85 protein-coding genes, 1 tRNA gene and 1 pseudogene (1 of these 87 running past the window's edge) are annotated in these 115343 nt (G+C 43.6%); 39 read left to right on the top strand and 48 right to left on the bottom strand.

The window, feature by feature from the left end; translation table 11 throughout:
- The 4 genes from GQS54_RS00435 to GQS54_RS00420 all read left to right on the top strand — a co-directional run.
- Positions 1-617 carry the end of an efflux RND transporter permease subunit gene (locus GQS54_RS00435; RefSeq protein ID WP_205967565.1) on the top strand. It extends 2587 nt beyond the left edge of the window, so 617 of the gene's 3204 nt are visible here — the last part of the coding sequence; the start codon falls outside the window, past its left edge; its stop codon occupies positions 615-617.
- 291 nt (positions 618-908) lie between these two features.
- Entirely contained in the window at positions 909-4280 is a 3372-nt protein-coding gene (locus tag GQS54_RS00430) for a winged helix-turn-helix domain-containing protein (RefSeq protein WP_346766539.1), read from the top strand.
- A 29-nt stretch (positions 4281-4309) separates the two neighbouring features.
- Positions 4310-4705 (top strand): DP-EP family protein, encoded by a 396-nt coding sequence (locus tag GQS54_RS00425; RefSeq protein WP_166422044.1) that lies wholly within the window; start codon positions 4310-4312, stop codon positions 4703-4705.
- 513 nt (positions 4706-5218) lie between these two features.
- Positions 5219-6298 carry a PLP-dependent cysteine synthase family protein gene (locus tag GQS54_RS00420; protein WP_166422043.1) on the top strand — a complete coding sequence of 360 codons (1080 nt, stop codon included), beginning with the start codon at positions 5219-5221 and terminating at the stop codon, positions 6296-6298.
- A 199-nt stretch (positions 6299-6497) separates the two neighbouring features.
- On the opposite strand, the gene GQS54_RS00415 is transcribed toward GQS54_RS00420, so the two are convergent.
- Complete coding sequence (locus tag GQS54_RS00415) at positions 6498-8678, bottom strand: hypothetical protein (protein ID WP_166422042.1); 2181 nt, start codon at positions 8676-8678, stop codon at positions 6498-6500.
- Between the two features lie 564 nt (positions 8679-9242).
- Between GQS54_RS00415 and GQS54_RS00410 the strand changes: the two genes are divergently transcribed.
- Positions 9243-9440 (top strand): hypothetical protein, encoded by a 198-nt coding sequence (locus tag GQS54_RS00410; protein ID WP_166422041.1) that lies wholly within the window; start codon positions 9243-9245, stop codon positions 9438-9440.
- A 157-nt stretch (positions 9441-9597) separates the two neighbouring features.
- Here the strand turns inward: GQS54_RS00410 and GQS54_RS00405 are convergent, their stop codons facing one another.
- The 4 genes from GQS54_RS00405 to GQS54_RS00390 form a co-directional block, all read right to left on the bottom strand.
- On the bottom strand, positions 9598-12567 hold the full coding sequence (locus GQS54_RS00405; protein WP_166422040.1) for an LpqB family beta-propeller domain-containing protein: 2970 nt from the start codon (positions 12565-12567) through the stop codon (positions 9598-9600).
- A 62-nt stretch (positions 12568-12629) separates the two neighbouring features.
- Positions 12630-16010 carry a TonB-dependent receptor gene (locus GQS54_RS00400; RefSeq protein WP_166422039.1) on the bottom strand — a complete coding sequence of 1127 codons (3381 nt, stop codon included), beginning with the start codon at positions 16008-16010 and terminating at the stop codon, positions 12630-12632.
- A 121-nt stretch (positions 16011-16131) separates the two neighbouring features.
- A complete protein-coding gene (locus GQS54_RS00395) occupies positions 16132-17262 on the bottom strand; it encodes a FecR domain-containing protein (protein WP_166422038.1) in 1131 nt (376 codons plus the stop codon).
- Positions 17259-17831 (bottom strand): RNA polymerase sigma factor, encoded by a 573-nt coding sequence (locus GQS54_RS00390; RefSeq protein WP_158768443.1) that lies wholly within the window; start codon positions 17829-17831, stop codon positions 17259-17261. The genes GQS54_RS00395 and GQS54_RS00390 overlap by 4 nt, the downstream gene beginning before the upstream one ends.
- A gap of 545 nt (positions 17832-18376) precedes the next feature.
- On the opposite strand from GQS54_RS00390, the gene GQS54_RS00385 reads away from it, so the two are divergent.
- Positions 18377-19360, top strand: coding sequence for a diguanylate cyclase (locus GQS54_RS00385; RefSeq protein WP_166422037.1), 984 nt, complete (start codon positions 18377-18379; stop codon positions 19358-19360).
- On the opposite strand, the gene GQS54_RS00380 is transcribed toward GQS54_RS00385, so the two are convergent.
- The gene (locus GQS54_RS00380; RefSeq protein WP_346766538.1) at positions 19350-20606 is read right to left on the bottom strand and encodes an MFS transporter; all 1257 of its coding nucleotides are present in this window, start codon (positions 20604-20606) and stop codon (positions 19350-19352) included. The two genes, GQS54_RS00385 and GQS54_RS00380, sit on opposite strands and share 11 nt — an antisense overlap.
- Before the next feature lie 349 nt (positions 20607-20955).
- Here GQS54_RS00380 and GQS54_RS00375 point away from each other — a divergent pair, with 349 nt between their 5' ends.
- From GQS54_RS00375 to GQS54_RS00340, 8 genes are all read left to right on the top strand, one after another.
- Entirely contained in the window at positions 20956-23307 is a 2352-nt protein-coding gene (locus tag GQS54_RS00375) for a TonB-dependent receptor (protein WP_166422036.1), read from the top strand.
- 7 nt (positions 23308-23314) lie between these two features.
- On the top strand, positions 23315-25456 hold the full coding sequence (locus GQS54_RS00370; protein ID WP_166422035.1) for a bifunctional TVP38/TMEM64 family protein/FAD-dependent oxidoreductase: 2142 nt from the start codon (positions 23315-23317) through the stop codon (positions 25454-25456).
- A gap of 134 nt (positions 25457-25590) precedes the next feature.
- On the top strand, positions 25591-26469 hold the full coding sequence (locus tag GQS54_RS00365) for a DUF547 domain-containing protein (RefSeq protein WP_166422034.1): 879 nt from the start codon (positions 25591-25593) through the stop codon (positions 26467-26469).
- Positions 26453-27679, top strand: a complete 1227-nt coding sequence (locus tag GQS54_RS00360) for an ABC transporter substrate-binding protein (protein ID WP_166422410.1) — start codon at positions 26453-26455, stop codon at positions 27677-27679. Before GQS54_RS00365 ends, GQS54_RS00360 begins: the two co-directional genes overlap by 17 nt.
- The gene (locus GQS54_RS00355; RefSeq protein ID WP_240919784.1) at positions 27655-29304 is read left to right on the top strand and encodes an ABC transporter permease; all 1650 of its coding nucleotides are present in this window, start codon (positions 27655-27657) and stop codon (positions 29302-29304) included. Before GQS54_RS00360 ends, GQS54_RS00355 begins: the two co-directional genes overlap by 25 nt.
- A complete protein-coding gene (locus tag GQS54_RS00350; RefSeq protein WP_166422033.1) occupies positions 29288-29953 on the top strand; it encodes an ATP-binding cassette domain-containing protein in 666 nt (221 codons plus the stop codon). The genes GQS54_RS00355 and GQS54_RS00350 overlap by 17 nt, the downstream gene beginning before the upstream one ends.
- Positions 29954-30026: 73 nt before the next feature.
- Positions 30027-30650 carry a CDP-alcohol phosphatidyltransferase family protein gene (locus GQS54_RS00345; protein ID WP_166422032.1) on the top strand — a complete coding sequence of 208 codons (624 nt, stop codon included), beginning with the start codon at positions 30027-30029 and terminating at the stop codon, positions 30648-30650.
- Between the two features lie 309 nt (positions 30651-30959).
- Positions 30960-31667, top strand: a complete 708-nt coding sequence (locus GQS54_RS00340) for a DUF1499 domain-containing protein (RefSeq protein ID WP_166422031.1) — start codon at positions 30960-30962, stop codon at positions 31665-31667.
- Positions 31668-31750: 83 nt separating this feature from the next.
- On the opposite strand, the gene GQS54_RS00335 is transcribed toward GQS54_RS00340, so the two are convergent.
- Positions 31751-31978: an EexN family lipoprotein gene (locus tag GQS54_RS00335; protein WP_166422030.1), complete on the bottom strand. Its 228-nt coding sequence runs from the start codon at positions 31976-31978 to the stop codon at positions 31751-31753.
- Between the two features lie 294 nt (positions 31979-32272).
- Between GQS54_RS00335 and GQS54_RS00330 the strand changes: the two genes are divergently transcribed.
- Positions 32273-32833, top strand: a complete 561-nt coding sequence (locus GQS54_RS00330; protein WP_166422029.1) for an outer membrane beta-barrel protein — start codon at positions 32273-32275, stop codon at positions 32831-32833.
- 77 nt (positions 32834-32910) lie between these two features.
- Here GQS54_RS00330 and GQS54_RS00325 read toward each other — a convergent pair whose 3' ends face one another.
- The 5 genes from GQS54_RS00325 to htpX form a co-directional block, all read right to left on the bottom strand.
- Complete coding sequence (locus GQS54_RS00325) at positions 32911-33327, bottom strand: acyl-CoA thioesterase (RefSeq protein WP_166422028.1); 417 nt, start codon at positions 33325-33327, stop codon at positions 32911-32913.
- A 64-nt stretch (positions 33328-33391) separates the two neighbouring features.
- Positions 33392-34324, bottom strand: coding sequence for a hypothetical protein (locus GQS54_RS00320; RefSeq protein ID WP_166422027.1), 933 nt, complete (start codon positions 34322-34324; stop codon positions 33392-33394).
- Positions 34325-34881: 557 nt separating this feature from the next.
- Complete coding sequence (locus GQS54_RS00315; protein WP_240919783.1) at positions 34882-35934, bottom strand: family 16 glycosylhydrolase; 1053 nt, start codon at positions 35932-35934, stop codon at positions 34882-34884.
- Between the two features lie 220 nt (positions 35935-36154).
- Positions 36155-37336 (bottom strand): NAD(P)/FAD-dependent oxidoreductase, encoded by a 1182-nt coding sequence (locus GQS54_RS00310; protein WP_166422408.1) that lies wholly within the window; start codon positions 37334-37336, stop codon positions 36155-36157.
- Between the two features lie 153 nt (positions 37337-37489).
- Positions 37490-38365, bottom strand: coding sequence for a protease HtpX (htpX, locus tag GQS54_RS00305; RefSeq protein WP_166422026.1), 876 nt, complete (start codon positions 38363-38365; stop codon positions 37490-37492).
- Positions 38366-38686: 321 nt separating this feature from the next.
- Here htpX and GQS54_RS00300 point away from each other — a divergent pair, with 321 nt between their 5' ends.
- Positions 38687-41056, top strand: a complete 2370-nt coding sequence (locus GQS54_RS00300) for a GGDEF and EAL domain-containing protein (protein WP_166422025.1) — start codon at positions 38687-38689, stop codon at positions 41054-41056.
- Between the two features lie 276 nt (positions 41057-41332).
- On the opposite strand, the gene GQS54_RS00295 is transcribed toward GQS54_RS00300, so the two are convergent.
- The 16 genes and pseudogenes from GQS54_RS00295 to GQS54_RS00220 form a co-directional block, all read right to left on the bottom strand.
- Positions 41333-43084: an aldehyde dehydrogenase family protein gene (locus GQS54_RS00295; protein WP_166422024.1), complete on the bottom strand. Its 1752-nt coding sequence runs from the start codon at positions 43082-43084 to the stop codon at positions 41333-41335.
- Positions 43077-44711, bottom strand: coding sequence for a long-chain fatty acid--CoA ligase (locus GQS54_RS00290; RefSeq protein ID WP_166422023.1), 1635 nt, complete (start codon positions 44709-44711; stop codon positions 43077-43079). The genes GQS54_RS00295 and GQS54_RS00290 overlap by 8 nt, the downstream gene beginning before the upstream one ends.
- Before the next feature lie 200 nt (positions 44712-44911).
- Positions 44912-46630: a GMC family oxidoreductase N-terminal domain-containing protein gene (locus GQS54_RS00285; protein ID WP_205967564.1), complete on the bottom strand. Its 1719-nt coding sequence runs from the start codon at positions 46628-46630 to the stop codon at positions 44912-44914.
- 223 nt (positions 46631-46853) lie between these two features.
- A complete protein-coding gene (locus tag GQS54_RS00280) occupies positions 46854-48755 on the bottom strand; it encodes a sigma-54-dependent Fis family transcriptional regulator (RefSeq protein ID WP_166422022.1) in 1902 nt (633 codons plus the stop codon).
- 254 nt (positions 48756-49009) lie between these two features.
- On the bottom strand, positions 49010-49897 hold the full coding sequence (locus GQS54_RS00275; protein WP_166422021.1) for a transporter: 888 nt from the start codon (positions 49895-49897) through the stop codon (positions 49010-49012).
- A 503-nt stretch (positions 49898-50400) separates the two neighbouring features.
- Entirely contained in the window at positions 50401-50682 is a 282-nt protein-coding gene (locus GQS54_RS00270) for a hypothetical protein (RefSeq protein ID WP_166422020.1), read from the bottom strand.
- A gap of 326 nt (positions 50683-51008) precedes the next feature.
- Positions 51009-51287, bottom strand: a complete 279-nt coding sequence (locus tag GQS54_RS23145) for a hypothetical protein (RefSeq protein ID WP_240919782.1) — start codon at positions 51285-51287, stop codon at positions 51009-51011.
- Between the two features lie 436 nt (positions 51288-51723).
- A pseudogene (locus tag GQS54_RS00260) lies at positions 51724-52047 on the bottom strand (N-formylglutamate amidohydrolase); the annotation flags it as partial.
- 325 nt (positions 52048-52372) lie between these two features.
- Complete coding sequence (locus tag GQS54_RS00255) at positions 52373-53968, bottom strand: class I adenylate-forming enzyme family protein (protein ID WP_166422019.1); 1596 nt, start codon at positions 53966-53968, stop codon at positions 52373-52375.
- A 117-nt stretch (positions 53969-54085) separates the two neighbouring features.
- Entirely contained in the window at positions 54086-54958 is an 873-nt protein-coding gene (locus GQS54_RS00250; RefSeq protein ID WP_166422018.1) for an SDR family oxidoreductase, read from the bottom strand.
- A gap of 65 nt (positions 54959-55023) precedes the next feature.
- Positions 55024-56817: an acyclic terpene utilization AtuA family protein gene (locus tag GQS54_RS00245; protein WP_166422017.1), complete on the bottom strand. Its 1794-nt coding sequence runs from the start codon at positions 56815-56817 to the stop codon at positions 55024-55026.
- A gap of 11 nt (positions 56818-56828) precedes the next feature.
- Positions 56829-58805, bottom strand: coding sequence for a biotin carboxylase N-terminal domain-containing protein (locus tag GQS54_RS00240; protein ID WP_166422016.1), 1977 nt, complete (start codon positions 58803-58805; stop codon positions 56829-56831).
- A gap of 67 nt (positions 58806-58872) precedes the next feature.
- Complete coding sequence (locus tag GQS54_RS00235; protein ID WP_166422015.1) at positions 58873-59685, bottom strand: enoyl-CoA hydratase/isomerase family protein; 813 nt, start codon at positions 59683-59685, stop codon at positions 58873-58875.
- A gap of 77 nt (positions 59686-59762) precedes the next feature.
- Positions 59763-61376, bottom strand: coding sequence for an acyl-CoA carboxylase subunit beta (locus GQS54_RS00230; RefSeq protein WP_166422014.1), 1614 nt, complete (start codon positions 61374-61376; stop codon positions 59763-59765).
- A 59-nt stretch (positions 61377-61435) separates the two neighbouring features.
- A complete protein-coding gene (locus GQS54_RS00225; RefSeq protein ID WP_166422013.1) occupies positions 61436-62398 on the bottom strand; it encodes a nitronate monooxygenase in 963 nt (320 codons plus the stop codon).
- A gap of 75 nt (positions 62399-62473) precedes the next feature.
- A complete protein-coding gene (locus GQS54_RS00220) occupies positions 62474-63628 on the bottom strand; it encodes an acyl-CoA dehydrogenase family protein (RefSeq protein WP_166422012.1) in 1155 nt (384 codons plus the stop codon).
- Between the two features lie 138 nt (positions 63629-63766).
- On the opposite strand from GQS54_RS00220, the gene GQS54_RS00215 reads away from it, so the two are divergent.
- The gene (locus tag GQS54_RS00215; protein WP_166422011.1) at positions 63767-64735 is read left to right on the top strand and encodes a helix-turn-helix domain-containing protein; all 969 of its coding nucleotides are present in this window, start codon (positions 63767-63769) and stop codon (positions 64733-64735) included.
- Positions 64736-64903: 168 nt separating this feature from the next.
- On the opposite strand, the gene GQS54_RS00210 is transcribed toward GQS54_RS00215, so the two are convergent.
- The 14 genes from GQS54_RS00210 to gmk all read right to left on the bottom strand — a co-directional run bounded on the left by GQS54_RS00210 (position 64904) and on the right by gmk (position 78026).
- On the bottom strand, positions 64904-65521 hold the full coding sequence (locus GQS54_RS00210; protein ID WP_166422010.1) for a response regulator transcription factor: 618 nt from the start codon (positions 65519-65521) through the stop codon (positions 64904-64906).
- On the bottom strand, positions 65508-66689 hold the full coding sequence (locus GQS54_RS00205; RefSeq protein ID WP_240919781.1) for a sensor histidine kinase: 1182 nt from the start codon (positions 66687-66689) through the stop codon (positions 65508-65510). The genes GQS54_RS00210 and GQS54_RS00205 overlap by 14 nt, the downstream gene beginning before the upstream one ends.
- Before the next feature lie 20 nt (positions 66690-66709).
- On the bottom strand, positions 66710-67528 hold the full coding sequence (locus GQS54_RS00200) for an ABC transporter permease (RefSeq protein WP_166422009.1): 819 nt from the start codon (positions 67526-67528) through the stop codon (positions 66710-66712).
- A complete protein-coding gene (locus GQS54_RS00195) occupies positions 67528-68499 on the bottom strand; it encodes an ABC transporter ATP-binding protein (RefSeq protein ID WP_166422008.1) in 972 nt (323 codons plus the stop codon). Before GQS54_RS00195 ends, GQS54_RS00200 begins: the two co-directional genes overlap by 1 nt.
- A 146-nt stretch (positions 68500-68645) precedes the next feature.
- Positions 68646-69119, bottom strand: coding sequence for a peroxiredoxin (locus tag GQS54_RS00190; protein ID WP_166422007.1), 474 nt, complete (start codon positions 69117-69119; stop codon positions 68646-68648).
- 36 nt (positions 69120-69155) lie between these two features.
- Positions 69156-69551, bottom strand: a complete 396-nt coding sequence (locus GQS54_RS00185; RefSeq protein ID WP_166422006.1) for a VOC family protein — start codon at positions 69549-69551, stop codon at positions 69156-69158.
- A 49-nt stretch (positions 69552-69600) separates the two neighbouring features.
- Positions 69601-70389, bottom strand: coding sequence for a class I SAM-dependent methyltransferase (locus tag GQS54_RS00180; protein ID WP_166422005.1), 789 nt, complete (start codon positions 70387-70389; stop codon positions 69601-69603).
- Complete coding sequence (recG, locus tag GQS54_RS00175) at positions 70382-72457, bottom strand: ATP-dependent DNA helicase RecG (RefSeq protein ID WP_166422404.1); 2076 nt, start codon at positions 72455-72457, stop codon at positions 70382-70384. Before recG ends, GQS54_RS00180 begins: the two co-directional genes overlap by 8 nt.
- Before the next feature lie 226 nt (positions 72458-72683).
- Positions 72684-73331 (bottom strand): peroxiredoxin-like family protein, encoded by a 648-nt coding sequence (locus GQS54_RS00170; RefSeq protein WP_166422004.1) that lies wholly within the window; start codon positions 73329-73331, stop codon positions 72684-72686.
- A 104-nt stretch (positions 73332-73435) separates the two neighbouring features.
- Positions 73436-74185: a tRNA (guanosine(18)-2'-O)-methyltransferase TrmH gene (gene trmH / locus GQS54_RS00165; protein ID WP_166422403.1), complete on the bottom strand. Its 750-nt coding sequence runs from the start codon at positions 74183-74185 to the stop codon at positions 73436-73438.
- Positions 74186-74347: 162 nt separating this feature from the next.
- Positions 74348-74734, bottom strand: coding sequence for a RidA family protein (locus GQS54_RS00160; protein WP_158768416.1), 387 nt, complete (start codon positions 74732-74734; stop codon positions 74348-74350).
- 21 nt (positions 74735-74755) lie between these two features.
- Positions 74756-76885 carry a bifunctional GTP diphosphokinase/guanosine-3',5'-bis pyrophosphate 3'-pyrophosphohydrolase gene (gene spoT, locus GQS54_RS00155; protein WP_166422003.1) on the bottom strand — a complete coding sequence of 710 codons (2130 nt, stop codon included), beginning with the start codon at positions 76883-76885 and terminating at the stop codon, positions 74756-74758.
- Between the two features lie 115 nt (positions 76886-77000).
- Complete coding sequence (gene rpoZ, locus GQS54_RS00150; RefSeq protein WP_158768414.1) at positions 77001-77273, bottom strand: DNA-directed RNA polymerase subunit omega; 273 nt, start codon at positions 77271-77273, stop codon at positions 77001-77003.
- A gap of 105 nt (positions 77274-77378) precedes the next feature.
- Entirely contained in the window at positions 77379-78026 is a 648-nt protein-coding gene (gene gmk / locus GQS54_RS00145) for a guanylate kinase (RefSeq protein WP_166422002.1), read from the bottom strand.
- A gap of 120 nt (positions 78027-78146) precedes the next feature.
- Here gmk and cyaY point away from each other — a divergent pair, with 120 nt between their 5' ends.
- The 9 genes from cyaY (at position 78147) to GQS54_RS00100 (ending at position 85671) form a co-directional block, all read left to right on the top strand.
- Positions 78147-78473, top strand: coding sequence for an iron donor protein CyaY (gene cyaY / locus GQS54_RS00140; RefSeq protein ID WP_158768412.1), 327 nt, complete (start codon positions 78147-78149; stop codon positions 78471-78473).
- 22 nt (positions 78474-78495) lie between these two features.
- On the top strand, positions 78496-79167 hold the full coding sequence (locus GQS54_RS00135) for a dienelactone hydrolase family protein (RefSeq protein WP_166422001.1): 672 nt from the start codon (positions 78496-78498) through the stop codon (positions 79165-79167).
- Positions 79168-79332: 165 nt separating this feature from the next.
- On the top strand, positions 79333-79794 hold the full coding sequence (locus tag GQS54_RS00130; RefSeq protein ID WP_166422000.1) for a YHS domain-containing (seleno)protein: 462 nt from the start codon (positions 79333-79335) through the stop codon (positions 79792-79794).
- A 34-nt stretch (positions 79795-79828) separates the two neighbouring features.
- Positions 79829-80311, top strand: coding sequence for a GNAT family N-acetyltransferase (locus tag GQS54_RS00125; protein WP_240919780.1), 483 nt, complete (start codon positions 79829-79831; stop codon positions 80309-80311).
- Between the two features lie 161 nt (positions 80312-80472).
- A complete protein-coding gene (gene hemC, locus GQS54_RS00120) occupies positions 80473-81402 on the top strand; it encodes a hydroxymethylbilane synthase (RefSeq protein WP_166421999.1) in 930 nt (309 codons plus the stop codon).
- 3 nt (positions 81403-81405) lie between these two features.
- A complete protein-coding gene (locus GQS54_RS00115; RefSeq protein WP_166421998.1) occupies positions 81406-82128 on the top strand; it encodes a uroporphyrinogen-III synthase in 723 nt (240 codons plus the stop codon).
- Entirely contained in the window at positions 82129-83451 is a 1323-nt protein-coding gene (locus tag GQS54_RS00110; protein WP_166421997.1) for a uroporphyrinogen-III C-methyltransferase, read from the top strand.
- Positions 83448-84629 (top strand): heme biosynthesis HemY N-terminal domain-containing protein, encoded by a 1182-nt coding sequence (locus tag GQS54_RS00105; RefSeq protein WP_158768406.1) that lies wholly within the window; start codon positions 83448-83450, stop codon positions 84627-84629. Before GQS54_RS00110 ends, GQS54_RS00105 begins: the two co-directional genes overlap by 4 nt.
- A gap of 1 nt (position 84630) precedes the next feature.
- Positions 84631-85671 (top strand): 3',5'-cyclic-nucleotide phosphodiesterase, encoded by a 1041-nt coding sequence (locus tag GQS54_RS00100; protein WP_166421996.1) that lies wholly within the window; start codon positions 84631-84633, stop codon positions 85669-85671.
- A gap of 91 nt (positions 85672-85762) precedes the next feature.
- Here GQS54_RS00100 and GQS54_RS00095 read toward each other — a convergent pair whose 3' ends face one another.
- From GQS54_RS00095 to GQS54_RS00080, 4 genes are all read right to left on the bottom strand, one after another.
- The gene (locus GQS54_RS00095) at positions 85763-86920 is read right to left on the bottom strand and encodes an ROK family transcriptional regulator (protein ID WP_166421995.1); all 1158 of its coding nucleotides are present in this window, start codon (positions 86918-86920) and stop codon (positions 85763-85765) included.
- A 167-nt stretch (positions 86921-87087) separates the two neighbouring features.
- Positions 87088-88326: a DUF4147 domain-containing protein gene (locus GQS54_RS00090; protein WP_166421994.1), complete on the bottom strand. Its 1239-nt coding sequence runs from the start codon at positions 88324-88326 to the stop codon at positions 87088-87090.
- A gap of 9 nt (positions 88327-88335) precedes the next feature.
- Positions 88336-89916, bottom strand: coding sequence for a sodium:solute symporter (locus GQS54_RS00085; RefSeq protein ID WP_166421993.1), 1581 nt, complete (start codon positions 89914-89916; stop codon positions 88336-88338).
- Positions 89917-90061: 145 nt separating this feature from the next.
- Complete coding sequence (locus tag GQS54_RS00080) at positions 90062-92509, bottom strand: TonB-dependent receptor plug domain-containing protein (protein ID WP_166421992.1); 2448 nt, start codon at positions 92507-92509, stop codon at positions 90062-90064.
- Between the two features lie 184 nt (positions 92510-92693).
- On the opposite strand from GQS54_RS00080, the gene GQS54_RS00075 reads away from it, so the two are divergent.
- Together GQS54_RS00075 and GQS54_RS00070 are read left to right on the top strand one after the other, a co-directional pair.
- Positions 92694-93992: a trehalase family glycosidase gene (locus GQS54_RS00075; RefSeq protein ID WP_166421991.1), complete on the top strand. Its 1299-nt coding sequence runs from the start codon at positions 92694-92696 to the stop codon at positions 93990-93992.
- Between the two features lie 19 nt (positions 93993-94011).
- The gene (locus GQS54_RS00070; protein ID WP_166421990.1) at positions 94012-95226 is read left to right on the top strand and encodes an AGE family epimerase/isomerase; all 1215 of its coding nucleotides are present in this window, start codon (positions 94012-94014) and stop codon (positions 95224-95226) included.
- 166 nt (positions 95227-95392) lie between these two features.
- On the opposite strand, the gene GQS54_RS00065 is transcribed toward GQS54_RS00070, so the two are convergent.
- Positions 95393-96778 carry an alkaline phosphatase PhoX gene (locus GQS54_RS00065; RefSeq protein WP_166421989.1) on the bottom strand — a complete coding sequence of 462 codons (1386 nt, stop codon included), beginning with the start codon at positions 96776-96778 and terminating at the stop codon, positions 95393-95395.
- 246 nt (positions 96779-97024) lie between these two features.
- Between GQS54_RS00065 and GQS54_RS00060 the strand changes: the two genes are divergently transcribed.
- A tRNA-Arg gene (locus GQS54_RS00060) sits at positions 97025-97101 on the top strand.
- A 254-nt stretch (positions 97102-97355) separates the two neighbouring features.
- On the opposite strand, the gene GQS54_RS00055 is transcribed toward GQS54_RS00060, so the two are convergent.
- Positions 97356-99134, bottom strand: a complete 1779-nt coding sequence (locus GQS54_RS00055) for an alpha/beta hydrolase-fold protein (protein WP_166421988.1) — start codon at positions 99132-99134, stop codon at positions 97356-97358.
- A 456-nt stretch (positions 99135-99590) separates the two neighbouring features.
- Between GQS54_RS00055 and GQS54_RS00050 the strand changes: the two genes are divergently transcribed.
- The 10 genes from GQS54_RS00050 to GQS54_RS00005 all read left to right on the top strand — a co-directional run bounded on the left by GQS54_RS00050 (position 99591) and on the right by GQS54_RS00005 (position 115129).
- The gene (locus GQS54_RS00050; RefSeq protein WP_166421987.1) at positions 99591-101858 is read left to right on the top strand and encodes a TonB-dependent receptor; all 2268 of its coding nucleotides are present in this window, start codon (positions 99591-99593) and stop codon (positions 101856-101858) included.
- Positions 101859-101992: 134 nt separating this feature from the next.
- Positions 101993-104158, top strand: coding sequence for an SUMF1/EgtB/PvdO family nonheme iron enzyme (locus GQS54_RS00045; RefSeq protein ID WP_166421986.1), 2166 nt, complete (start codon positions 101993-101995; stop codon positions 104156-104158).
- A gap of 149 nt (positions 104159-104307) precedes the next feature.
- Positions 104308-105522: a CoA transferase gene (locus tag GQS54_RS00040; RefSeq protein ID WP_166421985.1), complete on the top strand. Its 1215-nt coding sequence runs from the start codon at positions 104308-104310 to the stop codon at positions 105520-105522.
- A gap of 84 nt (positions 105523-105606) precedes the next feature.
- Positions 105607-106989, top strand: coding sequence for an ADP-ribosylglycohydrolase family protein (locus tag GQS54_RS00035; protein ID WP_166421984.1), 1383 nt, complete (start codon positions 105607-105609; stop codon positions 106987-106989).
- 299 nt (positions 106990-107288) lie between these two features.
- The gene (locus GQS54_RS00030) at positions 107289-108164 is read left to right on the top strand and encodes a CoA ester lyase (RefSeq protein WP_166421983.1); all 876 of its coding nucleotides are present in this window, start codon (positions 107289-107291) and stop codon (positions 108162-108164) included.
- 34 nt (positions 108165-108198) lie between these two features.
- The gene (locus GQS54_RS00025; protein WP_166421982.1) at positions 108199-110673 is read left to right on the top strand and encodes a sodium:solute symporter; all 2475 of its coding nucleotides are present in this window, start codon (positions 108199-108201) and stop codon (positions 110671-110673) included.
- Positions 110674-110724: 51 nt separating this feature from the next.
- Positions 110725-111603 carry a LysR family transcriptional regulator gene (locus GQS54_RS00020; protein ID WP_166421981.1) on the top strand — a complete coding sequence of 293 codons (879 nt, stop codon included), beginning with the start codon at positions 110725-110727 and terminating at the stop codon, positions 111601-111603.
- 90 nt (positions 111604-111693) lie between these two features.
- Positions 111694-112665: a ribokinase gene (rbsK, locus tag GQS54_RS00015; protein WP_166421980.1), complete on the top strand. Its 972-nt coding sequence runs from the start codon at positions 111694-111696 to the stop codon at positions 112663-112665.
- Between the two features lie 218 nt (positions 112666-112883).
- A complete protein-coding gene (locus GQS54_RS00010; protein ID WP_166421979.1) occupies positions 112884-114047 on the top strand; it encodes an ADP-ribosylglycohydrolase family protein in 1164 nt (387 codons plus the stop codon).
- A gap of 95 nt (positions 114048-114142) precedes the next feature.
- Positions 114143-115129 (top strand): calcium/sodium antiporter, encoded by a 987-nt coding sequence (locus tag GQS54_RS00005; RefSeq protein WP_166421978.1) that lies wholly within the window; start codon positions 114143-114145, stop codon positions 115127-115129.
- Positions 115130-115343: the final 214 nt, after the last annotated feature.

Genomic DNA, 115343 nt, shown 5'->3' with positions numbered 1-115343 from the left:
CTGGGGTAAAAACCGAACTTGGCGGCACAATCGAAGAACAACAGGCGCAGCAAAGTCAGCAAATGATGTTCTTGGTGGCCGGCTTGATTATGGTTTATATCCTACTCGCCGCGCCGCTTAAAAGTTATGGCCAACCACTGATTATTATGTCGGTCATTCCCTTTAGTTTGACGGGTGCAATTTGGGGTCATTTCATTTTTGGTATCGATTTAAGCATGATGTCGACCTTCGGCATTATCGCCGCCGCAGGGGTTGTGATAAACGACAGTCTAGTTATGACCGATTTTGTTAATCAGCAACGTGCAATGGGCGTGCGCCTTAAAGACTCAGTTATCAATGCAGGGTGCGCACGATTCAGGGCTATCACCCTGACATCGATCACCACGTTCGCAGGGGTATTGCCTATTATGTTCGAAACCAGTCTACAGGCTAAATTCGTTATTCCGATGGCGGTAGCTTTAGGCTTTGCGGTTATGTATGCCACCCTCGTGACGTTGGTTCTAGTACCGTGTTTATATTTGATACTCGAAGATATAAAAGCCATGTTTATAGCAATCTTTAGTGCCATTGCTCGCCTCATAAGCCGCAATAATAAAAGCAACAGGCCAGCCACATAATGTAATGGTAAGTCCAACCAGTTAAAAAGCGCCTTTTGGCGCTTTTTTTACAAAGAAATAATAGATACTTAAATAATTTCCCCCTTAACCGATACACTTACCAACATAGACTTTAGTAGATGATAGCGAGCCTAAAATAACGTATATTCTTTACCCACAGAACGATGTGGTCTTTATAACAGGCTGTTATTAAACACATATAAAAATGAAACGTCATACTTAAGGCAACAACCTTGAGAGCTCCATTTCTGATTTCAGTGCACAAGCTGAATGAGTGGGTAAAATAAGAACGTGAACGAAAAAAAAATAATAAACATATTTTATATCGGCGACTGGCAAGTCACCCCGACGACCAACTGTGTCCGCGCGGGCGATATTGTTAAGCAACTAGAACCCAAAGCGATGGACGTTCTACTGTTACTTTGTCAACAACGCCATGAGTATGGCGCCGAGCAAGTTCTCAGTGCAGATGTTATTGCCGACAAGTGTTGGGGAAACGACATTGGTGATAATCCAGTACATAAAGCCATTACCCAGTTACGCAAAGCTTTTGACGACAAACCCAGCGCCCCAAAATATATAGAGACCATACGTAAACGGGGCTACCGTATCGTCGCCGAGCTAGACTTCCCTTTAGAAGACGTAACAAGTTCGAAACCCAAGTTGCAAAAAACCTGGCAAGGGGGGTCGCCCTTTCCAGGTTTAAGCGCATTTGAAACAAATGAAAGTGATGTATTCTTTGGTCGAAATGAACAAATTACTACCTTGCTGTCTCGTGTATCAACATTGGTCAGTGCAAAGCGCGCTTTTTGTTTAATTCTCGGTCCCAGTGGCAGCGGCAAATCCTCGTTAGTCAATGCAGGCTTGCTTGCTAGGCTGAACCGCAGAAATGGCTACGACGGCATCGGTGTGGTCAGTTATACCAGCCTTGATTTCGCGGATGTCAGCCAATCCCGCTTATTTATGGACTTAGCCTCAGCGCTGCTCGACTGGGACGTGAACGATTGCCCCGTATTCGATGGCCTAAGCGCAGACGCGCTCGCGGTCACCTTGCAAACTAATTGTCAGCACGTTATCGCGTTGTGTACAAAAGCCATAGCGTCACTAAAAGAACGACCTGAGGGTCAACAAGCGCAACATGCAAACCCTCAGTTTTTTCTATTTATCGACCGATTAGAAGTATTGCTTTCATCACCCGCCTTCACAATTGATGAACGCACTCTGTTTTTGGCAACGATTGATACACTGGCCACATCAGGTTGTATATTGATATTTAGCGCCTGTCGTAATGATTTTTACCCGTTAGTCGTCACGTACCCAACCTTGATGGCAGGTAAAGAGCAAGGTGCGCATTTCGATTTACTTCCCCCGACCCCCAGTGAGTTGAGTCAAATGATTCGCTTGCCTGCCCAGGCAGCAAATTTGAGCTGGACGGTTGAGCCAAATAGCACGTCCCCCCTTGATGAAGTGTTATGTTATGAAGCGGCCAATCATCCAGATGCCTTGCCGATGTTGCAGTACACCTTGCAAGAGCTATATGAACAACGCAGTGATGATAACGAAATGCTGTACTCAGTTTATCGTAAGCTGGGCGGAATAGAGGGTGCCATCGGCAAAAAAGCGGAACAGATCTATCTTCAATTATCCACTGAACAACAAGCTCAACTAGAATTTATACTGTCATTGCTCGTCACGCTCAACCCAGACGGCGAAACTATCACGAGTCGGGCCGCACGTTGGTCACAACTCGACGACAACCCATTAAAACATTCAAGCCAACATCAATTTGTACAAGCCATGGTAGAAAGTCGCTTGTTCGTATCGCATCTGCAAAATGGTGAGCCTTGCTTTAGCTTGGCACATGAAGCATTGCTACGGAAATGGGCCAGAGCAGCGAAATGGATAAGCGACCATAGAGAAGGATTACAAATCAAAAGTCGCTTGCAGCAATTAGCAGGGCGCTGGCAATTTGAGGATAAAAACAAAGCCTATTTACTCGCAGAAGGTAAGCCTTTGCAGGAAGCCTTAAGCTTGCAACGCAGCTTAGTATTTACGCTTGAAGAAAATGAGCACTCGCTTATAAGGGCATCGCAAAAAAGCGGGAATATTAAACGCTGGTTAAAGCGCACCACAGTGACGTTACTGTGTGTACTCACCTTCACGGCTCTTTTTATGAGCGTTAAAAGCCAACAAGCAGAAAGCTTAGCCCAGCAAAAACGTTTAGAAGCCGAGAGCTTATTAGGGTTTATGGTAGGGGAATTTGCCGATAAATTGCGTAGCGTAAAACGCATGGATTTGCTCGATGGTATTAGCAACAAAGCCTTGGAATATTTCAGTCAACAGGATGAAGACAATGGAGCATCGTCGGTATTTTCATTTACAGATCCCGAACAGAATTTTAAGACCCGTTTTCAGCATGCTCAAACTTTGGGTGCTATGGGAGAGGTTGCTTATTCACGCAATAAAAATGACGAAGCTCAGCAAGGATTCACGTCTGCTAAGGTCATACTAGAGACGTTGTTCAAAGAAAAACCAGAGAATACCGAACTATTAAAAACCCTAGGCGCAAACGCATTTTGGTTAGGACAATTAGCCTCAGATAAAGCTGAGTTTACTGTGGCAAAACCTTATTTTGAATCATACCTGAAGTATAGCCAGCTAATGAACGAGCTGGCATTAGAGGACAAAGAAGCGTCAGAGGCCAAACTCGAATTATCTTATGCGTATTTAGCTATTGGGGCCATTAACAGTAAAGTACAGGATCACAATGCAGCACAAGAAGCATTTGAAAGAGCTTTAGCTATTCAATATCAGTTAGTCAAAGACGTCCCCCAGACTGATATTTCTCATTTGAAGATCGCAAATACACTTGAATGGCTAGCGGAAACTGAAGAGCAATTAGGAGACCTAAGACAATCCGTTCGCTCCCGTGAAAAAGTACAAAATATTATCACTAATTTATTAGTTTCTCACAGCGGCAATGGTAACTTAATCGAAAGCCTTGCTTATTCCTACTTGAATAATGCTAATGTATTGTATTATCTAGGGCAGTATACAGCAGCAAATCAAGCTGCTTTGTCCTCTAAAGCGAACCTAGACACGCTGTTACTTCAAGACCCCTCAAATGAACTGTGGCAACTCGACTTGCTCGGCGCTCATGTTTTTAATAGCTACTTAACGACTTTAATTCACCATCGTGCTTCAACTCAAAGTATTTCGTGGTCTGACTTTCAAAGAATATTAGCGAGAGCTGAAAGATTCTATTCATCAATTCCCATTATTATTAAGAGCTATCAGCTTAAGAGTGATTGGGATTTAGCCTACCGTGCAATTACGTTAGCTAAATCAAAATTACAACAATTATTGATTGAACATCCCTCAAACCAGCTACTTCTGAGCGCCCTAAGCAATGTTTATTTACTAGAAGCAAAACAAAAATTGCAGACACAAAGTCAGGCAGGCAGCCTATCTACAACCAATACGAATAAACTAGAAGCCTGTAAGCGGGCAATTACCTTGTTGCAACCCATTGTGACTGATAACAGTAGTTACGAGGTGCTGCTACCTTATGTACAAGCTCACGAATGTTTAAGAAAGCTAGATAAAGTCGGACATTTCGTCGAAAAATTAGCTCTGATGCAGATAAAAAACTATAACTTCTAGTACAACCATCAACCTATAAAGGAAGACACATGTTTCCCCAAATAAAAAAAATAAAAACAAGAGTCAATGCCATAAAAGGCGCAAAGCCGGTCGTTGAGTTTTTCATTCATGAGCAAAAAAGCTGGAATGAGGAAGTGGTGCTCGATTTTAGTCGCTCAGGCATGGCGCTTTTCACCTTAGATACTGATGATAAAGAAGATCCTTATATCTTCTTTGGAGCCTTGCAAAAAACTGAAGATGGCTGCAATCCGGATACCAATTGGGATTTTATGATCAACGGTGCCGGCAATATCATCTGTTTTAACAATGATTGTAAAAGCCCACAAAATATCTCAGTTAGACTGACGTTGATTCAACGAGGCGACGATGATTTCAAAAACGCCATCGTCAGCGCTGATCCTATGATTAAAAATCGCCCCACTTAAATTCCAAAGTAGCGGCAATCCATCATATAGCAGCTTCGTCAGTCGAAGCTGCGTATTGCCGAATAAAAGCGCCGGACATTTCACAATATACGCTTTTTTTCGCTCAATTGAATATGGCGCAACGCCAGTGCATTTCGTCTAGGTTTTATACTCATACCAACTCCAGTAAATAATTAACCACTCAGCGAAAACTTAAAAGAACTTAATCAAGGCGCTTGAATGAAGTAATAGCGGTGCTCTTTCAAGTTCGAGCAACACAGAGTAGGTCCTTTTAAAATTTGCCCGAAGGGAATTCCCCAGCGGGTTCTGTACTACGTTATCGGTATTTAAAAGGGAACAACCATTACTGCACACCGACGCCTTGTTCAAAACGCGCTGGATGAATTCTGAGAGGGCAATTATTTATTGGAATTGGTATCACGATGCAGAATCGTTAAAATATCTTCGCCTATGCATTCACTCGTTCAGGTCTTTACGCTATCGTAGTGTAAAACACGCAGCAAGATAAAAGTGATGCCCCTTCCAACAGAAAAGAAAACTTGGTTAGCCGCCGCGTTAACGATTATTAATGCAGATTTTAATCGCTCATCTGACACCCATTTAATCAAAGTCGACTTACCATGCTTTGTTGATGTGTCACTGTATCTCAAGGATGAATCCACCCATCCCACTGGGAGCCTTAAACACCGCTTGGCGCGTTCGCTGTTTTTATATGGCTTGTGTAATGGGGTCATCAATCAAAATACAACTATTGTTGAGTCATCATCCGGCAGTACGGCTATTTCTGAAGCCTATTTTGCTCGCCTACTCGGCTTGCGATTTATCGCCGTTGTCCCCAAAAGCACCGCCAGTGAAAAAATCAAACAAATTGAATTTTATGGTGGTGAGTGTTTTAAAGTTGAACCACACGATCTGTACGCTAAGGCTCAGCAACTCGCCGACGAATTAAATGGCCACTACATGGACCAATTTACGTACGCAGAGCGAGCAACCGATTGGCGAGGTAACAGCAATATTGCCGAAAGCATTTTTGATCAAATGGCGCTGGAATCACATAAAATACCTAGCTGGATAGTAGTCAGTGCAGGCACTGGGGGCACATCAGCCACCATTGGTCGCTATTTGCGCTATAACCCCGCATTGCATTTAAAAACCCAGTTAGCCGTAGTCGACCCCGACAATTCAGTCTTTTTCGATTACTACCGAGACCGTAATAGGGAGCTCACCAACAAAAAAGGCTCGCGCATCGAAGGTATAGGTCGTCCTCGGGTTGAACCCTCATTCTTACCCGACGTTGTTGACCATATGATTCAGGTACCGGATGCGGCGTCTATTGCGACCATTCGTTGGCTAGAAAAGATTCTTGGACGCAAATGCGGTGGCTCAACCGGCACCAACGTTTATGGCGCCTTGCAACTTATCGCACAGATGATAAAAAATAAGCAACAAGGCAGCGTGGTCAGCATGATCTGTGATTCGGGGGAGCGCTATCTAAATAGCTATTACAACGACGAGTGGGTCACACAACAACAATTGGATTTAGCGCCTTATACTCAGCAACTAGAAAATTTTATGCTAACAGGGGAAATGTAGTACTTATAAGGGCGCTGGTCGTTCTGTCTAACGGCTATTAGCTTTCCCCTACCCTCATACGATGGTAACTCACAGCAACAACCGACATTTTTATATGGCGGTTAGGGTAAAACAAGCAGTTAAAAAAATGGCCCCTACCAATTTTATTGATAGGGGCCATTTTTATTCGCACTCCCGCTGAGGGCGATGAAGCATTCGTTTATACTTCTACCTCGTCGTCGTTTAACGATACGACTTTGGTTTTGCTAATTTTATGGCGATAAATTTCACGCAAGTATTTGATTGATTTTTTCACGCTCTCTCGTGTTAATCGAATATCATTTATCGAGACAAACTTGTCTTTTTCACGAATAAGTTCACGGTACTTTTTCTCGTACATTGGCTTAATAGCGTACCAATTAGTATCGAGAATTTTCGCGGGGTTTTCGAATTCTTCAAGCATCAGATCCAGCGCGGCTTCATCAAACACTTCGGCGCGGATAAATTCAAGCATGGCTTGATCAAGTTTTTCATCGAAACGATAATTGTCTTTGGCGAAGCAGCGCTTAATATAGGCCACAATTAAGGTCAAAAAGTCGTCACTCAAACAGGGACTTTTTGCAATTAGCGTGGTTAGCGATATATTCGCCGAAGCACCAATAACCAATGCATAGCGTTTTAGCGTAGTGTTAGGGAACAGCGCATTAAGATGTGATTTCAAGCGATTTAAATCCATGTAAGAAAGCTTGTAATCTTTTGGCAATGAGATGATGGACACAACTGAAGAGCAATTCTTGAAGAAATGCAGATCTTTTAGATGTTTCGCATCATAGCCACTTTTTAGATATTCACTTAATCGCTCTCTGTAGCGAGACGATTCAATGGGTAACAGACTTATTCCTTCGATTGCTTGTGTTATCTTATTGAAATGAGGCAAATCGATTGAGCGGAAGAACAGGTCATCGATATCTAAATCATTCCCGCCCCTATCAAGAATTTTAATTCTATCTACGTTCGAAACGTTTTCAACCGGCACGACCGACTCAGCATAAGCCAAAGCAACAGGCCCAGCTAAGCTCATAAACAAATCGTTGGCATCTAAGCGTATCGTTTCACCTATATCAATACCTGCACGGCGGAAGTAATTCTCGTCGTAGTCAGTAGTGACCGCTTGTGCAGTTAGAATGTTGAATATTTGCTGAGAAATATACTGATTGGCGTGCTTTTCCATTGCGTTAACGTCTATATGCTGAATACCGCTGTCGTCAGTTTCTTCCGCATAGCGCATAATATCGTTAGAGATCAACATCATGGCATTCCAGGGGCGAATACGATGCATGGCGCTGGCATCACTGCTGTCTTCTTTATCGAAGTTATAGGAGAAATCCCATTCTTCAGCCATGTACTTACATAACAACCGACCTGCGTTGATATGTAAGGCTTCTGACATCTCAACACCATGATCAGAAATATTGGGCAATATACAAATACCACTGGTGAAAATGGGCTCAAACACAAAAGAATGTCCGCGATTATCTTCGGTTTCACTGAGCACTCTAGTCTCAAATGTTTTGCTCATGTAGGCGTACTGCTGAGCCAGACCAAATTCAGATGCCATACCTGACCCGGTGCCGCCCCCCGCACTAAAGATATAAAAGTACAACCGAGATTGGTTTGCTTTAATACCACATGAATCAATTAGATATGAGTGGATATTCTTCCATTCTTTATTAGCAAAACGCTGGGTGTCTTTGTTGAGTATAATTCTGGCTAAGTACTGACCGAGAATAGGCGCATTACCTGCTCCACCAGCATGTACCTCAGACAAATCCATGATTTTCATCTTCGTGTATTCTTGTAGAAAACTGGCCTTTTCGCCCTTGTTTGAAAAGCGCACGCGGCCCTCGATATCTTTATCAAGATCGCCCAACATGACCAAAGGCTCTATCAAAAAAACTGGCTTTACATCTTGACCGCTCGACAAGTGTAAACCGCGTTTTATCCAGCGCATCGGACGATATTCTTGCTCTCGGGATTGGCGCTCTTCGTTTTCAAATTCATTCAGGTAGAAATTGCGAGCGTTATACACCAGTGATGCCACATCAAGAGCGATATTAGAACCACAACGCCCTAATCCAATTAAGCAAACTGACGGGAAGTTCTGTTGCTTACCCGCCTCAAGTTCGTTATCAAGGTTGTCTATGGGGAATACGCTACTGCGAAGAGCATCAATGTTCGCGAGAATCTTTTCTAAATCTTGTTCAGTGAAGTACATATAACGTTCATTAGCGAAGGAAGTGCTTATGGAAGACTTAACCGCCTTGTCTACTTCAGTACTTTCTGTACTTTGCGGTGAGATTTCTTCAATTGTCGACTCATCCTTCTGTATATTTTCGGTCATAGCGCACTTCCTGTTTCCGTAAGACTGATCAGCCTTTGAATTAGTTAGAATAATAATGTTTTACGTCGTTCTTTATATTTAAGTAGTCTGTCTATACTCAAATTGCAAGGCTACTACAGATCCAATTATCTAACTGAAACAATACCTTATCACTACATTCGAGTGGCAGCTAAGGCTTCAATGTACCTTGACTCAACCTCCACTTAGTTATCCGATTTCATAACAAGGTATAAATTTCCCTGTTCAGGTATTTAGTCAACCGAAAATAATGCGTTTATCTTGTCAAAATTAACGCTTCTCGTGCAATAACATTACGCTAAATGTCCCTATAAAAAGCGTATTTATTATCAATAGCGTCGTTACTCTCTTTAAATGAGCGCAGAAAAAAATTATTTATAGTGATTAAAAAATCAATTAAATCATAATGTTAAAATCAGAAGGTTAGCGGAAGGTAATAATGCCCAGTGTTATATAAAGTATTAACGTCGATTAACGCATTACCAACACATTGGGTCATCGGTAGGTAACAACAGTCTCACTACCCTCGACACAAAAGGAGCTAACATGAAAACGTTTCTACTATTACACATCGCCTTACTTTGTACTTTGGGTTACGTCAGCCAGAGCATCTTTTTTGATACCATAGGGGATGTGGTGTTTACCATAGCCAGCGTAATATGCGTACCGATTGTCAGTGCCTATGCATTGAAATGCTATTTCAGCTTTTCCTCAATGCGTCACCGTAATCATAGAACTCTCTAAGCAAATGTCTATTTCCCTTAGCGTAGTTATTGAGGTGTTTTCAGTATCCATAGCAACAAAGTTACTTAACTTAGAAAGAAAGAGCCCTCACGTTTGAAGTGAAGGCTCTTTTACAGAAACAATTAGTGCGCTATGCACGCTTTGCCATTGCTAAATGTTAATTAAAAACATCGATGGGAACTTGCTTGTCCAATAACTGAGATTGTGACAAGAGATGCCCGTTGATCATCGTCATATTTACCTTCGTCGTATTGGCAATATCGTCTAAAGGACTCGCCTCCAAAAACACGATATCTGCTAGTTTGCCCGCTTCCAATGTCCCGGCATTTAAACCGAGCGTTTTTGCTGGCACTGCAGTAGCTGAGCGCAATGCTTGAAACGGTGTTAACCCAGCTTCAGTGACATAAAAGTCTATTTCTGCATGAAGATTTAGCGCCATCACCAAGTCAGTACCAGCTGTAATCGTTGTACCTTTATCAAATAGCGCTTTTAAAGTAGTAGCCATTTTCTTGAGGGATGCTTGATACTCGGCAGGAAACTCCCGAGGATGCTTGATTCCTTTTTGTGCCCAACTGGGGTAAAGGCTTAAACGCGGATCATTAACCAACTCAGGATTTCTAACTAGATAACCGTTAATCGCACCAAAAATAGTCGGTGTAATCACCTTATCGATGAGCTGTGTGGCATCATCAAATGCATGACCATGGATGTGTTTTAAGCTATATCCTCTGCGGCTTGTCGCGCCTAAGTGCTCGATATTATCTACGCCAATAGCTGACGATGGATATACTTCATGTGAGGATACCGGTACTCCCATATCATGATGAGCGAAACCCACTACTTTTTTCTGCTGAGCATCAGGTAACCGTACGTAGCTTTTTAGGTGGTCATATTTCAGTGCTTTAGCTCTACCTAGCTCTTTTTCTAAATGGGCAGGACCTGAAATGGCGATTCCCATTTTATAATATACTCGTTGCCACTCCATCAAGTGTCCTGTCGTATATATTCTTGGACCGACTCTAACACCAGCTTCACTGGCTTCGCGGTCCTCAACACCATGGTAAGGCTGGTTACCTAAGTCGCGCACTGTGGTGACGCCATACGCTAACCAAGCTCGATGTGCAGACTGGCCTAAATCCTTTTGTGGGTGCACATGACTTTCTATCATGCCAGGCATAGCTACTAGGTTAGAAGCATCATAAAACTTTGAGGCTTTATGATTTTGCGGATTATGAGGGACGATTTCGGTAATTAAATTACCGTCGATAATAATATCAACATTCTTCTGTATGCGGTCGTTCTCACCATCAAATAAGCCGCCAACATGCACAACCAAACGTTCGTCAGGCTTATCCATCTTATAAGTAAGGGGCATCTCTATGGTAGAAATTTCGCCACTTAACACATTAACAGTTTTAAGTTTATCTTCTGACTGAAACAGCATTGTTGTGGAGTCACCAGCCCAGCTAGGGGAGTGGGCAATTTCATTGGTGATACTTCGAGGTGGGCCTAAAGGCTTTCCTTCTAAAGATACCGGCCATACATGTAAGGTTCCGCCATAAATAGCAGCCATTTTTTTACCGTCTGGTGACCAAACGGGTCCGGCTCCACCACGGGTATCAATTGACATATTCAGCTCAGGCGAATACCACTTATCACTTTGCGAGCCGTCAGCAGCGACCACGTAAACCTGATTAGTCCCTTCGCGAAAACTATGTGAAAAAGAAGACGTTCCGGCAATCGCCACTCGTTTGCTATCTGCCGACCAAGTCGGTTTCCCTGGTTGTTTCAACGAGGGCGTTAGCGTCGTAATTTTGCCACTTGCAACGTCAACCACAGCCAAGCCTGCAACGCCCCACATACCATCAACGTTCAGATAAGCGATACGTTTTCCATCTGGCGACCACGTTGCTTCAAGAGGTTGAGTCGTAATATTTGTTAACTGACGTTCTTTTCCCGTTGCTATTTCTCGAGTCCATAACTGCATCATATCTCCGCCTTGATCAGATGAGTATACTAAATACTTACCATCAGGTGACCAAGATGGATCCGCTTGCATATAGTGGTCATCGGTTAAGTTTTCAGGCTCTTGACCAATGGTCATTAAATACAAATTACCTAAGGCAACAAAGGCCACTTTCTTACCGTCTGGTGAAAGTGCTGGCCTTACAACGCCCACAGCTGCATTTTCCTCAGCTGAACTAAAGTCACGTACGCTCCTAACATACTCCTCTTTGCCCGATTTCAACTTCGCACTAAAAGGGATGGTACTAATGGACTTACTCGTCAGCTGACCGCGTTTGATTTCGCCTTCTGCAACATAATAATACTGACCGTTTTTAGTCCAACTAGGTTGAAAAGGAAACACATCATCCTCACCACTGACAATTTTTTGATCGATCAAAAGCTGCATTTTGTGCCCATTACTTCGACTATACGCCAACTTACCGGAGGGGCTCCAAGACGGGTTATTAATCACAGCCGTATCCGTCAAAATGAGCTTTTCATTTAGATCCCTTATATCAGTGCTCCAAAGCCCATACTGCTTGTCTCGCATACTGGTATACGTTATCTCTTTGCCGTTTGCTGACCAAGTAGGCATGCGATTTTCATATATATCATCGGTTATAGCAGTAAGCTCACCACTGGCCATATTCAAGGTCCAAATGTTATAGCTGGTATATGTCCCTTTCCGGTCCGAGGCGAAGGCGATTTTGCTGCCATCTGGTGACCATACGGGCTCTCTATCGTCATACGGCCCCCATGTTAATTGCTGTCGATTGCTGCCATCCGGCTCAATAGACCAAAGATCGTAGCCTCCGTCTATAAACGCAAAATACGCCAATGTTTTGCCATCCGGTGACCAAGTTGGCTGATGCGCATCATCAAATACATCTGTTATCTTAGTCGCTTCCCCACCTTCACTGGACAGCGTCCACAAGCTGCCCTGTAAATCAATCGCTAACCATTTACCATCGGGGGATACTGATACTGACATAGCAGTACCTTGGTTAACCGTAAGATTTTTATAATGAATTTGCGGCTTACTTTGTTCTTTTGCCCAGGCCGCATTAGCATTGATTAATAACAATCCAGCTAATATCGCCTTAGAAAGAATTTGTTTCATTTGATGTCCTATTTAGCATGCATAAAAAGTGCTTACTGGTAACCAGTAAGCACGATAAAAACCTAAAATTTCTTTTCTAAACTCGCGTAAACATAGCGTGAGAAAGGTAGATAAAGGTTTGCCAAATAATTACCTGAGGCATTTAAAGGAGGCTCTTTATCAAATATATTTCTCACACCAATTTCCGCGATGACACCATCTAAGATTGATTCATCGAGCTGGTATTGTGCCGATGTATTCCAAGTAACAATCGAGGGAACTTCAAAGTCTAGGCCGCTAGCATATTTACCATCGAGTACACTGCCCGTGTATTGCGCAGACAAGCGGTAAATAAAATCCTCATAGTGCCAAATAAATCGGCTGCTGCCTTTCCACTCAGGTTTTTTACCACTACGCCCAACTTCATCTGCTGTGCCAATCACGATGTAAGCATCAAGTAAACCCGCGTCTTGGGCCGCTTTCGCGTCTTGCATTTCTTGTGTTAGTGCTTGCTTGAAGTTTAGTAATTTAGACACCGCGAAATTAAATGAAAATGAACCATATTCAGTTTTCGCAGAACTCCAATCAAAACTAAAATCTACTCCTCTCGCCTCAAGAGAATTGAGGTTAGCGTAATCGGTTTGCACATACTGAATTTCTCCTACTGCATCCAAACCCGTACCGCTAAACAGCGCGATATCATCACTACTCGGGTCAGCTCTAAATACGCGAGGATCTGTCGTACCTTGTTGTGTGCGTAGATACAGATCATGAATAATCACATCAAGTGTTGGCGTGACCCCAATTTGGTCATCAATTTGGATGCGCCAAGCATCTAGAGTGAACTTCATGTTGCCCCAATTATCGGGCAAAAACTGCGGTGTAAATACTCCCCCCACTGATACGTTTTCTGATGTTTCAGGCTCAAGATCGTCATTACCTTTCATATGCCACGTCACGTCATAAGATTTGGTGCACTGAGAATAACCACTAATTTGCTCAGCTCTTACTGCAGCCTCACAGTAAATGTAATCAGGGAAAGTAAGATACCGTGCCATCTCACCTGCATTTAGCACTTCAAGGTTAGGAGCTTTAAAGCCTTCAGACCAAGAGCCTCTAAACATCAAGTCGTCCGACACTGCCCATGCTAAAGCAACTTTTGGCGTCGAAATGTCACCCACATCACTATAGCTTTCATAACGAGCGGCCAATTGCATATCTAAAGACTGCATTAGCGGAATATTAAAATCTTCGGCAATTAGCGGTACTGCAAACTCTAGATAAGCTGTTTTAACGTTTCGACTACCGTATGAATCTGGCGTGGGACTACTGCCAGCTAGGTCACTGTCATAAACAGTACCCGTATACCAATCGGTATAGGGTGCCGTGCCATCTAACAGTGGATCTCGATCATCCTTTAGTGACTCGTAACGCACTTCAATGCCAGCCGCAAAACCTAATTCACCTGCTGGTAAGTTTAGCAAGTCAGATTTATTGACTTTAAAATCCCAGGAAGCAAGTTCAGAGGTACTTTCTCGTTTAGTCCATACGGTAAAAGAGTCAATAACCGCCTGTGAATTAGCAGTGTCATCACCATAGCTTGGGTGGGTAAGTGAGCCACCAGCAAATGGATTATAAGCATCAGCAGTGGTACCGGAGAGTGCATCAACGATTTTCGATACACTATACCCTTCTGACTTATCTACCGATTTACCTTGGGAGTACAGCATGGCAGATTCCCATTCAAAATCGTTAATTGTCCAACCTTTCAAACCGACTAAGAATCGCGTCTGCATGTTATCGACATCCACTTCTCTCACACCTGCATCGGCAAATCTGTAATTACGCAATTGCACGACACTTCCCTCTTCGGATACGTTATCCAAATTGGCAATACGATTGGAGTTTAGCGAGCCATCAGCTAAATACATTGCTCCCAAAGGATTGTAATAAGCATCAGCAGGCACATAGACAGGTTGGTTTACAGAAAATAGACCCGCTCCGGTCACATATTCAGTTTTTGCTTTATACAAAGATAATTCACCAAATAGTTCCAAATCAGCCATCAACTGATAGGTAAAATTAGTAAATACATTAAACCGGTCTACCTTGGGCGTGAGGTAAGTATTTTCCTTAGACGCATCATATTTATAATCACCCGTCGCGGAGCCTGAAACAAAGCACGTGCCTTGTGAAGACTGGGTAATACAATTTTGTGAATCACCGGTTTCGGTATGAAAATACCCTGCGGAGCTAGTAAGGGCATTCCCATTCTGAAAAATCTGACCGGGGGCGATATAGTTGCCCCATGGGGTATACGTACTACGTCGGTCAAGTGCCGCACTTCCTTGAAGATCGGTACCATTTAAAAAATCTCTATGATCACTCGTTGCGGTATACCATTGATCCGAGGTGTATTGAGGCTCTCTATGTGACAAATTATACATAACTGACACATTGCCTCGACCGCTGTCAAAATCACTCCCCCAATAACCTGTCAGTTCTGTATCTGAGCGTTCAGTGCCGGGGGCAGCGCCATATTTTAGTTTGACGCCCGCGCCGTTAATCTCTTTATTTGTGACTATATTCACGACGCCAGCAATGGCATCCGAGCCGTAAATTGCCGCAGCACCATCTAGCAACACTTCAACACGATCCAAGCCGTACATCGGGATGGCATTGGTGTTAAACGTGGTTGTGGACATACTGTTGTCTACGGTCGAAGTGGTCGGGTGAATAACTGATCGACGGCCGTTAACCAATAGTAACGTGTTAGAAGCACCTAGATTCTTGAGGTTGAGCGAGCCCATATCACCTCGCGCAGCATTACTGCTGCCGGGTATCCATGACTCGTTCCATGTCATATCCCCCATTTGCGGCATACTTCTGATCAATTCATTGCCGTCACTGGCACCGATGGCATCAATTGCATCTTGGTCAAATACAGCGACGGGTAATGCCGCCTCAGTGCGTAAGTTACCAATTTTGGAACCCACCACCGAGATTGTTTCAAGTTGTTGTTCGTTTCTATTTATTAACGTGTCTTTTGCAGACTCATTACTGCTTGTCGCCACTGACGTCCTTGCTTTTTTTGCGGACGTCAGTAGAGACTTTCCCAATGATTGGCTTCCGTCAAGCTCAGAAATAGCCACGGTGTCATCACCGATAATGGTGTAGGTAAGACCGGTATTGTCCAATAGTGTACTCAGAGCATCAGACGTCACCTTCTGGCCGACGATGCCACTTATATTGACCCCTTCAATAATATTTGTTTGAACGGCTAATTGCACACCTGACTGCTTTGAAAATGCTAAAAGCGCCGCATTCAAAGGCTGAGCTGGAATATTAAATTCTATCGATTTATCTAATTCACTAGCATCCACTGCGAACACTAAGGCTGGAATCAACGCACTAACCACAATGGAGAGTCTTGTATTGAGTTTCCCTTTTCTTTGTTTTCGCATGTTATGTTCCACCGTTTTAATTATTTTGATTTATTGGGTAAGCAGATGTCATTTAACTTCAAAATTAAATAACACCTGCCTACCTAGACGGAAGAACGGACAAGATCGGAACTATAAATTTCTAATGGTCCGAATTATTTTTTATTTTAGTGGTATCGGTAACAAGAACAATATCGCCATTATTATGGGTCAAGATCTTTACCGGAAACGCTTTTGAGATACTATCAAGCCAGTTTTCTATTCTGTTGGCGTACACAGTGCCGGAATAAGCTTGGTTTGCGACGAGTTCATCTCCAATTCTGATGGGGTGCTCTGAATAACGATTAATATCTTCAACAACAAACTTCAGCTTCTCAGTTAAATACTGCAAGCTGCCTTCCTTCCATGATGTAACAGCCTTCGAATTTGCTGCTTCAACGTCAGAAATCGTATCTTTGTTATATGTCAGTTGCTGCCCGGCAATTAAAAACGTATTCGTATTACCGTACTTCTTTTTGAACGCTTTAATAATCCTAGGGACTGAAGATGGCTTGGATTTTGGCTCAACTAATACTTTGCCTTCAGCTACCGTTACGACCACTCGCTCAGACTGACGCATAATATTAAACTCTGTGCCGACAGCGGTAACGGTGCGACTGCCCGAGCCCACTACAAAAGGCCGATTGGGATCTTTAGCAACGTCAAAGTAAGCCTCCCCTCGCTCTAACAATACTTTTCGTTGATCCTCGCTATAAGCGACTGAAATTAAACTTTGCGCGCCCAACGTAATGATTGAGCCATCATCGAGCTCTATTCGTTCATGTTGGCCAGACCCTGTTTCATGGACCGATACGGCAATATCACTTTCGTTAAAATTGGGCATCTGAGCGCTCAGTAAAACAAATAACGCAAATGCCACAATTGATATGGCAAATGATGGAATGAGGTTTTTTTTAGCCGGTAATTTAAAATCTAAAAAAATGCTATACCACTTTCGCCATCCCTTTTGATTCAAACGCCACTGCTGAACACTCATTTCGCCAACATAATCATCGTCTAACAACTCATTGTCGTCCGGCCAATCAATCTCTTTCGCCTGAGTGGTCAATTGCATAAGCTGTTCAATTTTCTCAAATGCTTGCGTATTCTCATTACTGGCTTGTAGCCAAGAAAGCCAGTCGACTATTGCCTGTTCAGGTACTTCTGGATCTTTAATGGTGTAATACCATAGCGTTGCCTCATGCAAGGGCTCTAAGGTTTCTTTATCTTTCACTGACCACCTCCGGTCGCTTCTTCCAAACGCATTTGACAATGTTCAGTTGCGCGAACCAGATATTTTCTGACCATTCGGTCTGACAACCGCATTAGTTGCGCAATTTCATTAGTCGTCATATCGTGGTAACGACTCAACATGAATACCTTGCGACATTTAGCTGGCAGCTCATTCACAAATCCATTCATCAATCTCATTTTTTCGTTTACTAAGGCAACATGTTCTTCCGAAGGAGCTTCTTCTTTAAAAAATGTCATTGGCCGATACCGACTAGCCCGTTGCGCAGAGCGCAAATGATCCACTGCTAAATTCGACGCAGTCTTAAAAAGATAAGCACGTAAGTAGCTAATTGCTCCCGGTTTATCCAGATCAAGTAACCTAACATAGGCTTCTTGTGCAACTTCATGGGCATCTGAGTCCGATGGTAAACGGGCGCGTAAAAAACGTAACAGAGTATCGTTATGTTGATTAAATAAATCGGTAATTAATGCCCGCTGAGCTTCACTCAGATCGTTATCTTCTACATAAATTCGGAGATCACGGTTGTTAATATGTTGTGCAACTGACACCGTTTGTCTCCTTTTTAGTCGTATCCTATATGCCCTAACGCTTAAGACGCTAAAAACGGAACCTTAAAACAAAATTAAATTTATATTTTTTTATTAGCACTATATCCGATGACCTAAAAATATTCTTAAGCAATTGTTTAATATTGATTTTTATATAATAAATGTGAAATGTGATAGGTATTAAAAATATTACACATACTGCGTAATATTAATACGGGACGAAATATTGTCTTTTAACTACACCGCACTTTATAGCCACTTCAAATAAGAACATGACATTGCACTTTTGAGTCATTGTACCGGTTATTCTGTGCGCCAATTTATGGCGTTTTTTTTGTCTTAAAATCCTCTACCGCTACAGCATGGCCGTTTTGGTAAAACTTGAAAGCATAAAAAACAACCTGCCCGAACCAATCTAAAAATAAAATAAAACATAAAAATCAATGACTTAAAAAAGGAAGGTTAGCAGAAGGTATTAGAGACTTTAGTTTAATAAAGTGTTTGCCATCAAACATCAGCGTGGAAACGCAGAACAAGGAAGCACGATGTCAAACTCAAAAAACTCGAACGATAAAACACCTAATATATCTTCATTACTAGAGACTTTTTCGGTCCCCTTATTAAATAAGAAAATGACGGCGTTTAGCAGAATGGCAAACGTGATAGCTGAGGCCATTTTTATAGTAGATAGCGATGGCGTAATAGAAATGATAAATCCGCTTGCGGCAAAATTTTTCGGTGCACCACAAGAATCTCTTGTAGGGCAAAAATGGTTTACATTTCTACACGAACGTTATCGAGAGCAATATGAATATTTATTTTTGAATTGGAAAAACAATCACGATTTAGCTTTAAATCATGGTCCCAAGGAAGTGCTTATTACGCGCAGTGACAATACTTGGTTAGAGGCAGATTTATCTGTATCTTGCCTGCCTACGTCGATTACGCATTCAGCCCCGTTGTTTGTGGGTGTTATTCACAACTTATCTCAACACAAATCAGAGTACAGTGAACTACGCAGATTAGCGTCCACTGATCACTTAACCGGTTTAGCCAATCGTCACAACCTTGAAAAAAAATTACAGAAAAGTTGGCTCGAGTGCCTTAACAATACCCAACCCATTAGCTTAATTTTAATTGATGTCGATTATTTCAAATTATTTAACGATCAGTTTGGCCACGTCAATGGAGATAAATGCTTACAGCGAATTGCTAAGACGATACAAGACTGCCTTCCCGCCAATGACAGCTTAGCAGCACGCTATGGCGGAGAAGAATTTGCCGTTATTCTGCCGCGATTTAAGAGCGCCAGTGCTGATATTGTTGCCAAAGACATTCAACAACAGATTAATACGCTTACTTTTAGCGATTTGGGTTTGCCTGCAAATTTTAGAGTCAGTGTTAGCCAAGGCATTGCTACCGAGTTTGGCGGGCAGTTTCGAACCACTGAAGCCTTAATTTGTGCTGCTGACACGGCCTTATATCGCGCGAAAGCCGATGGTAGAAATAGAATCAACATCAGTCTTTAATATCATCAGCGTGCGCAGCTACAGTAAAAGCGCGCCTAAAGAGCAACAATATAATCAAGCACAGCAGAGCTACAGCTGCGCTTATACTGAAAAGCCCTTGGGGCGGTAGATATTGAACTGCCGCTCCGACAGCAAACCCAGCTAGCAACATCCCCATGGCGAATGTATTTTGATACAGCGCTACGGCAAAAGTGGATTCGTTAGGCAGCAAGCGTTGCAATAAATTCACGCCCAGTCCTGCCATAATTCCATACATAATGGCTTTTAAAGTTTGCAGTAAAAATAAATATGACGTGTTTTGACTAAGGGGCAGCAGCATAAAAAAAGCAATTCCGCACACACTAGCGATAATAAATAGCTGATGGTACGAAAAACGAGAAAGCAAACTAGGGCAACGCGTAATTAAGCTAATTTCAACGATGGCAGCGCTCATAAAAAGTATTCCAACCAAACTAACAGACAGTCCTTCCTTAACAAAATAGACTGGCATCAGATGTTGATACAGATTAATGGCAAAACTAAGTAAGGTGAAAAGCATGATTGGTGGCCATAAGAATGCGTAATCCGTAATATCATTCGCTTTTTTAGTGGTTAGGATAACTGGATCACTTGGATTTGCATCGCAAGTTTGCACATGCTGTTCATCAGAACTATTTGAGAATTTCGCAATAGTATTATCAGAGATGGGCAAACAATAAAACAACAGAGCCAGTAGTACTAACACAACGCCAAGGGCATAAAAAAACACGTTAAACCCGAGGTGTTCAGTCATATAAAATGCCAAACTTGGACCCACTATCCACGCGGCGCTGATTGTGGCCATTAATCGCGCATTAACCCTAGTTATCTGCTCTCGTGGAAAATATCGAAACGCTAACCCCATTAGTAACGACGTTGATGTATGAAACGGAGCGAATAGGATGCTCATGATAAACACAGCAAACAGATAATTTTGCGTATTACTTAAAAGTATTAATGCGCAGCTAGCCATCAAGCTAATACCCAGCAACCAGATTTTATGTCTGTCGAGACGCTCCACAATTCTTGCAATCACAATAGCGTAAAGAATGCTGCTTAGGGAGTACCCACCCAACAGCACACTCAGCTGCGCTGAACTTGCACCGAGATACTGGTACGCATATAAAGACATTACCGGTATCAAGCACGCCATAATGCAGGCATTAATAAAGCCGGCTAAATAATAAGGGCTGTGTTTATATTTAATGTTTACGTCGTATTTCACCACGTATGAATCTACTTCCTTATACACTGAATAAAATTAGCTATTTTTAGATCCTTTTTATCGCCCTAATCTGTTACATCCTCAATATAACAAAAATGTGTTCTGCGACATTGGGCGAAATTCAGGTAAAGCTTTGTTTATTAGGACTTTTATTTGCTCTTTTAACGCAATCAAAACTATCATTGCAATGACCAATATGGCATATAAATAAAAAATTAAACTAAATCAGTTATAAAACGTAACAGGTATATAACATTTAGTACTAATCTAAGCTATTTACATCGCATACTCGTGTAATAAAACACAAGGTTACTGGGTCTCTAAGCACAGAATCATTTATAAAGGATAAAATATGTCGACTTTACAGCACAGCTTGTTTGTTAGTGCAAGCTTAGCGATGGCTTTTAGTGCCGGCGCCCAAGAGCAAGACAACAGTGTCGAACATGTAACTGTTATCGGCTCAGCGCAACCCACTTTGATCATGTCTCCCAAAAATGCGGTGATCGACGGTCCATTCGGTAAAGACAAAAGTTTAACGGACATAGCTCGTACGCTGACCTCGATTTCAAGCGATATGTTAGAGCAGTTGTCCATTGACGACCTACAAGACGTATTAACCTTAGTACCCAACACGTATTCAGCCAGTGGCTTTGGCGCGCCGAGTTTACCTACTATTCGAGGTCAGTTAGGTGAGTTGTTCCAGCAAGGAATGCGCCGACAGGCGGGTAATAACGGTTTTGGTATCCCCTTGTCATTTAACAGTGTCGGCCAAATAGATGTGGTTAAAGGCGCACCATCGGTAATACTAGGCACCACTCAGCGTAACGGAGGCTTTGTCAATTTAAATAACAAAGTCGCTACTTTGACCGGCACTGATATAAAACTGCAAGCCAGTGCCGGTAGTTGGCAGCATTATCGTGGTCAAGTTGATGTAAATACAGCGATAGATGAAGGTAAAAGTGGTATCCGAGTTAGTGCAGAATACATAGACAACGACAGTTACTACGATTATAGCCAGTACCAGAGTGAAGACATATTTGTTGCGTATCGCCTATTACCCGATGATAAATCTAGCTGGGACATTAGCTTTGAATACTTCGATGTGGATTTTACCGATAACGCAGGCATCAATCGCCCTACGCAAAATCTTATCGATAATGGTTTGTATATCACAGGTCAAGGCGTGCAGCCTAATGGGTCGCAAGTGCCCGGTGCATTTGCAGTCGTCTCACCTACGGGTGAAGTACACATTCCTCGCAATAGGGTACTAACCGATCCAGACACCATTAATAATGCCCAAACCTACGTTTTGCACAGTACCTATGAGCGCCAGCTAAACTCTGTACACAGCCTAACGAATCGTAGTTACTTTCAATATTTAGACCGCGAGGAAATTGCCCCAAATAGCTTTGTGGAAATTATTGATGGCGCTAAAACAGCCCAAAATCGAATTGAGATTAATTCAACGTGGAGCGCCGAGCAGCAAACCACATGGGGATTGGATATTCGATATAACGACGTTTTAGGCTACAGCCAATTCACCACAGAAGCAGACTTACCCATTGATCTACTGGGCAGCTTAGAGCAGCGCCGTATTCCATTAACCAATGCACAACAAGCTCGGTTGGTGGAACTTCGCCCAGGTGTTTTCGTATCACCCGGCGCAAACTACGATGTGGACGGTGATGGCATTAACGACTTTTCGTTGTCTGATACCACTGACTCCACTGCATGGCAAACAGGTTTATTCGCCGAACAGGACAGTGATTGGAGTAACAGGTTCAGCACCACGATAGGTCTGCGCGCGGACCATTACGACGTAACTGCCCGTGATGCTCTAGCTCCACAAGGTCAAATAGCGGCCCAAGACAGCTTTAGTAAATGGTTGTACGCTGGCTCAGCCAGTGCTCGTTTTAAAATTAACAGCGATATCGTTACCTATGCGACTTATAGCTATAGCGAAGCAACGTCTAACAGTATGGGAGGCGGCACGGTACTGGGTGCAGATAACAAAATAAGCCCACTCAATTTTGCCACTGAAAATGAACTGTATGAGTTGGGTATCAAGTACTCACCAGCTAACACACCTTGGTATGCTGATGCGTCAGTATTTGAACAAACACGCAGCTTACGTAACCGTGACGGCAGCAACACAGGCATCATTGCCAAAGGCTTTGAGGCACAAGTCTTTTATCAAGGCGACAACTTATGGGCTAACCTAGGGTACAGCTACCTAGATGCGCGTTATGACGACTCAGCCAGTGCTCAAGATTCACAGCAGGTTGCCGATGCATTTGATAATTCGCGTCCCGATATCATTCAAGGTACCGGTATAGGCGCACCTAATTTTGCAGGCTTTGCAGCTTCAAACCAACGTGTACAGGGCATACCACAGCAGACTGTTTCTGCTAGCGCAGGTTATCAAATATTAGAAAACTGGGACGTTTCGGGCTCGGCTATTTACAGCAAAAGTTATCCGCTCGATTATTTAGCGACTGTGTTAATACGCGACCAGATTACGATTAATGCCAACACCAATGTGACGTTATCAGAGCAATCGAGCTTACGCTTAGAAGTAAACAATCTCACGAATGAAAAAAATTGGCGCCCCGTTTTTGAAGGCGGCTATTTCGGTTCAACCTTGGTTTTCCCTGAACTCCCACGGAATGTTCAGTTAACCTATACCTACAATTTTAAGGCCTAAATTAGACATGAATAGTAAACGTACGATATTAGTCGTAATCATTGCTGCGCTTATCGCCAGCTTTTTTATATTCGATTTAAATCAATATCTCACCCTTGAGAGTCTAAAGAGCAATCAACAGGATCTCGCTGAATATATAAATGCTAATTGGTTAGTCGCATTTATCGGCTATCTTGTCATTTATGCTGTCGCCACCGCCCTTAGTGTGCCAGGGGCAGCTATTTTAACGCTGGGTGCAGGTGCCTTGTTTGGTTTCGGTTGGGGTTTATTACTTGCGTCCTTCGCGTCAAGCATAGGTGCAACACTGGCCTTCTTAGCATCGCGCTTTTTATTGCGCGACTGGGTAAAAAGCACCTTCTCGAAGAAACTTGATTCGATTGATAAAGGCATTGAAAAAGATGGCGCATTTTATTTGCTTAGCTTACGTCTTGTCCCTATATTCCCCTTCTTTATCATAAACTTAGTTATGGGCGTAACAGGTATTAAAACCTGGACATACTACTGGGTTAGCCAAGTGGGCATGCTGATTGGCACCGCCGTTTTCGTCAATGCAGGTACCCAATTAGTAGAAATAAACCAATTATCGGACATCGTTTCCACTGACCTTATCCTATCGTTTGTTTTGTTGGGTATATTCCCTATTTTAGCTAAGTTCATTCTTAGTGCTTTGCAACAACGTCGTGTTTACAAAGGCTGGAAAAAACCTAAAAAATTCGATCGTAACCTTGTTGTTATCGGTGCAGGCTCAGCAGGTTTAGTAACAGCCTATATTGCAGCAGCAATTAAATCATCCGTGACCTTAGTTGAGCGTCATAAGATGGGCGGTGATTGTTTAAACACCGGTTGTGTGCCGTCTAAAAGCTTATTACACGCCAGTAAACTCGCCCATGTTCATCATACATCGCAAAGTGCAGGGGTGACGTATGACGCGCCTAAGATAAATTTTGAAGCGGTTATGAATAAAGTTCATAACGTAATTAAGTCTATCGAGCCTCATGATTCAGTTGAGCGTTACGAATCCCTTGGTGTAAAAGTTGCTATTGGTAGCGCGACTATAGTGTCACCTTGGCAGGTAGATATTCAAACAGAAGACGGGGTGCAGTCATTGACCACACGCAATATAGTTATTGCGACCGGAGCACGTGCATTTGTGCCAGACATTCCAGGCTTAAAAGACATTGATTATTTGACCGCCGACAACCTATGGGAAATCCGTGAACAGCCTAAGCGCTTGATAGTACTGGGCGGTGGGCCAATTGGTTGTGAATTATCTCAAGCGTTTGGCCGTTTAGGTACGCACGTTACCCAAATTGAACGCGGTGATCAGGTACTGAGCAAAGAAGACCCAGATGCAGCTAAGCACTTACAAATTCAGCTGGAAAAGGACGGTATCAACTTACGCCTGAATACCAGTGCGATGGCGGTCGAAAGCACCAGTGAAGGCAATGTGTTATTGGTTGAGTTTGAAGGTAAAGAAGAACGCATACCTTTCGATAAAATTTTAGTCGCCGTTGGCCGTCAAGCTAACCTAACCGGTTTCGGTTTAGAGAAATTGGGTATTGAAACCGACCGTACCGTAGTGACAAATGATTTTTTACAAACTAAGTACCCGAATATTTTAGCGGCGGGCGATGTAGCAGGCCCTTATCAGTTCACACATACTGCTAGCCATCAGGCTTGGTATGCTGCGGTAAATGCTTTATTCAGACCGTTTAAAATATTTAAAGTGGATTACAGTGTTATTCCTTGGGCAACTTTTGCTGAGCCAGAAATTGCTACTGTGGGTTTAAATGAGACCTCTGCTAAGCAACAAGGTATTGAAGTAGAAGTTACCCGTTACGATATTGGTGGTCTCGACCGAGCTTTGGCTGATGATCACGCCCGTGGTTTTGTTAAAGTATTGACCAAACCCGGTAAAGACAAAATTTTAGGCGCCACAATAGTTGGCGCCAATGCAGGCGAGCTATTAGCTGAATTTGTATTAGCTATGAAGCACGGCCTTGGCTTAAATAAAATACTGGGCACCATTCATATTTACCCTACCATGGCGGAAGCCAATAAAAACGTAGCGGGAAACTGGAAAAAAGACCATGCTCCGCAAAAAGTGTTAGCCTTTCTTGAGCGCTTCCACACATGGCGTCGTAAGTAGGTTGTCAGTCAATCTGGGCATGCTTATTTGAGTCTGCCTTGGGTTGTTCAGTGAATGCCGAGGCTATTAATATAGCGGTAGCTTCGACGTTGCTTTTTGTATTTAAATGAACGATTTTCTACACGAGGAATAGCATGAAGACGTCACACAGTACCTCGAAACGTTTAGTACGTTACGCTGCCACCTTTAGCGCTTTCATTTTGCTTTCTATCGCAGCTAAGCTGCATGCTGCAGAGTTTGATCACAGCTATACTGGCTTTGACCAATTGTTAAAACAAGTTGTTCAAGTTTCAAAAGATCACAAACAAACTCGAGTCGATTACCAGAAACTAGCCATGCAGAAGGAAACGTTAAACACCCTGTTGACCGTCTATTCAAATGTGACAAAAAGCCAGTACGACACGTGGAGTAAAACCCAAGAACTAAGTTTTTTAATCAATGCATACAATGGTTTTACCTTAAAACTCATCGTCGATAATTGGCAGGAATTTACCGAAGATGATGCTGAGTCTATCCGGGATTTAGGCAGTCTATTCACGACCCCGTGGGAAAAGAAGTTTTTCACCCTCTTTGGTGAGAAGCATAATTTAGACGATATCGAGCACAGCATGGTGCGCAAATGGTTCAAAGAGCCCCGTATACATGCAGCGTTAGTTTGTGCCGCAGTTTCGTGTCCGCCCCTCAGAAATGAAGCATTTGTTGCCGATCAACTGACGCTACAGCTAGATAACCAAATGCAGTTATTTTTAGCTGATAACAGCCGCAACGAAATACTGCTTGATGGTCAAAATGGCCAAGCATCATTATCGTCGATTTTTAAATGGTATCGTGGTGATTTTGAAAAAGGCGACGAGGGTTTTAATTCGTTGTTCGACTTGCTTAGTGCCTATAGCGAAGCGTTGGTTGAAGGCGACAACAATCCTCAAGAACAACGTGCGTTAATTCAACGTGCTGATTATCCCATCATATTTAAAGATTACGACTGGCGTTTAAATGATGTGGCTAACTTCTAAATCTTTGCGCTTTTTAAGCAATGTAAAATACTCCAATCCGTTAGCGGCCTTGGTTGTATTAATGGCTGTCGCTATTTTGGCATTATTACCTAACGTAAACGCACAACCACTGCCAGATACACCAACCGTTCAGCTTGAGAGCAGCCCACAATGGCAGCAAACCTTGGCTGACGCTAAAGGTGAAACAGTGTACTTCTACGCTTGGGGTGGCTCGAAGCCCATTAATGACTATTTACGCTGGGCAGCACGAGAAATCGCCAGTCGTTATAATGTGCGTTTACGGCACGTCAAAGTAGCGGACATCAGCGAGGCAGTCAGCCGCTTAAAAGCTGAAGATGGCAGTAAAAGTGCTATCGATCTTTTGTGGGTTAATGGTGAAAATTTCAGTTATCTGAAAGAGCAACGTCTGTTGCTTGGCAAACTGTGGTCATCTATCCCTAATAGCGCCTTACTCGCAACCCAAAAACTGCCACTTAAAAATGATTTTGGGGTGCCGATAGAAGGTTTTGAGGTTCCTTGGGGAGTCGGTCAATTCAATATAATTGCTGATGAGGGCCTGCTTGGTGAGTCTGAACAGAACACAGTAACATCAAGCATTATATTGGCTGCAGCTAAGCAAAACCCCGGGCGCATAAGCTATCCTCGCCCTCCCGAGTTTCATGGAACCACTTTTTTAAAACAGCTATTGGTTGATTTAAGCAATAAAGATAAACGTCTATATTCTGCAGCAACGTCCCAAGCCCAAGATGATCTATTGCCTTTGTTATGGGATTATCTTGATCAACTTCACCCGCTTAGCTGGCAAAAAGGCAATGCATTCCCAAGCTCAAACACCGAACAGCTCTCGTTATTTCAACAAAAGCAATTTGTTCTGGCAGTTAGTTTTAATCCGAACGAAATGGCAAAAGAAAAAAATGAAAAGCGTATTCCTACTACCTCTCAGCGTTTATATTTCGCGCAAGGTGCGATCACCAATAGCCACAACTTAGCCATTCCTAAAGCAGCCCAGAACTCAGCCGGCGCTAAGGTTGTGATTAACTTTTTATTAAGTGAGCTGGCACAAAAGCAAAAACTGAATGGTAGTTGGGGCGATCCGAGCGTTATCACGCCCTTGTTAGACGAAGCTTCTACCTTGCCCGCACAACAAGAATTACACAGTTCTTGGCAACAAGTTATTGAAGATAAATGGCAACAAAAATACGGCGCCTAACCCTTAGTGCGGGCTGGCTAGTTGTTGCGCTTGTAGCAGGCCTGCCCTTATTTGGCGTGATCGTTGGTTTGTGGCCGTCTGTTCCTATCTCGGAGGCAGATGTAGCGCGTTTTTTTGCCTATAACGGCTTAACATATTCCATCACCAACACCCTATTCATTTCTTTAGCTGCACCTCTGTTAGCGCTATACGTCGCTTTTATGGTTTATAGTCAATATCGTTTTAATCCTCGCTGGCAAACGCTAGAAAAACGCTTGGCTCCGTTGTTATCGCTGCCCCATTTAGCCGTCGCCTTAGGTTTAGTGTATTTGTTTAGTTCAGGTGGCATGGTCTTCAATGCTCTTTGGGGATTATTTGGTCAAACTGCTCCTGACTGGTTGGGGTTACCACGAAAAAGCCTTTTAACTATGGTATTGGCAATCAGCATAAAAGAAGTCCCGTTTTTTCTGCTTATATTAAGCGCACTGGGCCGCCAACTGGCTATCAAAGACTGGTTATTACAAGGCAAGGCTCTAGGTTACACCGAGGGGGCAAGTTGGTGGTTATTAGTTTTCCCCATTATGCTCAAGCAGTCGCGTTTGGCGTTGCTCGCTGCCATGGCCTATTCCTTATCAGTACTGGATATTAGCTTGCTTGTAGGGCCAAATATTCCACAACTTTACGCTGTCGTGCTTTATAACTGGCAAACGGGTTTTAACGCCTACGAACAGGCAAATGCTTTTCTGGGCAATCTGATGTTATTGATTATGCTTGGCTTGTTGATCGTTAGCATCTATGGGCATGAGTGGTTTACGATAAACCGTTTGCGTATTAACGCCGTTATGGCTAATCCATTTAAAATTGCTCGTCTAAGCCGATTATTTACCGCGTGGTTAGGCTTTTTCAGCTTATTAACAGTGGCCATTTTGATAACTTTTTTGCTTTGGTCGTTCGGCTGGAACACTCAAAGCACAATAAGTACCGCTAACTGGTCATTTTCCCTCTGGCAAGATGAATGGTTCTTTATGCAAGGGCCACTATTACATAGCCTAAACATTGCATTTTTTAGCAGTCTTTTAGGCGTAGCCGTCACCTTACTCGCCTTAGAATTACAACAGCAAACTAATCGTAAGCTACCTGACTACGTTTGGTTAATGGCTATATTGTTACCGCAACTGAGTATGGTATACGGTTGGCAAGTTACCCATACCGGATTATCAGGTAGCTATAGTACCGGTTGGATCATTCTGTCTCATTTGCCCTTCACATTTGCCTATAGTTACTTAGTTTTAAGGGGTCCCTTTCAAAGCCTGAACCAACATTACGAATTGGTTGCTGCCAGTTTTGGTTACACCTATTGGCAACGTTGGTGGCGAGTACGCTTCATGCTGTTGCGCCCTGCACTATTAAGTGCTTTGGCTATCGCATTTTCCGTTAGTGTTGCGCAGTATATCCCCACGCTTATGATTGGTGCAGGGCGAGTCACAACTATTACCACAGAGGCAGTCGCTATCGCTTCTGGCAACGAGCAAAGCATTACAGCAGTTTACATACTCGTGCAAGCAGCCCTTCCTTTTATCGCTTTTTTAATTGCCAGCATACTGGCTCAACGAATTAGAGGAAGTTTTGATGCTGAGCATCAGTAATTGTCATATCCATACCGATAATGGTCGTATTGAGCTACCTGATATCACCTTGAAAAGCGGCGAATTACTCGTGCTAACAGGACCAAGCGGCATGGGTAAATCTACATTTTTGCATTGGATATTGGGTGATAAAATCACGCATGCCGATATTAGCGGTGATATCGCTCTGAATGATATCCCACTTAACGGCCTTAACATTGAGCAACGTCGCATAGGCTTACTTATGCAAGACGTACATCTATTCCCTCATTTAAACGTAATAGATAATATCTGTTTCGCCTTACCCTATTCCTTAACAGGATCGAACGGTAAAAAACTGCACAAAAGCCAGCGCCGTAAAGTAGCAATTAATATGTTGGATAATATTGATATGGGCTATGTTGCCCAGCACTATCCTGACCAACTTAGTGGCGGCGAGCGCTCTCGAGTAGGCTTAATAAGGGCATTGGCTAATCAACCGAAGGCATTGTTGATGGATGAACCTTTCGCAGCGCTTGATCCAAAGACCGGCGCACTCGTTAGTCAGTGGGCATATAATCAGCTACAAGAACGTGGAGTGCCAAGCATAATGGTTAGCCACGATATAAAAAATATACCGCCCCAAGCTCAGCATTTAGATTTAGCCACCTATTATCACAGTACAAAGTGACGTTATAAGCAGGCGAGTGCTTGGTCGTAAAACCTGTTAGCAGGTAAAAATACTCTAATGAACAAGGTAAACCATGATTGACCCCATACTAAATAGGTTATTAAAAAAGCCACTTTGCAGCCTAGCTAAACAATTAATTAGGCGTGGCGTCACGGCCGACGGCGTGACATTAGTCGGTTTCATTATTGGCATGTTAGCGGTACCTGCTATTTTCTACGGACACTACATACTAGCGCTATGCCTGATTTTATTGAATCGGCTGGGCGATGGGCTAGATGGCGCCATAGCCAGAGAAACCTCGCCCTCTGATGCCGGTGGATTTTTAGACATTACCCTAGACTTTATCTTTTATTCGGCCATTGTATTTGCGTTTGTCTGTGCAACCCCAGTGGAAAATGCCATTGCTGGTAGTTTTTTAATGCTGTCGTTTATGGCTACCGGAGGCAGCTTTTTAGCCTTTGCGATTATGGCCAGTAAGCATGGTATTGACAGTCCTAATTATCCGCAAAAGAGTCTGCATTATATGGGTGGGCTAGCGGAAGGTTTTGAAACGATTCTCGTATTGTGTCTGTTTTGCTTATTTCCAAGCTACTTTGTACCGATTGCCAGCGTGTTTGCTGTTATTTGCTGGTTAACGGCGATCATACGTATTTGGGTAGGTTACAACACCTTGATAGCCACTAAAACAATCAGCTGATGGTAGTATTTTGTCTCAAATGCGTCTCGAAATGGTATTAATATCAGAATACTAATAGCGACCAAGCACTGCGTTTTTCGCCTTTAAATAAATATGATGCAACAAGCAAAACTAACACGTCACTCATTATCAAAATTCAAAACCGTTGTATCGTCGTGCTTTATATTGATTGCTTATCTAAATACATAATTAATAACAAACTTAAGTCCAAAAACTGTTACTGATAGTATCAGTTGGTTCATATATCATGCGGTAACAAAAATTCGATTTATAAAATTCGAATATTACAATAAGAACGGAGAACATCTTATGAAGACATTGGTTAGCCTTATTAGTTTATTGGCAATTTTGCTCGTCGCTTTGCCTGGTCCCTTATACAAGTTTGGTATTTTGGAATTAGGACCGGCATTTACCGCCTTACGTTTTGGTGTATACGTCGGTATTGCTGCGTTAGTCCTTATCCTTATTCAAGTGATTTTCTTACGCAAGAACATCAGCTGGGCAGCGGTTGGTGTATCGGCCGTATTAGCTATCGTTGCCGTCGGTTTGCCTATGAGCATGATGGGTAAAGCCAAATCAGTACCCCCTATTCATGATATTTCTACCGATTTGGTCAATCCTCCGAAGTTTGTCGCCATTGTTGCCCTTCGTGCCGATGCACCAAATCCAGTTGAATACGCTGGCGAAGAAACAGCTAAGCAACAACGCGAAGCCTACCCAGAACTAATTACGCAAAAGTATCCTCAAGACACAGAACAGTTATTTGATGCTGCCGAGGCCGCTGTTAACGGATTAGGTTGGGAATTGGTAAATGCTGATAAATCTCTAGGACTTATTGAAGCCACAGACACCACTGGTTGGTTTGGCTTTAAAGATGACGTTGTTGTGCGTATACGTACAACCGGAGAAGAAAGTTATTTGGATATACGCAGTAAATCTCGCGTAGGCATGAGTGACTTAGGTAAGAACGCCGAACGCATTCATACGCTTATCGATGCGATAAATAGCAAACTTTAATCCCGTACTTGGGAATATAGCACTATAGAAAACGCCCAGTGATATACATCGCTGGGCGTTTTTAGTTTGCTGTAAAGTGGTTATTAATTACCTAGCAAACCTTTCATCACATTATTCAGAATTTGTTTTTGCGCTTCAGTGGCATTCATACACTCTTCTGTTTTTGCATCTTCGCCTTTCATTAGCTTAGTCGTACATTCTGCCAATATTTCACTTAGCAACTCAGGGTCGTCTACCAAGTCTTCAACTGAGGGGGTACCACATGCGGCTAATCCAAACACCAAGGGTAGTATCAATATAAATTTTTTCATTTTTCTTCCTTAAATACCCAGTTAAAAACGCTGATCGTTCGGGCTAAAACGGCAGCTTTGCCTTCTCAACTAATTGAAAAAGCGAAAATTACATATCCGTTAACAATTTATCACGTTTAGATACTAAAAAAATATCGCAGAAAATACAACTTTTTCTATTGAAAATCAGACTCTTAACATCATCTATTAGGCGAGGACAGAAGTAGATTTCCATTTTCCGTGTTCGCTTATAGGGCGCATACACATCTGCTCTCTGTTGCTCGCTCAATCAATTTTTTTATTTAAGGAATTTCAATGAAAACTTCAAAAATTGCTTTATTAGCAGCGACCGTGATCTCAGTTCCTTCTGTTTACGCAGCATCTCCTGATTTTAATTACGTAGAAGGCGGTTACGCCAAAATTGATGTCGACGACTCCAGCTACGAACCCGACGGCTTTAAAGTATCCGGCTCGGCCTTGGTGGGTAAAAATGTGTTTTTGAATGGTTCCTATACCGATACCTCGGATGAAGTTGCTAACCGTGATATTGATTTTAACCAACTGAGCTTAGGTTTAGGTTACCGGATGGCCGCTTCAAGCAACACTGACGTGTACGGTGTAGTCAGTTATGAAGAGGCAGAACTCGAATCATATGACCAAAACGGTTATGGTTTAACAGCGGGTATCCGTTCTCGCGTCACACCGAATATTGAATTAGATGGCGGTGTTTCCTATATCGATTTAGACGATGATGACGATACATACTTGAACTTGGGTGCAAGTTATTACTTCACGCCTGAAGCGGCAGTAAGCATTTCTTATCGCACGTCGGACGACAATGACATTATGGGTATCGCCGCGCGTTACTCATTCTAATATATACCACGGATATGTAGACAAGGGCGGCAGGTAAATGTGTCGCCCCGTCTTATTACGCGTCCACCTTTAGATAATTAAAAGTTTCCTAATACGTAATCCGGTAATTCGCTTTCTGGTGGTAAGGGTGTAGGCACGCCGTTGTCGTCGATAGCCACAAATTTGAAATGACCTTGGGTGACTTTCTCACGCAAGCCAATACGATCACGCCTTACCCATGCCTCGACGTTTATCACCATTGAGGTGCGCCCTAAATGTACAACACTTGTGTAAAGGCCCAAAATGTCGCCGACTTTCACAGGGCGAATAAAACTCATACTATCAACAGACACAGTCACCACACGACTTTGTGCTCTTTGACCGGCACATATTCCTGCGGCAATATCCATTTGTGATAGTACCCAGCCACCAAAAATATCACCTGAAGCGTTTGTGTCAGACGGCATGGCAAGTGTACGAGTGGTAAGTTTACCAATGGCTTTTTCTTCGGGCATATCGCTACCTTTATGTTAATTTTAAGCGGGTTAATAAGCGCTGTAGCGAGATTGTAGCACTCTTTTATCTTGTCAGCTGGTACCAAAGCGAGCTGTCAGACAATGGTGTTTTCGAAGGAATAAGTGGGTTCGGCAAATCAATAACTTTGCGTCCATTCAACCCGCCCCTTTGAATAAACCATTCATTGTGTTTTAAAAACATCTGTTCAAATGAACCATCTTTAATGGCAATTTTTAAGCCTCGTTCTATGTCATCAGCTAGGGCTTGATTGTCCTTACTCACAAAAAAATACATGGCCGTGGGATAGCGCAACAAAATAGTCTTTTCAACGGCGAGATTATATTCTGGCCATGCATCTAACTCATTCCATATTTCGATAATAGAGCGTGGGAAAAAGTCAAACCGTTCGTTATCAGACATATCAAACAAACGCTCATAACTTGAAGATGTCATCACATCAATTCCACTATCGCTCAAAATGTAATTATCTGGCCAATCGTGACCTTGCCCAGCAGTCAGGTGTTGTAACTCAGTCAAGCCCGTTACGTGATCAAATTTGCTCTGTTGAGTGGCATGGATCAAAAATAATCGCCAACCAATTAATCCTTTGTAAATTGGAATACGAACAGGAATATAGTTTTGCTCTCTTTCTTCTGTGCTCATGGTCCAAACAACATCCGCGGCCTTCTGTGTGCCGACCATACGCAACGCGCGGCCTTGGGTCATTTGTACCTTGCTGGGTTTTAAGGCATAGGGTTTATCGAGTTTACTCAGTGCAAGTTGCAACAAGCGTAAAGGGTAAAGAGGTCTGTGGTCTTTGATAGAAAGAGGTTTAGGGTAAAGAATCGTCACTTGAGCGCCTAACGTCGCCGTAGCAGTCATTGAGAATAATACCCCGAAGGTAATACCAAGGAAGACGCTGGCACGCTTTGTGAACTCAACCAATATGCGGTAAGCACTTTTTACGAAAAGCACGGGATAGCGGATTCCGTTCAACGTTCCTTCTCCTTTCCATATTAAATTAGCCTAGTTGAGTTGCAAACGACATAACCAACTGATTTTTAATCAGTTGGTCTATAATAATTTAGTCGTAAAATGAAGGAACATCAATAAGCACGAGAAATTAAACACCCTATTAACCCTGGGGAGTCTTATTGAAACTATCCTCTTCAGATTGCCTATTCGCTGAGCCTTGAAGTGCGGGTAATAGTTTAAAATCAGAACCTGCTATGGATAGAGTAAAGCATCCAGACGGCTAGGTAATGTTTATCAACGTGACGACTCGTCAAAAAACAAAACCCAGTCTGGGGGTCAAGGAGGGTCTTCTCAAAAGGCCAAGATTTGAAACCTTTTTTCGATTTGTAAATGAACAGTCCTCAATGTTACTTATTAAAATAAACTGACTGCGTTTGCAGACTTTAATACGCTTGCCTGAACTGGTGACTAGCGCTTTTTTCCTTCATTTTACCCGAATAGATATCGTTATCATCGGTATGAAGGGGACATCGCAACAGATCTTATGCATATTGACATAAGAGGTATTCGCACATTGATTACTCTTTATCCATACCTGGCTTTTGCCATACGCGCACGTACTCGATTTCAAAATCGACCACGCCATCATCCTTTTCAGCGTCAGGACTATTCGCTTCTAGATCAGCTTTAGATTCTGGAAAACCACGCCAAGGAAACGTTTCTTGGTCTAGCCACAGGTGCATACCTTTATCAATAACGTAACCTTTTTTGAATCCACGCGCTTTAGCCCATTGTTCAATCGTCGCTTTTGACGCTTCGCTGAAAAGCTGACCATCAATGAAGTAACGTATACCTGTGTCGGTCCACTCAAAACCGTAGGTGTGGAAGTCGTCTGCCATCCTAAAACCAAGATCTTTGGTTTCTGTGTATGTGACATTTTTTCCATTTTCCTGACCTAAATTCGGGTTCCAGTCGTGCAGCGACCACCAAAGGTCGCGATCTCGATGGGCTTGCCCTTTGATACGATGACTGCCGAAATGCTCAAACATATCCAGTTCAAGCTCGCTGTCATTTCGTTGACCATTTTCAGTTTCATGACGCGTCATCCAAAAAGCACTAGACACTTCGGCATCAGCTGCCTTCGCGCGAATTTCCATGTAACCATACTTGAATATTTTTCGGTTAATGAGTGCCGCGGTAGTGATATTTTCATACTTGCTGACAACTTGATCCGCGCCCCATGGATCACTCGCTTGATCACTAAAAGGAAAGTCTGGCTCCCAACGCGTTTCAAGCATCAACTTACCCTCTTCTAAACGATAGTTGCGTCCAGAAAATTGCGACGGCGCACGACCAATCCATACTTCACGGTTAGGATGATCAGGGTCTTTATATACTGGCTTACCATCTTCAAATTTACCCACGACATACCATCTATCTTCATCAAGGGTATTGCCGTCAAATTCATCACTGACTTCTGTATTTAACACCCAACCACCTGTGTTGCTTGGGTCAGAATGAGGCATAACATTGGTTTCAGTAGCACCAGATATAGCACTAAATAATAGCCCTGAGGCAAGGGCACTTAAGCCTATAAAGGATTTGGACCACTTCGTAGATTGTGTATGCATAATGACGTTCCCCATCACAAATTAAGATTTAGCGACATAGGTGATCAATATCTACTTGTGTTTTATTTTCCACTTAGTTCATAACAGCACAACTACAAACAAGAAAAAGAACACTCATGTGAGAGTATTTGACCACCAACATCAAACATTACAAGTAATTAAACATATGATGTTTTATTATGCAACTAAATGTTACTTATTTGTTATGCAGAGTTAGAAGTTACACCACCTGTCCCGCTACCCAACCACTGCTCCAGGCCCACTGGAAATTATAGCCCCCTAGCCAGCCTGTCACGTCCATGACTTCGCCGATAAAGTATAAGCCTTCGACGTCTTTAGCCATCATAGTTTTAGAGGACAAATGGTCGGTGTTCACACCGCCTAATGTAACTTCTGCAGTGCGGTAGCCTTCCGTGCCGTTAGGTTTTAATTGCCATTGATGAAATGCTTGCGCGACATCGTTTAGACTTTTGCCTTGATATTGCTTGAGCGGTTTATTCTCGATGCCTAGATAAGGCAAGACTGTTTGCACATAACGCTTCGGATAAAATGCTGACAGGGCATTGCTAAGTAATATATCCGGTTGATGCTGTTGCGTTTTTTGCAATTGCTCATATAAATCGCCATTGGGATATAAGTCAAACTCAACGTTTTGTCCGGGCTCCCAGAAGGATGAAATTTGCAACACCGCTGGACCACTTAATCCACGGTGGGTAAACAGAATATTTTCATTAAAACTGCTGTCATTGCAACTAGCCCTAGCATCAAGAGAAATACCACTTAACTCGGCCAAAACACTTTTGTCTCGGTCGTGTAAGGTGAAAGGCACTAAGCCTGCGCGAGTCGGCTTAACCGTTAAACCAAATTGCTCAGCTATTTTGTAGCCAAAGGGGCTTGCGCCAAGTTTGGGCATAGACAAACCACCGGTGGCAATGACCAGTGATTCACACTGGTATTCGCCTTTGCTGGTGTGCAACGTGAAGCCTGTAGCGGTTTTTTCGATGCTCAAAACGTCACATTGATTGGTCACACTCGCCCCAGCTTTTTCGCATTCACTAAATAACATATTGAGTATATCTTTAGCGCTGTCGTCACAAAATAGTTGGCCTAGGGTCTTTTCATGATAAGCAATACCATACTCAGCAACCAAACCGATAAAATCCCATTGGGTATACCGGCTTAGCGCTGACTTACAAAAATGTTTATTGTCACACAGGAAATTCTCGTGAGTGGCATACATATTAGTGAAGTTACAGCGCCCTCCACCAGACATAAGAATTTTTCCGCCGATGCGTTTAGCATGGTCGAGTACCGCCACACTACGCCCACGTTTGCCAGCCTGGGCAGCACAAAACAATCCAGCTGCGCCAGCCCCTAATACAATGACATCTACTTGCTTAATATTCAGAACCAATACTCTTGTAAAAATACATTCAACCAGCAGTTTTCATTGCCGACTATTATGGTCGGCAATTCTAGCAGTTTCTTAGTGATTTTGGTTTTATCGATTTAGGCACGCGAGTACGTGCATAAATAAATACTGAGAACCGAAGATTTATTGAGCCTTTTGCAATGCTTCGATGCGTTTCTCTAACGGCGGGTGGCTAGAAAATAGCTTTTGCACCTTACCTGCACTAATGGCAAAAGCGGCCATTTCCTCGGGCATAGGAGGTGCATCTTGATTTTGTTTTAAGCGCTTAAGTGCCGCTATCATATTGCTTCGCCCTGCTAAGCTTGCTCCCCCAGCGTCAGCCCTGAACTCGCGGTAGCGGGAGAACCACATAACTATCATTGAAGCAAAAATGCCTAAAATCACCTGGCTGATAATGGATATAATCCAAAACGCTGGCCCGTGACCTCGTTCAACTTTAAATACCACTCGGTCAACAATATGTCCTATCACCCGAGATAAGAACACCACGAAAGTGTTTAATACCCCTTGGATAAGCGTCATGGTGACCATGTCCCCATTTGAAACATGACTGATTTCATGGGCAAGAACGGCTTCTACTTCACTTTGGGTCATGTTTTCAACCAAGCCGGTGCTAACGGCAACTAAGGCATTATTTTTATTCCAACCCGTGGCAAACGCATTTGGACTAGCATGCACAAATATGCCTACTTCAGGCATACCAATATTGGCTTGTTTAGCCTGATGCTCAACAGTACGTAGTAACCATCTTTCAGTGTCATTTTCAGGCTGCTCGATAACATGCACACCCATGCTGCGCTTAGCCATAAATTTAGACAGTAACAGTGAAATAATCGAACCACTAAACCCTATTACCGCCGAGTAAACCAGCAGTGCTTGCAAGTCTAAGTCAACACCATTTTGTGCCAACAAACCTTGAAAACCAAACAGGCTAAACACCAAACTAATCAATACCATTACGGCAATGTTAGTGGCCAAAAACATCATTATTCGAAACATACTAATCACTCCATAATTGTTAAGGCTAATATGTAGCCAATAGACGATTAGCACAATGGCTATTCTTGAAAATTAGATTATTCAAAGTTGAAAAAGTTGACGTTAAGTCTCGCATATTCACACTCGCTAATAACCAAACACCTTTAGCAAAGTCTCATAAGGGCGGCATTTATGTTTTACAATGATGTTTTAACAGGATCTAACCGAGGTTTGCAGGCTATATCCTGCTGACATCCCACTTACTTCCAAACCAAACTGGCGCATACTAGGTAAGAGTATTAGACTCATAGTTCATTTTTACTAACCTTACATAATCATTAAATGAATCAAGACGTTGAACGTAAAACAAAACTGCAGGCGTTGATTTATCTACTCAAATATTGTTGGATGGTGCCGCTGGCGAGCGAAGAAGCAGCAGCCAAATTCCGTAGAAGTCAATTTCTCGCAGTGTTGCAAATTATACCGCTAGCCAGCTTCGCAACGTATTTGATTATTGCCTTAGCTTTCTTTACTGCGTCAGACCTTATCAAACCAGTTACATTCATTTTTTGCGCCACAGGTCTGACTTTTGTTGCGACATGTAATTTGTTTTTTTGGCGACGTTTTATCATTAAGCGACGGTGGGCTAGCTATAATAAGCTTTTACATCATATATTATCTCTTAATTTAGGCTTTGCAGCGTTACTGTACGCTTATCTTTCTTTACATTTATTTGACCAATTTGATGATCACCAAAAAATAATACTCGTAGGTATCATCGCAGCCTTTGCGGCGACAGGCTGTTGGATGTTTGCCTGTATGCCATTAGCAGGCTTGCTCTGGAGCTTTTTACTCTCAGGTGTATTCGGCGTCAGCATATTAATAAACTCACCTGATTTTACCTTCCTTGGTTATTTAGCTATTGGTTACAGTTTATTCCTGTGCGCGACGGTACTAATAACCTCAAATCGCTTTATTCATGCGCTAGTGACCAGAAAAAAAATGAAGCAACAAAGTGAGTTAATCAGTTTATTACTCAATGACTTTGAGGAAAACGCCAACGACTGGCTCTGGGAAATAGACAGTCAAGGTCGAATGCAACACGTATCAATTCATTTAATTAACGCTACTGGGAAATCAGCAAATGAACTAGCCCAGCATGATTTTATTGCTATTTTGACGAGTATTATTGATACACCAACCGAAAACGGCTCCTCTGACTTAAACAAGCTACGCCAACGATTATCTTTACCACTACCTTTTAACGATCTTCGCATACAGGTACAAATACAGGGTGAAACTCGATGGTGGGCGTTTACTGGTAAACCCATAATCCACCGTCATCAAAACACCAAAGGATGGCGTGGTATTACTACGGACGTTACTGAGCAACATCAACGAGAATTAGAAATGATCAGGCTCGCCAATGAAGACTCATTGACCGGGCTAGCTAATCGATATCGTTTTATTAATGCGTTAAACACCATAGCTGTGGGCATTACCAACCCGCAACCGTGTTTTGTGATGATGCTCGATTTAGACAATTTTAAGCACGTTAACGATTCGATGGGGCATCATGTAGGTGACCAGTTACTGTGCGTAATAGCTAGGCGCCTAGCTAATATCTTACCATCAGACGCGATTTTAGCCCGCTTAGGAGGGGATGAGTTCGCGATATTAATTACCCACAACGTTACTCAAAATTGGGCTCGTAAGCTCAGTCATTTAATACAAATAGTACTCGCAGAGCCAACGATTTTAAGTGCCCATAGCTTAGATATACGGGTCAGTATCGGCGTTAGTTTTGCCCCACAGAATGCCAACACTGCTGAAGAATTGCTTAAAACTGCAGATATGGCGCTTTATCATGCAAAAGAAGAAGGGCGTAATAGAGTCTGTGTATTTACCTCAGCCTTAAAAGAAAAATCACTACACAAACAGCAGTTACTTAAAGATTTAAAATCAGCGATTAAAAAACAGCAGTTTTTCCTTATGTATCAACCGCAATTTGATCTGCAAACATCTCAATTAGTGAGTTTTGAAGCACTAGTACGCTGGCAACATCCTACGTTGGGTTTGGTGTCCCCAGATGACTTTATTTCTCTGGCAGAGAGTAGTCAGTTAATTATCGAGCTAGGCGCCTGGGTATTAGAACAAGCATGTCTAGATTGTATGCAGTGGCCCGCATCCATCAGCGTCGCAGTAAATGTTTCAGGCGTGCAACTGGAGAATTCAAATTTAGCTGAAACTGTTAACAGCACCTTGGAAAACACCGCTTTGCCCCATCATCGGTTAGAGTTAGAGCTGACGGAATCATCGATTATGAGTAACAGCAGTAAGATATTAAATATGCTCAGTGACTTTCGTCTTGCTGGCGGTCGAGTGGCAATAGACGATTTTGGCACCGGTTTTTCGTCGTTTTCATATTTACATAACTTCCCACTAGATAAACTGAAAATAGACCGTTCCTTTATTAATTTACTTGATGCAGGTATCCCCGGTGACAAAGCACATGCGATTGTGCATTCCATTATTCAACTCGGTAAAATCCTGAAATTACAAATTACCGCCGAAGGAATAGAAACCCAAGACCAGTATCAGCAACTGCAACTGTTGCAATGTGATTTAGGGCAAGGCTTTATGTTAGCAAAACCGTTAGATGCCCAACAAGCCTTGGACTTTATTGCTGATTATCAAATTAAAGCGTCTTAAATTAACAGCGACAACGATGCAGTTGCTGTTAACAACAAAACCTACAGTTTCAGCTTCGATTATAAATGCAATATTGTTACGTTACGTCTATCCCAGATTTTTATAAAATATATTTCAACGTCAAAACTGCTCAGTGTCCGAAACGAAAATTTTTATTACCCCGTGGTCAGATACATAAATGCACTTCAGCAGCGGTAGAATAGATTGGTATAAGGGCCACATAATGGCTACATCAACTGCGCCAGAGAGGAACGCTCTGGCGCACCGACAGCTTATTTAACCAAGTAACGCGTTAAGGAAAATACGCGGCAACTTTAGCCAGCCTGGAGTATGTTGGAATTGCGTTAGTAACATGCCCACCTTATGCTGTTTTTTATTGGTCACATACCATGGCGGCTTTGGCAATAATGTTATATCCCCAGACAACAAATTACGCGGAAACGGTCGCCAAGGCGCCCGCACAATAACGCGCTCGGGTTGGTCGAACATAAAGGTGTTATGCGCGAAACCTATGCCGCTTTGCACGTCTTGCAATGTATGACCTGGAAACGCTCCCCAAGGGCAAGCAGTGGTAAGGAAACCAAGCCCGCTCCAGGTATTAATAGCAATAGTGCCATAACGCAATTCAGCAATAATTGACTCAAAACGCTTTTTGCCAATCTGCTTGATGGTTTTAGGGTGAATAACGATGTTACTGCCCAGTGTACCGTAGAGCTTTTCGTTGGAAAACGTAATGGCAGCCCGCAGATAAGCCTCTGGATCCAAGATGTCAATTTCGTGGGTGGCAAGGGCAGGAGCAAAAACTTCTGTCATGCGATATTTATCATCCGTAGACTCTGTCTCGCTGCCAACCAAGCAAGCTCGAATCGCCCCGCGGTCAAACTTAGTCACATTGTGTGCATAGCTTTCAAAAGCAGATAAACGATCATCTGCCCCTGGGTAATATAGCTGCCGCGGATCCATGTTACCGATAGTCTCTTCGATCGTTTTAAGCAGTTTTGGCTTTTTGTCCCATTGTTTGGGCAAAATAAGCATCTGGCAGGCAACGCAGTTAAAACCAGAATTATGCATTTTTTGCGTGGCGATATTCTCAGCTTGAAACGTTAAGTCTGAGGCAGTCCATGGTCCTGGCACAACAATCGTTGGGCAAACCGCGCCCAGTTCCGATGTAATAGGTTTAGCGAGCTTGGGCGTTCCAGCCGCCTTGTTACGTTGACCTTCTTCCCCCGCCCCCCAGACAATCACATCATGAGATGCACCAGAACCTGTGATATGGATTTCGTCCACGTCACCATGCTCACATAGGTACCCGCCAACATCGGCACCGCCTTTAACAATGCGCAATACATTGATATCAATTAGAGGCTTAAACGTGTCGTTTAAAAAATCCGTAAGATATTCATTCACCGGGTTCATCTTCAGAATGACCACCTGATGTTCGCTAAAGAGTTTATGCAATACATCCAACGGGGCAATTGCTGCGATATTGCCTGCCCCCAAAACGAGCGCAACTTTACCATGGCGTTGATTCGCTGGCGTGTTGTAAGCGCTTGCTGTGTGCTGAGCAAGGTTATCGAGGGTAACGCCATCTTCCATCCAAACTTCTGCTGAAACGCCAGACAAAAGCAGATGATCCCAAATGGTGTGTGGTAGCACTCGCACCGCTGTTTGCCCGCTTTGAGTTTGGCGTTTTTTCAACGATTTAAGAAAGCTCTTTCCTTCCATTTTCGACAATGTCTCTACTAAACCATTACAGGCAGACATCAAGGGATAGGGGCCAGAAATCCACTCTTCACCAACCAGTGCGGAATCTTCGGGGATCCCTTTCATACGACTGGCTGTTTCGGCCCAGTCCTTCGCGATTGGTAAAAGGCGGTCTTTGATTTCAAGTAATATAGCGATACGCTTTTCAATGCTTGTTTGCGCCCATTCGTCCTTGGCGGCAGATAGCTCAGCAAGCGCTTGATCCAACGGAATATTACGAGGCGCTTCGGTAAAGGCATCATCTTTAATTGCCGTATTAACCATTGTTTTTTCCTTTTTCTATCAGGTGTTCACCAAACTGTTTACGCAGTTCAACCTTTTGCACTTTTCCAGTGGCACCTATAGGCAATGTATCGACAAAAATAACAGCATCAGGGATCTGCCATGATTGAATTTTGCCTTTGTAGAAGGCCAATATATCGGCCTCAACAGGAGAGGTATTTGGCGCTTTTACCGCAACAACAATGGGACGTTCATCCCACAACTCATGGCGAGCAGCGACGGCAGCGGCATTAACGATATGAGGATGAGCAATGGCTATATTTTCCAATTCGACTGTTGATATCCATTCACCACCCGACTTGATAATGTCTTTGGATCTATCGCGAATAACCATATAGCCGTCTTCATCGATCGTTGAAACATCACCGGTATCGAACCAGCCATCATCAGTTAACGCGTCACTATCTTTACCAAAATAGCGTTTAACGACCCAGTGACCGCGCACCTGAAGATCACCTTGCGTCTTACCATCGTGTGGCAGTAACTGTTTGTTTTCATCCAGCAAACGTAATTCGACACCAAATAAGGGTCTACCTTGATTAGTGCGTAGATCGGTCTTTTCTGAGTCAGACAGCGCACTGTGACGTTGTAGAAATTGGTTTATTGTGGCAACAGGTGAGGTTTCAGTCATACCCCAAGCATGCAGTAACTCCACTCCGTAAGCAGCGAATTTGGGGATCATTGATGGTGGCAATGGTGCCCCACCGACCACAGTTCGCTTCAGGCTAGGTAATGTGGACTCTGATGCCTCAAGCGCCGTAAGTAGATTCATCCAGATTGTCGGTACACCCAGTGCCATGGTTGTTTCGGTCTCATCAATCAAGGCCAAGATGCTTTCGCCGTCAAGATTAGGACCCGGAAGCACAAGCTTACAACCATTAGCGGCTGCGATATACGGCACACCCCATGCATTCACATGGAACATTGGAACCACAGGTAAAACCGTATCTTGCGCCGACAGCGCAATGCCATCGGGCTGATTACCCACAAGCGTGTGCAATAGCGTAGACCGATGTGAATAAAGAACCCCTTTGGGGTCGCCAGTTGTGCCTGAGGTATAACACAGACTTGATGCTGCACGTTCGTCTATATCGGGCCAAGGCGCATCTGCCTCCCCGGTTTCTAATAGATCATCGTAAAACAGCAATCCTGGGATACTTTGTGCGGCGGCGTCATCCCGAGGGCCCATAACAACAAAATATTGCACCGTTTCTAACAAAGTATGAATTTTTTCGATTACTGGTAAAAAGGACTGTTCAAAAAACAGTACTTTGTCTTGGGCATCGTTAGCCACAAACGTAAGTTGTTCTGGGGCAAGGCGTGGGTTGATGGTGTGGCACACCATACCACCACCCGAAATGCCAAAGTAACTTTCAAGATGACGTCTATTATTCCACGCAATCGTTGCACAACGATCGCCCTCAGCAATGCCAAGCTTGCCTAACGCTGAAGCAAGCTTACGGGCATGTTGTCCCACTTCCTTCCAATTGCTGATGGTACGTTCGCCGGAGGTTTCAACCGATATTATTTCGGTTTTTGGGTGATAACGCTCAGCGTGTTCAATAAGGCTGCCGATTGTTAGCGGCATCTCCATCATTTGTCCTAGCATTGCGGCTCTCCTATTAATGAATCGACGGGGTTTTACTTTTTATTTAAAGCATTCCCGTACAGGTATTTATTTAAATGATTATTGGCTGTGATCAAAGGGTATTTCCCAGCACAGACGCCTTATGAAACGGTATTTACCCAATACGAGTACCCTTGCCGCAACTCTAATAAATTAGCAGTTGGGCAAGGGTTTTGTAGACGTTATGCCCTGCGAATTAAATCTGCACATTTCTCACCAATCATGATGGTAGGTGCGTTGGTATTGGCGTTTATGATTGTCGGCATGATCGACGCGTCAGCGACGCGCAGTCCATCAATGCCATGCACACGTAGTTCATGATCGACAACCGCCATCTCATCATTACCCATTTTGCACGTTCCGACTGGGTGATAGATGGTTTGAATATACTTATTTATGTAGGATTTTATTTCTTCGTCGGTCTGAACCGCAGGACCAGGCAAGAATTCTTTACCGCGCAAGTCATCAAGAGCTGATGCCGCTATGATCTTACGTGCGATTTTCATGCCCGCGATTAGAACGTCATAATCGCTTTCATTTTGAAAAATGTTGGGATTGATAAGCGGTTTCGTTTTCGGATCAGCAGAGGCCAATGTAACCGAACCCTTGCCCTTACTTTGTACCAGCGAAGGCAGGATCGTAAATGCGTCAGAGCCATCAGTTGGATTGCCAACACCGTCCAAAATAAAATAACCGGGCACAAAGTGAAATTGCAGATCAGGGGCTGAAGATTCCGGATTGATTTTCAAGAAACCACCGCCTTCGCCAATATTCGATGTGAGTAAGCCTTTGCCTTTACCATACAGCGCGGCTTGTTCTTCACTACCGGCTTGCGATAGGCTAATAGGCTTTGTGCAGGTGTAAACGACTGGCATCATGTAGTGATCTTGAAGATTTTGGCCAACACCTGGCAAATCGTGAATAACGGTGATGCCATGTTCTTCCAAATGATCTTTTGGGCCAATACCAGACGTCATTAAAATTTGTGGGGAGTTGATGGCACCGCCAGATAATATAATCTCTTTTCGCGCGGTCACTGTGTGCTCTTTGCCATCCACAAGAATTTTAACGCCCGTTGCACGGCCATCAGTTACGATAATTTTTAGCACCATCGCTTCGGCTTGTGCTGTAAGACGTCCAGAATCAATTGCTGGATGAAGATAGCTGACCGCAGTAGACTCACGACGACCATTTTTCTGTGTGACTTGAAACATGCCAATGCCTTCTTGCTGACCATCATTAAAATCATGATTCATCGCGTAACCCGCTTCCTTAGAAGCTTCGACCATAGCAATAGTAATTGGGTTAGGATCACTTAAATCTGACACGTTCAGCGGTCCGTCTCCACCGTGGGCTTTTGACGCACCACGAGAGTTAGTCTCTGACTTTTTAAACATTGGCAGCACATCGGCATAACTCCAACCTGGATTGGTTTTGCCCCATGTATCATAGGTTGATGTGTGGCCACGCTGGTAAATCATTGCGTTGATCGACGAGCAACCACCAAACACTTTTCCGCGAGGCATATAGAGCGTACCGCCATTAAGCGAAGCTTGTGGTTCAGATCGGTAATTCCAATCTAGTGGTGTTTTAAATAAAAGCGGGAACGTTGCAGGTATGTGAATAAAGTCGTTTGTATCCGCAGGTCCCGCTTCCAGTATCAGAACTTTGTTTGCGGCATCTTCAGAGAGGCGGGCCGCTATGGCACACCCCGCGGAGCCAGCACCAATTACAACGTAGTCGTATTCTTCAGACGACGTGGTTTGTGCGTGAGCCGCGCTCAGAAAGAGCGGAGCTTGCGCTACAATCCCGAGTGCAGCGGCCATACGCAAAAACTCGCGTCGAGAAACTTTACCTGTATTGAAGTCGTTTAATAACGATGACTCTTTTGAATTTTTCATATCTTCCTCAGCTTACGCAATATTTAGAATTTTTTCGGTTCAGACCTATATCAGACATAAACCGACAACCCAATTTGCTTTTAATTGTTTAGATACAGAAAAGCAGGATACATGCCAAGGTAAACAATTTGTTAATTTATTGAAATAGAAAGGTTTATTTTTAGGTGTTGAAGAATTTGAAGAGTGATAAATCAACTTGAGACAGGTTGTAATTAAAAGTGTATCAAGATGACACACTTTTGGCGTAATTCGCTGGTAGCTTGCGATACAGTGTGGCTCGAGACATACCTAACCATTTGGCCGCTTCACTCACATTCCCTTTACATTGCGTTAACGCCGTTGAGATTAACTTTTGCATTTCAATATCAACTTTGCCTAATGACTTTTTATTTTCGCACGCTTGTGGTGATTCAGGTAATGGGGCGACAAGTGTATGGTATTCTTCAGGCAATTCTTCAAGCGTTATCGTGTCGTCCCCTTCGTTAATTGTATCTGCATAAAGTAACGCGTTTCGAAGCTCTCGAATGTTGCCAGGCCAATCGTAGTTTTCTATTAGTCGTTTAACGTCTTCGTCTAGCATGGACTTGTTAAGGCAATCTTTACGCAAGATAACGTCAGCGATGCCAATTTTATCTACTCTTGATCGTAGCGGTAGTAAGTTTATCGAGTAACCTTTGATGCGGTAATATAGATCCTTTCTAAACCCACCTGACTCGACTAATTTCGCCAAATCGATATTCGTTGCACAAATCAGTTGAAACGATACTTCTTTCTCGATATTCGAGCCTAAAGGGTTAACCTTCCGGGTTTCTAGCACGCGCAGTAAACGGCTTTGCATAACCAGTGGCATATCGCCTATTTCATCTAAGAAGAGCGTGCCATTATGGGCTTCTGCTATGCGCCCTTTGTATCCTTTCTTATCGGCCCCGGTAAATGCCCCGCCCTGGTAGCCAAATAATTCACTCTCAATTAACGATTCTGGAATAGACGCGCAGTTGATAGATATGAATTTACCGGAACATTGGCTTTCAAGGTGTAAATGTTGGGCTGACACTTCTTTACCCACACCCGACTCGCCTAATAAAATAACAGGCAAGCGACCAATCACTTTTCTTCCACGGTCTATACTTTTGCTGATATTAGGATCGCCAAAATATACCGGGTCTACTTGGTGCTCAATGTGATCGGGAATAGATTGTACAGAAGGGTTGTTGGATATTTTAGGTTGCGCAAACGATTGAACCACTTTCGCCGTTAGAAAAACGCCTGACGTCGCCCTAAGTTTAAATATTTTTTGTTGCCTAACGCCGAAATCTAAAACATCTGAGAACGGTGTATCAAAAATCGACTGAAATTTTTGGTTACTTACGGGGCAATTATTAAATAGAAAGCGCTGGGCCGCTTCATTACATCCTACAATGCTCGTGTCTGGGCCAACACCAATGATCAAATTCGTCAGCTCACCAAATTGACCAGATGACAATGTCATTTCTATGACTAAGGTCTCGGGCATAGAGTAGATAAGTTGTTTTTGGATATTTTTGGCGCAGGCCTTCAACATAAAAAAGACGGTTGGATCATTCAACGGATTTTCGTTGGTTACATTAATCGAACCTATTGCTATACCTTTTGGACTCAATATGGGTAACGCAGCACAATTCAATCCAGTGAGTACAGTATTGTAATGTTCATTCCCATACACCCGTGTAAAGCGTTTTGAATGAATAGAGCAAGACATTGCCGTTGTACCGACATTTCGTTCGTTTAAAACCACGCCACTGTCGAAGGCCGAAAATAAGTCATCATTGACTATTTTATTAGAGCGCATGACGTGTAACGTATTACAGTTTGCGTCGGTCAATAAGACGGACCATCCAGCATCAGCAACTGAATCATGTAGGCGCTGAAGGTGATTTTTTGAACTCTCGATGAGTAAACGAGAATCGTATTTAAGCTCAGCAAAGCGGTTTTTTCTAAGGCGCTCATATTGAAGACCGCCTTTCATATCTAGTGCATTGTTTTTACATCGCAACCAAGACTCTTTGATAGGGAAGGGTAAATATTCGCTAATATTTAGCTCCCCTTCATCAAAGCGCTGTTTTAATACTTCGAATTCATAACTCATAATTTTACTTACTTCGCGTTATCAAATTAATTGCGTTACTGGGGCTTAGTCCACTGCTAAAAATGGTAGAAGGCAGACTAGACGACCAGAAGGGACGACGGCGATAGACCGCATATGCCGCTCAGACCTGAGTCGATTTAAAAAGCAGGAAGATTTGAATATAATGGTAAAGGGGGCTGGGTTCAATACAAATGGTAGTAAGATGTTAATTTTGTAAAATAACATCTTACTAGTAGCAATAAAATCAATTCAAATTAAAAGACTTTTAGCAATCTAAGATAGACTGATGAGTTCGCGAAAAAGCCATTTTCCACTGAAATACTGCGACCGTATTGCAGCTGCAGTTGCCAATCTGGGGCGACAAAATGTTGGGCGGTGATCTGAAAACGACTATTATTTAATTCATCGTTTTGTTTAATGCCTGCGACTTCAGATTCAGCACCAAAATCATGATAGTAACTAACAGATAGCTTTGTTGTGTCCGACACATGATAATTTAAATGCGTTTGCACGCCATACTGTGCATCTTGTTGCTTAGTGATGCCATTGCTACCGAAGTCATCATTGTCCCCAAAGAAAGTATATTCACCGACTAATTCATAAGAGAATTTGTTAAACATGGGAGACATATAAGCAGCTTGGGTAATATATTTATAGCGATTTTCACCTAAATTGATCCCACCTTGCTCTTCGTCGTAGCTTCCTAATGGTAGTGACACCCAGCCAGTTAGGCCAAATGAAGCTTTAGTTTCAGCATTATTGTAAAGCCAAATGGTGGCACCCACTATGGGGTCCCCCATCCCTGAAGCTGACAATTCTGAGTCGCCGGCATTTAACTTGACACTTCCAAAGGGAATAGCAAATTGCGGATCAACCACGAACCCACCTATTTCCATATAGTGTACAAATCGTGCAATGCCAATCTCAGTAGATAATGTGGGGCCCCCACTAATACGGTCACCGTCTACATAAAAGTCATCATTATCAGTATTTTGGTAATACAGGACGGCTAAATTATAGCCTGCTGGTAGCGGTTGATAATCCCCTGGATCGGTTGATACTTGGGCGGCGAATATCTCTGTTGTACAAACGGACAACGCCAATGTGGCTGCTAGATAGGATTTTTTGATTTGGAATGTCATTTTTATGCGTCCTTATTATTTTTAATTGCTCACTACCTGATATAGCAATTTACATTCCGTTAACAAAAAGGTTAATTAAAACAATCCATTAACATTATTTATGCGCTTTACGCATAAATTTACGTCTTAAAACAAAACGTTCCAAATAGACAGTTTTCTCATATTGATACAACTTGTTTGATACACAGCACTTAATGGACGCAAACCACCGCTAACAATAAACGACACTCACTATGTTCCAGTCCTTGTGTAGACTTGGCCTAAATATATAAAGGTGAAAACATCGAATTGCCTAGCTTCAAACGTCGCCAAGTGGTCATTCAATGGTTATCGTGAAAAGAACATGACGGCGATAAACTTACGAGCAGGACGGTGACCTAGGTTGGCTTTGGGAACATAAATAGGGCTGAAAATTCAGCCCTATTATTCGATTATTCCCATAGCTTTAAAACCAATGTTTTAGGAATAGACTCCCTGCTGAGTCCCCCAAGCTAAGCACTGACTTATTTACGGCTAAGCAATGAGCGAATTAATATGCCACTCAGTAGCACTAAACCCGCAGACCGAACAGGATGCTCCTGAATATGGTGCCGTAGATTGGATTGTTGCCAGCGATTGGCAATCTCTACTCCTTTGCCCGCTAACATCCGCCGACGCGAGCCTTTACCTTGACGTTGGTCACCAGTAGGTTGTGCCGCTTGGTGTAAATTCTGTTTGTCTGATTCACTCAATGTATCCGCTATGGTAGGAGACGCATGGTTATTTGTATCAACTGAATTATTCATTTTTTCTCTCCAATAGTGTGTGTAAATCACCTATATAACGCGTTCAATATGCGACTCAAGCCGACTAGTTCTGAGCATCTTGAATGTTTAAAAAAGAATGTCTCAGGTAGACTTAAGCCTGATGAAAAGTAATGGCAGCAGACACTGCCATTTACTTGTTCGATCGAAGAAGTCTTATGCTGTAGACACCTTATCGGCACCGGCTGTCTCTAATATCTTTTTGATATCATCTTTATTATCGCTGGTATACTTAACACCAACCAAAATAGAGCCTTTGTCGATTGCATCTTGATAGTATTTAATTTCGTGCTCAGGAATAAACGCACCTATAATTGCGCCAATTGTTCCCCCCGCTGCCGCCCCCGCGCCCCCGCGCCACCTGCGGCCAAAGCCGCCACCAATGGGCCCGCGATTAATAATCCACTACCGCCGGTAGCCACCGCACCGACGGCTGTAAACCCGGCAACAACAGCCGCTAGCACGCCTGTGGAGGCTGCGCCTATGATGCCGCCTTCTGCCGCTTTACTGCCTTCGTCAACGGCAAAATCTTCTTTAGAATATGAATCGTTCGCGACAATACTGATATCCGACTCCCGAATTCCCATGTTCTATAAGTTGAAAATGGCAGTGCTAGCATCGATTGATTTTTCAAATAAACCTGTAATGACTTCGCTCATAAAGATTCCTTAATAGGTAAATTGTGGATAACAACTTCTACTCAAATAACAAAATTATAAGAGCAAAATTCAGGCCCGAAAAAATATAATCATCAATTGCCCACCAAGCCTTTTGCTGCTTGGATTTAACATTAAGGAAGACAAAAAAAGGTGTAGTAATGTACTCGGGGACATGAAAATTATGCGAAAGCCAAATGTAAAAATTTCCACTCGCTGTTGTCGTATTAACTGCGCTTTAAACAATTTACTGACGCGCCATGTCAGCGCGTCATTTAGGGAAGTTTTTGGGAGGAGTAACAACCGACAATCACCTGTTACTGGGCATGATCACCCTGGGTTGCATCATCGACATACTTGATAAGCCTTATGACGGCTTTAAGTCTAATTCAAGGCAAGTGGTGAGCAGCCCCTTAATAATATCTTGTAACTGCTGCTGAATAACAGGTCCCTTTGTCAGGCTTAATTGGTAATCCCCTCGCTTAAGGCAATCGTCATCTAAGTAAGTTGCCTGAGACAGTTCTAACTGTATTGCATGAATATGATTGTTCAGCGGACCAAAATGTCGGGTAATATAGCCACCTTTAAAACGGCTGTGACTCACTTGGCTATAGCGCGAGGCAATACTATTTTGCAAGGCGTAAGTGAACTGAATATAACATGCTAGTGCGATATTGGTTCCCCGGTTGAAATCAGCTAATGACCGAACTCAGCGCTTTGACGACCTCTGCTTCAGTAGGCAATTGCTTGTTTTAATTTAGCATAAATGGGTTGCGGAGCATCGGGTAAATCGCGAAACACGTTTAGTGACGCAGAAATAGAGGTAACAGACACAGGATATTCCGCTTTGATTAAGAACAAAAATTATGCCGTGAGTCGATGAGCCCAAACAATCAACTTGTTTACACCATTGCCCCTTCGTCGTAGCACTCTAAAGTGATCTAGCCAATAGATGTTATATCAAGCCAAATCACGACCTGCTGGTGAGTACCGGAGCGAATAGTGAAGTTGAATATTTAGGAACTAAGGTGGGCAAATATATCGCTATATTGGTCACGCAATTCAGTTTTTCGAATTTTTCCAGTACCTGTCATCGGCAGAGATTGGCAGATAAAAATAACCTTAGGGACTTCGAATTTTCCGAGCTGAGCTTTGCAAAACAATTCTATTTCTGTCACATCCAGCTCTGTTTCTAACTCAGCGATAACACAAGCACATACGGCTTCTCCCCAATGCGGATGGTCTACACCAAATGAAGCGGCTCTTTGCACGCCGCTGAACGATTCTAGGATCTGTTCTACTTTTTGCGAAGATACATTTTCACCACCGGATTTAATGGTATCTTTTTTCCTATCAATAAAGAGTAACTGCCCTTTGCTGTCTATCAGGCCTAGGTCTCCAGTATGGTGCCAGCCAAATTGAGTTGCTTCATCAGAAGCCTGAGGATTTTTGTAATAACCACTCATTGCCTGAGCTCCCCGCCAGACTATTTCACCAACTTCGCCATCAGGCAGTTCATTACCAAACTCATCGATAACGGCTTGATCGACAGTACAAACTGGCACCCCCCAATAATTTCCTTGCGCAAATTGTGTTGCTGCGTTGTCGTAAAACATACACGCCACAGGCGCAAATTCAGTTTGCCCGCTACCTAGATGCATTGCACAACCAAAGGTTTCTCTGACTTTATCTAGATTTTGACTATTCATTGTTGCCATAGCGTAAACCCCTGTCTTTAGGTGACTAAAGTCTCGCTTCTCGATATCAGCTGTAACCAGCAAGGCATTCCACATCATGGGAAGAAAAACTACAGTTTCGATTTTTTCCTGCTCAATACTGTCAACAATTACGTTAGGCTCAAATGCCGCATGCAAAACAGCGCAACCGCTGCGCATCAAAATGGGATGTAAAATAGATAAAGACGCGCAATGAAACAAAGGCAAAACTAACAGCAAACGGTTTTGTTTATTGATATCTAATTCAATAACGCCGGTTAGCGCCGCCATGGTTAGGGTTAAGTGCGAGGATTCGACTGCTTTAGGTCTTGAAGTGGTGCCCGAGGTATAAATCATATGAGCGGTGTCACGATCAGCAATAATCCGATCTTCAATTTCACTGGTGCTTTGCCCTTCAATTAGCCCATCAAGTGAAACGTTCGCGCTGCCCCTTTCCTTGCCGATTTGAACAGTCAGTTTTACCTTATCGTTACCTTCAATCAAGCCCATAACTATGTCAGTAAACATACCTTGATAGACGATAGCCACAGACTCGCTATGCTCAAAATTATAGCGAATATCATCGGCACTTTGCATAAAGTTAATTGGCACGGCAACCACGCCAAGTTTATAACATGCAAAATAAACGACCACCATGTCACTTTGGTTGGTCGAAATTAACGCTAGCTTATCGCCTTGTTTTACGCCCTTGGAAATCAAGCCATGTGCAAGCTGGTTAACTCGATTATTGAGCTCACCGTATGTTATCTCGTGACGCACGCTATCAACAAAGTCGACTAATGCAGGCAGATGAGCACTGTCTCTGCTACGCCGACGCAATAAATCTCCCATTGCGACACGTTCGATTAAATTCTTTTCCAGTGCTTTATCTCTCATCTTTAGCTCCTTAGGCGATTACTTACCGTTTCATATTTTTTTATAGGCAATTGCCAAAGTAAGACGCGATAACCCGAGCAAATCGCAATACGTCTGTCGGCAACTTCAATGTCTTTTTTAACGTAATACCTCTGGTATTTCAGAACGATGAAAACCGTCGCACGTCTCGCTATTACTTGCTTTATCTTGGCTTAATGGATACATAGCTGGAGCCGAGCCCATGCTAGAGCCACCATCAACCCAAATAGATTGTCCGCTAATAAAATTAGCTCCGTCGCTCAACAAAAAACAGATAACTGAGGACACTTCAGCCTCGCAAGCAATACGCCCAAGCGGCACAGCATATTTCAAACTGCGTAACGCAATTTTCATTTCTTCTGGATAGGTATCAAGACCCGACGATGCCACCCAGCCTGGCGCAACTGTATTGACCCGCACCCCGTGTCGCCCCCATTCCCATGCGGCGGTTTTGGTGAAATTCTCAATCCCGGCTCTGGCGGCTCCGGAGTGTCCCATGCCTGGCATACCGTTTTTATTATCAGCGGTAATGTTAACAATACTGCCGCCATGAGCTTTAAAATGTTGTTTGTAGATTTCCCTTGCCATTAAAAAACCACCGATTAAATTCGTCTGCACCACAGCTTCAAAGCCTTTCTTGCTTATTGCCTCTAAGGGGGCGCGAAATTGACCACCAGCCATATTAATGAGGCCGTGAACTTGACGGTTCTTGATCAAAATAAGCCCAATTGTTTCGATCACTTTTTGCTCATCGCGAATATCTAATGGTAAATATTGCGCATCACCACCATCATCAATGATTTCTCGCGCGGTTTTTTGTAGCTTTTCAACAGTACGTCCCAATAGCACAACGGTGGCACCGAGAGACGCTAGCTCATGAGCAGTGCAACGCCCAATACCGCTTCCTCCACCCGTAATAATAATGGTCTTACCACGAAAACTATTTGCTGCAAGACTGGATTGATAACCCATAATGTTGCCTCTTTTATCATTAAACTTCCGTCGATATCATTTTAATCTACGGGTAGTAAATTGGCTTACAGTCGCCAGCTTTTGGGAACCTGAACGTTCATCGATAACAGCATCTGCGCTGCCGCTTTGCCCTGGGAATCGATTCGAAGTGACGCCGTTCCGCCGCCACCCAGCGCTTCACTCATCAGAAAATTAAAACCATTTAAACCCGGCACGTTAAAGCGCTCTACGGTACCTTCAACTTGATGAGCAAAGTAGTCTTTGAGCGCAGCTGCCGTCACTTGATGGTAAAGAATGGGTAGGTACTTGGCTTCACGTGAAATAATGCCAATATTGACGTTATTACCTTTGTCACCGCTACGCGCATATACCAACTTAGATAAGGGAACATCGACCCATTCATCTTCCGCCAGTAGGGTGTTATCTATACTACGAGGGGGGTATAAAGACCCTATCGCAGGATCGGAATGCTCAGAGCTTAAATAACACTTTTCAGATATTGGACTTTGGTCCAGCTGCACCGTCACTGGCACCAACGCCTTATCAATTAATGCTGAATGCACCCGTATCAAAGGTTGCGGTTTAGGACGACCAGCACCAAAGCCACTCATTCCAGGTGCGGCTGAGGTAGCAAGAAAAGCAATTTCACTGGCAGCAAATTGTAAAGCAGCCTTGTTATCGTGGTGCAAGCCAAATTTAACCATCACTTCGCGCGTATTTTGGGTTTTAGCATGGGGACCATAGGTCGCTTCGGAACCAATAATTTCTAGATTAACATCACGATAAGCAGGTAAACCTTTTTGAGCAAAAACACCTTCAGTGCGGTTGATAAGTGCAGCGACATTTGTCTGGGCTTTTTCGACGCTGCGCTCTCCCCCCATAAAGAAGGAGCTCATTAACTTGTAACCATCCACATAAGTGGCACAAATCTTATATTGATTACCCGGTGCCCGGCCTTTAGCCCCTGAAACGCGTACACGGTCCTTAGCCACTTGTTTGAGCTCAATATTACTAAAGTCGCAAGCAACATCAGGCAGCAAGTAATTGGCGGGATCACCGATTTCATATAACACCTGTTCACCCACAGTGGCTACGCTCACCAAACCGCCGGTATTGGGTGCAATGCACACATCAAATTCACCGTTACTGCTTACTTCTGCCACCGGATAGCTCATATTGGAGAAATCTGGTACCAGATGCCAATCGGTAAAATTACCGCCGGTACATTGTGCCCCGCACTCCAATACATGTCCTGCCAGTGCTCCTTGGGCTAACTTGTCGTAATCATTTTCACGCCAAGAGAATTCATGTATCAATGGAGCAATCACCAGCGCGCTATCCACGATACGTCCTGTCACCACAACATCAGCGCCAGCGGCCAAGGCATCAACAATAGGCCGCGCGCCTAAGTACGCATTGATGCTAGCCAAATTTGGGGGCAAGGGAGCTCTGGTTTGCAACTCCGACAAATCATAATCACCTAGCTCATCACGCTTTGCAGATAAGTCATCACCGTAAACACCGGCAATATTGAGTTTAATACCGAGTTCGGTACAAAGTTGCTTAAGCGCTGCAATGCAGCTTGGAACATTCATGCCACCAGCATTGGCAATTACTTTAATGCCCTTTTTAGCGCAATCGGCCAATACATCTTTCATTGCGACTGTGACGAAATCAACGGCATAACCGTAGTTATCATTCTTGGTGCGCGCTTGGGACAATATCGCCATAGTTACTTCGGCTAAATAGTCAAAAACTAAGTAGTCGATGTCACCACCATCAACCAACTGTCGAGCCGATAGTTGACTGTCTCCGTAAAATGCCGAGGCTCCACCAATTCTTACTGTTTTGTCTGTCATAAAAACCTACATTACTCTTGGTTGTCTTTCACTTGATCTGCGCTTATAGCCACTAAAAGCTGCTTGGACTTGACCTGTTGGCCAACTGCCACACCGACAAAATTAACTCTCCCCTTAACCGCCGCCTTCATTTGATGCTCCATCTTCATGGCTTCCATTACGACGATGATTTGCCCGACTTCAACTTCGTCGTTGTCCTGTACCAACAGATTGACAATCACGCCATCCATCGGGGCCTTAACCTCTGTACTCCCTGCGGTATCACTCGCCACGGCCGGTTTATGAGTAACATTGTCAAATTTGTAGTGACCCGTACCATCGTCTAAATACAGCACATCTTGCTGTAGTGCATAATAAAAGGCTTCACGGACGCCATCTTCAATCACCACGCACTGATTGTTATGCTGAAACATTAGCGTTAACTGGGTTTGTCCTTGATTGGTCGTCACCAAGTAGAGGTTCCCTTGCTTTGCAAGGTTCACATCGTATATCTGGCTATTGAAATCCAGTTTAAAGTTATATGCCTGGCCCGCAGCACTGCCCCAGTTATGTCTATTTGCCAACTCGTGCTGATAATAAACGGTGGCTGCACGTGCTAGCGTGCGTAGATGTGGGGTATTTTGCTTAATGCTGCTGTCATCAAATAAATGTTGCTCGATAAAGGCAGTGGTAGCCTCACCGGCCTGAAATATCGGATGTTGAAGTACTTTTTCTAAAAAGTGTTTGTTGCTATTCACACCTAATAATTGGGTGTCTTGGATGGCACTAGTAAGACGACGCACAGCGGTTGAACGGTTATCACCATAAGCAATAATTTTCGCCAGCATAGGATCGTAATGGGCACTGATTACGTCAGCGAGGTTGATACCATGATCGATGCGAATGCCTTCGCGCTGCTCGGGCGTTTGCCAGAATAAAACGTCTCCCGTTTGCGGCATAAAGCCTTGACGGGGATCTTCAGCATAAAGGCGCACTTCTATTGCGTGTCCGGTTATAATAATTTGCTCTTGCGTCAGTGGAAGCGACTCACCTGCAGCTACCATCAGTTGCCATGCCACCAGATCTTGGCCCGTCACCATTTCGGTTACTGGATGTTCAACTTGCAAGCGGGTATTCATTTCTAGGAAATAGAAGTTTTTATCTTTATCCACTAAAAACTCAACTGTGCCTGCACCGATGTAATGACACGCCTTAGCAGCTTCAACGGCAGCTCGGCCCATTCGCTCCCGCAAAGCGTCATCCACAAAAGGAGACGGCGCTTCTTCAACCACTTTTTGATGTCGTCGTTGTATCGAACAATCTCGCTCACCCAAATAAACTGTATTGCCAAAAGTGTCCGCGAACACCTGAATTTCAATATGACGCGGCCCGACAACCGCACGCTCTAAGATTAATTCGCCACTGCCGAATGCACTTTGAGCCTCAGAGCGTGCTGTTTTTATTTGATCAGCTAATTCACTTTGCTGATTGACCAAGCGCATACCCCGTCCGCCGCCACCTGCCGATGCTTTAACCATCAGAGGAAAGCCAATCTGCAGAGCCTTTTCCATCAGCACGGCATCGCTTTGTTCTTCGCTTTGATAGCCATCAATACACGGAACGCCGGCCGTCAGCATGGCAACTTTTGATAGTCGTTTGCTACCCATAAGTTCAATAGCATCGGCGCCAGGGCCAATAAAGGTGATACCAGCGTCATCACATGCACGGGCAAACGACGCATTTTCTGATAAAAATCCATAGCCGGGATGAATTGCATCGGCACCTGTTTTCAATGCTGCGGCTATAATTTTTTCCGCCACTAAATAGGAATCTGACACACTAGCCGGACCAACACACACCGCCTGATCGGCTTTAAGCACATGGCGGGCCTGACTATCGGCATCACTGTAAATTGCCACGGTTCTATACCCTAAGCGCCTAGCTGTTTCGATTATCCTCACCGCTATTTCGCCTCGGTTGGCGACCAGTATTTTGTTCAGTGTTTTCATTATCGACCCGTTATATATTCACTTAGACGTTGCTAGTTAGTTGAAAGTGCAAGCTGACTGCGATTTATCAGTCATTCCATTTTGGCTTTCGTTTTTGCAAGAATGCTTGTGTTCCTTCCTGGCCTTCTTCGTTGGTTAGTGATTGAGTAAATGTATCTGCGGCTTCATCTAATAGAGTTTCAAGCTCAACTTGACCGACTTTCAACATCAATGCTTTGGTTGCGGCATTTGCTTGGGGGGCACAACGGCGGATATGTTTGATCACTCTATCGAGCTGGTCTTGCAGTTCCTTTGGTGAATGGCTAACAAAATGTACAATGCCCAATGCCTTGGCTTCTTCGCCATCAATTCGCTCACCTAACAAAGCCAAGCGACGTGCATGGGTTAGCCCTATACGTGCCACAACAAAAGGAGCAATTTGTGCAGGGATGATCCCCAGGCCCGTTTCGGGCATTGAAAAAAATGCATTTTCAGCCGTAATCGCCACATCAGAAACACAAGCCAAACCGAAGCCGCCGCCAAGCACAGCACCTTCAAGCACACTAACGACTACTTGTGGTGCATGATTCACTTGGGTGATCATGCGGCCGAAACTCCGATTGAATTCCCAAACAGTTCGCTGTCGCTGCTCTTCATTAGCCGCATCCTTGTGCATGTCAGAAATATCTCCACCAGCACAAAAATTTCCGTCACTGCCGCGAAGAATCACAGCCCGAATATCCCTGTCATCACAGATACTGGCAAAGATCTCGGTCACTTCATTAACCAAGGCTAAATTCATCGCATTTTTCTTATGTGGACGATTCAAGGTGATGGTTAACACCCCCTTATTTTGTGCAACTAAAATCTCTTGGTAGTCTTGCTGTTTAACGGTCAACATGTAGCATATCTCTTAAAATTGCATATACGGCGAAGCCAATTCGACACTCAGGCCTTTGCTCCGTAAAACCTTTATCATTAGAAACGCGCAATGCCGAAGGTATTACCATTAAGCTTGCGATTATCCCCTTCTTGGCAGATAGCTAATGCATACGCCAACACCTCTCGAGAATCGCGGGGGTCAATGATGCCGTCGTCCCACAAGCGGGCAGAATTGGCCAAAGCGCGCGAGCGAGCTTCAATAACATCTACGGTCTTTTGTTCTAGCGCATCGAGTTTGTCTTCATCAATTTCACCGCTTCTGGCCATCTTTGCTTTTGCCACGGTTCTTAATACGCTGCCCGCTTGCGCAGGCCCCATAACGGAGACTACCGAGCGAGGCCATGCAAACATAAAGCGCGGGTCGATACCGCGTCCCGCCATGGCATAGTTGCCTGCACCAAATGAGCCGCCTACAACAAGGCTAATTTTGGGTACGGTGGTATTGGTCACAGCTTGAATAAGTTTTGCGCCATGTTTGATGATACCTGCACGCTCAGATTCGGTTCCTACCAGAAAGCCGGTAGTGTTATGCAGAAATAAGATAGGCATACTAGTTTGTTGGCATAATTGAATAAATTGGGCGGCTTTAGCTGCCCCTTGTGCGGTAATAGGCCCATTGTTGCCAATCACTCCACAAGGCATACCGCATAGTTCTAGATGCCCGCAAACCGTGCCTAAGTCATAGTCCGATTTAAAATCGAGGAAGTTTGAACCATCGGCTATTCGTGCAATAATCTCGCGTACATCATAAGGCGTTTTAGCATCTTCGGGGACAATACCTAGCAATTCTTCAGCGTCATACAAAGGTGCAACGTTGGTATTATTAGCTGGTGTTGGGCGGTTGCTATTCCAACCTAAACTATGGGTAATTTCTCGCGCTATACGAATGCCATCAGCGTCATTTTCAGCTTGATAATCTGCCACTCCAGAAACCGAGCTATGCATTTCTGCTCCGCCAATTTCTTCATCTGTGGCAATCTCACCGGTGGCCGCTTTTAGCAAGGGTGGCCCAGCAAGATACACAGTAGATTGTTTACGGATCATCACCACATAATCTGATAATCCCGGTTGGTATGCCCCTCCGGCCGTGGCACTGCCGTGCACAACGGTAATTTGCGGTATCCCTGCAGCAGATAGCTTGGCCTGCAATGCGAAGCCTGCACCGGAAAAACCAAACCAGTCGCCCAATGAAGTCAAATCACCGCCACCACTTTGTGCTAAGGCTAAAACCGGCAATTTGTTTTGCAGTGCAATATTGTACATGCGTAAGCGTTTAGTGCTGCCTAGTTGGGTGATACTGCCACCTTTTGTTAGGTAGTCATCGACCATCACCATGCAACGAGTACCGGAAACATAACCCATACCGACGATTACCCCACAACCTGCGGCCGAACCGTCGGTGTCGCCCTCTTGCATGTATCCACATAAGGTCGATAGCTCCAGAAAAGGCGCGCCGGGATCAAGTAACAGATTGAGCCGTTCTCTAGGCGGAAGTAAACCCCGTTTGATATAGCGCGGAGCTTTTTCCTGAGCATTTTGAATAACGCGTTTTTCGATACCACGCACCTCTTCTACAGCGTCGAGCATCACACCGGCATTTTGCTTGTATTGTGCTGATCGTGTATCAAGCTGCGACTGAATGATTGCCATTTTTCTAACCCGTATTTGTTGTTAGTGAAAGATAGTAGTTGATCGCCCGCTGGTTCACGTCATGTGCCTTTGGAAGTAAAAGCGGACATCTCTATTGCCCCTTGATATTCGTTTTTAAGCTGTTTCACCAATTCGGCCATAGGTAAAACGTGTTTAATTCCAGACACGCCATGCCCTGCACTCCAAAAGTCTTTCCATGCATTGCTTTCACCTAGGTCGAGGTCGACGTGTGATTTGGCCTGAAAGCTTTCTAGGTCAACTCCAGCGCGCGCAATCGAGGGCTTTAGGAAGTTACATTTCACCCCAGTGAAGGTATCGGTATAGATAAGATCTTTAATTTCTGAACAGACCAACATTGATTTATAATCAGCTTCTACTTCGGCTTCTTCTGTAGCGATAAATCGCGTGCCCATGTAACTAAAATCAGCCCCTAAAATCTCAGCGGCTCGCACACCGTAACCATCGTTAATTGCGCCAGCTAGGGCTAGCGGACCATGCCAAAATTCACGTATTTCTCTGACCAAGGCGAAGGGGTTGATCTCACCGGCGTGTCCACCCGCACCAGCAGTAACGATGATGATGCCGTCAACACCCGCCTCGATGGCTTTTTTAGCGTGATCGGCTCGAATAACGTCATGAAATACGATCCCCCCCCATTGATGCACTTCTTCGACTACCTGAGCCGGATTGCCTTGGCTGGTGATAACAAAAGGCACTTGATGCTTTTTCACCACCTCACGGTCTTTGTCTAAGCGCGTATTCGATGGATGAACCACAAGATTAACCGCAAAAGGTGCAACAGGTTTATCAGGATGTGACTTAGCGTAAGCAGTCAATTCTGTCGATATTTCGTCTATCCAACTGTCGAGCAAGTCCTGTGTACGAGTATTAAATGTTGGGAACGAGCCCACAATACCGTTCTTACAAGCACTGATGACCAACTTTGGACTAGACACTAAGAACATCGGCGCGCAAATAACCGGCAAACTTAATTTATTGTGAAAAAATGCTGGAATAGCCATATCGATTTCCTTTTTACCTTAACCAAATACCCATCTAAAAGACTTGCTGGGTTAAATTACCCAGCTAAGATGCTCTTATCTGCGCTTAGGAAATATGTCCATGTTCTTCGCGATAATACCCAACATCATTTCGTCACTGCCCCCGGCAATCGACAAAATTCGCGTATCACGATAGGCTCTTGCAACCACGTTATCCCACATAAACCCCATACCGCCCCAATACTGCAGGCAGCCATCGGTGACTTCTCGCCACAGTCGTCCAGATTTAAGTTTCGCCATAGAGGCTAGATTGGTAGCGTCTTCGCCATTCACGTGTTGATGACAGGCTTTCCACGTTAGTGCGCGAAGACACTCAACTTCAGTTTGCAATTCAGCAAGCTTGAAATGTACAACTTGATTATTTAATACTGGCTGACCAAAGGTTTGACGTTCACGGCACCACTGAATGGTGTCTTGGATAATTCGCTCCATTCCTTTAATGGCAGCGGCAGCGGCATACATTCGCTCTTCTTGAAATTGCATCATCTGCATTGCAAAGCCGCTGTTCTCTTCGCCAATCCGATAGCGCTTCGGAACCCGCACATTATCAAAAAATATTTGTGCGGTATCACTGGCGCGCATACCCATCTTGTTTAGTGGTTTTGATATCTCAATGCCCGCTGTATCCAGTGGAACAATAATAAGAGATTTATTGGCATGCACATTCCCATCAGAAGTATTGGCTAATAAACAAATCCAATCGCCTTGGGTTGCATTGGTGATCCACATTTTGGTGCCATTTATGACGTAATCATCACCGTCGCTTTTCGCGGTGGTTTTTAAACCCGCTACATCAGAACCCGCTCCAGGTTCGCTGACGCCTATGCACGCGACCATGTCTCCAGCAATGGCTGGTTGAAGAAAATCGCGCTTTAGTTCATCGCTACCAAATCGTGCTAATGCGGGGGTGGCCATATCCGTTTGCACGCCAATTGCCATGGGAAGTGAGCCACCATAGGCACGCCCAAGTTCTTCGGCAAACACTAAGTTATAACTGTAATCTAAACCTGAGCCACCAAAGGCTTCTGGCTTGTGAATGCCTAATAAACCTAAGTCGCCCATCTTCTTGAATAGAGAATGTAATGGCGCTTTACCAGCGTTTTCCCACTCTTCTACAAACGGGTCCATTTCCCGATCTACAAAATCTCGAACCGTCTTTCTTAGCGCTTCATGCTCTTGGGTATGTTGCATTGTCATTTCCAGTATCAGATTATCTTCAACCATCTTATAAGTGTAAAAAATATGTTAACAGCGTTACTCAGGACATTTAACTGGCCATTCAGGCCATTTATGTAAATAATACCGTTTTACTTAATAGGACAATTCGTAATGTTGAAGCACGTCACCCTATACGCATGTGAAAATACACTTGGCCTTAGTCTTGGCCTGACGCATGACGTATTAGCGTTTGCCTCTACGTTACAACAACGTTTATTCGGCGAGCCCATTAATATGTCGCTAGTGACGTTAGATGGTAAGCCTACCGCTACATTTAGTGGCTTGGCAGTAACACCAGACTGTTCTCTAAATGATATTCAAGAAACTGACTTAATTATTCTGCATGGTGTTTGGGGAGATATGGATGACTTACTTATTCAGCAACGGGCTTTGTATCCTCGCCTCAGAGAATGGCATAAACAGGGTAAGCCAATTATGGCCGCTGCAACGGGGGCTTACTTTTTGGCGGAGGCAGGGCTATTAGATGACCGCATAAGCACCACCCACTGGCATAAACAAGCTCACTTTGCGCGCTCATATCCAAAAGTTGATGTTCGTCCCGACCGCTACATTACGGCGACAGGAGAAATATACTGCTCAGCAGGCATGAACGCAGCATTGGAGATAATGGTCTATTTGCTCTCTCGACTATCTTGTCCGGAGGTCGGAAAGTCAGTAGAGCATGCCTTTCTCGTCGACTTCCGGCGTGGATATTCAGGGGAGTTTACATCCATAGGTCATCAAACCTACCATCAAGACGATGAAATCTTATCGGTACAGCAGTGGTTGGAAATTCACTTTATGACGCCAGTGACGATTGAGGAACTAGCGAGTAAAGCCAATATGAGCTCCCGGACTTTTAAGCGACGCTTTAAAGATGCCACTGGCGAAACGCCCCTCGCTTATATTCAGCAATTGAGAATTGAGCAAGGCAAAGAATACCTCAAGCATAGCGACAAGAATATTGAAGAAATTGCTTGGGCTGTGGGATACCAAGATCCGGGGCACTTTACGCGGTTATTCAAGCGAACATATGGCATGAACGCTTCTGCGTGGCGCCAAAATTATCGCACCCATTAAGAATAACAGCGTATTTTTCGAATGACGCGTGGGTGTGATAGAAGCAAACAAAAGAAAATATAACTATTTTTATACAGAAAAACGACCATAACATTGGCGCTGATTACATCATGCCAATAGCCTACAAAACGCCATTATATTCGTGACATAAGACAGATGCCTTGGCATTTATAACCAACCATTTTGATGGGCGATGCGCGCCGCTTCAATTCGATTTTTAGCATTTAACTTACTGCTTGCAGAAGATAAATAGTTTCGAACTGTCCCCGCTGATAGGAACAATTTGCTGGCAATTTCGTCGGTAGACAATCCTTCTTTGGCTAGGCGTAGGGCGTGCCGCTCTTTGTCTGACAGAGGATCTTTTTCCATCCATGACTCAACCATCAGCTCTGGTGCAATGGCGCTACCCCCTTGCTGCACTTTGTAAATTGCCTTTATGAGTTCATCTGACGGAGAATCTTTCAATAAATAGCCCTTCACCCCTGAGTCCATTGCCCGGCGCAAATACCCACTTCTGGCGAACGTCGTTAAAATAATGACTTTGCATTGGGCTTTTGATTCATAAAGATGCTGGGCGAGCTCTAACCCTGTCATGTCTGGCATTTCAATATCGCTAAGCACAATATCCACTTTTTGGCCGCTGGGGGATTGCATATAATCAAAGGCCAGTTTGCCTGTTGCGCAGCTATGCACTACCTGTAAGTTATCTTCCAAATCCAAAATAGTCGCTAGGGCGTTACGCAACATAGTTTGGTCTTCTGCCAGTAAGATATTAATTTGTTGCATAAAGGGGTCCCTTGTCGTTTATAGGTAGCACTATTTCAGTTAACGTGCCCTTGAAGCCACCCCCACTTTTTATCTGCACCGAACCGCCAAGCTGACGCATACGTTCTTCAATGCCTTGAATGCCAAATCCGCTGCGAGATATTTGTTCAAAACCTTGGCCATCGTCATGTACCGTCAATACTATCTGTTCGTTGAGCTTCTTTACAGTCACCGATACGTTGCTCGCCTTGGCATGGCGAAGTATATTGGTCACGAGCTCGCGTAATACGATGGCTAATTCTTTATTGGCAGATGAGACTAAATCGATGTGCTGCTCATCTAGATTGTCAAAATGGTAGGTAAAATCAATATCGACACCCGCAAATACGTTTTTCGCATTAGCCAATTCACTGAGTAAATCACTGGTGCGGTAACCCGATACCACCTCACGAACTTGGCTAAGGGCATCTCGTGCAATATCTTCCAGTTGCTTGATTTCAACCCGGGCTTTAGCAACATCTTTATCTAACAACCGACCGGCTAAATCCGCTTTTATGGTGATAACCGAAAACGTGTGGCCGATTAAGTCATGCAGGTCTCGAGCGATACGCTCACGCTCTGCTACCTTAGCAAGGCGCTGGGTTTCTTTGCGAGATAATATCAATGCTTGCTTGTTTTGTTGCAGCGCATATTGGTAGGTATTCATCAGCCCGATGATGGCGGTAAAGGTTAAGCCTGGAATATAAAAATACACACTTAATTTGAGTACAAAGCTTATCGCTACCATCCAAAGCAGTATGCTAAATATAGTGGTGACAGCAAATTTAACTGATTTTAATCGACTGCACATAGCCCCGGCATAGATGAAAAATGTGTTGGCGGTTGGGCTGAGCAAAGCCGCTAGGCTGCCGATTACTAGAATAGCGATAATATGGTGAATAAGCTGGTGATTGGGTGCCCAATAGCAACGAAAGTACACCAATAAGAATGCCAATGTAGCCAGTGCAGACCATAATAGCTCTATGGGCTGTTGATAAGTCACGGCAACTGGCACAAAAAAGAACGGCAAGTAAATCAGCAGTAAGTAAGGCGTCATTGGTTCGCTTAAGTTTCTGGGCAATAACCAATTATCTAATTTTCGCAGTACTTTATTCACCCGTGCTATTTCCTTGTATGTATGTTCGCTCAATCCGTTTATCTTTATTCTATTTATGTTGTTTTTTTCTTGATCGCTAACATAGCCGATGCGAAAAACAATATTGAGAATATCACGAGTATAAGCAGATGTTGTACGACAGAACCCCCAGCGTCTTGTCCCACCACTTTTAGCGCTAACTGTGACAAATGGTAGGGGGGTAAAAACTGGGCAAAGGACTGTAAGTAACTCGGCAAGAGGCTCAGTGGTACCCACAAACCTGAAAGGAACGACAAAGGCAAATATATGACATTCACTACCGCAGGGGCGCTTTCAGCTTTTAGCAACAAGCCAAGCGTTAGGCCCAGCAGGCAAAAAGGCAACCCACCTATGATCAAAATACCCGACAATAGCCATACTTGCCCCAGCGATAAGCTCACGTCAGCCAAGCCAAATGCAACCAGACCTAACGTCACCAGCACAATGATAGAGAATCCCATAGACACAAAAAGACGACTCACAACTTGCGCCGATGCAGGCATGGGTGATGCGTCTTTTATATCTAACCAACCTTGACCGCGCTCGACGGCTAACCCTGCTCCAAATGAAAATAGCGCAGGACCAATTACGCCAAATGTGCCATAGGTGCACAACAAAAAAGTGGCTGCTTGCGGGTTATGTTGATTCATTAACACCCCAAAAAACAAATAAAATATGGCAGGAAATAACGTCGCGGGCAAAGCAAACGCCGGGTTACGGATACTCTTTAGCCACTCAAATTTGGTTTCAAGATAGAACAACTTAGCTATTTGCTTCGCCGTCATTCGATGTGCAGCGCTGTGGTTGGATAGATGCGCGTTGGATGAAACGACAATCGTGTTTGAATTATTCATTATTGTTCCCCTTGATTATTAACGTTTTCATTAAGTTGTATAAAAGCGTCTTCTAAGCCAACACTTGAAACGGTTAGATCTTGTATATCAGCGTAAAGCGTTAATAACGCAGCTAAGGTTTGATTCGCATTACGGCTAAACAACTCGATAAACTTGCCACTGATGCGCACTTGCTCTACGCCAGCAATGTTTTGATAGCGTTTGGCTATATCGGTATTGAAGTCATCAACAGTGTTACCAGCACTGAAACGAATGGTCGTGTGGGAAGCACTGGCCTTTATCTGACAGGTTGTACCCCGCTGGATAATGTCACCTTGGTTAAGCAAAACAATCTCATCGGCTAAACTGTCGGCTTCTTCTAAATAATGGGTCGTCAACACAATGCCGGTTCCAGCGGCTTTAAGGTCTAAAATAGCTTGCCATAAGCCTTTTCTGGCCTGGACGTCCATACCGACGCTTGGCTCATCTAAAAACAGCAACTTAGGGTTGCCGCATATACTCAACGCAAACAGTAATCTTTGCTTTTCGCCTCCAGATAACTTCGTAGAGTAGCGATTTTCCATGCCCTGTAATCCTGCGTACTCAATAACGTTTTCATAAGCCATGGGTTGCGGGTAATAACTTCGAAAAAGCGCGATATGCTCTTTAATTTTTAACGTTTCAGGTAACGATGCTATTTGTAGTAAAGCGCCCGCTTGACGTCTTGCTGGTAACGAACCCGCGGGATAGCCAAATACACTCACCGCGCCCGCATCGGCGTTTAGCCTACCAAGTAAGATATTGATTAACGTGGTTTTACCTGCGCCATTGGCGCCCAAGATAGCCAGTACCTGAGCTGAATGAATATCCAAATCGATATTATTAAGAGCAATTTTATTGTTAAAGCGCTTATGAACGCCGCGCAGACTCGTAATCACCTTAGATGACGCCTCGCTTGAGTAGCTGGATACTGCACTGGTGGAGTATTGCATGGTGATACCTTTCTTCGTTTTGTGAGCGTAGAAAGAGTATGAACAAGGAAAGGGGCTGACATCACAGACAACTGTCATCAATAGCAGATGACAATTGTCACATTATACAATTGACTATGAATGCTCAGGTGAAACGAAGGGAAACCCTACAGGCTGTCTAACATCGTTTGGGCATCGCTGACTTCGAACTTGCCTGGCGCTTCAATGTTCAACGCTTTTACCACGCCATTTTCAACCAGCATAGAGTAACGACCAGAGCGCACCCCGCCAAATGTCCCCGTATCTTTGGCTAACCCTATCGCTTGGCTAAATTCAGCGCCGCCATCGGCTAACATAGTAATATGCTCAGCATTTTGCGACTTGCCCCATGCTTCCATCACAAAAGCATCGTTAACCGATAAGCAAATAATGCTATCAACGCCTTTTGCGGCAAGTTTATCAGCCAACGTGATATAACCAGGTAAATGGGTGTTTGAACAGGTAGGGGTAAATGCGCCAGGTACGGCAAACAGCACGACTTTCTTATTCGCAAATAATGCTGCGGTAGTAGGGTTACTGCCTTCGCCATTTTCACGCAAGCTAAAGGTAACTTCTGGTAAGGTATCGCCGACTTTGATCATAGTATGTCCTTTTAAAAGTGAGTGGTTGATATTGTGTTATTTTGACTGCAGCAAGTCCCATTTGTTACCAAAACAGTCTTGAAATATTACGACTGTGGCGTAGGGCTCATCTCTGGGCTGCTCTAAAAAGGTCACACCTTTTTGCAGCATATTTTCGTAATCACGTTGAAAGTTGTCTGTTTGCAAAAAAAAAGCCACGCTGCCAGCGGTTTGATTTCCTACCCATGGCTGTTGATTTGCCTCAGCTTTCATCAACACCAGCGCAGCACCTGCCTGACCAAGTTTATGATTTGGAGCGACTCGTACCCAACGGGAATTTGGGCCATTTTTGATGTCATCGAGGAGGTTAAAATCCAAAGTTTGAGTATAAAACTCAACGCCTTTATCGTAATCATCCACCAGCAGAGTGACGTTACATACGCTTTGTTGCATGAAATTCCTTACTATTATTACGCACTATTTTGTCGTTTAAAAAAATACACTAGTTAATCAAATACACGTCAAACCGGTTTGCTTTGCCCTGCATTTCAATCTGCGGTTTTTGCCCAGCTAAAAATGGCGCCCCAGCGGGACGTTTAACCACAACACGTTTTTTAGCTAACGCTAATGCCGGTGCTAACAAGGCATCGGCATCTTCATCAGGTCCTAATAGTTGCTGAAATAAGCGCATTTCTTTTTTGACTGCAGCACTTTTTTTACGATGAGGGAACATAGGATCAAGATACACTACATCGGGGGCGCTATGTGTCCAATTCCCCATTAACTCAACCGCAATACCAGGATGCAAAACCATTCTATTCGGTAGCCACGACGCCAGCGAATCACTATGCTGGGCGCGCATCAGCCCGTCGGCTAACAGAGCCGACACGACCGATGAGCGCTCTATCATATCAACACAGCATCCTAAACTTGCTAGCACAAATGCGTCACGGCCTAAGCCAGCTGTAGCATCGAGCACGCTTAACTCGGTCTGCCCTTTTAACCCGACGGCCTTGGCTATGGCTTCTTTTTTACCGCCGCCGTGTAAGCGTCTAAACGTTAGTGCATCAGAGGCAAAATCAACTAGCACTTCACCTACTTTGGGTTCATTGAGTTGCTTAAGTGCTAAGTGCGCCTCGCTTTGCATTAACACTAACCCCTGGCTGACATTTTCGGCAAATGCTAAATGCCACTGCTGCGCTGTATTCTTGGCTCTATCGATAAGCCCCTGACTTGCGCCTTTAGGCACTGTAATCACAGGAATAGATTTCACGGGATGATGATCAAGCATGGCCGTATTGCTCTTTGTGACCAAGCCACCGGTTAATAATCGCTTGGGCGTTAGCCGGGTATTGTTCCCATAATTGCACCGACAGGGTTTGTACTTGAGGAATCAGTTCAGCGTCGCGAACCAAATCAGCAATACGTAAATCGGCTAAACCAGTTTGTTTTGTGCCGAGTAATTCACCTGGTCCGCGTATTTCTAAATCTTGTTGAGCGATATAAAAGCCATCGTGTGATTCACGCAACACAGCTAATCGCTTGCTGGCGGTTTTCGATAGCGGGCTTTGATACATTAACACGCAGTGGCTTTCCACTGAGCCTCGCCCTACTCGGCCGCGCAATTGATGCAACTGAGCTAGACCTAGACGCTCTGGGTTCTCGATAATCATCAAGCTGGCATTGGGCACATCCACACCCACTTCAATGACTGTGGTGGCGACTAATAAATCTATTTCCCCATCTTTAAATTGCTGCATTAGCCGCTGCTTTTCATCGGCTTTCAAACGGCCATGCACCAAACCAACTTTTAACTCGGGCAAAGCCGACGCTAGCGCAATCGCGGTTTCTTCAGCCGCTTGTGACTGCAACACTTCCGATTCTTCAATCAGCGTACATACCCAATAGGTTTGTCGCCCATCTGCAACGGTTGCCAAACGGACCCGCTCAACTACATCAATTCGCCGTGTGTCAGGCAATACCACGGTGGTGATAGGTTTTCGCCCTGGAGGCAACTCGTCAATAACCGAAGTATCAAGGTCTGCATAAGCTGTCATGGCGAGAGTCCGAGGAATAGGAGTGGCCGTCATGATTAATTGGTGGGGAAAGACTCCCTGTTGCACACCTTTTTCGCGTAATGCTAGTCGCTGATGTACCCCGAATCTATGCTGTTCGTCCACGATTACCAAAGCCAGAGATTGGTATTGCACCGCTTCTTGGAACACCGCATGGGTACCCACCAATAACTGTAATTGGCCACTGGCCAAATTCTCAAGTGTTTCAGTACGCGCTTTTCCTTTTAACTTGCCGGCTAACCAGCCGACTTCGATTCCAAGGGGAGCAAACCAGCCTTGAAAATTATTCATATGCTGTTCGGCTAACAACTCCGTAGGCGCCATCATAACCACTTGGTAACCTGCACTGATAGCCGACAAAGCGGCCATAGCGGCGACTAGAGTCTTACCGGAGCCCACGTCTCCTTGCACCAGACGCATCATAGGTGTTGGGCGTTGCATGTCCTGCTGAATATCGTGTATAACGCGCTTTTGTGCGCCGGTTAACTCAAACGGCAGACTGTCCAGCAGTTGCTTTAATAAAGGCTTGCTAGGTGTAATGGCAAAACCTTTTTGCTGCTGACTTTGATGGCGTACTTTTAACACGCTTAGATGATGAGCGAGTAATTCTTCTAAGGCCAAGCGCTGCTGCGCAGGGTGTTTGCCCTCTTCTAGTAAGGTCAGCGTCACATCGGACGGCGGCCTGTGCACTAGGTGCAACGCCTCCACTAAGCCCACTTGATGTTGATACATACCATCGGGTAGCAATTCGGCTAAACCGCCTTTATCAAGCAATGCGAGGGCTTGCTCCGTTAAATTACGCAACGTAATCTGCTTTATCCCCTCCGTGGAGGGATAAACTGGTGTAAGTGACTCGGCTAAATTCGTCGGCGATTCAGCACTGATGGTTTTATATTCAGGATGCATGATTTCAAGACCAAACTTGCCTGGACGCACCTCGCCAAAACAGCGAATACGCGTGCCTTCTTCAAGGCTGTTCTTTTGAGCCGCGGAGAAATGAAAAAAACGCAGTGTGATCGTCCCCGTGCCGTCACTGATACGTACCATCAGCATGCGCTTACGGCCAAATTGCACATCACAGGACGTTACCTCTCCTTCTACGCTGGTGTGTAAATGAGGCATTAATTCAGCGATGGGATAAATTCGAGTGCGATCTTCATAACGATGGGGTAAGTGAAATAACAGGTCTTGCACAGTATGCAAGCCGAGCTTTTCCAGCTTTTCGGCGACCTTACTACCCACCCCCTTCAGCTGAGTAACAGAAGTTTGGGCTAGTCCGCGCATCGAATGTCCGCGCATCGAGCACCTATAGGACTAACACCAACATAAAGCCTCAATGTAGGATAAGCGATCGTATGCTCATTAGAATAATGCTGTGAAAAAGAAATAGCCGCCTACCTTCTGTCTGAATAACGCCGCGCGGGTGCATTATACTTCACGATTTACTCAAGTGGAGCAAGAACTTAACACCGATTTGTTAGATCCTTGCTAGAAATACAAGCAAACAAGGTTATAAAGAATACTTAGCGGCTTGATACAACAACTCAGGGGCTAAGCGCTGTTTATAATTAGGGTTCACATAACTAAATTTGATTATGCCTTGCTCGTCTAATATAAACACCGCGGGTGCAGGCAAAACGGCATGTCCGCTACTATCCGACGCATTTAGCTCGACGCCCTTTTTTGTTTTGTACTTAGCCGTAGTTTCCTCTGCTACATAATACCCAATACCAAACCCTCGAATGGTATTGAGTTTGCTGTCAGACAACAATTGCACAGTAAACTTGCTTTGCAATTTTTGCGCTTGTAATTGGGCTGGCGTTTCTGGAGAGATGGCTAAAATTTGATAGCCAAGTTCATCAAGAGAGCTTTCTATATCTTTCAATCCTGCGAGCTGGCGGTTGCAATAAGGGCACCATCCGCCACGATAAAATATCAACACGGTGGGCTTTTGCATGGTCAAGGCTTTTAAACTGACGGGCGCACCGTCTGCAGTTTGTAATGTGGTATTCGGTGCACTGTGGCCAACTAATAGGGGCATCACATTGTTGGCATCATTGGCTATTAACGTACGATCCAGAGCAAAGCTAGACATTGAAACAAGCGCGGCAAGCAACAACAATACACTGCCAAGTCTGATTTTTAGGTGGTAAAGCATTTGATTTCCTTAGTCAGTGAGCAATTGCAACACAAGATAGCATCGCTTTGGCTGTGCGAAAACAGTCCAAAAGCACTGGCATTCATTGTAGTTAATTAAGCAGCCTAAGGACGCTTATTTGTATAAATACGCTCATTATCGCGCAGTGTTTCTTGTTCTAATTTACGCATACCTTTGGCGGTCATTTGCATTTTTTGCCACCAGCTAGCATCCGCTACTATATTGCCGTTTTCATCTATATGAGGGTAGTCGATAGCTTTATTTTTACAGACTCGAGACAATACCGGAAAGCCACCTTCAAACAACACTCGCTGACACTCTTCTTCACTTAAGTTAATCGTGTTATACATGCCTGCAAGTTCGCGCTGGCGCTGAGCTTCGTATAATACAACGGCCGCAGCAACCGATACGTTTAATGACTGCACCATTCCGACCATGGGTATCACGATGTTTTTGTCTGCTAACGCAATCGCGTCTTCGGTGGCACCGCTTTTTTCCTGCCCCAAAATAATGGCAGTGGGTTTGGTATAATCTATCTCGCGAAAGTCCACTGAATCATCAGACAAATGCGTGACCAAAATTTGCATATCTTGCTGTTTTAAATGACGCACTGCGTCACCTATATTGGCATGCATATCTGTATAAACCCAGTTTTCAGCACCCATCGAGGTTTTTTTACGCAATCTTGCGTTGCTATCCCATACGGCATGAATTCGATTGATGCCCACGGCGTCGCAACTGCGAATAAGCGCCGACACATTGTGTGGTTTATGCACTTGTTCTAAACATATCGTTAGGGAGGGCTGGCGAGTAGCAAGTAATTTACGGATGCGCTGATAACGCTCTGCAGTCATGGAAGCTAAAGCAGTCATAGTCTTATGTTCTTATTCTTATGATGCATCTAGAGCAAAAGTCCGCATCTTATAATCAGCGCACGGTATAGGGCTATACGCGTGCGCAACACAGCGCAAATGCGCCGCCAATATTATAGCGTTAAATCAGAAATAAACGGGGTGTTACTCAGGTAACTCCATCACACCGTCAATTTCAATTTGAGCGCCTCGCGGTAATTCTTTTACACCAATCGCTGCACGCGCTGGATAAGGCTGCTTGAAGTACTTGCTCATAATTTCATTAACAGTGGCAAAGTTAGATAAATCCGTTAAGAAAATATTAACTTTCGCTAAATCGTTAGTTGTCCCACCTGCCGCTTCACATACAGCTTGTACGTTTTTAAAAACTTGTTCCGCTTGTGCTGCGAAATCGTCAGAGACCATTTCCATGGTTTCAGCTACAAGTGGAATTTGCCCTGATAAGTAGACAGTCGTGCCAGATTTAACCGCTTGGCTGTATGTACCAATAGCTTGTGGAGCCTTGTCAGTATGAATAACGGACTTAGACATAATATGCTTACCTTTTAAAGTTTATACGTTAGGAGATTTATTCTGCTTAGATTGACTATGTCGGGATACCCGCTGTACTTCGGGCATAATGCGAATTTTACGCATCACATCCGCTAGCTGAATACGATCTTTGATGGTCAGTTCTATATCAATATAATAGATACCGCTTTCTTTTTCTTCGGTTTGTAAACCGACAATATTAGAGCCACATGACGCCACATTATTGGTTAAATGGGCCAGCGTCCCTTGGTGGTTAATTAACTCGATTCTCAGAGCAGCCTTGAACTCGCCAAAGGGCTCTACATCCCATTTCATGACTAATACACGTTGGGGCTCTTCTTTGCTTAGCTTGCGAATATTGCTACATCCAGCCTGGTGAATCATCATGCCGCGACCGGGACTAAGCACAGCAACAATTTCATCCCCTGGAATAGGATGACAACAGCGAGAATAGGATACTAACAGACCTTCGGTGCCTCGAATGGCCACTTTACGTCCGCTTTCTGGTATTTCAGCCGCTTCACCTAACAAGCGTCGCGCGACAATGGCACTGAGTTCGTTACCTAAACCAATGTCTGCTACTAGGGATTCAAAATCAGAATGCTTAGTTTCTTCCAAAACACGCGCGATATCAGCTTGCGGGATTTCATCTAACTTAATTTTGCCCAATGCATGGCGCAATAAACGATTTCCCATGCTGAAAGCTTCTTCTGAACGCTGGTTCTTAAGGTAATGACGAATATGTGAACGCGCACGAGCACTGACCACAAAGTTTAACCAACTTGCGTTAGGCTTAGCTCTGGGTGAAGTAATAATTTCAACGGTTTGACCGTTTTCTAATGGCTTACTAAGCGAAAAAGTACGCCGTTCAACTTTCACGCCCACACAGGTATTCCCCACTCCGGTATGCACCGCATATGCGAAATCAACTGCTGTTGCGCCAAGTGGTAACTCGACAATGCGTCCATCGGGCGTAAATACGTAAATCTCATCTGGGAAGAGATCCGTTTTTACATTTTCAATAAATTCAAATGATGAACTGGCACTTTGTTGTAACTCAATTAACGATTGCATCCACTTGCGGGCACGCACTTGTGCAGTGGTGTCGCTAGATTCTTCATCGTCTTTGTACATCCAGTGTGCGGCGACGCCAATATCGGCCATTTTATCCATTTCACCGGTACGTATTTGTATCTCGACAGGAATACCATGGGGACCAATTAAAGACGTATGCAACGACTGATAACCGTTAGTACGAGGAATAGCCACATAATCTTTAAAGCGCCCTTCGATGGGTTTGTATAAACCGTGCATCGCCCCGAGAGCGCGATAGCAATTATCCACACTGTCGACCACCACGCGAAACGCATAGATGTCCATGACTTCGTTAAACATCAATTCTTTGTTTTTCATCTTACGATAAATAGAATAAAGATGTTTTTCACGGCCAATGGTTTGGGCGTCAATACCAAAAGCCGCTAATCGGCTTTCTACTTCTTTGCGGGTATTTTCAATAATTTCTTTACGATTGCCCCGCGCCTGCTTCACAGCGGCTTTGAGCGCACGGTGACGCATAGGGTACATGGCTTGAAAACCTAAATCTTCCAGCTCATTTTTAATATCGTGAATACCCAAGCGATGGGCAATAGGAGAATAAATTTCGAGCGTTTCACGGGCAATACGGCGTCTTTTATCAGGTCGCAATGAACCTAAGGTACGCATGTTGTGGGTCCGATCGGCAAGTTTGATCAAAATAACCCGAATATCTTGCACCATCGCCATCAACATCTTGCGAAAATTTTCGACTTGGGCTTCTTGCTTGTTACTAAAATGAATTTTTTCGAGTTTGCTCACACCCTCGACTAGCTCACCTACCGCTTCGCCAAATTGCGCACTGAGATCATCTTTACTATGGTGGGTATCTTCAATCACATCGTGTAGCAATGCCGCCATGATCGTTTCATGGTCCAGACGCATATCGGCTAGAATACCAGCAACCGCAACGGGGTGAGTTATATAAGGATCGCCGCTGGAACGCATTTGTCCATCATGGGCGTCTCGGGCTACAACAAACGCACGCTGAGTTTCCGCTACCTTGTCCGGGGGGAGGTAGGCCTCAAGCTTTTGTTTTAAACCCTCAAAAAGATACAAGTGTTGTTTATCTCAAACGGTGGAAAGTTTAAGGATACGGTGAAATAGGCGCTAAGCCAACGGCTAAAACATCTGTTTGATGCACTGCCGCTGGAATCAGGCTTTTTTTCTTGATTTACTGGTCTTGAAGGATGTTTGCCGCAGACTCAAACTGAGCTTGATCCTGTGCATGTTGATCACGCAAGTTTTCAGCATCAAGAGTCGAAGCATTTACAAAACCTTCTTCGATTTCACGTAGTGCTACAACTGTAGGCTTATCGTTACCTACCGTTACATGTGCAACCTTACCTTCAATGGCAAGTTGTCGGGCACGACGTGCTGCGACTAAAACCAAATCAAACCGATTGCCAATTTTATTTACGGCATCTTCAACTGTTACGCGAGCCATTTTGATCTCCGTCGGGTAGCTATGTTTTCAAAAAAGGTCGCATAGTGTACTTGCAAACCTCAAATTAGAAAAGATCTTTAATGATCTTAACGCTGAATATTTGTGCTAATCGTTGGCTAATAAGTTTTCAAACAGGCTTTGATGACGCATCACTTGTTTTTCTTTACGCAAACGACGACTTGATACAATAGCGTCAAGTTCGGCTAGGGCGGCCTTAAAATCGTCATTTACCACAATAAAATCAAACTCATGATAATGCGATATTTCAGATACCGCTTTATTCATGCGGTCTTGGATAACCTCAGGCGTGTCTTGCCCCCGCTCGGTCAAGCGGCGCATTAATTCTTCACGAGAAGGCGGTGCGACAAAAATAGTCGCCGTATCCGGAATTTGCGCTTTAACTTGCCGTGCGCCCTGCCAATCAATGTCTAAAAACACATCGATACCTTTACGCAAGGTTTGCTCAATTACCACTTTAGACGTGCCGTAATAATTACCAAACACCTCTGCCCATTCAAAAAATTCATCTTTACGGATGCGTTCCTGAAAGACCTCTCGGCTAACAAAATGATAATGCTCTCCGTCCACTTCCCCAGGCCGCGGGGCCCGTGTGGTATGCGAAACCGATACTTGCATTTCATTATTATGAATTTCAGTTGAATGATGATTTTGCAGTAACGCTTTGATTAGGCTAGATTTACCCGCCCCTGAAGGCGCTGCAAGTATAAATAAATTTCCGAGTGATTGTGGCATAGAAGATTTTCAGTCAAGTAAGTAGATAAAGTGAGTGTTGAGACATCTATGCAATGTTAGCATATTCCTTTATGCAATGGTGCTAATGCACAAAAACGATCCACACAAGGTGAAGTTACAATGAATGACAGCCAATACCATCAAATGGTCGATGACCTGTTGATAAATCTAGAAGAAATGCTCGACGACATAGAAACCGATATCGACTATGAATCAGCTAGCAGCATTCTTACCCTTATTTTCATTAACGGCACTAAAATCATCATTAACAAGCAACCCCCTTTACATCAGTTATGGGTAGCAACAAAGTTTAATGGTCATCACTTTAATTATCAGGACGGCCTGTGGATTGACGAACGCACAGGTGTTGAGTTCTGGCAATTTATGAACGATGCCGCCAGCAAGCAGGCTGGCGAACCGGTTTCGTTCCCCCGTCCAAAAGCATAAGTATTAAGAGAGTTATCACACCATGAGTGACAGTAATTTATCATTTGTTGAAGTAAACCCTAGCCAACCACATACCGCGGTTGTTATTTGGCTGCACGGATTAGGTGATTCAGGTAATGGTTTTGCGCCCATCGTTCCCGAGTTAAAAATGCCTGATTCATTACCCATACGCTTTGTTTTCCCCCATGCTCCGATTCGCCCCATTACCGTGAACAACAACATGGAAATGCGCGCGTGGTACGATATTACCAGCATGGATTTCAATCACCGTGCAGATCGCACCGGTGTTGAAGAATCAGCAAAACAAGTAGCGCAATTAATTGATGCTGAAATCGCCAACGGCACCCCAGCCGAACGCATTGTGCTAGCTGGTTTTTCCCAAGGTGGTGTTATTGCATTGCATTTGGGTACCCGTATTAACAAAAAGCTAGCCGGTATTATGGCGTTATCTACCTATATGTGTGATCCAGAGACATTGGCCAGTGAAGCGAGTGACGTAAATAAGCGTACGCCTATCTTAATGGCTCATGGGCAACAAGATAATGTGGTACCTGTGTTTATGGGTAACGCCGCCTTTAAAGTATTACAAGACAACGGTTATGCGGTTACTTGGCAAGATTACCCTATGCAACACAGCGTATGTTTAGAAGAGATCAATCATATCTCGGCCTGGTTGCAAGCCCGTTTTAGCTAGCACTTTTTAAATAACCAAATCTATTTAAATTAATGTTTGCCATGGTCCCAAAGCACTTCCGTGCTTTGGGACAAAAATGTGATGAAATTAATTTCCTGTATTAGCGGTTTTATTAAGTAGAACCCTTATTACCGCACTGGTAACGTCATCAATACAGGAAATATTATGTCGATTAATGCACTAGCTCATTTATCACACGTCGCAAAAACTGCACTTTTATTTGTTATTCTTAGTTTTAGCCAAACAGCTTTAGCACAAGACCCTATCGAAACGGGCTTATTTAATAACAAGGCCATATATGGTTACGACACAGTCGCCTACTTCACCCAAGATAAAGCAGTAAAAGGCAGCAAAACATTTACTACCACTTGGCGCGGCGCTGATTGGTTTTTCAGCTCACAAGCTCACCTTGATTTATTTAAAACGAATCCAGAAAAATACGCCCCTCAATACGGTGGATACTGCGCTTATGCAATGGCCACTGGTGATTTTGTTGGTATAGATGAAGACGCATTTGTGATAGACAACGGCAAGTTATACTTAAACTACAGTGCCAGCGTGCAACAGAAGTGGTTAGCCAACAAGGCTCAGTATATTCAGCAGGCTGACGCTCAATATCCTTATTAAGCAACTGAGCTTAATTAATCTTAAAGCGTATAAATTGACTGATATTAAAATAGCACCATTAACCAGCCAGCACAGTGCAGATATTTCTGCACTGGCAATGCGCGCTAAAGCACATTGGGGTTATTCAGCCGCATTCATGCAGCTATGCCGAGCTGAACTTAGCTATTCACCTGAACAATTAAACCACGAGGATTTTCATTTTGTTGGGGCTTGGTCGCCAGGTACTTCTGATATTCAATCACCGATAGGGTTTTATGCGCTTGAGCGTTTATCTGCCAAGCAATTTGAATTGCTTGCCTTGTTCGTTTGCCCCACCAAAATAGGTTTAGGCGTGGGAAGCATGTTATTACACCACGCCTTAAAATTTGCAAAAGCAAAACGATTCACCTCAATAGTTATTTATAGTGACCCACATGCCGCAGAGTTTTATGCAAAAAACGGCGCAACGCGAATAGGAAGTCAGCCGTCAGGCAGTATCCCGGGGCGCGAATTACCCGTTTACGAAATCGTCCTTTAATTTGCGCTCTAGGTTTTAGCCGAGCAATCTGCGTGTGTATTTATCTACCTTATTACTCGTATTACGCTTTTTTCACTAAAACTAGGCCTTTGTCTACTCAAAACCTTGGCAAATTCTGATAATATCCCCTTATAAACTCGTTAGTTAATAGTGAAATTTTCATGTCAGAACGCGTCATTCGAATCGCCACACGCAAAAGTGCTTTAGCCATGTGGCAAGCAGAATATGTGCAAGCCAAACTTCTTGCAGCACACCCACATATCAGTGTGGAGCTAGTGCCTATGTCGACCCAGGGTGATCGTATATTAGACACGCCACTGGCTAAGATTGGCGGCAAAGGTTTATTCATCAAAGAGTTGGAAGTGGCCATGAATGAGGGCCGTGCCGATATTGCCGTGCACTCTTTAAAAGACGTCCCGGTAGATTTCCCTGACGGCTTCGGCTTGCACTGCATATGTGAGCGTGAAAACCCTTACGACGCATTTGTATCAAATACCTATTCGAACATTGAAGAATTACCTCAAGGGGCGATTGTTGGCACGTCGAGTTTACGTCGTCAGTGTCAAATTCGCAGCGCGCGACCAGACCTAACCATTCGCGACTTACGTGGTAACGTGAATACGCGTTTAGCTAAGTTAGACGACGGCCAGTACGACGCTATTATTCTGGCTGCCGCAGGGTTAATTCGTTTAAATATGCATGAGCGCATTAAGACTTATATTCAACCAACCGTATCCTTACCCGCTGTTGGCCAAGGGGCCGTGGGTATTGAGTGTCGTAATGACGACGCTGAGTTAATTGAATTACTTAAGCCATTAAATCACCAAGCAACTGAATATCGCGTAACAGCAGAGCGCGCCATGAACGCAAAATTAAATGGAGGTTGCCAAGTGCCAATCGGCAGTTACGCAGAGCTAACAGGGGATGAACTTTATTTAAGGGGGCTAGTGGGCTCACCCGATGGCGCGGTCTTATTACATGCAGAAAAACGTGGCCATAAAGACGACGCCATAAGCATCGGAGTGGAGGTAGCTGAACAGTTACTCACCCAAGGTGCCGGTGAAATTCTTCAGGCTTTGTATAAAGACTAATTGATGTCAGTGTTAATTTTTCGCCCCGAGCAAAAATGCGTCAATAGCGTGGCTAACTTCGCTGAAGCGGGCTTGCCTGCGACTGGGATTGGTCTGATTGACACCCAAGTTTGTGAGCACGCCCTTGAGCAACTGCCCACAGCACTTGCTGCACTTAAGCAAAACGACTGTATTATTGTTACCAGCACAGTAGCAAGCGATTTACTTAACCTTCGTAATATACGCATACCAGCTAACATCAATATTTTTGCTGTAGGCGCCAGTACCGCTCATAATTTACGCGCCCAAGGGTATGAAGTGGTGGTGCCGCAAAGTCCAACCACTGAAGGTTTATTATCGTTAAAACAATTAGCCCAACTGAGCGGGCGCAACGTGATGATCATCAAGGGCGAAGGCGGTCGCCAAGATTTAGCCCAACAGCTGACTCAGCGAGACGCTAATGTTTATTTGGCTGATATTTATCGGCGGATAAAAATTGCCACTCCTAAAGCAACACAACAGTGGCAAGCTGAGCAGATTAGATGCATCATTGCTACCAGTGGTGAAATGATTGAAAGCGCGTTTGAGCAGTTTGAACCCAAGTGGTTACAGTCCTTACCTTGGATTGTAGTGAGCCCCCGAACTGAACAAATTGCAGCTAAACTCGGTATAAACACAATATTTGTAAGCGATGACGCTAGCGACCAGGCACTTATTCGCCGTGCCAAGGAATTTTTGGAGCATTAAATGGCAGACCAATCAGATACAAACAATACCTCAGGCAATAAGCCAAAGAACGAGACGTCAAACAAGGCGCAAGACAAGCCGAAGACGATAGACTCAAGTGCAGTCATCACGCCTGCGCCGCCTAAAATCGAATCAAAACCCGATACAGATAAAAAGAATCCTGCAGCTCCTTTGAAAAGCGACAACAACGTGAAAAAAACTTCCAGTTCAAGCGATAATGCTGGCGTGAATTCCGCGCCCAAAGCTAAAAACGAAAATAACAGCAAACCTGCAAAAACAGGCTTTCTGTGGTTTGTGACCATTATCAACCTGTTGATTTTACTATTAATTGTAGCTGCGGCTTATTGGGGGTGGACCCAATGGGATGAGCAAAAGCTCAATCAAGAAACGAGTCAAAGTGAACAGCAAGATATGCTTAATCGCCAAGCTCAGCAAAATCTCACGATTACCGATGAAGTTCGACAAGAAAATCGCACTTTAGAAACTCAATTACGTACTTTAGGCCAAGAATTAGAAAGCGCCTTAAGCGACGCTCAGGCGGCGAAAGCGCTATCTCAAACCAACAAGCAAATGTTGAGCACAATAGCCGGACGACGCCCAGCAGACTGGTTGCTGGCCGAAGCTGACTTTTTAGTGCGCATGGCTGGCCGAAAGTTATGGTTAGAGCATGATGTTAAAACCGCCATTGCGATGCTGCAATCGGCTGACAGTCGCTTACAAGATTTAGACGACCCAAGCTTGTTGCCAGTGCGTGAGCGTTTGGCCAACGACATTCAAGCATTGGCTCAAGTTAATCCGGTATCTTTATCGTCTATCGCCCTTAAGGTGAGTGCTTTACTGCCTCAAGTAGACGAGCTAACCCTGAATACATTTGAACGCCCTGATATCGCTGCTAACCCTGATAACGTCTCTGCTTCGGTTGACGATTGGCGCAGTAACTTGGCGCGAAACTGGCGTGCATTCACCGAAGATTTCTTTAGCTTTAAAAAGAAAGAAGCTGACGTGCAACCTTATATGTCCGAGCAACAACAATGGTTAGCCAAAGAACAACTTAAGCTGTCGTTATTGCAAGCTCAAAGTGCCGTTTTAAAAGAAAATATTGAGCTGTACCAGCAATCGCTGAAAAACGCACAACGCGCACTGACAGAAAATTTTGCGCTGGATGACGTGTCTGTTAAACAGTTCTCCCAGCGCTTAAATGAACTGACAGAGACTGATATTGAACGTGTTTATCCAAGCCAATTCAATTCAGCGCCGGCACTTCAAGATGTCATTCAGCAACGTATCGACAATGTGTTCGTTAATGGAGTTAGCCAACCATGATCAGAATACTAATGGTCTTTGTGGCCTTACTTATTGCAGTGCTTATTGGCTCATTAATATTCGATGATAAGGGCTACGTATTTATTGATTTCGCTGGTTATGTAATGGAAATGAACGTGTTTTCCATGGCAATCATGACCATCTTACTGATTGTCGGTTTATTGTTGTTCTCGTGGGTGATCAAAAAATTAATTATGATCATCTCAGGCTCAAAAAACTGGTTAGGTAACTGGGGTTCTCGTAAGAAGAAACGCGCCTTCACAGGAGGCTTAATTGCCCTCGCCGAGCAAAACTATCTTGAAGCACGTAAGCAACTTGCCAGCATTGAGCAAGAAGACTTCGACGGTTTAAATTTATTGGCCGCAGCTGAGGCTGAATTACAACTACAAAACCCCACTGGAGCGCGTGAAAACTGGCGCTTGGCGACGTCTTACCCTAAGTCGGCGTTTGCCGCCAAGTTATGCTTAGTGCGCGACCATTTACAAAACCAACAACCTGGTAAAGCCCTAGAAATATTGGGGGAGCTTGAAGACAAGCAAAAGCGCCAGAAGTCAGTATTAATCCTGCACGCACAAGCTTTGGTTCAAGCGGGAAAATGGCATGAGTTAAAAGACCGCCTGCCCTCTTGGAAAAAAGCCTTAGGGGAGCAATACGAACATTATATGCAACTCGCTTCTCAAGGTAATTTCGCTGAAATTGCCAGCAAAGAAGGCGCGAATCAGTTAAAAGAGAATTGGCATTCATTGCCTAAATCAACCCGCCGAGATCCAGCCTTGCAAGCCGCCTATGTTAAGCAGTTAATCGATCAAGGAATGCATATTGATGCCGAAGCGGCATTGGGTGAGTATAACAGAAACAAACCCCATCCTATGTTACTACCGCTTTATAGAGAGCTTAAATTGTCTCACCCTACTACGGCCTTAAAACAGCTGGAGCAGTGGATAAAGCAAGACGATATGAACATTGAACTACTATCGACCTTGGGCGCACTCGCCTATAACGCTAATGATTTAAGCCTAGCCGAGAAAGCGTTAAGCAAAGCGATTAAGCTGGGCAGTCGTCAGCAAGATATTTTACTGTTGGCTAGAATCAAAGAGTCCCAACAAGACAGTCAGCAAGCCCTGGCCTTATACAAACAAAGCTTGGCTGAGCCAAACGAACTGAAAAAAGCCAACTAATATGCACACTTCTTTATCATTAGCGAAATGGCTGTTAACCATTTCGCTTTTTACGGCGACTCAAGTTTTTGCCCAAAGCCCTAAAACTCACCAAGTCTCTGAATTAGTCACTCCAGCCCCAGCATTTGAAGTCATCGTACTGGGTGATAGCGGTGGTATCGAGGATGGCAATTTAAGTGCCTTCTTGCTGCGCGCCGTAAGCGAAGCAAACTATGTGGCATTAGATGCTGGTACCCTGGTTAACGGTATAAATAAAAGCGTTAAGCGTGGGGCATTCACTGATTTAGCCTTAGTGGATGATAAAAAATGGGGCAAGGCAGGAACAATATTACGCCGCCATATAAAAGCATATTTACTCAGCCATGCTCATCTTGACCACGTCAATGGCATGTTGGTTTCGTCGCCTGAAGATAGCGCAAAAAATATCTACGCATTGGCTTCGGTTAATAACATGATTGGCGAGACCTACTTTAATGGCAAAGCGTGGGCCAATTTTAGTGATCGTGGCATTGCGCCCACACTCAATAAATACCATATGGTGGATTTACTTCCGAGCAAAACAACGCCTATTGCTAACACGCAACTTAGCGTCAGCGCATTTAGCCTTAGCCACCCCGTTGAATCCAGCGCATTTGTGATTGAGCATAACAACGATATGTTTGTGTACTTTGGTGACACCGGAGCCGATGTAGTCGAACAACAAGGCAAATTAGCAAAAATTTGGACGTATTTGGCCAAGCAGGTTAAACATAAAACCCTACGTGGCATCATCATTGAAACTTCATTTGAAAATGAGCGTCCCCACAACTTACTATTCGGTCATTTGACCCCTGAACTTCTGATGCAAGAGCTCGGTAGTTTGGGGCGAAAAATCGGCGGCAATGCCCCCCTTAAAGATTTGAAGGTCGTTATCAGCCATATCAAATATACCCTCGCTAAAGATACCGACCCAAGAGCGATAATCGCGCAACAGCTCAATGAAGCCAATGACCTAGGACTAACGATTATTATTCCTAAACAAGGGCAAAAACTGCTGTTTTAATCTTCTTTTGGATTAACGATAAACGTAAAAAAACGCGTATTGAATGAATCAATACGCGTTTTTTTATATTAGCCGTTATTCATGTAAATCTTTACAAGCAAAGTTCTCGCAGTGGTATCGTGGCCGCACCAATGGCAACCGGAAACTTCTCGACGCCTGACACCACTATTTTTGGCATAGGACGCTTGGCCCCGCGTCTGAATTGAGCGTATACATCAATCCGCGGTATCACCATCTCGGCTAATTCTTTAGGAATATGCCCCCCAAGTATGATTGCCTCGGCATCAAGTAAGGCAGAGCAACAAGTGGCAACCAAATCGAAAGAATCCTGCACTTTGAATATCCATTCTTCGACGCCAGGCCAGTCGGGATCAAACTCTTCATTCAAATTATAAATAGAGCTGAAATTCACACCGTTTTTCTTCAAGATACGTTTGAGCAGTTCTAAATTTGGATGGGCGTATATTTTAGTGGGTAACATATCGCCCAACTCACCAGCATTGCCATAAGTACCCCGTAACACCTCAGAATTAGTCACGATACCGCCACCAAATGCTGATGAAACAAATAAATATACAAAGTTCTTATACTGGCGTCCAACCCCCGCAACACCCTCACCCGCTGCGCCAGCGGTACCATCGTTTACCACCCAAGTAGGAAGTGTGAAATGGCTAGATATTATCTCGACGATATCGACTTGCGCCCACTCTTCCAGCATATGGTGGGTATTCATCTTGCCGTCCATTGAACTAAAGAAACCGGAGATACCTACGCCAATACCCAGCACTCGTGTTTCGTCCAATTTAGCGGTTTCACAAAGTCCCGTTATTAAGGTTTCAATTGCTTCTAGTACATGAACGATACTCATGTCGTCCATTTCACACATATTCGTGGCAATCACATTACCCGCAAAGTCCATTACCGCTACACCGACAGCATCGAGCAATATCGACACGCCAAAGGTATAGGCATAGTCCGGATTCAACTCAATAGCAAAACCCGGTTTGCCTTTAGGATTAGGGATCATATTTTCGGTTTGGCGCAGCACCTTAGACTGGGTGAGACCTTTTAATAAACGAGACACGGTTTGCTGAGGAATTTTGGTGGCCGATACGAGCTGGCTTTGGGTAACACGTCGTTCCCAGAAGACAATCTTGATAATATCACGCTCAATATCTTGAAAAAGCTTATTGCCTTTCCCTAAGGTAAACCCTGAACGTAAATATTGACTGTTGTCTATTGAAAACATCTGTAATGCATCTACCTTAAAACGCTATAGCCTATTTGAATCGTGAAAATAGAACAAGAAACAAAACCTTGAGTCTGGCGTTTGCTGGCTCAAGGCTGATAGTAAGCTGGCGAATATAAGCTTAACCACCAGCCCGAAGCAAGCTGCTATTTGTCATCAGCTAAAAGCTATTCAATAATAATGGCTCTGAAATCATTAACATTAGTATTCGTTGGGCCAGTGATAACTAAGTCGTTTATAGCGCCAAAGAACTTATGACTATTGTGAGTAGCCAATAGTTCGCTTGCGTTCACACCTGCTGATAATGCTCGAGGCAATGTGGTTTCATCAATATAAGCTCCCGCTACATCTTTGCTACCATCCACGCCATCGGTATCACAGGCCAGCGCAGAGATGCCTTTCGCGCCAGCAAGCTCAAGCGCTAACGCCATTAGGTATTCTTGGTTTGGCCCTCCGTCACCGTATTCTTTGCCTACGGTTACCGTTAACTCGCCCCCTGAGAACAACATCATGCGCTGCCCTTTGGCCTTGCATGCCGAGGCCTGCTTAGCGTGTAACTTGGCAACCTCTCTGGCTTCCCCTTGAATGTCATAACCTAATACTTGGGTTTGCCACCCTTGCTGCTGGGCAACGCTAATGGCGGCATCAATCGCATGCTGTGCGTTCGCCACAATATGATATTCACTTGGGGCAGTGTGCTTTGGCGCAGCTTCAGGCTTTGCCAAGTAATTAGCAATACTGCCCACAGGAGACCAATTGTACTTTTGCAAAATAGCCAACGCCTGAGCCTTGGTTGAGGGATCAGCAATGGTTGGTCCAGAGGCGATATCAGCGGCGTTGTCCCCCACCACATCAGAAATCATCAAGGTCACGTGCCTTGATTTAGCGGCCTCAGCCAATCTGCCGCCTTTCACCTTCGACAACTGTTTACGCACGGTATTAATTTCATCGATACTGGCGCCGCTTCTGAGTAGAAACTGATTGAGCTGCTGCTTGTCAGCAAACGGCACATCGTCAACGGGTAAGCACATAAGTGACGAGCCACCACCTGAAATTAAAAATAAAATAGGCGTTGTTGCTGGGGTACTTTTTACTAGCTCAAGCAACGCCTTACCGGCAACTAAACTGTTGTCGTCTGGCGTAGGGTGATTCGCCGTCAGTACCGCTATCCTGCCCGTATCCCCTGCGCTTTCGTATCCATAACGGGTCACGACGGCGCCGTAGCATTTATCACCTAAGGTTTTATGTACTTCAGCAGCCATTTCAGCAGCCGCTTTACCCGCCCCAATAACACATATGCCATTACTGGTATCCAGTTTACTTAACTGCTGCGCCATACACGCACTAGGCTGACAAGCAGCCACAGCGATATCAAATAAATCACGTAAAAAAGCCTGATATTTCATGGAATAACCTTAAACAAACGCCGTTGGAATATACAAACAGAAAGCAATCATCGCACCGAACATGCTAAGCAATATCACCACATCCTTAACAGTAAGAATGGACAAAGAGACAGGCGCCGCGGCCAATTCCTCATCGTTAGGTTGATAAGTGAAAGGCTTAATTTTACTCATTAGCACTGCCATCATCACCGTCACAACAAAACCAATGAAGTTCCACCAAAACCAGAAAATATCGGGTGCAATAAACGATATTAATAAGTTAAACAAAACACCGCTGACTAACCCAATATTGACGTGCAGGCTTGATGTACTTTTCGTTAGCACTGCAAGCAAGAATACCGCTAGGATTGGTCCATAAAACAATGACCCGACTTTATTGATAGCTTCAATAATAGTGGGCGCAATATTGCCTGCATACAGCGACAATATTAGGGTGACAGCCCCCCAGCCCAAGCCCATGTATTTCGCCAATTTCAAATAACTTTCTTGGCTCACTTCTTTGTTGGTAATGCGGCAGTAATCTTCGATGGTCACCGCAGACAGAGAGTTGATGGCTGAGCTCAATGACGACATAGCAGCAGCCAAAATAGCCACAACCAATAAGCCAATTAAGCCATGAGGCAAGTAGTCAAGAATAAACATGGGCATCATCCAATCAGGATTGTCAGCTGGGATTTTTGCCATAAAGCTTGGCTCTGTCATGGCTAGCGTGCCCACAATTAAACCGGACAAGCAGTACAAAATAGTGATGGGGAAACGAATAACTCCGTTAGCTAAAATCATATAACGTAGGTTTTTTGGGTCTTTAGCTGATAGTGCTCGTTGCGCCTGAGTTTGGTCGCAACCATAATATGACGCGTACAATACTACGCCACCAAAAATCATTGGCCAAAAGCCAAAGCCGTCACCGCTAAAGCCGTATGAGTCAAACTTAATCGCTTCCAGGCGATTTGGATCGACATTAGCTACGAATGCGTCAATGCCACCTAGGTAGTGCAGACCGTACCCAATACAGGCGATTGTACCTAATACAATAATGATCATTTGAATGGCATCGCCGTAAACGACCGCTTTCATGCCCCCTTGCAGTGAATAAAGTACCGTAATGACACCTGTTAGCAAGATAGCTTGCCACGCTTCGATACCCATGGTGCCTTGCAGAATAAGGGATACCGCATAAATCATAATGCCGGTAGCGAACGCCCGACTAAATTGAAAAACAATACTGATCAATACCCGAGTAGAGCGGCCAAAACGGGTTTCGAGGTAATCATAAATACTAACGATCCCGGCGCGGTATAACTTGGGTAAAATAGTGGATAACACCAGCAACATAGCTAACGGCACACCTAATTCATAGGAAAGCCATTGCAAACCGCCACCTTCACGCAACCCCACAAAAGCGGGGGCAGAAATAAAACTAATAGCAGAAAGCTGAGTGGCCATGACCGACAACGCCAAGGGTTTCCATCCTAGACTTTTCCCACCCAGAAAATAGTCGCTTTTATTTGTCTGTTCTCGCAGCATAAATCCCATGACTAACAACGCCACCAAATACAATGCAACAATTAAAAAATCTAGTGTATTCATAATTTTCTTCACATATCTTCACGAACGAAAACCATACCGTTTGTGCTACTAAATTAAAAGAACGGTGAATAGTTACCCACTGGGATCTTTTCCAGTGGGTAAGCTACTCAACCTAAATGGCGCAAGCAGACACCAATACACTCAATTAAAAATCATACCGAGCGGTCAGGCTCACACGACGAGGTAATACCGGGCGTCCAATAAAGAACTCACCACCGGATACTTGGCTATTGCCTTGACGCGGAGACCCTTCCGTAATCCCTTCACTGTCAAATAGATTCCATACGCTAATGCCCAGTCTTATTTCTTGGTCGCTATTAAGCTCCCAAGAATAACCCGCATTAAAGGTGGCAATAGTGTGGCTATCTAATTCAACTGAGTTGTCGTCATTGGCGTAAGAATCACCGAAGTAACTCACGCCTAAACGTGCATCAACAAAACCGTTGTTATAAGAAACCGCTGCGTTACCGGTAAATTCAGGCTGTCTTCTGGGTTGTTTACCCACATTAGCCCCTTCGCTAAATTCAGCATCTTGATAGGTAATATTACCTTCTAGCGTGATTTCGTCAGATACATTCCAGCGTGAAATAATTTCAGCACCTGAGGTTTCAGTCGACTGCTGCTTAACCACTTCAAGCAAACCGCCTGAACCATCATTTTCGAAATCAACCGAACGACGATTATCTAGGTTGGCAACAAACAATGATGCATCTATATATAAGTCTTTCGGGAAGTACTTCACACCTATTGCGCCAAGCGTAATATCTTCGCCTTCATAGCTTTGTGGCTCACCGTTGTCGTTAAAAGTGATACTTCTAATTTGTGGGAAGAAATAACCTTTTGATGCGTTAGCGTACAAGTTCATGTCGCTGTCATCCATTTTGTATAACAGCGCACCAGAGAAAGCGGCTTCTGTGGTACCGACTTCACCATAAGTGAAACGACCGTTACCTGTAGTATTCACTTGCAGGTTAGGGGCTAATGACGGGTCATCAGATACTACAACGACTTCACTGCCTTCTGACTTAGTGGTGCCTTCAGCTCGCTCTACACGCATACCCACATCGAACGCCCAATTGTCGTTTTCGAGTTGATCAGTGACATAAAATGCGATGCGCTTGCTGGTTAGGTCTTTGTTGGTATAACTCGTACCTGGCCCTACAACCCCATTTTTAGAATACTGAACCGTTTCTCCTGCTTCGTTAGTAAAAGACAGGTCAACTAAACGTGCATTCTTACCATTACTAAAATCAGCTAAGTAACTGGATATAATGTTGTAGTCCATTTGCGAGGCGTTAATGAAAAACGTACCAATATTCACAGTATGGTCAAAGCCGCCTGCTTCTAGCTCACCTGTTACGTTAAACTCAGTGCTGAAAAAGTCACCGTCTCTTTGGCGATCCAATAAACGGTTACCGAAGACTAAATAATCGTCTGGTAAGGCATTACCTGTTTCAGACCATGTGTAATTGGCCGTGCCCAATGAACTGAGCAAATCACCATTTACCGTTCTACCTGAGTTGGTAACATAACCACTTTGTGGCTCAGGCGTATTGGCGATGCCGTCGCCATCAAGGAACAAGTTGAATTGGTGATCATAACTTGCAGCTTTCGCTTTACCGCTTATGCGCCATGTGTCGGTTAATTCTTTTTCAAAATCAACACCAAATGAACCACCTTCAGTAGATACACCGTCACGAATAGGCGACTCGTAGGTACCATCCGCAGTAGGATAACTTAGGTCAGCGGCAGCTACCGTCTGGGCAACATAAACGGTTTCACCGTCATTACCTGTTAATCGGTCACGCGATGCGCCCTCTAAAGGCAATGGTAAGAAGAATTGCACTTTGTCGTTAATCATTTGACCATGGAATGCGATATGACCATCATCAAATTCTTTTCGTATATTACCTCTAAGTTGGTAACCTTTAGTGGGTAGGCCAGTATCTAGAGGGCCTTCGTCGTAACGGTAGAAACCAGAGATAGCATAGTAAATATTGTCATCGCTTGATAACGCACCACTATTGAAAAAGTCTGTTCTAATGCGACCGTCTTCGGCAAGTTCTACTTGAACGGTACTTTCTGGGTCGTCACTTCCTTTACGAGAAATATAGTTGATTATGCCTGCCACGGAACCAGGGCCGAACAAGTTAGATACACCACCACCAACATATTCCACTCTTTCTATACCTATATCAGGGCGGTAATAAACATCCTGTGCAGAAGAGGTTAACCCAGACTGAAATGCAGGCATGCCATCGTAATTAAGGGGCGTAAACTGGAACTGCCCTCCTGAAGGTAAACCCCTTACAAATGCGTTGGTTGCCACTTCGCCACCACCACCTTCCACTTTAATACCGGGAACACTCATCAATATGTCTGCCTGACTTGAAAAACCTGTGTTCGCAATTTGGTCTTTCCCAATCAGAGTTGTTTTAGCAGGTGTATCTGCTTCTGTACGCGCAACGCTTGAACCGGTAACAATGATGTTTTCATATTCATCAGCCTTTGGTTTCTCAGTCTTTTCTTCTTGGGCAAATAACGGTGCAGCAAAAAGTATCGATACGGCACAGGTAATAGGTGTCATTTTCATGGTGTTCTCCAATCTCTTAAAGATGGTCAATAGTGTGTTCGTCATAAATGATGCGAACGTTTAACGTTATGTTATTTATTTGTTACTACAAATCGAATTTAAACACACAAAAAAAACATTTACAACCCATTATGAGTGCTTTAAGATTCATTTATCAGCTAATATCCTAAAAAGAGCACCCATTATGACTTACGATGTTAATAGAAAAGATGTTTCAGAAAATACTGCTGCATTAATAGAAAAAGCCAAAGAGACACTGATTGCGAATGATCTTGGTGGGTACACTGTGCCTACCCATGGCTTGTATCCATTCCAGTGGAACTGGGACTCTGCTATTACCGCCTTAGGTTGGAAACACTTCGACGAACCCCGTGCATGGCAAGAATTGGAAGTATTGTTTGACGGTCAGTGGGATAACGGCATGGTGCCGCACATCTTGTTTCATCAAGACTCCACGACTTATTTCCCGGGTCCAGATATTTGGGGCTCAGATAAACGGGTAAAAAGTACGTCTATTTCACAGCCTCCCGTGGTGGCAAGTGTCATCAAAGATATGCTCGACACAGCTGACGATAAAGCCTTAGCGCGCAGTAAAGCCGAATCATTATTTTCTAACTTAGTTGACTACCACCTTTGGTGGTATAAAGAGCGGGATCCACTCAATACGGGTTTAGTCGTTAGTTACCACCCTTGGGAATCCGGCATGGACAACAGCCCAGCGTGGGATGAAGCTCTAGCAGCAGTACCCTGTGTAGATTGGGAATATGAACGTCGTGACCTCGGCCATGTTGATTCATCGCAACGTCCACATAAAAGTGAATATGACCGTTTTCTGTTTTTGGTCGACTTCTTTAAGAAGCATAAATTCGACAGTGAAGTGATCTTCAATGAGTGCCCTTACAAGGTAAACGACATCGGTATCATCGCTATTTTGCACAAGGGCAGTAAAGATATACTCGCTTTGGGTGAAACATTAGGCATTAAAGATGAGCGCTTAGATATGATTGCTCAGCGCATTAAGCTTACGCAAAGTGCTATTTCAACCCTGTGGTGCCCTGAGTCAGAGTACTTCTATTGCCGCAACGTATTAACAGACACCTTGTGTAAAGTGCGTACGTCAGCCGGTATGCTGACTTTATTTGCAGGCTTAGCTGACGCGCAGCAAAAAGAAATCTTAAACACCAAGGCCAAACAGTGGAACGCAGCGAGTCAATACTGCATCGCCTCTACTCACCCAGAAGAAAGTCGTTACGAGCCACAACGTTACTGGCGTGGGCCTATCTGGTTACACATCAACTGGATGATAGCCCTAGGCTTTGAAAGTGAAGGCTTTCAAGACACCGCTGATAAACTACGTAGCGACTGTCGTGCATTAGTCGATTTGTCCGGTTATTACGAATACTTTAACCCTGAAACCGGTGCTGGTTGTGGTGGTAAAGACTTCTCGTGGACCGCGGCTATCGCGTTGCACTGGTTACTTTAGGTAACGTCAGGAGATTAAGATGACAAATAGCGCACCAAAATTTACTAGCCCTACGTTTCTGCTTGACCATATAAGCGACACGCTCAAGTTTTACGAAGCCAACGTAGATGACCCCCATGGCGGCTTCTATCAAAACTTCCTAGACAACGGCGATGTGTACGACAAAGGCACCCGCCACCTAGTGAGCTCAACCCGTTTTGTCTTTAACTATGCCCGTGCCTATCAAGAATTCGGCGAAGCCAAATATCTAGCACGGGTAAAGTCTGGTATTGCATTTATTCGCAGCGCTCATTACATACCCGAAACGGGCGGTTATAACTGGCTAATAGACGTGCAAGACGGCGTTGTCAGCGTAAAAGATCAAACCAATCACTGTTATGGCTTTGCGTTCGTGATCCTCGCTTACAGCTGGGCGTTGCGCGCAGGCTTAGAAGAAGCGCGTGAATACCTAAGTGACACGTTCGACACCATGGAAACCCACTTCTGGGATGCAAGCGCAGGCCTTTACAAAGACCAATGCAATGCCGATTTCAGTGTATGTGATAACTATCGCGGTCAAAATGCCAATATGCACACCTGTGAAGCGTTAATAGCGGCATATGAAGCCAGTAACGAACGTCGCTTTCTTGATCGCGCTATCGCCTTAGCAGACAAGATGACCAATCAACAAGCAGCGCTAATGGGCGGTTTAATTTGGGAACATTACGATCTCAATTGGCAAGTCGACCTTGAGTACAACAAAGACGATCCGAAAAACCTATTTCGCCCTTGGGGGTTTCAACCTGGCCACCAAACAGAATGGGCCAAGTTACTATTATTTATTGCTAAACACGACCAACGTCCGTGGTTAATTCAACGCGCAAAAGCCCTATTTGATAAGTCATTATCGGTCGCATGGGACAAAGAAAATGGTGGCATATTTTACGGTTTCGCACCAGATATGAACATTTGCGACAATGACAAATACTTCTGGGTTCAAGCAGAATCAATGTGCTGTGCAGCCTACCTCCATCACCACACGGGTGACGCAGTTTATCAACAATGGTACGACAAAATTTGGCAATACTCTTGGCGGCATATGGTAGATCACAAATACGGTGCGTGGTTTAGAATACTGACCCACGACAACCAAAAAATTGACGAGCTAAAAAGCCCCATAGGCAAAACGGATTATCACACCATGGGCGCTTGTTACGACGTACTCGAGCTATTACGTCGCCACCCAATGACGTAAGCCAGACCAAGAGCTTGCTGTAGCCCCTTGTAAACGCTATCAGTAAAGCAAACGCTGTAAACGGGTAGTACTAGCCTGCATGAAACACTGTGTCCCCTTTGGTTTCATGCAGGCTTTTTATTGTTTGTTTATTAGCTGAATTACTAGCCTTTACATAACATTAATATTAACCAGCAAACGTATCCCAAGGCCCTCTGATGGCTAAGGTTCTGGTGGGTGAATACAGGTTAACAAACAAGACTGAACCCTCAGGCGAGAAACACGCCCCAGCCAATTCAGTTTGCAAGTGCAAACGCGCAAAATCGTAAGCTTCACCTTGTGGCGTAACGCCGCGTAAATGGTTTTCTACTACATCAGTATATTGATCTTCACACACCAAAAGATGCCCGTAGGGGGTAACGGTCAGATTATCGCCGAAGTTGTATAACGATTCATCTTCGCTTTGTAAGAACAGCTGCAGCCTTCCCGGTGCTTCCGCCTCTAGTGCTTGCCCCTCAAAAGCAGAAGGTTGATAGCGCATAATCTGCCCTAACTGCTTGCTACCGCCATTGGTGCAGCAAAAATACAATTCGTTGTCTCCCCAGTGGATCCCTTCACCACGAGCAAACAAAGCAGCCCCGTCTTTAAAACCCCGGGCACGTAAATCGTCTTCAGGGCTTTCAGGGTTATCTAAATCTACCCACAGGGCATCTGTCCATTCTTGTAGTGACATCTGTTGCGTTTCCCAATTGCGGGTATCGTAGCCTTGGCTGCCTTTAACGCCAGTAGTACCTTTAAGAACTAAGGCTTGTAGTTGGCCACCTTGGTCGAGCTGCTCGCGCTGATTAGGGATAAATCGATAAAACAAACTGTCGCCGCGATCCTCAGTCAAATACACAATACCGGTTCGCGGGTCGACTGCAGCGGCTTCATGGTTAAAACGCCCCATGGCGGTTAATGGCTTTGGCTCAATTAACCCTTCTGCCGTGGCTGGCACTTCAAAAATATAACCATGGGATTTGGATACACCTGAACCAGCCTTAAGCACTGACTCTTCACAGGTCAACCACGTATTCCAGGGAGTCGCCCCACCTGCGCAATTACGCACTGTGCCGACCAAGGTTAAGAACTGCTCTTCAAGGGTTTTGGTTTTCAGGTTATACACCAGCTTACTGGTTCCCCCAGGTAGCGCCACACCGTTAATGTTCTGATCATAAGCTAAAGTGCTTTTGTGCTGCTTAATGCTCTGCTCAGCTTTTATTAAGTCCCGTGGATGCAACTCATGGTTACGGATAAGCGCCACGCGCTCTTCGTCCAACCCGAAACAGCCCATGCCGTCGGCTCTATCCGGCACGGTAAAGCCATCAGTCATCTTTTCCCCTAACTGAGAAATAACCTGATACTCAAATCCAGCGGGCAAATCTAATAAGTTATTAGGATCTGCTACCAGCGGGCCAAACCCATGAGTGTTTTGTAGCAAAGAAGCCGCGCTCACTTTTCCAAAGTAACTCGCCGTTAAGCCACCAAACGCCAACGCACTTGCCCCCAACGTGAACTGTCTTCTAGAAACCATAATCTCGCCCAAAATGTTTAAATAAAAACAATAAATTAAATGTTATGTTATCACATAACTTCAAATTTAATTTGTTAAATAATCAATGAGCAAAAGGGAATACCACACCAATATGACAACTTCATTATGAAATCTAGGGCTGGTTAAAACTCGAAAGTGGACTCTGAAGATAGATCTGAAAGAATAAAACTAAATAACAGTGGAAAAAGCGCTGTATTTCATTAGAATCAGCGCTCACAAAATGAAGCACCCGTAGCTCAGCTGGATAGAGCGTTGCCCTCCGGAGGCAAAGGTCATGAGTTCGAATCTCGTCGGGTGCACCATTTCTAAAGGCCTACCAAGTTACTAACCACTAACATTCTATTTCCTGTGACCAGATTGTGACCACTAGCCAAAGATGTTTTGGGCTAAAATAAAACTAATCCTGAACAATGACTCAAAAAATATCTCCCCAGTTACTAAAGATTAACTTCTTCAATTCACCCTACTAGTTTTGATATATTCACAATAAAAAATTTGATCCCTTGAAATTAATAGCTGGATTTTAAATTGTGCATTACACACACTGTGAAAATCACTAATGTACTTTGTCTTGTCGAGGTTTAGCGAAACCATGGTCAAATATATATTCGATACCAAGTTCAAAACCTTTTGCCCACACTCCCATATCGTGCCCGCCGTTTATGATATTTAATTCAGCCAAGTTTTGAATACATTGTTCTAGGTCGCCCTCCGTACTTTGAATGAGATGCTGATATAAAGTGGCTGCTTGCATCTCCATATTGTAACGAGAGGCATCAATTGGAAGATCCGTCTTCTCACTAGCATGGTTCCACTCATCATCACCTGTAATAATATATATTGGGGTTCTTTGCTTTTGTTTCAGATAAGATTTAAGTGTTAATGGATAATTTAACATTTTCCATTTTTTGAAACTAAAAGGCACTCCAAACGCACCCCGCTTAACAGCTCCTGATGTAGTCGGTGGATCACCATGCTGAATTGCTGGACTTAGTAACACTGCAGAGCTAAACAGTTCTGGGTAAGCTAGGGTATATCGTAAAGCTCCGTACCCTCCCATAGAAAAACCAAGCACTCCTCGTCCCGACCGGTGACTAATAGTACGATAGTGAGAATCAACCTCAGGAATCAACTCCTGTATGATTGAGGACTCAACAGCTCCATATTTATTCGAATCAATCCAATAACTATTACCTGTGATTGGGGCAACAGCAATTAATCGAGGGATTAATCGACGCTCAATCATGGCATCTAAAATTGCAAAGAATTTATTCCAACTTTTTTCATTCCCACCACTACCATGAAGTAGATATAGAACTGGATAGTGAATGTTCCGCTCATCATCGTAGCCATATGGTAAATATATTTTATATGCTAATGGAATGTGCTCAGTTTTGGTAATCGCTAACGACTTTCTGATGGAGGAAGTTTTTTTTTCTATTAGTCCTTTTTGTTTCGTTTGATATCTAGACACGTCATATTCGAGCTGAACAGGCTTACCGCTGTAAGCAAAAAAATATTTCAAACCTTCCTCAATCCCATTTAAATAAGCTTTTTTCACCCCGTTACCATTCATAATTCTTAGCTCAGCGGGACTAGCTGGGACGCGATCGTATTTATTAAATTGTTGTTGAAATATGTTAGTTCTATGGAGTTGCTGATAAAGCTGAACAGCCTGCATATTGTAATTGACCTGATTTGTATAAAACTGTTGCAGTGTATTTTCGTGATCTGAGCACGGTTTATCTTCACCAGCTACGATGTAAATAGGTATACGTTCTGGTTGTTCCACGTATTTGGCAATAGAATGAGCGAGTAGATATTCTTTCCTTTGATTTTCATCAAATAAGCCTGGGAAATTTAGAGTAATAACGCCTTTAAAAATATCGGGATGTGTCAGCCCATATGCAGCAGCTGCATACCCTCCTATCAACAGTCGTCCATCACGTTCTGAGCGCGAGTTATAGTGTTTATCTACATAATGGATCGCTGTTTCTACTAAATCCCGAGCATATAAAACAATATCTATTGAATCATCTTTAAGCCATTTATCTGCGCTCACGAATACTGTTATAAGTGGCTCGATAAGGACATTTTTATCCAGTGTTTTGCAAATACCAATACGCTCAATATCAGTTAACTTATCTGAACCTAATATATAAATAGTAGGATAACTCCTACTCCGATTGGCATCATATGCTTTAGGGAGATAGAGCTGATAATCACTGAGCATTGTATTCCCACCTAAATTTACATCAATACAACCCAACGCCATAACGGGAAGAAAAACAACCGTGAAAAAGACTAATTTTAATATCCGCCGCATTGAAATCATTTAGCACCACTATTAGTCAATTTCTGATTCATTGTTAAATGTAAATCAAAATCACTTCTCAAATATATGTAGACAGGATTTTTCAAAGCTATAAATACTGTCTTTACCGATAACGTTGAAAAGACTTTATGAGACATTATCAAAATCTCAGTCAGAGAGCTGAAAAAATAAGACACTGTTTTTATTAAGAATTTAAACCCAATATCGCTTCTTGAAGAGAAGAATATTTATCAATGAAAAATTTTGAGCGTTAATATAACTACTTAAGAAGAAACTTATCATTAATTTTAAAGATACTTTCGCGGGATTTTGATCTTCACATTTTTGCAGTACATTCTTCCACGGAAACATATAATTAACATTAAACTTACAGGTTGACATTTTTTTATCTATTGATTGAAGATTGCCGAACTGGTTTATGTTAAATCAAGCGCGCTCATTTTATAGAGGTTAAAAATGCATACTACAAAAATGAAGAAATTGTCAGCCATTATCATAACTAATTTGGCTATTTGGCCTTTAATACCCAGTCACTCTCTTGCAGCACAAACCGTTAACAATGCAACTAGTGATAAGCAACAAGCGAAAGATGAAGCCAGTGTGGAAAAAATAATTATCACCGGCTCAAGACAACCCAAAGCTGCGAATAAAATCCCCGGCGCTATTAATGTCATTTCACAAGAGGAAGTAAGTCGGAACCTATCTTTGACATCAGATGCAACATCCTTACTTACAAGAACCATCCCAGGGTATTCAGAGTCTACGCAACAAATGTCTAATTCCGGCGAAACCTTGCGTGGTAGAGTTGCATTAAGATTGTTCGATGGCGTTCCGCAGGGTTCTCCTCTACGTGAGGGCAATCGTGCTGGTATTTTTACTGATATGGGAATTATTGAGCGCGTTGAGGTAATTAATGGTCCTTCCGCATCTGAAGGTGTTGGCGCCGCAGGCGGCATTATTAATTACATTTCACGTACACCCAAAGTAAAAGGTACAGAGGTGACTCTGTCATCCCAATACCGTACACAATTTGAAGATGATAGTGAAAGTTGGAGGCTGGGCTTTAATGTTGCACATCTAGAAGATAACTATGACTTGGTTTTAGCCGCGTCTTTTGCCGAAACAGGTATAGGTTATGACGCTGATGGTCGTCGGATTGGCTTGGGAACAAGTGGTTCGGCAATGGATTCAGAATCCGATAACTTGTTTGTCAAAGTAGGCACTAACTTCGGTAAGCAGGACGAGCAACGACTGGAACTCTCTTTAAGTCGTTTTAATATCGCGGGCAAAGGCAATTATATACTTGTCGATGGTGATCGGGAGACAGGCCTAAGTAGCACATCAGAGCGCGGACGTCCTTTAGGGGCTAGAGCTAGCTTTAACGATTTTAGTCAGCAGAGTCTGACCTATACTCATGATGATTTATTTGGCGGTGCATTTTGGGTTCAGTATTATCGTGCTGATCAAGGAATGCGCTACGAAGCAGAAAATAGTATCGATAAACAAGATCCTTTAATTGCACCTATTGCACTGGATGAAAATGGTCTTCCAAGTAGTGATTTTCCCTTAATTGATCAATCCGAGATCCATTCTGATAAAGAAGGATTTAGATCATCTTGGACAAAATTAGACATTCTAGGCGTAAGAGATTTAGAGTTGCAGGTTGGCTTGGATGTAGTCAAAGATACGGCTCAACAACTATTAGCTCTGACTAATCGCGTTTGGGTTCCACCTATGGAATACACCAGTAAAACTCCATTTTTTCAACTTTCTTATGATTTAGGTGATGTGACTGTAACGGGTGGCGTTCGTCGTGAAGATGGCGAGTTAAAAGTAGATGACTACACCACAACTTGGTACCGAGATCGTCGAGAGGTAAGCGGCGGCAAATTGGACTATCAGGAAACACTAACTAATATCGGTGCCATTTGGCGAGTGACTGAAGATCTATCTGTGTATGTATCTACGGCGGAAGGTTTTACTTTACCCAACGTCGGTATTCCGCTACGTAATATAAGCTGCTCTAACGATACCAGTGAAGGTGGTGTGCCATTTGGCGGAACACAACCTGATGGTTGCCCTGACGATGATCCAATCTCAGTTGACGGAATTCTTGATTTACAGCCTATTGTTGTAAAAAACAAAGAAATTGGCTTCAACTGGAATGGTGAGAGCGCGAACATAGGTGCCTCGTATTATCAGTCTGATTCAGAATTTGGAGTGAGCTTAAGAGTCGATCCTGAAACTGAAGATTATATAATGTTGCGTAGACCCACTGAGATTTCCGGATATGAAATGTCCGCTGGTTATAAAGTGACAGATACCATTAAACTAAACCTTATGTATTCACATACCGAGGGGGATACTCGAGATGGCGATACAGGACCGCTTGATCGCGCGATGGGAGTTCGTGACGTTGGACCAGATAAAGTGGTGCTAACAGCAGACTGGCAGTTTTCTGATGCAGGTCGTGTGGTATTGGGGGCTCGTTCTGTGCTTGATAACGATATAAACGAAGGTAGAGCCGGTGAAGAGCATATTAAGGGTTATACGCTTTTTGACTTAAATGCGAATTATCAATTAGATAATTCCACCTTTACGGTTGGCATCGATAACTTATTGGATAAATCGTATTTTTTAAGTCATTCACAGGTTGACCAATGGAGAAACTACTTTAAAGGTCAAGGTCGTATAGTAAGTTTGGGTTATACATTGAAGTTCTAAGCCTTAAAAACTTGCCCTTGGTATATGCTGAGGGCAAGACAAATACCGCTACATATTTGATCTATCCCAATTTAAATAATTCTGTTACTCCAGTTCGTTTTACGGAGTCCAAAAAATAAGCAGCATGAGTTTCTATGACCGACAAAAAATACAACATACCAGCACCTAAGCCAATAATAGCTGAATTTGAACAACCACATACTTTACCTATTCATTTGCCTACCCCAGGCGAACCAACCCCCTGGCCATTTCATAAAATTGGTGAGTGGAAAATTGACGTAAATGAGAGTGTCGATACTTGGCGCCATGGTATGAAAGTATGGCGCCAAGAACATTTGATTAGAATGGGATATGACGATGCCCAATATCGTCGTGAAGAACTGCTTTGGTCGCAGAGTAACTATGTACACACTCAGATGATGGTTGAAGATCGTTATTTTTACGATCCTGTAGCGAGACAATATACTGTAGACAAATATCTTGATGATCTGGAGACAAGATTTGGCGGGATTGACAGTGTTTTACTTTGGTACATTTATCCAAACATCGGGATTGATGATCGCAGTCAACATGACCTAGTTGAATCATTGCCAGGTGGTATTAAAGGATTGAAACAGGTTGTTGCAGATTTTCAGCGCCGTAATGTGCGGGTATTTTTGCCTACTATGCCTTGGGACAATGGTACCCGAGATAATGGTAAAACTGATTGGCAAGCGATGGCCGATCTCGCCGCTGAAGTGAATGCTGATGGTATCAATGGAGATACTTATTTTAGCGTCCCTCATGCATTTAGAGTAGCCTCAGATAGCACCGGTCATCCGGTAGTATTGCAACCCGAAACCTGGCCTCTGTCAGATGAAGCATTGATGTGGAATAACCAAACTTGGGGTAAAGCTTCTACTACATTTATACCAGCAGTGAGCAAATTAAAATGGTTGGAGCCGAGACATTTAACGAATGTCGAGAACCGCTGGGGGAGAAATCGTACCGATGATTTTCAATATATATTCTTCAATGGTCATGGTTATAACGCCTGGGAAAATATTTGGGGTATCTGGAATCAGTTAACACCTAGAGATGGGGAAACCTTGCGTCGTATTGCAACTATTTTCCGAAAATTTTCCACTTTGCTTGTCAGCCCCGATTGGGAGCCCTATGCAAAGACACTACAGCAAGGCGTTTTTGCTAGCGCGTTTCCCCGTGAACATATGACCTTATGGACTGTGGTTAATCGCAATGAATATGAAATAGCAGCAGAACAACTTGTGGTTAGTCATCAAGCCGGTACACGCTATTTTGATATTTGGAATGGCGTTGAGCTAAAAGTCAGATTATCGAATGATAAAGCAATTATACGTTTTGATATGGAGCCTAATGGTTATGGTTCAGTATTAGCGCTAAAAGAAGGCCAAAATATTAATAGTCTAACGGCCTTTTTGCAGCAAATGCACGAGTTAGCGGCTAAGCCGTTGCAGCAGTATTCTGGTGCCTGGAAAGCGTTGCCGCAGAAAATGCTCGATATCCCAACAACTGCCGCAAAGACAGAAGTACCAGAAGGGATGGTTGCCATTCCAGCTGGTGGTTTTGATTTTAAGGTGGGTGGGATAGAAATTGAAGGGTTCATGTGGGCTGGTTTAGATTTCCAGTATCCGTGGGAAAACTTACCACGTCGTGCACATAACCAGCACATGGATATAACCTCATTCTTTATTGATCAATATCCTGTTACCAACGCTGACTATTTCAAATTTGTCACGGCTACTGGCTATCATCCACAAGATGATTTCAACTTCTTGAAGGATTGGATAGATGGCAAACCTCAGAAAGGTTGGGAAAATAAACCTGTAACTTGGGTGTCCATTGAAGATGCAAGAGCATACGCAACGTGGGCTAATAAACGTTTGCCTAACGAATGGGAATGGCAATATGCAGCTCAAGGTACGGATGGGCGTTTGTTCCCATGGGGCAACAGTTGGGATGCTGACGCAGTGCCAGCAATCAACCACCAAAGGGATTTATTGCCTCCAGCCAATGTTGATGAACATCCAAGCGGCGCTAGCCCTTTTGGCGTAATGGATATGGTAGGAAATGTGTGGCAATGGACAAATGAATTTGTTGACGAACATACTCGTGCTGCACCTTTGCGAGGAGGCTCTTCGTATCATCCTGCTACATCTCATTGGTATTTCCCTCAAGCCTATCAGTTAGATCAACATGGTAAATATTTACTTATGGCACCCTGTAAAGACAGATCAGGGATGCTCGGATTTCGCTGTGTTGTTGATGCTAATCGAGGTTAGTTGCTTGTTTTAATCAATGGCGGGAATAAACATTATGTATGGTTAGATGAAAGTACCATTCTATTTATTCTCGCTTTAAAGTCATACAAACTTACCTGATTGGGTAATCAATTTTGACTATTCTCTCATTGGATTAGTGGAGGAAGTTTATGAATTCTAAACCAGAATATTCTTTATCAACAAGATCTGGAGCTGATGGCCCTTTAAGTGGCATTCAGGTTATAGATTTAAGTGCATATATTGCAGGACCATATGGTTGTACCTTATTAGCTGATCAGGGAGCCGATGTCATCAAAATTGAGCCCCCTAGTGGCGATAATATGCGTAAATATCCTACAACCTTGGAGGCTGAGCACCGAGGTTTTCTCGGGATTAATCGTAGTAAACGTGGATTGGTGCTGGATCTTAAAAGTCAGGAAGGTCATGAAATACTGATGAAGTTGGTGAAAAAAGCCGACATATTAGTGCATAACTTTCGTCCTGGCGTACCTGAACGACTCGGTATCGATTTTGAAACGTTAAATTTAATCAACCCCAGACTTATTTATTGTGTTGTTACTGGTTATGGTGAAACTGGACCGTTGAAGAACAAGGCTGGCTTTGACCAAGTGTTACAAGCGATGAGCGGAATTTGTTCTATGCAAGGGATACGCGGTAAAACACCTGAAATAGTCAATGGTTCAGTTGTTGATTATTATGCTGCCGCATTAATATCTGGTGGCGCGTCATCTGCTTTATATGAACGTGAACGCAGTGGGTTAGGACAATATGTAGGGGTGTCGTTATTACGCAGTGCCTTAACTATGCAATCAGCTAGGTTTGTCTGGGCTGAAGGTGAACCTGCTAATATCGGACGAGATTTCCGGTCAGGGGGGATAACCGGCATCCACCCAGCCAAAGAAGGGTATTTGTATTTATCTGCTAATACACCACATTTTTGGAAAGCACTTTGTAACAAAGTTGGGCTTCCTGAGTTAGCGGCTACTGAGCGCTACGATAGTATTCGTAAAAGAGCTGAACATGCTGCAGAAATAGTACCTTTGTTACAAGCAGCATTAATGAATAAAACAGCCATTGAGTGGGAGACCCTTTTTGGTAATGACGTGCCATGTGCCGCTGCTCGACAAATTGAAGACGTATTTAACCATGAGCAGGTTGTGGCAGAAGATATGATGACCACATTTGAACATCCACTGGTGGGTACATATAAGGGAATGACCCGAGCTATAAAATTTGGTCGTACACCTGGTCCTAAACCTTTTGCGGCACCAGTGTTTGGACAACATTCCGATGCTGTGTTGGAGCAGCTCGGGTTTACCGAATTACAACGGACTAAACTGCGTGATGATAGCGTAGTGAAATAAACCTATTAATGCCTATTGCTTTTCTACTAGGCGTAATAATTCTGTCAGTCAATTATTTGTTGTATATAAATTTAAGGAAGTTTTGTGATTATTCGATATCTGGATCCTCTAGAACAGCTAGAGTTTGAAATTATTCAACGCACAGAACAAGGCGGCGATGCCAGTGAACTTTCGAATGCTTTCAAAAAAATACAGAGCCAACCGTTAGAGCTGGCCAGTCAGAATGCTCGCCAGTTACTCATCGAATTAATGGCCACTGATATACAGGGCAATACATCATCTTTAACTGAACCTGATGAATTGAACGCGATTATGGATGCCGCGAAACCAATAGATTCCTCCGAATCAGTTGCCACTCCACTTAACGAAACTGAACTATATAATCGTATTCTTGGAGGGTGGTTGGGGCGTTCTGCAGGTTGTTTACTTGGTAAACCCGTGGAGCGATATCAACGACCTGCGTTACGAGAAATGCTAGAAGCTAATAATACTTGGCCATTAGATAATTATTGGACCCAGGATGGGATGCCAGACGAAATTCTGACCAAGTACCCATGGAAAAGACGTGGAGGTTTAGCCAGTCTTAGGGAAAATATTCAATATATGCCCGAAGATGATGATCTTAATTACACTATGCTAAATTTACACGTATTCGAGACCCATGGTGATAATTTTAGTAGTGAAGATGTGGGCACTGCTTGGTTAGCGAAATTGCCGGTGATGGAATTATTTACTGCTGAACGAGTGGCTTATTTTAACCTCTTAGCAGGACATGATGCGCCTGAGTCGGGTCTCTATATAAACCCGTTTCGGGAATGGATTGGCGCCCAAATTCGAGCCGACTTGTGGGGCTATATATCCCCGGGCAAGCCACAACAGGCAGCCGAATTTGCCTGGCGGGATGCTCGCCTGAGTCACTCACGCAACGGTATCTATGGCGAAATGTTTTTTGCTGCACTGATTGCTGAAGCGTTTTATGAATCAGATATACGTACCTTAGTACATGCGGCTTTATCTTGTGTTCCTGCTGAGTCACGTTTTGCGAAAGCTATCAATATAGTGCTTGAATTTCCCCTTAAAGATATGCAGTGGGAGCAAGTGGTAGATGAAATTTATCATCATTTTGGCCATTACCATTGGGTTCACACCATCAATAATGCGGCATTAACTGTTGCTGCATTATTAGTGGGTAACGGCGATCTTGAAAAAACCATATGTAATGTGGTTATGGGGGGCTGGGATACTGATAGCAACGGTGCCACAGCGGGCTCCGTTGTGGGTATTATCAACGGTGCCAGCGCATTACCTAATAAATGGATTGAACCTCTGAATAATCGTATTCGCTCTAGTTTGGGAGGATTTGATAATGCCCAATTTACTGACTTAGCCAATAGAACTGTTGCTGTCATACAAAGTTCATCGAGCCAAAAATCAAATGCTGCTGTTAGTCAGGTAGATGATTTTTAACCCCTAGTACTGCTTCCAACTACTGCTTCTAACAATAATTGGGTTATTGACTATGCAATCTGCTTTGTGGATAGCAGTAGTCAATAACTATCCCGAGACACAAATTAATTATAAAGAAACAAAAAGTATGGTTTGAAGATAGAATACAACTATTTTGTTAAGCATAAAAATAACTTAAATTGCCCCCTAGCTCTTGTTGTATAAAGTTTCGAATGAAAATGTAAATTCTTAATTGTTAACGTTTGCAACAAATAAAACAAAACAAATATATCTTTTTAGTTAATCAATAGAGGGTAATTATGCGTAGTAAGCTTTTTGTTCCTGGTATCCGGCCTGAATTATTTAGTAAGGCATTAGCCGGGCCTGCCGACGCAATTTCTATCGATTTGGAAGACTCGGTAGTTGCTAGCCAAAAAGCCCAAGCACGGCATATTATCAGTGAATTTTTGCTGTCCGAGGAAGTTGCTACTTGCCTGAAAACTATTATTGTTAGATGCAACGGAATTTATAGTAGTTATTTTAAAGATGATCTGGCAGCCGTTATTCGCCCCAACCTAAGCATGCTTAATTTACCTAAAATTGAATCTGCCAAAGATGTCTTGGCCGCAGTTTCTTTGATTGAAAAAATCGAACGGGAAAACGCCATTGTTAACCCCATTCCCTTACTAGTAAACATCGAAACAGCCAAAGGACTGCGTAACGTAATAGAAATCTGCGCCTCCCATAAAAGAGTCGCTGGATTGCAATTAGGTTTGAATGATTTATTTGATTCAGCTGGGATCGATCGCGATGATAACGCCAGTGTGCATGCTGTAATGCTAACGCTTCGGCTCGCAGCCTGCGAAGCCGGTATCAAGGTTTATGATGGTGCATTTCCCGATATTAACGACATCCAAGGGTTTCAAGCAGAGGTCGATATGGCACGTCGCTTGGGATATAGCGGCAAAAGTTGCATTCATCCTAATCAAGTAGCAACAGTTAATCGACTGTTTATCCCAGCAGCAGAAGATGTGGCCTTGGCAGAGCAGATTGTTGAAGCTGCCGATAAAGCTGAAAGTAAAGGCATCGGGGTTTTTACTGTTGCTGGTAAAATGATTGATCTTCCCTCTATCCAGCGTGCTAAATCAGTACTCGCAGAATATAAGCGCTTCATAAACACCCAAACAACGGCTTAATCGACTTAATGGTAAGAATTTCAGGATGTACAAAATGAACCAAATTATGCCCAATAATAGTAAAGTGTCAGGTCATCGTTCCACTCTCTTTTCTATCACACTAAAGCCATTTTTAGCCTTGGTTTTCATTCTTATGATCAGTCTCGGAGTCAAGGCTGAAAATCTGGTTGCTGTCACTACCGAACAAGTCAAACCTTTGCCTGCCGATGTTGCTTTAGCAAAAATTTGGACATATCAACAAAACTTAGTGGCAGTTGATAGTCGCAATAATATTTGGGTTTTTGATCAAACAACGGATAAATGGGATAAAAAAGACGCGTCTTTTCAAGGCATTGTTAAGGGAGCTGCAATTAGCACAGATAGTACCTATTTGCTGATGGCAGACCCATCAACAGGCTGGATAAATAGAGTTGAGTCTTTTGGAACTAATGAACAAACCCAGCGTTATTCAATGCCTCAGCTACCCGAACCACTTAAATCTGCAGCAGCAAGCATTTTGGATGAAAAGCTTTTTATTGTGGGCACATCTGCACAAGGAGCTTCGAAAATGTTGGCTCTGGATTTATCGTCAGATAATGGCGTTTGGCAAAATTATCCTGTTTGGTCGGGAGAAGGAGGGCTTGTTACATCAGTCATTGCTCAAACAGATAAGTTACAAGTTACCTTAAAGCATGAGGCAAGTACTGAAGAACAAATGTGGCAATGGTTACCCAAAGACGGTTGGCAACAACGCAGTACATTACAGGGCAACGTTATTGAAGGAACTGCTCGTTCCATGGGACAAGGACATGCGCTTTATCTTGCAACCAGTGCAGATGGTTCCAGCGTAAAAGTAATGAGCTTTCAAACAATAACTGGTGCATGGGCTGAACTGGAACGTTGGGATAATCATGGCACCTTGGCCGGCACTGGATGGAAAAAAGGAATTCTGTGGGTCGCATCAGCAAATGACCAGAACGGGACACAACTAGGGCTGGCACAAGTGCAGTCTAGACAGAATCTATTATCGGTGACGGATTGGGTTATTTTAGTGGTTTACCTGATTGCGATGTTGGGGATGGGCTTATATTTCTATCTGAAACAAGGACAATCATCTGAATCCAATTTTTTCCTTGGTGGTCGTTCAATTCCTTTTTGGGCTGCAGGGATAAGTATCTATGCTTCGAATGCGAGCTCTATTAGTTATATTGCCGTACCCGCTAAAGCTTTTGCCACTAACTGGCAATATTTGATGAGCAATATGATCCTGGTCCTTGGATTAATATTTGTTGCCATCTGGATAGTGCCATTATTGCGCAAGCTCAATTTAATATCAGTATTTCATTATTTGGAGACTCGTTTTCATCCGTCTATTCGCGTGATTTCCAGCATCTTATTCATTGTGTTCCAGTTGGGTGGAAGAATGACTGTTATTTTATATTTGCCATCATTAGCCCTATCCACAGTTACTGGGCTTGATATAACGATGTGCATACTTGTAATGGGCTTTGTGACCATATGTTATACGGTACTAGGTGGCATGAAAGCGGTTATCTGGACTGATGTTTTACAGTTGTTTGTCATGTTTGGTGGCACTATTTTTGCCATCGTATTTATATTAATGAAACTTGATGGCGGCACAGCAGAGTTTATTTCCAGTGCCATGGCCGATGACAAGTTTAAAATGGTTGATTTTAGTTTCAATTTAACAGATGCAACAATATGGGGTTTTTTGTTTCTAGTCTTTTTCGACACTGTGCTTACTTTTCCTAAAGACCAAGTGCTAATGCAACGAGTATTTTCTACTTCTTCCGCTAAAGAAGCAGGGCGATCGATGTGGACGTTTTCGGCGATAGTAATTCCCGGTAGTGCAATGTTCTATTTAATTGGTACTGCCTTGTATGTGTTTTATCAAGCTAACCCTGGACGAATGGATCCTTCATTGTCGCTTGACGCAACCTTCCCATTGTTTATTTCTGCGGAGCTACCAGTCGGCGTTACAGGCTTGATAATCGCCGGCATATTTGCTGCAGCAATGTCTACCTTGTCCAGTATTTTGAATAGTGTGGCCACAGTGTCAACTGTGGATTTTTATGAAAAGTGGTTCAAATCTAGCGATGAAAAAACCAATCTCCGTTTTGCAGAGATTATAACAGTGGTTGCTGGCTTAATTGGTATTGCCCTAGCACTGTTATTGGCGAGTTATAACGTTAATTCTTTACTCGATGTAGCACTTGAACTTTGGGGTTTATTAGGTGGTGGATTCGCTGGTGCTTACACTTTGGGAATGTTCACTAAGCGTGCAAATTGGCAAGGCGTTATTGTTGGGGTTACTGCTAGCTTCATTGTGACCTTTATGGCTTGGACGGTTGATCTTGTGCATCCTTATTTTTATATGCCTCTTTCAGTATTCGTCTGCATAGTTGTTGGATATGCCTCTAGTTGGTTTTTCCCAGCCCCTGAACGTCTCGATGGATTAACAATATATGCGGATCCAGCGAAATCTAAAGTTCATGCTGCGGACCAATAGATGAGCACCGCAGGCTATTTTTGCTGTGCATTTTTTGTGATGGGGATATAAGTGGATACTAAGTTTCTTAAAACCTTCGTTGCCGTTGTAGATTGCGGTTCAATGGCTGCAGCTGCCAGACAGCTTAATCTTACTCCGGCTGGCGTGGCGCAACAGATCCGCACCTTAGAGCGTCAGATTGAAGCGCCATTGATAAGGCGAGCAGGGCGCACTGTAACTGTGACTGAAGCGGGGGTTCGAATACTCGAACGTACTCGCAATGTAATACAAAACGTCGCCGAATTACGTTCGATGGCAATTGATGACTCGGTTGGTGGTGAACTTAAGTTAGGTGCCTGTAACACTGCATTGACAGGTATTTTGCCAGACATATTAGCTCGCGTTGTAACAGATTTTCCGCAGATTGGGGTCACGATTCAACCTGGGTTGTCCATCGACTTACACCGTTCTGTTGAAAATGGTCAACTAGATGCCGCGTTTGTATTACAAGCGCCGTTTACACTATCTAAAACTTGTTGCTGGCAATTGCTTCGAGAGGAACCCTTAATCCTATTAGCCCCTGAGAGCATGAAGAACTGTGATCCTCATGAATTGCTCGCCACGCAGCCCTTCATTCGGTATGACCGAAGTTTGTGGGGCGGGGACTTAGCCGACCAATATCTCCATCAAGTTGGGATTTCACCAAATGAACGTTGCGAATTAGCTGCTCTCAATGCGATTGCCGTTATGGTGGACAGAGGATTAGGTGTTTCTCTTGTACCTGATTGGGCCAAACCATGGCCGGAGGGCTTAAATCTTACAAGGATTACTCTGCCCATCACATTTGAGCCCAGAAGAATAGGCGTGGTCTGGTCCCGTTCTTCGATTAGAAGCCGATTGTTAGAGGCCTTTATTCAAGAAATTAAGAAAGCTAATTATGGTCGTCCCTGAGCTTTTGCCTCTAGGTGAAAACCGTAAATCAAGAGTTAGTTACTTTCCGACTAATAATATTTTCCAAACTTATTTTAAAGACAAAATGAAATGAAAAAATCTCAAATTGACAACTTAGGTCGCCCCGTTAAAGTGGTTGTTGTCGGCAGTGTTAATTGCGATTTAACGACATATCTAACTGATTTCCCTTTGAAAAATCAAACTGTAATGGCCAAAAAATCTGTTTTATCTATTGGGGGAAAAGGCGTTAATCAAGCTATTGCGGCAGCTAAAGACGGTGCAAATGTCAGTTTCATAGGCTGCGTAGGAGATGATTTATTTGCAAGTAATGCGCTTAATTATTTGCATACACATCAAATCAATACCGACAATATTCGTCGTATTAAAAATCAATCCACAGGTACTGCTTCAATCTTAGTGACTGAGCAACGAGAGAATATTATTGCTGTTGCGCCGGGAGCCAATTGGCTGCTAACTGTTGAAGATGTTTACAATGCAGAAGAGCTTATACGTCAAGCCGATGTAGTTATTGTTCAGTTAGAAATACCAGCTGAAGTGGTGAAGGTTGTGTTGGAACTTTCTCGAAAACACCATGTTTTATCGGTACTTAATCCCGCGCCAGCTGCCGACTATGCAAAGTCATTATATTCACTTGCAGATATTGTTACGCCTAACGAAACTGAGGCGGCTGAACTAACAGGTATTGAAGTGAAAGATAACGATAGTGTTGTTGAAGCCGCGAATATTATGTTGTCCGAAGGGGTTAAACAGGTCGTTATTACCTTGGGAGAAAAAGGAAGCTACGTTGCGTCTAACGAAATCCAGCAATTGATCTCTCCGTTTTCTGTCGACGCTCTCGATCCAACCGGCGCGGGAGATGTATTTAACGGCGTTTTAGCGGTAGCAAGAGCGCAAAAATTGCCCTTCATTGACGCCGTGGTGCGTGCCTCAGCAGCTGCCGCGCTGTCTGTTACGAAACCTCTGGCACAAGATGCGGCGCCTGATCATCAACAGATTAATCAATTTCTGCAACTTAATTCAACTACATCGACGCAGATGTAGCATGGAGGAATAACGCTAAAAAATTAAATTACAGTAATGAATGGCTATAACACGGCTTATTAAATAAGTAATGACTTGCTAAAAAAAATCAAATAAATACGAATTTTTACGTTTGAACTAAACAGATTGGGGCAGTTAAAAGCATTTTATTTTGGATGTTTTAGCTGCTACCTACCCTAAACAATTAACCCCTTTTAATGATGGATTTGGAGAAAAATATGCTGAGCTTTTTGGATAGAGTAAAAGGAGTGATTTATGGCACTGCGTTTGGTGATGCCATTGGCGCGACTATTGAAAAGCTTACTTACGAGCAAATTTTAGAAAAATACGGCAGGGTGGAAACCATATTAATGCCTTGGCATAAGGCTGATTGGTCAGCTTCTATGCGTAATAATCGTCAACGAGGCTACGGCATTATCACCGACGATACCTTAATGACCATTGCCCTTATGAATATTTATAATGATGTGAAACGTCCTCTCGATGCATGGGATATGGCTGATGGAATGGTAAAGGAAATAGCGTTTAAGAAAACCTATATTCCAGAATTAGGCAGAGAAGATCATATTATCGAGCGATTGTTTTACCCCGAAAAATGGATTTTCCAACGTCATGCTCTCGCTAATTGCGAACCACGAGAAGGTGGGATTGGCAATATGATAAATTGTGGCGCCGCCATGTACATTGCTCCTATCGGGATAGTGAACGCTTGCAATCCGAAAGCTGCGTACGATGAGGCGATTAATTTTGCCAGTGGCCATCAGGCAAGTTATGGACTAGAAGCTGCCGGTGTATTAGCCGCATGTGTTGCTAAAGCATTTGAGCCTGGTGTGGGTATTGAAGACATAGTCGCCACAGCGTTATCGCTGGCGAAAGATGGTACTAAAATGGCGATACAGGATATGTGCGAGAAAGCACGACAACTGAAAAGTCAAAAAGATGATCATGGCTTAGTGGTAGCTGAATTCCAAAAAACAATTCTACCGTATTCACCTATGGCTGATGATGTCAGCCGAAAAATAGAAAAGATAGGTGTGCCCTCGAATCATTACGTACCAAGCCGACTGTTCGCTATTGAAGAATTACCTTTTGCACTTGCCTACGCGGTGTTACATGACGGTGACTTTAGACAGACCATTATTGGTGGTATTAACTCTGGGCGAGACACGGATTCCATTGGTGTCATGGCTGGCGTAATTTTAGGTGCAATGTATGGGTACAAAGACATAAGTGATGAAGAGTTGGACGTGTTAACTGAAACAAACAAAATACCCTTCCAAAATATTGCCGAACAATTTTCGGAAACTGCGCGGGATATGATTGAGAACAATTCAAAAATGGAACGACATAAACAAGAGCTATTAACAGGCCTTATGAAATAACGTTTCATGTTGCAATCATTCTAGTTCTTTAGTGTCGATTTTTTCTTCTAAAATCTCGGGTTTTAAAAAAATATGTCTACTTGGCAGGTGTTTTAATGTTTATAGCTTCATTGGCAATAATTATAGGTCTTGGTCTATTGGTATGGAGTGCAGACCGCTTTGTTGATGGAGCTGCTGTTTTAGCCAAACACTTTAAACTACCTCCATTACTAATAGGTATCGTCATCGTTGGATTTGGAACTTCAGCGCCAGAAATGGTAGTTTCCGCGATGGCTGCAATTGATGGTATTCCAGGGTTAGCACTAGGAAATGCGATAGGTTCAAATATTACCAATATTGGCCTTGTTTTGGGTATAACAGCAGTTCTCTGTCCTATTACAATTCATTCAAAAATTATAAAAAATGAATTTCCACTTTTAATATTCATAATGCTATTTTCTGGGTATTTATTTTTTGATGATGCCTTATCAACTTTTGATGCCTATTTATTACTCACTGGATTTATGCTTGTAATAATATGGTCAGTTACTGCTGCACTGAGGGATCGTTCTGACACTTCAAACCCAGAATGCTCCGAAGATCTGCGGTCACCCCCAATACTTCTTCGCCGTGAAATAATCTGGCTTATCGTTGGTCTAGTTGTACTCATAGGTAGTTCACGATTACTTTTATGGGGGGCAGTTGAAATTGTTTCAGCCTTTGGAGTGAGTGACTTAGTGATTGGACTGACTATTGTTGCTGTTGGTACGTCTTTGCCAGAATTAACGACTACAATTGCTGCAGTTCGCAAAGGAAATCACGACATTGCGATTGGTAATCTCATCGGTTCAAATATGTTCAATATTCTTGGGGTGGTTGGTCTTACCGGTGCGATTGCGCCGATAACATCTATTCCTGTCGAAGTCATGACCCGAGACTGGCCAATAATGCTAGCATCAACTCTTATATTACTAATGATGCTATACAGATCTAGTAAAGGTGGATATATCTTTAGAAGAGAAGGTTTTTTACTTTTAGCTATCTATTTTTCTTATAATATATACTTGCTTTACGATGTACTGCCAACAAAGTACAACACTTAAGTCCAGTTTTTTGAGAACAGTTAATTTTAGTGATTCAGATAGAAGTTAAAATTACCCTTTTTTCTTGAGTTAATATCCCTGAAGATTCCGTCCGTTTCGGATTATTTTCTGCCCCCCCCCCTCTGCTTGACACAGGGTGTAGTGGCATAGTTAATTTGGCCACCTAATAAGAGGTGTTATGATCAATTTCATAACAGCATTAGGTGCAATGATG

It is taken from the genome of Paraglaciecola sp. 20A4, assembly GCF_011378905.1.
Classification (GTDB): Bacteria; Pseudomonadota; Gammaproteobacteria; order Enterobacterales; family Alteromonadaceae; genus Paraglaciecola.
Note: the sequence above shows the minus strand (reverse complement) of the source record. Positions and strands in the feature narration are given on the sequence as shown.

Coding starts and splice junctions, on each gene's coding strand:
- GQS54_RS00315 (WP_240919783.1), bottom strand. CDS start 35,934: ATGCATACACAATCTACGAAGTGGTCCAAATCCTTTATAGGCTTAAGT.
- GQS54_RS00225 (WP_166422013.1), bottom strand. CDS start 62,398: ATGGCTATTCCAGCATTTTTTCACAATAAATTAAGTTTGCCGGTTATT.
- GQS54_RS00335 (WP_166422030.1), bottom strand. CDS start 31,978: ATGAAAAAATTTATATTGATACTACCCTTGGTGTTTGGATTAGCCGCA.
- GQS54_RS00340 (WP_166422031.1), top strand. CDS start 30,960: ATGAAGACATTGGTTAGCCTTATTAGTTTATTGGCAATTTTGCTCGTC.
- GQS54_RS00050 (WP_166421987.1), top strand. CDS start 99,591: ATGCATACTACAAAAATGAAGAAATTGTCAGCCATTATCATAACTAAT.
- GQS54_RS00075 (WP_166421991.1), top strand. CDS start 92,694: ATGACTTACGATGTTAATAGAAAAGATGTTTCAGAAAATACTGCTGCA.
- GQS54_RS00040 (WP_166421985.1), top strand. CDS start 104,308: ATGAATTCTAAACCAGAATATTCTTTATCAACAAGATCTGGAGCTGAT.
- GQS54_RS00330 (WP_166422029.1), top strand. CDS start 32,273: ATGAAAACTTCAAAAATTGCTTTATTAGCAGCGACCGTGATCTCAGTT.
- GQS54_RS00425 (WP_166422044.1), top strand. CDS start 4,310: ATGTTTCCCCAAATAAAAAAAATAAAAACAAGAGTCAATGCCATAAAA.
- GQS54_RS00415 (WP_166422042.1), bottom strand. CDS start 8,678: ATGACCGAAAATATACAGAAGGATGAGTCGACAATTGAAGAAATCTCA.
- GQS54_RS00180 (WP_166422005.1), bottom strand. CDS start 70,389: ATGCTTGATCATCATCCCGTGAAATCTATTCCTGTGATTACAGTGCCT.
- GQS54_RS00030 (WP_166421983.1), top strand. CDS start 107,289: ATGCGTAGTAAGCTTTTTGTTCCTGGTATCCGGCCTGAATTATTTAGT.
- GQS54_RS00295 (WP_166422024.1), bottom strand. CDS start 43,084: ATGGTTAATACGGCAATTAAAGATGATGCCTTTACCGAAGCGCCTCGT.
- GQS54_RS00070 (WP_166421990.1), top strand. CDS start 94,012: ATGACAAATAGCGCACCAAAATTTACTAGCCCTACGTTTCTGCTTGAC.
- GQS54_RS00220 (WP_166422012.1), bottom strand. CDS start 63,628: ATGCAACATACCCAAGAGCATGAAGCGCTAAGAAAGACGGTTCGAGAT.
- GQS54_RS00110 (WP_166421997.1), top strand. CDS start 82,129: ATGGCAGACCAATCAGATACAAACAATACCTCAGGCAATAAGCCAAAG.
- trmH (WP_166422403.1), bottom strand. CDS start 74,185: ATGACTGCAGAGCGTTATCAGCGCATCCGTAAATTACTTGCTACTCGC.
- GQS54_RS00285 (WP_205967564.1), bottom strand. CDS start 46,630: ATGAAAAATTCAAAAGAGTCATCGTTATTAAACGACTTCAATACAGGT.
- GQS54_RS00135 (WP_166422001.1), top strand. CDS start 78,496: ATGAGTGACAGTAATTTATCATTTGTTGAAGTAAACCCTAGCCAACCA.
- GQS54_RS00270 (WP_166422020.1), bottom strand. CDS start 50,682: ATGAATAATTCAGTTGATACAAATAACCATGCGTCTCCTACCATAGCG.
- GQS54_RS23145 (WP_240919782.1), bottom strand. CDS start 51,287: ATGGGAATTCGGGAGTCGGATATCAGTATTGTCGCGAACGATTCATAT.
- hemC (WP_166421999.1), top strand. CDS start 80,473: ATGTCAGAACGCGTCATTCGAATCGCCACACGCAAAAGTGCTTTAGCC.
- GQS54_RS00410 (WP_166422041.1), top strand. CDS start 9,243: ATGAAAACGTTTCTACTATTACACATCGCCTTACTTTGTACTTTGGGT.
- GQS54_RS00400 (WP_166422039.1), bottom strand. CDS start 16,010: ATGCGAAAACAAAGAAAAGGGAAACTCAATACAAGACTCTCCATTGTG.
- GQS54_RS00250 (WP_166422018.1), bottom strand. CDS start 54,958: ATGGGTTATCAATCCAGTCTTGCAGCAAATAGTTTTCGTGGTAAGACC.
- GQS54_RS00255 (WP_166422019.1), bottom strand. CDS start 53,968: ATGAGAGATAAAGCACTGGAAAAGAATTTAATCGAACGTGTCGCAATG.
- GQS54_RS00045 (WP_166421986.1), top strand. CDS start 101,993: ATGACCGACAAAAAATACAACATACCAGCACCTAAGCCAATAATAGCT.
- GQS54_RS00195 (WP_166422008.1), bottom strand. CDS start 68,499: ATGCAATACTCCACCAGTGCAGTATCCAGCTACTCAAGCGAGGCGTCA.
- GQS54_RS00210 (WP_166422010.1), bottom strand. CDS start 65,521: ATGCAACAAATTAATATCTTACTGGCAGAAGACCAAACTATGTTGCGT.
- GQS54_RS00300 (WP_166422025.1), top strand. CDS start 38,687: ATGAATCAAGACGTTGAACGTAAAACAAAACTGCAGGCGTTGATTTAT.
- GQS54_RS00420 (WP_166422043.1), top strand. CDS start 5,219: ATGCCCCTTCCAACAGAAAAGAAAACTTGGTTAGCCGCCGCGTTAACG.
- rpoZ (WP_158768414.1), bottom strand. CDS start 77,273: ATGGCTCGCGTAACAGTTGAAGATGCCGTAAATAAAATTGGCAATCGG.
- GQS54_RS00280 (WP_166422022.1), bottom strand. CDS start 48,755: ATGAGTTATGAATTCGAAGTATTAAAACAGCGCTTTGATGAAGGGGAG.
- GQS54_RS00170 (WP_166422004.1), bottom strand. CDS start 73,331: ATGCTTTACCACCTAAAAATCAGACTTGGCAGTGTATTGTTGTTGCTT.
- GQS54_RS00105 (WP_158768406.1), top strand. CDS start 83,448: ATGATCAGAATACTAATGGTCTTTGTGGCCTTACTTATTGCAGTGCTT.
- htpX (WP_166422026.1), bottom strand. CDS start 38,365: ATGTTTCGAATAATGATGTTTTTGGCCACTAACATTGCCGTAATGGTA.
- GQS54_RS00355 (WP_240919784.1), top strand. CDS start 27,655: ATGGCAACAAAAATACGGCGCCTAACCCTTAGTGCGGGCTGGCTAGTT.
- GQS54_RS00010 (WP_166421979.1), top strand. CDS start 112,884: ATGCTGAGCTTTTTGGATAGAGTAAAAGGAGTGATTTATGGCACTGCG.
- GQS54_RS00095 (WP_166421995.1), bottom strand. CDS start 86,920: ATGTTTTCAATAGACAACAGTCAATATTTACGTTCAGGGTTTACCTTA.
- GQS54_RS00405 (WP_166422040.1), bottom strand. CDS start 12,567: ATGAAACAAATTCTTTCTAAGGCGATATTAGCTGGATTGTTATTAATC.
- GQS54_RS00190 (WP_166422007.1), bottom strand. CDS start 69,119: ATGATCAAAGTCGGCGATACCTTACCAGAAGTTACCTTTAGCTTGCGT.
- GQS54_RS00365 (WP_166422034.1), top strand. CDS start 25,591: ATGAAGACGTCACACAGTACCTCGAAACGTTTAGTACGTTACGCTGCC.
- GQS54_RS00370 (WP_166422035.1), top strand. CDS start 23,315: ATGAATAGTAAACGTACGATATTAGTCGTAATCATTGCTGCGCTTATC.
- GQS54_RS00240 (WP_166422016.1), bottom strand. CDS start 58,805: ATGAAAACACTGAACAAAATACTGGTCGCCAACCGAGGCGAAATAGCG.
- GQS54_RS00055 (WP_166421988.1), bottom strand. CDS start 99,134: ATGATTTCAATGCGGCGGATATTAAAATTAGTCTTTTTCACGGTTGTT.
- GQS54_RS00130 (WP_166422000.1), top strand. CDS start 79,333: ATGTCGATTAATGCACTAGCTCATTTATCACACGTCGCAAAAACTGCA.
- gmk (WP_166422002.1), bottom strand. CDS start 78,026: ATGCCACAATCACTCGGAAATTTATTTATACTTGCAGCGCCTTCAGGG.
- GQS54_RS00115 (WP_166421998.1), top strand. CDS start 81,406: ATGTCAGTGTTAATTTTTCGCCCCGAGCAAAAATGCGTCAATAGCGTG.
- GQS54_RS00245 (WP_166422017.1), bottom strand. CDS start 56,817: ATGACAGACAAAACAGTAAGAATTGGTGGAGCCTCGGCATTTTACGGA.
- GQS54_RS00290 (WP_166422023.1), bottom strand. CDS start 44,711: ATGCTAGGACAAATGATGGAGATGCCGCTAACAATCGGCAGCCTTATT.
- GQS54_RS00085 (WP_166421993.1), bottom strand. CDS start 89,916: ATGAATACACTAGATTTTTTAATTGTTGCATTGTATTTGGTGGCGTTG.
- GQS54_RS00200 (WP_166422009.1), bottom strand. CDS start 67,528: ATGAATAATTCAAACACGATTGTCGTTTCATCCAACGCGCATCTATCC.
- cyaY (WP_158768412.1), top strand. CDS start 78,147: ATGAATGACAGCCAATACCATCAAATGGTCGATGACCTGTTGATAAAT.
- GQS54_RS00345 (WP_166422032.1), top strand. CDS start 30,027: ATGATTGACCCCATACTAAATAGGTTATTAAAAAAGCCACTTTGCAGC.
- recG (WP_166422404.1), bottom strand. CDS start 72,457: ATGCGCGGACTAGCCCAAACTTCTGTTACTCAGCTGAAGGGGGTGGGT.
- GQS54_RS00230 (WP_166422014.1), bottom strand. CDS start 61,376: ATGGCAATCATTCAGTCGCAGCTTGATACACGATCAGCACAATACAAG.
- GQS54_RS00215 (WP_166422011.1), top strand. CDS start 63,767: ATGTTGAAGCACGTCACCCTATACGCATGTGAAAATACACTTGGCCTT.
- GQS54_RS00185 (WP_166422006.1), bottom strand. CDS start 69,551: ATGCAACAAAGCGTATGTAACGTCACTCTGCTGGTGGATGATTACGAT.
- GQS54_RS00375 (WP_166422036.1), top strand. CDS start 20,956: ATGTCGACTTTACAGCACAGCTTGTTTGTTAGTGCAAGCTTAGCGATG.
- GQS54_RS00360 (WP_166422410.1), top strand. CDS start 26,453: ATGTGGCTAACTTCTAAATCTTTGCGCTTTTTAAGCAATGTAAAATAC.
- rbsK (WP_166421980.1), top strand. CDS start 111,694: ATGAAAAAATCTCAAATTGACAACTTAGGTCGCCCCGTTAAAGTGGTT.
- GQS54_RS00090 (WP_166421994.1), bottom strand. CDS start 88,326: ATGAAATATCAGGCTTTTTTACGTGATTTATTTGATATCGCTGTGGCT.
- GQS54_RS00160 (WP_158768416.1), bottom strand. CDS start 74,734: ATGTCTAAGTCCGTTATTCATACTGACAAGGCTCCACAAGCTATTGGT.
- GQS54_RS00275 (WP_166422021.1), bottom strand. CDS start 49,897: ATGACATTCCAAATCAAAAAATCCTATCTAGCAGCCACATTGGCGTTG.
- GQS54_RS00025 (WP_166421982.1), top strand. CDS start 108,199: ATGAACCAAATTATGCCCAATAATAGTAAAGTGTCAGGTCATCGTTCC.
- GQS54_RS00065 (WP_166421989.1), bottom strand. CDS start 96,778: ATGGTTTCTAGAAGACAGTTCACGTTGGGGGCAAGTGCGTTGGCGTTT.
- GQS54_RS00385 (WP_166422037.1), top strand. CDS start 18,377: ATGTCAAACTCAAAAAACTCGAACGATAAAACACCTAATATATCTTCA.
- GQS54_RS00080 (WP_166421992.1), bottom strand. CDS start 92,509: ATGAAAATGACACCTATTACCTGTGCCGTATCGATACTTTTTGCTGCA.
- GQS54_RS00235 (WP_166422015.1), bottom strand. CDS start 59,685: ATGTTGACCGTTAAACAGCAAGACTACCAAGAGATTTTAGTTGCACAA.
- GQS54_RS00100 (WP_166421996.1), top strand. CDS start 84,631: ATGCACACTTCTTTATCATTAGCGAAATGGCTGTTAACCATTTCGCTT.
- GQS54_RS00325 (WP_166422028.1), bottom strand. CDS start 33,327: ATGCCCGAAGAAAAAGCCATTGGTAAACTTACCACTCGTACACTTGCC.
- GQS54_RS00005 (WP_166421978.1), top strand. CDS start 114,143: ATGTTTATAGCTTCATTGGCAATAATTATAGGTCTTGGTCTATTGGTA.
- GQS54_RS00350 (WP_166422033.1), top strand. CDS start 29,288: ATGCTGAGCATCAGTAATTGTCATATCCATACCGATAATGGTCGTATT.